The 115,343-nt window shown below is 52.8% G+C and carries 107 protein-coding genes, 6 tRNA genes and 1 pseudogene (2 of these 114 only partly in view); 27 read left to right on the top strand and 87 right to left on the bottom strand.

The annotated features are described in order from the left end of the window. The 23 genes from NXT01_RS01595 to pyrR form a co-directional block, all read right to left on the bottom strand. Positions 1–187 carry the start of a phosphoglycerate kinase gene (locus NXT01_RS01595; RefSeq protein WP_259076801.1) on the bottom strand. The gene continues 1,028 nt to the left of window position 1, outside the view, so only the first 187 of its 1,215 coding nucleotides appear in the window; its start codon is at positions 185–187; the stop codon falls past the left edge of the window. A 146-nt stretch (positions 188–333) separates the two neighbouring features. Further along, positions 334–1,338: a type I glyceraldehyde-3-phosphate dehydrogenase gene (gap, locus tag NXT01_RS01590; protein ID WP_259076798.1), complete on the bottom strand. Its 1,005-nt coding sequence runs from the start codon at positions 1,336–1,338 to the stop codon at positions 334–336. Positions 1,339–1,773: 435 nt separating this feature from the next. Further along, positions 1,774–2,760, bottom strand: coding sequence for a DNA-binding protein WhiA (gene whiA, locus NXT01_RS01585; RefSeq protein ID WP_259076796.1), 987 nt, complete (start codon positions 2,758–2,760; stop codon positions 1,774–1,776). A 94-nt stretch (positions 2,761–2,854) separates the two neighbouring features. Then, positions 2,855–3,862: a uridine diphosphate-N-acetylglucosamine-binding protein YvcK gene (gene yvcK / locus NXT01_RS01580; RefSeq protein ID WP_259076781.1), complete on the bottom strand. Its 1,008-nt coding sequence runs from the start codon at positions 3,860–3,862 to the stop codon at positions 2,855–2,857. A gap of 9 nt (positions 3,863–3,871) precedes the next feature. Continuing rightward, entirely contained in the window at positions 3,872–4,759 is an 888-nt protein-coding gene (gene rapZ, locus NXT01_RS01575; RefSeq protein WP_259076778.1) for an RNase adapter RapZ, read from the bottom strand. Between the two features lie 56 nt (positions 4,760–4,815). After that, complete coding sequence (gene uvrC / locus NXT01_RS01570; RefSeq protein ID WP_259076776.1) at positions 4,816–6,837, bottom strand: excinuclease ABC subunit UvrC; 2,022 nt, start codon at positions 6,835–6,837, stop codon at positions 4,816–4,818. 2 nt (positions 6,838–6,839) lie between these two features. Then, on the bottom strand, positions 6,840–7,340 hold the full coding sequence (locus NXT01_RS01565) for a PH domain-containing protein (protein WP_259076772.1): 501 nt from the start codon (positions 7,338–7,340) through the stop codon (positions 6,840–6,842). Between the two features lie 167 nt (positions 7,341–7,507). Continuing rightward, positions 7,508–8,140, bottom strand: a complete 633-nt coding sequence (locus tag NXT01_RS01560) for a riboflavin synthase (RefSeq protein ID WP_259076759.1) — start codon at positions 8,138–8,140, stop codon at positions 7,508–7,510. A gap of 110 nt (positions 8,141–8,250) precedes the next feature. Beyond that, the gene (gene rpe / locus NXT01_RS01555) at positions 8,251–8,934 is read right to left on the bottom strand and encodes a ribulose-phosphate 3-epimerase (protein ID WP_259076749.1); all 684 of its coding nucleotides are present in this window, start codon (positions 8,932–8,934) and stop codon (positions 8,251–8,253) included. Positions 8,935–8,965: 31 nt separating this feature from the next. Continuing rightward, entirely contained in the window at positions 8,966–10,459 is a 1,494-nt protein-coding gene (locus NXT01_RS01550) for an RsmB/NOP family class I SAM-dependent RNA methyltransferase (RefSeq protein WP_259076747.1), read from the bottom strand. Beyond that, positions 10,456–11,400 (bottom strand): methionyl-tRNA formyltransferase, encoded by a 945-nt coding sequence (gene fmt / locus NXT01_RS01545; protein WP_259076745.1) that lies wholly within the window; start codon positions 11,398–11,400, stop codon positions 10,456–10,458. The genes NXT01_RS01550 and fmt overlap by 4 nt, the downstream gene beginning before the upstream one ends. Before the next feature lie 137 nt (positions 11,401–11,537). Next, positions 11,538–13,601 carry a primosomal protein N' gene (locus NXT01_RS01540; RefSeq protein WP_259076742.1) on the bottom strand — a complete coding sequence of 688 codons (2,064 nt, stop codon included), beginning with the start codon at positions 13,599–13,601 and terminating at the stop codon, positions 11,538–11,540. Positions 13,602–13,637: 36 nt separating this feature from the next. Next, the gene (metK, locus tag NXT01_RS01535) at positions 13,638–14,879 is read right to left on the bottom strand and encodes a methionine adenosyltransferase (protein WP_259076739.1); all 1,242 of its coding nucleotides are present in this window, start codon (positions 14,877–14,879) and stop codon (positions 13,638–13,640) included. A 125-nt stretch (positions 14,880–15,004) separates the two neighbouring features. Further along, the gene (gene coaBC / locus NXT01_RS01530; protein WP_259076737.1) at positions 15,005–16,255 is read right to left on the bottom strand and encodes a bifunctional phosphopantothenoylcysteine decarboxylase/phosphopantothenate--cysteine ligase CoaBC; all 1,251 of its coding nucleotides are present in this window, start codon (positions 16,253–16,255) and stop codon (positions 15,005–15,007) included. A gap of 148 nt (positions 16,256–16,403) precedes the next feature. Then, entirely contained in the window at positions 16,404–16,682 is a 279-nt protein-coding gene (rpoZ, locus tag NXT01_RS01525) for a DNA-directed RNA polymerase subunit omega (protein ID WP_259076734.1), read from the bottom strand. A gap of 115 nt (positions 16,683–16,797) precedes the next feature. Then, on the bottom strand, positions 16,798–17,367 hold the full coding sequence (gene gmk / locus NXT01_RS01520; RefSeq protein WP_259076730.1) for a guanylate kinase: 570 nt from the start codon (positions 17,365–17,367) through the stop codon (positions 16,798–16,800). Between the two features lie 4 nt (positions 17,368–17,371). Then, positions 17,372–17,695 (bottom strand): integration host factor, actinobacterial type, encoded by a 324-nt coding sequence (gene mihF / locus NXT01_RS01515; protein ID WP_259076728.1) that lies wholly within the window; start codon positions 17,693–17,695, stop codon positions 17,372–17,374. Between the two features lie 248 nt (positions 17,696–17,943). Further along, on the bottom strand, positions 17,944–18,789 hold the full coding sequence (gene pyrF / locus NXT01_RS01510) for an orotidine-5'-phosphate decarboxylase (RefSeq protein WP_396124691.1): 846 nt from the start codon (positions 18,787–18,789) through the stop codon (positions 17,944–17,946). Continuing rightward, positions 18,776–22,135 (bottom strand): carbamoyl-phosphate synthase large subunit, encoded by a 3,360-nt coding sequence (gene carB, locus NXT01_RS01505; RefSeq protein ID WP_259076726.1) that lies wholly within the window; start codon positions 22,133–22,135, stop codon positions 18,776–18,778. Before carB ends, pyrF begins: the two co-directional genes overlap by 14 nt. 17 nt (positions 22,136–22,152) lie before the next feature. Then, positions 22,153–23,283 carry a glutamine-hydrolyzing carbamoyl-phosphate synthase small subunit gene (gene carA, locus NXT01_RS01500; protein ID WP_259077099.1) on the bottom strand — a complete coding sequence of 377 codons (1,131 nt, stop codon included), beginning with the start codon at positions 23,281–23,283 and terminating at the stop codon, positions 22,153–22,155. Positions 23,284–23,323: 40 nt separating this feature from the next. Beyond that, the gene (locus NXT01_RS01495; protein ID WP_259076719.1) at positions 23,324–24,664 is read right to left on the bottom strand and encodes a dihydroorotase; all 1,341 of its coding nucleotides are present in this window, start codon (positions 24,662–24,664) and stop codon (positions 23,324–23,326) included. 27 nt (positions 24,665–24,691) lie between these two features. Then, positions 24,692–25,633, bottom strand: coding sequence for an aspartate carbamoyltransferase catalytic subunit (locus tag NXT01_RS01490; RefSeq protein WP_259076717.1), 942 nt, complete (start codon positions 25,631–25,633; stop codon positions 24,692–24,694). 2 nt (positions 25,634–25,635) lie between these two features. After that, positions 25,636–26,205 (bottom strand): bifunctional pyr operon transcriptional regulator/uracil phosphoribosyltransferase PyrR, encoded by a 570-nt coding sequence (gene pyrR / locus NXT01_RS01485; protein ID WP_259076715.1) that lies wholly within the window; start codon positions 26,203–26,205, stop codon positions 25,636–25,638. 474 nt (positions 26,206–26,679) lie between these two features. Between pyrR and NXT01_RS01480 the strand changes: the two genes are divergently transcribed. After that, entirely contained in the window at positions 26,680–28,038 is a 1,359-nt protein-coding gene (locus NXT01_RS01480; protein ID WP_259076713.1) for a TIGR01777 family oxidoreductase, read from the top strand. A 622-nt stretch (positions 28,039–28,660) separates the two neighbouring features. On the opposite strand, the gene NXT01_RS01475 is transcribed toward NXT01_RS01480, so the two are convergent. From NXT01_RS01475 to aspS, 16 genes are all read right to left on the bottom strand, one after another. Continuing rightward, positions 28,661–29,392, bottom strand: a complete 732-nt coding sequence (locus NXT01_RS01475) for a hypothetical protein (RefSeq protein ID WP_259076709.1) — start codon at positions 29,390–29,392, stop codon at positions 28,661–28,663. Between the two features lie 194 nt (positions 29,393–29,586). Next, on the bottom strand, positions 29,587–30,165 hold the full coding sequence (gene nusB, locus NXT01_RS01470; RefSeq protein ID WP_259076707.1) for a transcription antitermination factor NusB: 579 nt from the start codon (positions 30,163–30,165) through the stop codon (positions 29,587–29,589). A gap of 27 nt (positions 30,166–30,192) precedes the next feature. Further along, positions 30,193–30,756 carry an elongation factor P gene (gene efp, locus NXT01_RS01465; protein ID WP_259076705.1) on the bottom strand — a complete coding sequence of 188 codons (564 nt, stop codon included), beginning with the start codon at positions 30,754–30,756 and terminating at the stop codon, positions 30,193–30,195. Positions 30,757–30,875: 119 nt separating this feature from the next. Further along, entirely contained in the window at positions 30,876–31,967 is a 1,092-nt protein-coding gene (locus tag NXT01_RS01460; RefSeq protein ID WP_259076703.1) for a Xaa-Pro peptidase family protein, read from the bottom strand. 86 nt (positions 31,968–32,053) lie between these two features. Continuing rightward, on the bottom strand, positions 32,054–32,497 hold the full coding sequence (gene aroQ, locus NXT01_RS01455; protein ID WP_259076700.1) for a type II 3-dehydroquinate dehydratase: 444 nt from the start codon (positions 32,495–32,497) through the stop codon (positions 32,054–32,056). 12 nt (positions 32,498–32,509) lie between these two features. Next, entirely contained in the window at positions 32,510–33,571 is a 1,062-nt protein-coding gene (gene aroB, locus NXT01_RS01450) for a 3-dehydroquinate synthase (protein WP_259077098.1), read from the bottom strand. Positions 33,572–33,576: 5 nt separating this feature from the next. After that, positions 33,577–34,089, bottom strand: a complete 513-nt coding sequence (locus NXT01_RS01445; RefSeq protein ID WP_259076698.1) for a shikimate kinase — start codon at positions 34,087–34,089, stop codon at positions 33,577–33,579. A gap of 11 nt (positions 34,090–34,100) precedes the next feature. Beyond that, positions 34,101–35,306 carry a chorismate synthase gene (aroC, locus tag NXT01_RS01440; protein WP_259076696.1) on the bottom strand — a complete coding sequence of 402 codons (1,206 nt, stop codon included), beginning with the start codon at positions 35,304–35,306 and terminating at the stop codon, positions 34,101–34,103. Between the two features lie 37 nt (positions 35,307–35,343). After that, positions 35,344–35,730, bottom strand: coding sequence for an A24 family peptidase (locus NXT01_RS01435; protein WP_259076694.1), 387 nt, complete (start codon positions 35,728–35,730; stop codon positions 35,344–35,346). A gap of 64 nt (positions 35,731–35,794) precedes the next feature. Then, complete coding sequence (locus NXT01_RS01430) at positions 35,795–36,607, bottom strand: shikimate dehydrogenase (protein WP_259076682.1); 813 nt, start codon at positions 36,605–36,607, stop codon at positions 35,795–35,797. A gap of 12 nt (positions 36,608–36,619) precedes the next feature. Beyond that, positions 36,620–37,771 carry an endolytic transglycosylase MltG gene (mltG, locus tag NXT01_RS01425; RefSeq protein ID WP_259076680.1) on the bottom strand — a complete coding sequence of 384 codons (1,152 nt, stop codon included), beginning with the start codon at positions 37,769–37,771 and terminating at the stop codon, positions 36,620–36,622. An 89-nt stretch (positions 37,772–37,860) separates the two neighbouring features. Further along, the gene (gene ruvX / locus NXT01_RS01420) at positions 37,861–38,361 is read right to left on the bottom strand and encodes a Holliday junction resolvase RuvX (protein ID WP_259076677.1); all 501 of its coding nucleotides are present in this window, start codon (positions 38,359–38,361) and stop codon (positions 37,861–37,863) included. 79 nt (positions 38,362–38,440) lie between these two features. After that, positions 38,441–41,107 carry an alanine--tRNA ligase gene (gene alaS, locus NXT01_RS01415; RefSeq protein WP_259076674.1) on the bottom strand — a complete coding sequence of 889 codons (2,667 nt, stop codon included), beginning with the start codon at positions 41,105–41,107 and terminating at the stop codon, positions 38,441–38,443. A 62-nt stretch (positions 41,108–41,169) separates the two neighbouring features. Further along, the gene (locus NXT01_RS01410) at positions 41,170–42,495 is read right to left on the bottom strand and encodes a replication-associated recombination protein A (protein ID WP_259076670.1); all 1,326 of its coding nucleotides are present in this window, start codon (positions 42,493–42,495) and stop codon (positions 41,170–41,172) included. Positions 42,496–42,512: 17 nt separating this feature from the next. After that, positions 42,513–43,757, bottom strand: coding sequence for a phosphotransferase (locus NXT01_RS01405; RefSeq protein ID WP_259076667.1), 1,245 nt, complete (start codon positions 43,755–43,757; stop codon positions 42,513–42,515). 93 nt (positions 43,758–43,850) lie between these two features. After that, a complete protein-coding gene (aspS, locus tag NXT01_RS01400) occupies positions 43,851–45,650 on the bottom strand; it encodes an aspartate--tRNA ligase (protein WP_259076664.1) in 1,800 nt (599 codons plus the stop codon). Between the two features lie 290 nt (positions 45,651–45,940). Here aspS and NXT01_RS01395 point away from each other — a divergent pair, with 290 nt between their 5' ends. Further along, positions 45,941–46,834: a neutral zinc metallopeptidase gene (locus NXT01_RS01395; protein ID WP_259076661.1), complete on the top strand. Its 894-nt coding sequence runs from the start codon at positions 45,941–45,943 to the stop codon at positions 46,832–46,834. Here the strand turns inward: NXT01_RS01395 and NXT01_RS01390 are convergent. The 4 genes from NXT01_RS01390 to NXT01_RS01375 are packed head-to-tail and all read right to left on the bottom strand — an operon-like array spanning position 46,831 to position 48,418. Beyond that, positions 46,831–47,235: a YhgE/Pip family protein gene (locus NXT01_RS01390; protein WP_259076660.1), complete on the bottom strand. Its 405-nt coding sequence runs from the start codon at positions 47,233–47,235 to the stop codon at positions 46,831–46,833. The two genes, NXT01_RS01395 and NXT01_RS01390, sit on opposite strands and share 4 nt — an antisense overlap. 15 nt (positions 47,236–47,250) lie before the next feature. Further along, the gene (locus NXT01_RS01385) at positions 47,251–47,673 is read right to left on the bottom strand and encodes a hypothetical protein (protein WP_259077097.1); all 423 of its coding nucleotides are present in this window, start codon (positions 47,671–47,673) and stop codon (positions 47,251–47,253) included. Positions 47,674–47,721: 48 nt separating this feature from the next. After that, positions 47,722–47,940: a hypothetical protein gene (locus NXT01_RS01380; protein WP_259076658.1), complete on the bottom strand. Its 219-nt coding sequence runs from the start codon at positions 47,938–47,940 to the stop codon at positions 47,722–47,724. A gap of 13 nt (positions 47,941–47,953) precedes the next feature. Continuing rightward, positions 47,954–48,418: a hypothetical protein gene (locus NXT01_RS01375; protein ID WP_259076655.1), complete on the bottom strand. Its 465-nt coding sequence runs from the start codon at positions 48,416–48,418 to the stop codon at positions 47,954–47,956. Between the two features lie 1,452 nt (positions 48,419–49,870). On the opposite strand from NXT01_RS01375, the gene NXT01_RS01370 reads away from it, so the two are divergent. Together NXT01_RS01370 and NXT01_RS01365 are read left to right on the top strand one after the other, a co-directional pair. After that, positions 49,871–50,590, top strand: coding sequence for a hypothetical protein (locus tag NXT01_RS01370; RefSeq protein ID WP_259076652.1), 720 nt, complete (start codon positions 49,871–49,873; stop codon positions 50,588–50,590). Positions 50,591–50,629: 39 nt separating this feature from the next. Then, the gene (locus NXT01_RS01365; protein ID WP_259076650.1) at positions 50,630–51,985 is read left to right on the top strand and encodes an L-serine ammonia-lyase; all 1,356 of its coding nucleotides are present in this window, start codon (positions 50,630–50,632) and stop codon (positions 51,983–51,985) included. A 28-nt stretch (positions 51,986–52,013) separates the two neighbouring features. Here the strand turns inward: NXT01_RS01365 and hisS are convergent, their stop codons facing one another. The 3 genes from hisS to tpx all read right to left on the bottom strand — a co-directional run bounded on the left by hisS (position 52,014) and on the right by tpx (position 54,502). After that, positions 52,014–53,282, bottom strand: a complete 1,269-nt coding sequence (hisS, locus tag NXT01_RS01360) for a histidine--tRNA ligase (protein ID WP_259076648.1) — start codon at positions 53,280–53,282, stop codon at positions 52,014–52,016. A 19-nt stretch (positions 53,283–53,301) separates the two neighbouring features. Next, positions 53,302–53,940 (bottom strand): MBL fold metallo-hydrolase, encoded by a 639-nt coding sequence (locus tag NXT01_RS01355; protein WP_259076645.1) that lies wholly within the window; start codon positions 53,938–53,940, stop codon positions 53,302–53,304. Positions 53,941–54,004: 64 nt separating this feature from the next. Continuing rightward, complete coding sequence (tpx, locus tag NXT01_RS01350) at positions 54,005–54,502, bottom strand: thiol peroxidase (RefSeq protein WP_259076643.1); 498 nt, start codon at positions 54,500–54,502, stop codon at positions 54,005–54,007. 209 nt (positions 54,503–54,711) lie between these two features. Between tpx and NXT01_RS01345 the strand changes: the two genes are divergently transcribed. The 4 genes from NXT01_RS01345 to NXT01_RS01330 all read left to right on the top strand — a co-directional run bounded on the left by NXT01_RS01345 (position 54,712) and on the right by NXT01_RS01330 (position 57,328). Further along, a complete protein-coding gene (locus NXT01_RS01345) occupies positions 54,712–55,566 on the top strand; it encodes a peptidylprolyl isomerase (RefSeq protein ID WP_259076641.1) in 855 nt (284 codons plus the stop codon). Between the two features lie 212 nt (positions 55,567–55,778). Continuing rightward, complete coding sequence (locus NXT01_RS01340) at positions 55,779–56,051, top strand: hypothetical protein (RefSeq protein WP_259076639.1); 273 nt, start codon at positions 55,779–55,781, stop codon at positions 56,049–56,051. Between the two features lie 217 nt (positions 56,052–56,268). Beyond that, positions 56,269–56,562, top strand: a complete 294-nt coding sequence (locus tag NXT01_RS01335; protein ID WP_259076636.1) for a hypothetical protein — start codon at positions 56,269–56,271, stop codon at positions 56,560–56,562. 238 nt (positions 56,563–56,800) lie between these two features. Next, positions 56,801–57,328, top strand: coding sequence for a hypothetical protein (locus NXT01_RS01330; protein ID WP_259076634.1), 528 nt, complete (start codon positions 56,801–56,803; stop codon positions 57,326–57,328). A 55-nt stretch (positions 57,329–57,383) separates the two neighbouring features. Here the strand turns inward: NXT01_RS01330 and NXT01_RS01325 are convergent, their stop codons facing one another. From NXT01_RS01325 to NXT01_RS01280, 10 genes are all read right to left on the bottom strand, one after another. Next, positions 57,384–59,657, bottom strand: coding sequence for a bifunctional (p)ppGpp synthetase/guanosine-3',5'-bis(diphosphate) 3'-pyrophosphohydrolase (locus NXT01_RS01325; protein ID WP_259076622.1), 2,274 nt, complete (start codon positions 59,655–59,657; stop codon positions 57,384–57,386). Between the two features lie 99 nt (positions 59,658–59,756). Then, on the bottom strand, positions 59,757–60,308 hold the full coding sequence (locus NXT01_RS01320; RefSeq protein ID WP_259076620.1) for an adenine phosphoribosyltransferase: 552 nt from the start codon (positions 60,306–60,308) through the stop codon (positions 59,757–59,759). Positions 60,309–60,457: 149 nt separating this feature from the next. Further along, entirely contained in the window at positions 60,458–62,053 is a 1,596-nt protein-coding gene (locus tag NXT01_RS01315; RefSeq protein ID WP_259076619.1) for an ABC transporter substrate-binding protein, read from the bottom strand. A 192-nt stretch (positions 62,054–62,245) separates the two neighbouring features. Further along, positions 62,246–63,352, bottom strand: a complete 1,107-nt coding sequence (secF, locus tag NXT01_RS01310) for a protein translocase subunit SecF (protein ID WP_259076616.1) — start codon at positions 63,350–63,352, stop codon at positions 62,246–62,248. A 1-nt stretch (position 63,353) separates the two neighbouring features. Continuing rightward, the gene (secD, locus tag NXT01_RS01305; RefSeq protein ID WP_259076613.1) at positions 63,354–65,234 is read right to left on the bottom strand and encodes a protein translocase subunit SecD; all 1,881 of its coding nucleotides are present in this window, start codon (positions 65,232–65,234) and stop codon (positions 63,354–63,356) included. Between the two features lie 277 nt (positions 65,235–65,511). Further along, positions 65,512–65,805 (bottom strand): preprotein translocase subunit YajC, encoded by a 294-nt coding sequence (gene yajC, locus NXT01_RS01300; RefSeq protein ID WP_259076611.1) that lies wholly within the window; start codon positions 65,803–65,805, stop codon positions 65,512–65,514. A gap of 51 nt (positions 65,806–65,856) precedes the next feature. Beyond that, complete coding sequence (gene ruvB, locus NXT01_RS01295) at positions 65,857–66,936, bottom strand: Holliday junction branch migration DNA helicase RuvB (RefSeq protein ID WP_259076600.1); 1,080 nt, start codon at positions 66,934–66,936, stop codon at positions 65,857–65,859. Positions 66,937–66,953: 17 nt separating this feature from the next. Next, positions 66,954–67,565 carry a Holliday junction branch migration protein RuvA gene (gene ruvA, locus NXT01_RS01290; protein WP_259076590.1) on the bottom strand — a complete coding sequence of 204 codons (612 nt, stop codon included), beginning with the start codon at positions 67,563–67,565 and terminating at the stop codon, positions 66,954–66,956. A 41-nt stretch (positions 67,566–67,606) separates the two neighbouring features. After that, positions 67,607–68,284: a crossover junction endodeoxyribonuclease RuvC gene (ruvC, locus tag NXT01_RS01285; protein WP_259076588.1), complete on the bottom strand. Its 678-nt coding sequence runs from the start codon at positions 68,282–68,284 to the stop codon at positions 67,607–67,609. 193 nt (positions 68,285–68,477) lie between these two features. Next, positions 68,478–69,233, bottom strand: a complete 756-nt coding sequence (locus tag NXT01_RS01280) for a YebC/PmpR family DNA-binding transcriptional regulator (protein ID WP_259076586.1) — start codon at positions 69,231–69,233, stop codon at positions 68,478–68,480. Positions 69,234–69,528: 295 nt separating this feature from the next. Between NXT01_RS01280 and NXT01_RS01275 the strand changes: the two genes are divergently transcribed. Then, entirely contained in the window at positions 69,529–70,770 is a 1,242-nt protein-coding gene (locus NXT01_RS01275) for a hypothetical protein (RefSeq protein ID WP_259076584.1), read from the top strand. Here the strand turns inward: NXT01_RS01275 and NXT01_RS01270 are convergent. The 16 genes from NXT01_RS01270 to NXT01_RS01195 all read right to left on the bottom strand — a co-directional run bounded on the left by NXT01_RS01270 (position 70,760) and on the right by NXT01_RS01195 (position 82,690). Then, positions 70,760–72,178 (bottom strand): deoxyribodipyrimidine photo-lyase, encoded by a 1,419-nt coding sequence (locus NXT01_RS01270; RefSeq protein WP_259076582.1) that lies wholly within the window; start codon positions 72,176–72,178, stop codon positions 70,760–70,762. The genes NXT01_RS01275 and NXT01_RS01270 overlap by 11 nt on opposite strands. Positions 72,179–72,209: 31 nt before the next feature. Further along, entirely contained in the window at positions 72,210–72,674 is a 465-nt protein-coding gene (locus tag NXT01_RS01265) for a hypothetical protein (protein ID WP_259076580.1), read from the bottom strand. Beyond that, positions 72,671–73,765, bottom strand: a complete 1,095-nt coding sequence (locus NXT01_RS01260; RefSeq protein ID WP_259076578.1) for a glycosyltransferase family 4 protein — start codon at positions 73,763–73,765, stop codon at positions 72,671–72,673. The genes NXT01_RS01265 and NXT01_RS01260 overlap by 4 nt, the downstream gene beginning before the upstream one ends. Positions 73,766–73,842: 77 nt before the next feature. Next, on the bottom strand, positions 73,843–74,751 hold the full coding sequence (locus tag NXT01_RS01255) for a phosphatidylinositol mannoside acyltransferase (RefSeq protein WP_259076576.1): 909 nt from the start codon (positions 74,749–74,751) through the stop codon (positions 73,843–73,845). A 29-nt stretch (positions 74,752–74,780) separates the two neighbouring features. Continuing rightward, positions 74,781–75,422 (bottom strand): phosphatidylinositol phosphate synthase, encoded by a 642-nt coding sequence (gene pgsA, locus NXT01_RS01250; RefSeq protein ID WP_259076574.1) that lies wholly within the window; start codon positions 75,420–75,422, stop codon positions 74,781–74,783. Next, entirely contained in the window at positions 75,415–76,017 is a 603-nt protein-coding gene (locus tag NXT01_RS01245; protein WP_259076572.1) for an HIT domain-containing protein, read from the bottom strand. The genes pgsA and NXT01_RS01245 overlap by 8 nt, the downstream gene beginning before the upstream one ends. A 178-nt stretch (positions 76,018–76,195) precedes the next feature. Continuing rightward, positions 76,196–78,265, bottom strand: a complete 2,070-nt coding sequence (gene thrS, locus NXT01_RS01240; protein WP_259076570.1) for a threonine--tRNA ligase — start codon at positions 78,263–78,265, stop codon at positions 76,196–76,198. A 234-nt stretch (positions 78,266–78,499) separates the two neighbouring features. Continuing rightward, positions 78,500–79,762 (bottom strand): Dyp-type peroxidase, encoded by a 1,263-nt coding sequence (locus tag NXT01_RS01235; protein WP_259076561.1) that lies wholly within the window; start codon positions 79,760–79,762, stop codon positions 78,500–78,502. Positions 79,763–79,913: 151 nt separating this feature from the next. Then, positions 79,914–80,519, bottom strand: a complete 606-nt coding sequence (locus tag NXT01_RS01230) for a copper chaperone PCu(A)C (protein ID WP_259076553.1) — start codon at positions 80,517–80,519, stop codon at positions 79,914–79,916. Positions 80,520–80,576: 57 nt separating this feature from the next. Next, positions 80,577–81,185 (bottom strand): copper resistance CopC family protein, encoded by a 609-nt coding sequence (locus NXT01_RS01225; RefSeq protein ID WP_259076550.1) that lies wholly within the window; start codon positions 81,183–81,185, stop codon positions 80,577–80,579. Between the two features lie 951 nt (positions 81,186–82,136). Continuing rightward, positions 82,137–82,212, bottom strand: a tRNA-Gly gene (locus NXT01_RS01220). 17 nt (positions 82,213–82,229) lie between these two features. Further along, positions 82,230–82,304: transfer RNA gene (locus NXT01_RS01215), tRNA-Val, on the bottom strand. A gap of 5 nt (positions 82,305–82,309) precedes the next feature. Further along, positions 82,310–82,383: transfer RNA gene (locus NXT01_RS01210), tRNA-Cys, on the bottom strand. Positions 82,384–82,419: 36 nt separating this feature from the next. After that, positions 82,420–82,492: transfer RNA gene (locus NXT01_RS01205), tRNA-Gly, on the bottom strand. A 29-nt stretch (positions 82,493–82,521) separates the two neighbouring features. After that, positions 82,522–82,596 (bottom strand) — tRNA-Val (locus NXT01_RS01200). Positions 82,597–82,617: 21 nt separating this feature from the next. After that, positions 82,618–82,690: transfer RNA gene (locus NXT01_RS01195), tRNA-Gly, on the bottom strand. A 215-nt stretch (positions 82,691–82,905) separates the two neighbouring features. On the opposite strand from NXT01_RS01195, the gene NXT01_RS01190 reads away from it, so the two are divergent. The 3 genes from NXT01_RS01190 (at position 82,906) to msrB (ending at position 85,429) form a co-directional block, all read left to right on the top strand. Continuing rightward, the gene (locus NXT01_RS01190) at positions 82,906–83,682 is read left to right on the top strand and encodes a dihydrofolate reductase family protein (protein WP_259076548.1); all 777 of its coding nucleotides are present in this window, start codon (positions 82,906–82,908) and stop codon (positions 83,680–83,682) included. Between the two features lie 39 nt (positions 83,683–83,721). After that, the gene (locus NXT01_RS01185; protein ID WP_259076547.1) at positions 83,722–84,957 is read left to right on the top strand and encodes a glycosyltransferase family 87 protein; all 1,236 of its coding nucleotides are present in this window, start codon (positions 83,722–83,724) and stop codon (positions 84,955–84,957) included. A 64-nt stretch (positions 84,958–85,021) separates the two neighbouring features. Continuing rightward, the gene (gene msrB / locus NXT01_RS01180; protein WP_259076539.1) at positions 85,022–85,429 is read left to right on the top strand and encodes a peptide-methionine (R)-S-oxide reductase MsrB; all 408 of its coding nucleotides are present in this window, start codon (positions 85,022–85,024) and stop codon (positions 85,427–85,429) included. 43 nt (positions 85,430–85,472) lie between these two features. Here msrB and hemQ read toward each other — a convergent pair whose 3' ends face one another. Continuing rightward, on the bottom strand, positions 85,473–86,177 hold the full coding sequence (gene hemQ, locus NXT01_RS01175; RefSeq protein ID WP_259076536.1) for a hydrogen peroxide-dependent heme synthase: 705 nt from the start codon (positions 86,175–86,177) through the stop codon (positions 85,473–85,475). A gap of 222 nt (positions 86,178–86,399) precedes the next feature. On the opposite strand from hemQ, the gene NXT01_RS01170 reads away from it, so the two are divergent. Continuing rightward, positions 86,400–87,014, top strand: a complete 615-nt coding sequence (locus tag NXT01_RS01170) for a DUF3000 domain-containing protein (RefSeq protein ID WP_259076535.1) — start codon at positions 86,400–86,402, stop codon at positions 87,012–87,014. Positions 87,015–87,020: 6 nt separating this feature from the next. After that, entirely contained in the window at positions 87,021–88,268 is a 1,248-nt protein-coding gene (locus NXT01_RS01165; protein WP_259076533.1) for an HRDC domain-containing protein, read from the top strand. Here the strand turns inward: NXT01_RS01165 and dxs are convergent. The 5 genes from dxs to dut form a co-directional block, all read right to left on the bottom strand. After that, positions 88,218–90,143, bottom strand: a complete 1,926-nt coding sequence (gene dxs / locus NXT01_RS01160) for a 1-deoxy-D-xylulose-5-phosphate synthase (RefSeq protein WP_259076532.1) — start codon at positions 90,141–90,143, stop codon at positions 88,218–88,220. The genes NXT01_RS01165 and dxs overlap by 51 nt on opposite strands. Positions 90,144–90,317: 174 nt before the next feature. Further along, on the bottom strand, positions 90,318–91,562 hold the full coding sequence (locus tag NXT01_RS01155; RefSeq protein ID WP_259076530.1) for a class I SAM-dependent RNA methyltransferase: 1,245 nt from the start codon (positions 91,560–91,562) through the stop codon (positions 90,318–90,320). A gap of 29 nt (positions 91,563–91,591) precedes the next feature. After that, positions 91,592–92,224 carry a DUF3159 domain-containing protein gene (locus tag NXT01_RS01150; RefSeq protein ID WP_396124688.1) on the bottom strand — a complete coding sequence of 211 codons (633 nt, stop codon included), beginning with the start codon at positions 92,222–92,224 and terminating at the stop codon, positions 91,592–91,594. Between the two features lie 16 nt (positions 92,225–92,240). Then, complete coding sequence (locus tag NXT01_RS01145; RefSeq protein WP_259076528.1) at positions 92,241–92,951, bottom strand: DUF3710 domain-containing protein; 711 nt, start codon at positions 92,949–92,951, stop codon at positions 92,241–92,243. A 115-nt stretch (positions 92,952–93,066) separates the two neighbouring features. Continuing rightward, positions 93,067–93,525 carry a dUTP diphosphatase gene (gene dut, locus NXT01_RS01140; protein WP_259076526.1) on the bottom strand — a complete coding sequence of 153 codons (459 nt, stop codon included), beginning with the start codon at positions 93,523–93,525 and terminating at the stop codon, positions 93,067–93,069. A gap of 133 nt (positions 93,526–93,658) precedes the next feature. On the opposite strand from dut, the gene NXT01_RS01135 reads away from it, so the two are divergent. Then, on the top strand, positions 93,659–94,189 hold the full coding sequence (locus tag NXT01_RS01135; RefSeq protein ID WP_259076524.1) for a DUF3093 domain-containing protein: 531 nt from the start codon (positions 93,659–93,661) through the stop codon (positions 94,187–94,189). 36 nt (positions 94,190–94,225) lie between these two features. On the opposite strand, the gene NXT01_RS01130 is transcribed toward NXT01_RS01135, so the two are convergent. Then, positions 94,226–94,519: a DUF4193 domain-containing protein gene (locus NXT01_RS01130; RefSeq protein ID WP_259076522.1), complete on the bottom strand. Its 294-nt coding sequence runs from the start codon at positions 94,517–94,519 to the stop codon at positions 94,226–94,228. A gap of 310 nt (positions 94,520–94,829) precedes the next feature. On the opposite strand from NXT01_RS01130, the gene ppgK reads away from it, so the two are divergent. Both ppgK and NXT01_RS01120 read left to right on the top strand, forming a co-directional pair. Further along, positions 94,830–95,585 carry a polyphosphate--glucose phosphotransferase gene (gene ppgK / locus NXT01_RS01125; protein WP_259076520.1) on the top strand — a complete coding sequence of 252 codons (756 nt, stop codon included), beginning with the start codon at positions 94,830–94,832 and terminating at the stop codon, positions 95,583–95,585. Between the two features lie 464 nt (positions 95,586–96,049). After that, positions 96,050–97,660 (top strand): annotated as a pseudogene (locus tag NXT01_RS01120) (RNA polymerase sigma factor); the annotation flags it as partial. Positions 97,661–97,878: 218 nt separating this feature from the next. On the opposite strand, the gene NXT01_RS01115 reads toward NXT01_RS01120, so the two are convergent. The 4 genes from NXT01_RS01115 to NXT01_RS01100 form a co-directional block, all read right to left on the bottom strand. Next, a complete protein-coding gene (locus NXT01_RS01115; RefSeq protein WP_259076510.1) occupies positions 97,879–98,070 on the bottom strand; it encodes a hypothetical protein in 192 nt (63 codons plus the stop codon). A gap of 436 nt (positions 98,071–98,506) precedes the next feature. Continuing rightward, positions 98,507–98,944 carry a DUF4870 domain-containing protein gene (locus NXT01_RS01110; RefSeq protein ID WP_259076508.1) on the bottom strand — a complete coding sequence of 146 codons (438 nt, stop codon included), beginning with the start codon at positions 98,942–98,944 and terminating at the stop codon, positions 98,507–98,509. 182 nt (positions 98,945–99,126) lie between these two features. After that, entirely contained in the window at positions 99,127–100,803 is a 1,677-nt protein-coding gene (locus tag NXT01_RS01105) for a DEAD/DEAH box helicase (RefSeq protein WP_259076507.1), read from the bottom strand. Then, positions 100,803–101,039, bottom strand: coding sequence for a DUF3039 domain-containing protein (locus NXT01_RS01100; RefSeq protein WP_259076505.1), 237 nt, complete (start codon positions 101,037–101,039; stop codon positions 100,803–100,805). Before NXT01_RS01100 ends, NXT01_RS01105 begins: the two co-directional genes overlap by 1 nt. Before the next feature lie 57 nt (positions 101,040–101,096). On the opposite strand from NXT01_RS01100, the gene NXT01_RS01095 reads away from it, so the two are divergent. From NXT01_RS01095 to galE, 6 genes are all read left to right on the top strand, one after another. Then, complete coding sequence (locus NXT01_RS01095; protein WP_259076504.1) at positions 101,097–101,561, top strand: DUF3099 domain-containing protein; 465 nt, start codon at positions 101,097–101,099, stop codon at positions 101,559–101,561. A gap of 22 nt (positions 101,562–101,583) precedes the next feature. Then, a complete protein-coding gene (locus NXT01_RS01090; RefSeq protein WP_259076502.1) occupies positions 101,584–103,170 on the top strand; it encodes a class I SAM-dependent methyltransferase in 1,587 nt (528 codons plus the stop codon). Position 103,171: 1 nt separating this feature from the next. Beyond that, positions 103,172–103,618, top strand: coding sequence for a D-aminoacyl-tRNA deacylase (gene dtd, locus NXT01_RS01085; RefSeq protein WP_259076500.1), 447 nt, complete (start codon positions 103,172–103,174; stop codon positions 103,616–103,618). 180 nt (positions 103,619–103,798) lie between these two features. Next, on the top strand, positions 103,799–104,824 hold the full coding sequence (locus NXT01_RS01080) for a sigma-70 family RNA polymerase sigma factor (RefSeq protein ID WP_259077095.1): 1,026 nt from the start codon (positions 103,799–103,801) through the stop codon (positions 104,822–104,824). Between the two features lie 291 nt (positions 104,825–105,115). Next, positions 105,116–105,802, top strand: coding sequence for a metal-dependent transcriptional regulator (locus NXT01_RS01075; protein ID WP_259076495.1), 687 nt, complete (start codon positions 105,116–105,118; stop codon positions 105,800–105,802). Between the two features lie 20 nt (positions 105,803–105,822). Beyond that, positions 105,823–106,800 (top strand): UDP-glucose 4-epimerase GalE, encoded by a 978-nt coding sequence (gene galE / locus NXT01_RS01070; RefSeq protein WP_259076493.1) that lies wholly within the window; start codon positions 105,823–105,825, stop codon positions 106,798–106,800. Here galE and NXT01_RS01065 read toward each other — a convergent pair. Further along, the gene (locus NXT01_RS01065) at positions 106,797–107,663 is read right to left on the bottom strand and encodes a DUF4192 domain-containing protein (protein WP_259076491.1); all 867 of its coding nucleotides are present in this window, start codon (positions 107,661–107,663) and stop codon (positions 106,797–106,799) included. The two genes, galE and NXT01_RS01065, sit on opposite strands and share 4 nt — an antisense overlap. A gap of 151 nt (positions 107,664–107,814) precedes the next feature. Between NXT01_RS01065 and NXT01_RS01060 the strand changes: the two genes are divergently transcribed. Both NXT01_RS01060 and NXT01_RS01055 read left to right on the top strand, forming a co-directional pair. Then, positions 107,815–108,750: a PAC2 family protein gene (locus NXT01_RS01060; RefSeq protein ID WP_259076488.1), complete on the top strand. Its 936-nt coding sequence runs from the start codon at positions 107,815–107,817 to the stop codon at positions 108,748–108,750. Between the two features lie 55 nt (positions 108,751–108,805). Beyond that, on the top strand, positions 108,806–111,343 hold the full coding sequence (locus tag NXT01_RS01055; RefSeq protein WP_259076480.1) for an RNA helicase: 2,538 nt from the start codon (positions 108,806–108,808) through the stop codon (positions 111,341–111,343). 52 nt (positions 111,344–111,395) lie between these two features. Here the strand turns inward: NXT01_RS01055 and NXT01_RS01050 are convergent, their stop codons facing one another. Then, the gene (locus NXT01_RS01050) at positions 111,396–111,923 is read right to left on the bottom strand and encodes a carboxymuconolactone decarboxylase family protein (RefSeq protein ID WP_259076478.1); all 528 of its coding nucleotides are present in this window, start codon (positions 111,921–111,923) and stop codon (positions 111,396–111,398) included. A gap of 1 nt (position 111,924) precedes the next feature. Continuing rightward, positions 111,925–112,521 carry a peroxiredoxin gene (locus tag NXT01_RS01045; protein ID WP_259076477.1) on the bottom strand — a complete coding sequence of 199 codons (597 nt, stop codon included), beginning with the start codon at positions 112,519–112,521 and terminating at the stop codon, positions 111,925–111,927. 263 nt (positions 112,522–112,784) lie between these two features. Between NXT01_RS01045 and NXT01_RS01040 the strand changes: the two genes are divergently transcribed. Continuing rightward, entirely contained in the window at positions 112,785–113,735 is a 951-nt protein-coding gene (locus tag NXT01_RS01040; RefSeq protein WP_259076476.1) for a hydrogen peroxide-inducible genes activator, read from the top strand. Positions 113,736–113,767: 32 nt separating this feature from the next. Here NXT01_RS01040 and NXT01_RS01035 read toward each other — a convergent pair whose 3' ends face one another. Further along, positions 113,768–114,757, bottom strand: a complete 990-nt coding sequence (locus tag NXT01_RS01035) for a hypothetical protein (protein WP_259076474.1) — start codon at positions 114,755–114,757, stop codon at positions 113,768–113,770. 142 nt (positions 114,758–114,899) lie between these two features. Here NXT01_RS01035 and hrpA point away from each other — a divergent pair, with 142 nt between their 5' ends. Then, positions 114,900–115,343: the 5' portion of an ATP-dependent RNA helicase HrpA gene (gene hrpA, locus NXT01_RS01030; RefSeq protein ID WP_259076472.1), read on the top strand. It continues 3,594 nt past the right edge of the window; 444 of the gene's 4,038 nt are visible here — the first part of the coding sequence; it begins with the start codon at positions 114,900–114,902; its stop codon lies beyond the right edge, outside the window.

The following is a 115,343-nucleotide window of genomic DNA, read 5'->3' as shown; positions in this document are numbered from 1 at the left end:
GGGCCATGAGAATAACGCGGGCACCGGCTTCGGAAAGAGCCTTAATAGTAGGCAGCGAGGCAGTGATACGACCGGCGTCGGTAATTTCACGGGCGTCGTTGAGTGGAACGTTGAAATCAGAGCGCACGAGGATGTGGCGTCCGCTCACGCCTTCTTTGATGAGATCTTGGAGAGTTTTGACAGCCATTTTAAGACAAGCCTTTCTAGAGGTAATGAGGAGAAAACAAGAGGAAAGCCCCAGCCCCTACCGTGAGGTAAGTGCCGGGACTTTCACTAGTCTGTGCCGCTAGAGGTACTATGACGATGACTCACGAGCGGCTCAGATCACGTTTCTTAGAGGCGCTCGCCCACGTACTCGGTGAGAGCAACAAGCTGGTTGGAGTAGCCCCACTCGTTGTCGTACCAAGAAACAACCTTCACCTGGTCGCCGATGACCTTGGTCAGACCGGAATCGAAGATGGAAGGGGAAGGGTGGGTAACGATATCAGTGGATACCAAAGGCTCATCACTGTAGGTAAGAGCACCCTTGAGCGCGCCCTCAGCGGCCTTCTTCACGATCTCATTGACTTCTTCAACGCTGGTCTCGCGGGAAGCGGTGAAGGTCAAGTCGGTAGCGGAACCAGTGATAACTGGAACGCGCATTGCAAAGCCGTCAAGTTTGCCTTTGAGCTCTGGGAGAACCAAGGCAACAGCCTTGGCTGCACCGGTGGAGGTAGGCACGATATTCACGGCTGCAGCGCGGGCACGGCGCAAGTCGCTGTGAGGTGCATCGTGGATGCGCTGATCACCGGTATAAGCGTGGATGGTGGTCATGAGACCCTTTTCAATGCCAAGACCATCATTAAGGGCCTTAGCAAGAGGTGCCAGGCAGTTAGTGGTGCAGGATGCGTTGGAGATGATGTGATGGTTCGCAGGATCGTAGTCGGTGTGGTTGACACCAACAACGAAGGTTGCATCTTCGTTCTTTGCTGGAGCGGAGATGATAACCTTCTTCGCTCCGGCCTCGAGGTGAGCCTTCGCTGCATCAGCGTTGGTGAAGAAACCAGTGGACTCGATAACGATGTCAACGTTGAGGTCGCCCCATTTGAGGTTCTTTGGATCGCGCTCTGCAGTGACAACGATCTTGTGGCCATCTACGGTGATGGACTCGTCGTCGAAAGCGACCTCTTTACCCAAGCGGCCTAGAACGGAGTCGTTCTTGAGCAGGTGAGAAAGGGTCTTGTTATCGGTCAGGTCGTTAACTGCTACAACCTCGATATCGGCGCCGCGCGCCTCAATGGCACGGAAGAAGTTGCGGCCAATACGACCGAAGCCGTTAATACCAACACGAATAGTCACTGATTATCTCCTTGAAAAAGTAGAAATACTTGTTTTGTCCGACATATGAGTCCGAAGCTGAGTTAGATCCCGTATGGGAATTTCTCACTTACGCAAATGCTTCGAAAGCTTTGTGCCGTCACCTTTACAGTGTAGCGAGTTATGGGTCTTTGCGCACGGATGATTTCATCGAGCGTATAGCGGCCATTTCGGCTTCTCTGCCATCTTTGGGGGTACTTTCCTGCGATATAACCCCTGAAAATTGAGAATCCGGTTCTCAAAAACCACATAGCTAGGCATGTCTACCCCCAAAGGTGCCACCCCTATCCCATAGTTCATAACAATCGTATGTGGGATTCCCACTTCTTTAGTGAGGCCGGGTGAATATGGTCACACCGCTATCTCATGCGAAGAGAACGAGGATCGGACTTCGTGAAAAAGACAGTCCAATAACAGCTATAGCTCGTCCAGTAGCTCCTCGGTAACCGCGGTCAGGGTATTGGGAAGACCAAGTTCCTCTGCGCGTTTGTCAGCCATGGATAAGAGCCGCCTGATTCGACCGGCCACTGCATCTTTGGTCATTTGGGGATCAGCAAGCCTCCCTAGCTCCTCCAATGAAGCTTGGCGGTGTCTCACCCTCAGTAAGCCTGCTTCTGCAAGATGGTCGGGAACATCGTCCCCTAAGATCGCCATGGCTCGTTCTACCCGGGCAGCCGCCGCCACTGCGGCACGCGCTGAGCGACGGAGATTGGCATCGTCGAAATTGGCCAGTCTATTCCCGGTTGGGCGAGCGTCCAAGCGCTGACGTTTTTGGTCCCACTGGATGCGACTGGAATGAGCGCCAAGCCGCGATAGCAGTGCCGAAATGGCCTCGCCGTCGCGAATAGTTACTTTCTCCTGTCCCCGTGACTCTTTAGTCTTTGCGGTTATGCCAAAACGCCTCGCACACCCAGCCAAAGCCAGGGATGCCTCTTGTCCGGGGGCAGCGATCTCTAAACCGCTGCTGCGCCCTGGGTCGCCTAGCGTGCCCGCAGCCAGGAAAGCTCCTCGCCATGCCGCCTCTTGGTCTGTGACCGCCCCTGCAATGACTTGGGGTGGTAGACCAACAACGGTATGTCCTGAGCGAGTGACGAGTCCCACGCGCCGGATGAGCTTATCAGCATCCTCGCTTATTCTCAGCAAGTATTTGGGGGCTTTCCTTGAGGAATGCGCACCTAGTTCCATCAGGGAAACGTGGTTTCCAAATAGATCCTCGATCTCTTCCTTGACGCGGCGCGCCACGCAGAGCGCATCGAGCTCTATCTCTACGACGATATGATGCGGAAGGTGCTCGATTGTCCCCGCCAAACGTATAACGGCTGCGATTTCGGCAATGCGTGAGCTTCGCCGAGTGACCGTCACAGTGCACAGTTCTTGCTTTATCTGAGCGCTTAGTCCGGTCATACGACACACCTTCTTTTCCAGTGATCTCTATAATTGGGCGGCCAGCATTCACCTCGACTCATCAGGATTGGCTGCTCGCCAAGGAGATATTGTACTAGCTGTGGCGAGAATGGAGAGTTCCCTCCCCCTCACCCGCCCGATCTGAATACTCCTGTCGCAGTGCAGCTGCCAATTTCCGGGGGTCGTGACGTGAAGTATAAGCCCCCCTATAGTCTGCTTCTCTCAGATCGTAGAATTTTAATTGTGCTCCTATGCTCTCAGCAGCACGCTCGAGGTGAGTGCGATCAGCTTGTGTACCCAATGCAGAGGAATCAGCAATAACGATATCGGCGCTAAAGTTCTGCGCATGCTGTCGCATAATATGCAAGTGTCGTTCCGCACTAAAGCCGGCTGTCTCCCCTGGTTCGGCATCCAAATTGAGTATGACGATACGGAGCGCGGAGCTTTGATTAATGGCTTCCACCATCTCAGGAACAAGCAAATGCGGCAAGACCGAGGAAAACCAAGATCCAGGTCCCAAAGTAATCACATCGGCCTGCTCCACTGCGCAAAGTGCTTCAATGCATGCCGACGGCTTATCGGGGATAAGCCGCACTCGGCGCACCTGGCCCACAGTGGTGGCAACAGCTACTTGCCCCCGCACTTCGCGCATAATTCTTGGATCCGATTCCAGCCCTTGGACCTCCGCCTCGATATCAAGTGGTTGATCAGCAAGCGGTAGTACGCGACCCTCCGCTCGTATCATCTCAGCAACGGCATCGAGAGCCGCCACTTCGGAACCGAGCACGTCATAAAGACCAGAGATGAGCATATTGCCCACTGCGTGTCCTGCTAACGCTCCGTGCCCTCCAAAGCGGTGCTGTAGAGTTTCCTCCCACAGTTTTCCCCGCTCATCGTTTGGAGCAAGAGCTGCGAGAGCCATCCGCAGATCCCCTGGAGGTATTTGACCAAGTTCGCGGCGGATTCGACCAGAAGATCCTCCGTCGTCTGCGACGGTTACGATCGCAGTGATTTGGTGCGGGCTAAGTTGGCGCACCGCGCGTAGGGTTTGGAAGAGGCCATGGCCGCCGCCGAAACTTGCCACTCGAGTATCAAAAAACATTAGTCCAGCCTAGTGGCGATCGATATCGCGATGGCTAACGGTGATATCAAGATCGTCGATAGCACTGAGCCGCCGCCCGATCTCCTCCGCGATGGCAACTGAGCGGTGATGTCCACCAGTACATCCGATCGATACAGTGATAAAACGCTTGCCTTCATGGGCGAAGCCCTCGCGCATATCCACGAGCATGCGGAAAAAATTGTCGAGAAATTCTTCTGCTGCCGGTTGACTCAGAACATATCGGGCTACTGGCGCATCGATACCTCGGAACGGCCGCAACTCCGGAACCCAGAACGGGTTGGGCAGGAAGCGGACGTCCACCATGATATCGGTATCTCGTGGGGTGCCGTGCTTGAAGCCGAAGGATTGAACGGTAATATGCTGTTTTTGGCCAGAGAAATCCGAGAAGTTTGGCTCGATTGATCGGCGCAAGTCATGTACTGAGAGATCAGAGGTATCGATAACGACATCAGCGGATTCCTTGATGGTGGCGATGAGTTCGCGTTCGCGCTCAATGCCGACCAGTAGAGTGCCGCTGCCTTGGAGGGGATGGGTACGACGCAAGTTATCAAAACGCTTGATGAGCACATCGTCACGCGCATCCATGAACATGACCAGCGGTTGCAGTCCCTTTTTCTTCAACTCATCGATGACTTCATCGAGGCCAAAAGAGAAGTCAAGAGACCGCACATCTGAAACTATTGCGAGCTTATTGACAGGGGAGCTATCTCGCGCGCAGAATTCCACCAAATTGACTAGCAATTGTGGAGGTATATTTTGGGTGACGTACCAGCCCATATCCTCGAGCACTCGAGCTGCCGATGATAGTCCGGCTCCCGACATCCCCGTAATAATGACCGGTGGGTACTCAGGATTAGCTAAAGAGTCAGTGTGCATACCAAAGATTATAACGGTCTCAGAAGCTTCCGCGGGCTTAAAGCTGGATGCGGGAATCAGGAATCTTTATGCAAGGCTTGGAAAACCTGAGCCGCAAGTGCTGGGCCGAATCCCTTAACCTCACGGATTTCTTCTTCGGTTGCAGCCTTTAATTTTTTAACGCTGCCAAAATGTTTAACTAGTTGAGAACGTCGATAGGTTCCTAACCCTGGAATATCGTCCAACTCACTCCGGCGCATACGAGTACTGCGCTGCTGTCGGTGAAAAGTTATAGCGAAGCGGTGGGCTTCATCGCGTAACTGTTGAATGAGGAAGAGCGCTGCGGAATTTCGTGGCAGAATGAGCGGGTACTCCTCCTGGGGTATCCACACTTCTTCTAGACGTTTTGCGATTCCAATCACTGCCACATCGGTTATCCCTAATTCATCAAGGACAGCCTGGGCTGCGTTGACTTGAGGGAGGCCGCCGTCGACGACGAAAAGCTGAGGCGCATAGGCAAAGCGCTGACCCTGGTCCTCGTTCAATTCCTCATCGCTGAAAACATCGCTAGTGTCCTCGGGCATGGCACGCTTATCTTCTTGATAGCGCAGGAATCTACGCCGTGTTACCTCGGCTATTGAGGCGACATCATTAGAATGCCCATCCCCCGCTGCCTCTTTAATTTTATAGCGTCGATAGTCGGATTTCTTCGGTAGACCATCTTCGAAAACTACGAGAGAAGCTACAACATCTGTGCCCTGGATATGGGAGATATCGGTGCATTCAATGCGTAGCGGTGCTTGTTCGAGGAAGAGTGCATCCTGGATCTCTTGAAGGGCTGCCGATCGAGCTGTGAGATCACCGACGCGTTTGATTTTATGTTGCTTCAGTGCTTCCTCAGCATTGCGTTCAACTGTTGTCATCAACGTGCGCTTATCACCGCGTTGTGGAATTCGGATATCGACGCCACTACCCCTTAGATCCTCGAGAAAAGCACGGGTGTGATCCACATCCGCGGGTGGAATCTGTACTAGCACCTGGCGTGGTACTACATCTCCAGGGCGCCGTGCCGCATGATCAGAATTGTGCGATTGCTGATCAACACCGCGCCTGATGATTTTCTTCTCAGATTCGAGCGTATAGCTTTCCTGCTCGAGCGCTTGTGAATAAAATTGGATGAGGAAATTTTGCATAACTTCGCGCAACTCCGCCTCTGTATCATCGGTGCGGTCTACCACCCATCCCCGTTGACCGCGCACCCTGCCCTGGCGCACGTGGAAGAGTTGAATGGCGGCGGCGAGAGGATCGTGTGCAAGGGCTATAACATCGGCATCGGTGCCATCGCTGAGCACGATTGCCTGCTGTTCGGTGATTTTATTGACTGCCCCCAGGTCGTCACGCAACCTGGCCGCCTTCTCAAAGTCGAGCTCTTCAGCTGCTGCGAGCATCTCCCGTTCTATTCGTTTAACCACTGAGTCGGTACTGCCAGACATAAAGCTCACTAGACCATTAACGATCGCACGGTGCTCCGCTTCATCGACCTTCCCTGTGCACGGCGCACTGCATTTATCGATATAGCCCAACAAACATGGACGGCCCAGCGATTCGTGGCGTTGGAACACTCCCTTGGTGCACGTGCGCATGGGAAAAACGCGAGTCAAAAGATCTAAGGTTTCCCGCACCGCCCACGCGTGGGAAAAGGGCCCGAAATACCTAATTCCCTTTCGTTGCGGGCCGCGGTAGAAAAACGCTCGGGGAAAGCGTTCACCGACGCTGACCGCCAACACTGGGTAGGACTTATCATCTCGGTACTTAATGTTGAACTGCGGGTCGAATTTTTTAATCCACGTATATTCCAGTTGTAGCGCCTCAACCTCGCTACCGACGACTGTCCATTCCACTGCCGCTGCAGTGGTGACCATTTGGCGAGTACGTGGATGTAGCTGAGAAAGATCTTGAAAATAGTTGCTCAGACGGTTACGGAGATTCTTAGCTTTCCCGACGTAGATCACCCGCCGATTGGGGTCGAGAAATTTATAGACGCCCGGCTCGCTTGGGATGGTCCCTTTGGCCGGGCGGTAGCTAGCTGGATCTGCCACTCTTAATCTTCCGGCATGAATTTAGCCTCAAGGGCGCGGAACTTCTCTACCGCGTCGACAGAACGCAGGCCATCGGCCTTGAGAATGGCCCAAATGGGAACGTATTCGAAGTCTGGTAACTCGAGACGCGCCATCCATGCTCGTTGAGGGATGTCCAGACCGTAAATGACTGCCCACGGATAAAATTGAGTGCCAATGAAATTGCGGACCTCCACCCCATCTTCGTTTGCACGTAGCCGAGGCCGTGAGAGTGCGATATAGATTACTGTGGCAAAAACGCAGCCAACGAGAAAATATCCTATCTGATCAATGAGGGTAACGGCCGCTCCGGTGTCTCCGACGGCAACGATAAAGGCCAAAAAGGTATGCAGCGCTACGGTAATCAGGGAAAATACGATGGCGTATAGTCGCATTTTGCCGCTGGATATATCAAGCATCCACGGCTTGGTGGTGGTAAGAGCCGCATCTGCTGCCACATAGTTCTGGAGCGTGCGCTCATTCATGCTGGTGGGCTTTTTTTCTTCCACTGCTCCCCTACTTTTCTGATCACAGTCGTCGTAGTGGCCATTCAATATGTTTCATAGAAGCATAGCTAATGATCCTGGACGATATCTTCCACTGGGGATTATACCGATATTTCAAAGGGTGCTTGGTAACCCAGGCTACTGGCTTAACCCTCTCCACCCATATCAAGTGCAATCTCCGAAGCTAGTACGGTGGGGCTACGGAGCTCTTTGAAGCGCGCGAGATACTTGCCCACTATATTAAATTCCACGTTAACGATATCGCCGGCGACAACCTTGGCCAGATTATTGGGTGTTGTCGGTACCGCTACCTCAAAGAATTCTGGGCCTAGCTGTTCGACGGCCAAACTGGTGCCGTTCAAAGCTACCGATCCCTTGAGAACCAGATATTTCGCACAGCCGACGGGAATGCCGAACCTCAGAATGTCACCGCTATGACCTTTGACCCGCGTTCTCAGCGTGCTCACGGTGTCGATGTGCCCTTCGACTATATGTCCCTCAAGTCGTGCATGCGCGTGCAGTGGGCGTTCAAGGTTAACGTGGGCCCCTCGTAGGAGGCGCCCTAAATTGCTGTGATCTAAGGTGTGCGTGGTGATATCACTCACCCAACCGCTCTCCCCAAGCGATTTGATGGCTAGACCCACACCATTTACGGCGATGATCGCGCCATTATCGGCATCACTAAGAACCTTTTGTGCGGCGAATTCAATCTCGGTGCAGTGGTCGCCTTTGCGAATATCTTTTACAATTCCCACTTCTTCGATGATTCCAGTGAACACGAACGGTTCTTCTTCCCATAGCAGATAGCCACGACCCAAGTCACAACCCTAAATATCTAACCTTAATCGATCGACGAGTCTGGTTTGGGGTTTTTAGCAGCTAACCACGTTTAGCTATTGGTTGCAGCTCGAGTAGCTAGTTCTCTGAGGTGAGCTACAACCGCGTGCGGGTTTGGAGAGCCAAAAACTGCAGAGCCGGCTACAAAAGCATCGCAACCTGCGGCGGCTGCCTGCTCGATCGTATCGGTTCCAATGCCGCCGTCGATCTCTATGAGTGTGGAGAGATTGCGATGGGTGATTTCCTTTCTTAACTGCCGGACCTTCTCCAATTGCTCTGGCATAAACGACTGGCCTCCGAAGCCTGGCTCAACGCTCATCACTAATACAAGGTCGAATTCGGCGAGTACGTCTATATACGGCGTTAGGTCCGTCCCTGGGCGTAGGGAAAATCCTGCCCTGACCCCGCGGCTGCGAATATGACGCGCTAGTGCCACAGGGTCATGTGTTGCTTCCACATGAAAGATGACGCACGCGGCGCCCGCATCGATATAGGAGTCTACCCACTTCTCAGGTTCCTCAATCATCAGGTGAACGTCGAGTTCTTGCGAAGTGAGCTGGTGCACGGTTTCTGTGACCATCGGACCAAACGAAAGATTAGGAACGAAGTGACCATCCATAATATCGACGTGGATCCAGTCAGCATTGGATACCGTCTTAATGTCCTTGGCCAGGTGGGCGAAATCAGCAGCCAGAATGGATGGGGCAATAATGGCGCGGGATTCTAAATCACTCATGCCCCCATCGTAGTCGCTTCTGTTGAATGCGTTAGTTCTTCCTTAATACAGCGAAGAACATGGCATCTGTGCCATGTCGATGTGGCCACATCTGTACAGACAACTCATCTCCAGTCTGCTCCATACCGAGAGCAAACGGGTGAGCATCGCACTCTGTCACCGGGAGTTTTTCTACCGCCTTGTCGACGATGGCGCGAGTTTCGCGGAGATCAGGAGAGCAAGTGGAATACACCACTACTCCACCTGGCCGCACTAAGGTAATCGCCGATTCCAGCAACTCATACTGCAAGGTAGAAAGTTGGGTGATATCCGCTTCTTGTTTGCGCCACCGTGCTTCGGGGCGACGCCTGAGAGCACCCAAACCGGAACAAGGAGCATCGACGAGAATGCGATCGAAGCCTGGTTGCAGTCCAGAGTCTCGACCATCAGCGGTATGAACCGTCACCGGTAGATTGCGCACAGTTTGGGCCACTAACTGGGCACGGTGTGGCTGTAGTTCTACTGCGTCTACACGAGCCCCCTCCATACGTGCGAGGCTCGCGATCAGTGCAGTCTTTCCCCCCGGACCGGCGCATAAGTCTGCCCACCGGCCGGTGTCGTCGCCTTCTAATTCAGCCTCTACCAAGGCTCTAGCAATAAGCTGCGAACCTTCGTCCTGGACTGCTGCAAGTCCTTCCCTGACTGGTTCGAGACGTCCCGGATCACCTGATTTTAGATAAACGGCATAGGGGGAATATTTCCCGATCTCTCCCCCAGTTATAGCAGCCAATTCCTCCGCAGAGATCTCACCGGGACGCGCCACAAGGTGCACTGTAGGACGCAAGGAATCAGCATGAAGCGCCTCCTCTAATTCTCCTAAACCGAGAATTTCAGCGAAGCTTCGCGCGATCCATTCAGGATGTGCATGACGAAAAGCAATCGCCTCTAATTCGCCGTGAGGTGTCAGCGATTCCAGCAACTTTTCTTTATCTTTTCGGGAGATATGGCGCAAAATCGCATTACTAAAGCCTTTGGCTTTCTCCTGCCCGATAGCCCCTACGAGCGTGACAGTGGAGTCAACTGCGGCATAGGGGTCAACCCTGGTGTAGAGGAGTTGGTAGGTTCCGAGCCGCAGAGCGGCCAAAACGCCCTTGTCGATCTCTGGCAGCGGGCGTGAAGAGCAATGCGCGATCACGGCATCGACGACCCCTTGTACGCGGAGTAATCCATAGGTCAACTCCGTGGCGAAAGCGGCGTCGCGGCGCTTCAAGCGGTAGTCACGCAGTAGTTGCGGAAGAGCCAGGTTCGCGTATGCCCCTTCCTCGTTGACGCGGTAAATAATATCGAAGGCCACCGCGCGGGCGAGGTCGACGTTCAGCAGATCATGTGGGTCTCCACCGGGAGTGTAGTAAAAACGTGACGAGCTTTTCTCATAGGTTTTGCTGCGCTGTGATCGCGGGCTCTGAGAGTCCGATGAGGGCGGGACAGCTTGGATGCCCTTCTTAGCGTTGGAACGGGAGCGAAAGCCACCAGCCGAAAATGTCATTGCATAACCAACCCTTCTGTAGTACTCAAACCCCGCGCCCAGTCAGCAGCGTTCATCATTTTTTTGCCCGGCGCTTGAACTTCAGTCAAAGCCACACTACCTGAACCGGTTCCTACCAGAACTCGTCTCTTCTCGATCAGAAGCTCCCCGGGCGCCAATGTATAAGCCGCATGGTCCTCGCAGAGATGCACGCGCCCAAGTTTTATCCTGTCGGCGCCCAGCATTGTCCAAGGCCCGGGCGTTGGAAGATGGGCTCGGATATGTCTATCGATATGCGCAGCGCTGAGTGTCCAATCGACCCGAGCGTTAGCAACGTTGATCTTGGCCGCATGTGTTACAGAACCTTCCTGGGGTTTCAGCAGCGCCGTACCCGAGGCTAACTGATCCACCGACGAGACGAGGAGATCCGCTCCCAGATCGCTAAGGTGAGCCAATAACTCTCCCGCCGTCTCAGTACCGATCATGGGGTATTCCACGGTGTCGATGAGCGCACCAGTATCAAGTCCCTCATCGATCCTAAACGTGCTTGCTCCAGTTAGTCGATCACCGGCAGCAATAGCAGCTTGAACGGGGGCTGCTCCGCGCCACCGAGGTAGCAGGGAGAAGTGGAGATTGATAAAACCGAAAGGTACCGCATCCAGCAGATCACTGGGGATCATATTTCCGTAAGCAACGACAGGGACACAGTCTGGATTGAGTCGCGATAACGCTGCGCGAAATTCATCTCCATCTTCGGTTCCCGCTTTCAGCGTATGCGGCCGTAGCACTTCTATGCCGTTGTCAATAGCAAGCTGCGCCACCGGTGAAGGATGAAGGGCACGCCCTCGTCCTTGGCGAGCGTCAGGTCGGGTCAGGACAGCCACAACCTCGTGATCTGAGGCAATAAGTTTTTCTAAGGCTCCGACCGCGGGCTCTGGGGTCCCTGCGAAAATTAGACGCATATAGTTTTTCTTTCTGTACTGGCGAGGACTTTTCCACATTTAGCTTGTATTTTCTGCTCCCTACTATAAGCGACTCGAAATCCTTTGCAGAAAAATAGCGTGAGCTCTCGAGCTAGAGAGCACCAGGAGAGATAGGCTTAGCCAATCCGGAGAGGATCCACTTGAATGCGCAGGGGTAATGTTTGCTTCTTGAGTGCCCTCGCATATGCGGCTTTGGAGAGCGCCCTGCCAAGCTCGTCCTTGGGGAAAAGAGGAGCTCGAATAAGAATCCGCTGTGGTGGACCGAAGGAATCCTGATCATATTCACCGGGTAAACTCTGTCCAGGTGGCAGATCCACAGGTCCTAAAACTACGGCGGATGGTGGCAGTTCGACGATTCTCAAAAATTGTTCCACGGCACCCGCAGCGCCATCAATGGCTGCCATATGAACGGCAGGGGGCAAATTTACTTCGGAGCGTTCGGCTAATTCTCGAGCCGCGTGCCCAGGGGCATCCCACCTGATCAAATGCTGCACAACGGCTAAGCCTGGGTCCGCAACGATCACAACCTCTCCCCCATGCCGACCGGGAATGACCAAGCTGGAGGCGGACATCCAAGATTTAAAAGCCTCCTCGGTGGCCCGCAGATCTTGCCGCCCTAGGAGTGACCATGTATCCAATAACACCGCTGCTCCATAGCCGAGACCGTCAACGGTCGGCTCCGCCCCCGGTGTGGCAATAACGATGGCTGGCTTGTCTACGACGGTGGCGAGTATATTTTTCCCTCCCGACGTTCGGATTGGCGTCTGTGGGAAAGCTAGTCCGAATTCTTCAGCAGTCCTTTCTTGCCCTAAGACGACTGCGCGTAGCTGTTGTTTGCCACATTCCATACATCGATAATTCGGTTCTTGGCGGCCACACCACTTACATTCCGGAACCGCTGCAGCAACCGGATAGTGCCTGTCCGATGGTGTGAGGGCACGAGGATGCATCCGAGAGTTAGAAATTCCTAATGGTCCGTTGCACCCTCGACAGCGGGCGGGATGCCTACAATTGCCGCAACTGAGAACAGGAATATAGCCTTTTCTAGGTACCTGAACAAGAGCAGGAAGCCCTTTCTCTAGACTGGAGCGGATCGCTTGGAAGGCACTACTGGGTAGACGAGAGTTGCGGGCATAGCGGTCGCGTTCGAGAGCGAGAGCGGTATCCGCGCTGGCATGTATTCTTGGCATCGAGCGCCTAATAACTTCACGGGGAGCACTCAGATCGTGAACCCAGCCTGATTCCACGAGCAACTGGCTTTCGGCGGTTCGTGTCCACCCAGCGAGGATGAGTGACGCTTTTTCTTGAGCTGATCGAGTAGTTAAAACTTCGCGGGCGTGTATATAGGGAGCACGCGGGTCGACGAGATTCTCATCACCATCATCCTTTAATATAATCAGCGATAATTTATTAACCGGTGCAAAAGCCGCACTCCGAGTACCTATGACTAAGCGGCCTTGGCCGTGCAGGACCGAGAGAAAGCGGCGGTATCGCGCCTGCTTACCTAAGGATGACGTAAGAATAGTAATTTGCTTGGTTCCAACAAGGGTACGCAGAGCCTTCTCAAGGCGGTCCACGTCACGCTGGTGTGGCACCACGATGAGTGCCCCTCGCCCCTCGAGTGCGACTTTTACCGCTAGATTGGCCATAGCTAGCGCCCAGTCCTCCTGGGGCGCAAATTGCCATGCTGCCCGAGCTATTTTCTGAGCGAGTACCGCATCGACGAAACTAGTTCCGTGAGAGTATTTAGCGAATGCGCTCAGGTCAGGCTCGCTAACCTCACCGCAGTCTTCCCATGCTGTTGTGGTATCAGAAGTTTCAGCTGCTGCATGGCGGCTCGGAATGGCAGCACGTATGAGATCGCTGGTGATCCCCCCATATCGCGCTGCTAAGGCGGCAATTAAGGCTCGCAACTTCTCGGTGTACACAACCTCGGGAGAAATCACTCGCTCGAGCCATTTCAGTTGTCCTGGGTGATCGGGGTCAGAAACGCGGTCGATTACCACCGCGTTAACTAGGCGGTGAGCAAATCGGACCCTTACCATGACCCCTGGCTGGCAGTCTTCGGATTGTTCAGCGTCGATACGATACTCGAATATTCGGTCGAGTTGAGATAGCCCCAATAAAGGCAAAACCCGCGCCACCGGAGCATAGGGTGCTGGTTCGCGAGTTTTAGCCATAGTAGAAATATATACGATAGGTGCGACGCTCGGCTGTTAGGCTCGGGCTGCTAGAATTCGGTTTGCCACCTCGGAGAGTTGATCAACCCGATCAAGCCTTTCCCATGGAAGATCCAGATCCTCACGGCCGAAATGACCGTAGGCTGCTGTCTGCCGGTAGATTGGGCGCAGCAGATCGAGGTCGTGGATGATGGCGGCGGGTCTGAGATCGAAAACCTCCGTTACTGCATATTGGATATCTGCATCGCTGAGTCCGTTGAGAGCCGTTCCGAATGTCTCGACGTATAATCCTACTGGGTTAGCTCGGCCGATTGCATAGGCTACCTGCACTTCTGCCCGTCGAGCCAAGCCCGCTGCCACAATATTCTTAGCAACCCATCGCATGGCATAGGCCGCAGACCGGTCAACCTTACTGGGATCTTTACCCGAGAAAGCTCCACCACCATGGCGAGCCATGCCACCGTAGGTATCAACGATAATTTTGCGCCCCGTCAGACCTGCATCCCCCATGGGGCCGCCGATAACAAAGGACCCCGAGGGGTTTACCAGTACTTTCTTATCCGCGGTTGTGATCAACTGATCGAGCTGGGTTTCTGCAATCACCCAGTCGATGACATGGGTCGTGATCTGTTCGGCCAGCCATTCCTGCGTAATCTCAGGATCGTGTTGCGCCGATACCACAACCGTGTCAAGTGCCACTGGACGATCGTTTTCGTCATAAGCGAGTGTTACTTGAGTCTTACCATCGGGTCTCAGGTGTCCTACGATTGATTCCTTTCGCACCTGGGTAAGGCGTCGCGCAAGTCGATGCGCTAAGTAAATCGGCAACGGCATATAATCGGGAGTTTCGTCTGAGGCGTATCCAAACATCAGACCTTGATCGCCCGCTCCAGCTTGATCATTTTGATCTTCAATTTCGCCGCTCCGCGCTTCTTGTGACACTGAGACCGAGCCGCCAATTTCTGGACTTTGCTCGCCGATGGCTATATTGACGCCGCAGGTACTTCCGTCGAAGCCTACATGAGAGGATACGAAGCCAATCTCTCTGAGCGTAGAGCGAACTAGGGTGGCAATATCAACATAGGACTGGGTTCGTACTTCCCCCACCACGTGGACCTGTCCAGTGGTGACGAGTGTTTCCACTGCAACGCGAGAATCCTTGTCGCTAGCGAGCATGGCATCGAGAATGCCATCCGAGATGGCATCACAGATTTTATCTGGGTGCCCCTCAGTCACGGATTCACTTGTGAAGTACCGAAGTGCGGTGGTCTCAGACATATAATTTTCCTCTAGTTCAATTTTAGGGGCCTATGCGTCGGCCTTTACTTTTACATAGGATCGCGTCACACATAGCTTCAGCGATGCGAATGAACTCACCCTAATATAGACCAAGCTGTCTAAAATCACAAAGACCTGGTCTCCAGATGGGACTCGACGCTGTCGAGAATGGCTGAGGCAATAACGGCCTTGGATGCCTGGGCTAACTCACTCGTATGCCCGTCGCGGTGCAAGATATAACCAGCATTTGTTGTTTGACCGAATACTTTCCCGCTCCCAACTTCGTTGAGCATCATCAGGTCACAGCCTTTTTTAGCCAGTTTGCGCAGCCCGTAGTCTAGCGCTGTATATGTGCTATCACCGGTTTCTGCAGCAAAACCCACTATAACAAGCGATTGCGGTAGGGTGCCTTGGTCGCGCTGCTCCACCACCGAGGCCAGAATATCGGGATTCTCAACCATCTCGATGGTGGTTAGCCGTGCGGCCGCAGAGCCGTCTTTTTTTAATTTTGTTGTCGCCAGCTGAGCTGGGCGATAGTCCGAGACCGCCGCTGCCATGATGAGCACATCCGCATCTGCTAACTCTTCAGTTAATGCCTGATGCATATCGAGCGCAGATTCCACGATGATCAGGCGGGCACCGGCGGGCACTGGTAGTTCTTGGGTATTGCCAGCGATGATCACCACGTTGGCGCCGCGCTGGGCGGCAATCTCGCCCAAAGCATAGCCTTGACGCCCGGAGGAATGGTTGCTGATGAACCGCACTGGATCGATGGCCTCTTTAGTCCCCCCCGCTGTGATGACGATTTTCCGGTTAACTAAGCTCTGCTCGAGGTGAACCCCGGCACCAACACTGCGTGCGAGCTCGGCGATTTGGAGCGGCTCCAGCAATCGCCCCGGACCTGAGTCCTTACCTGTCAACCGTCCATGGGCTGGATTGAGCACGACGTAACCACGAGATCGCAGCACCGCGACATTGTCGACAGTGGCGGCATTCTCCCACATCTCGGTATGCATGGCAGGAGCAAAGACCACTGGGCATGTGGAAACTAAAATGGTAGCTGCGAGCAAATCATCAGCTCGGCCACTAGCAACCCGAGCCAGCAAATCAGCTGTTGCTGGCGCTACGATGATCAGATCCGCCTGCTGGCCAATGCGTATATGCTGGACACCAGCGACATTTTCAAAAACTGAGGTAGCTACGGGATTACCACTGAGCGCCTCGAAGGTGGCTGAGCCGACAAATTGCAAAGCGGCCTCAGTAGGAACCACGATGACATCGTCCCCACATTCCTTGAAATGACGAATCAAGGCACATGCCTTATAGGCAGCTATGCCTCCGGCGACGCCAATGACGATGGTGCGCGGTGTACTCACCTAAAATCCTCTCGCTTGGATATCCACGATCTTCTATTAAATTAGATGGCTGCGATAGTGGTCAATAATAACCGAAAGCACCTCCGACAAAATCTGCCGAAGGTGCTAGCTGGCGGAAGCCGCTGAGAACTCCCCACAGCGGAATCGTCTAGCCTTCCTCGTGGTCAAGAAGTCCAGATTCAATTTCTCGCAGAGCGATTGATAGTGGCTTTTCTTGGTGCTCCGGAGTGACTAGAGGCCCAACAAATTCGAACACTCCCTCGTCTTCCTGCTGAAAGTAGGAGTTAATTTGGCGGGCACGTTTGGCCGCAAATATGACAAGGGCGTATTTGGAAGATACCCGTCCGAGCAGCTCATCGATAGGAGGTGCCGTAATGCCCGTAGGCTTGTCGTAGACGCCCTGATTTTTCTCGTTAGCGTTGCTCACGTTAGTTTCTCTTCACCTTCATTGTGTTGATAAATTTTCCCTGCCCTGCACTTAGATTAGCCGGCTTGGGTATTGCATACAAAAAGTACTCAGCCTGAGCAGTCAGGCATGATACTCAGCTTCGAAAGATGCGCACCAGCCGAGTAACCGCTTCTTCGAGGTCGTCGTTAACAACAATATGGCGGAATTCGTGCTGCGCTTCCATCTCTACCCGGGCGGTCTCTAAGCGCCGATTGACGGCAGCTTCATCTTCGGTGCCACGACTAGTAAGGCGCTCAACAAGTGTGTCCCAACTAGGTGGGGCCAAAAATACAGATTCAGCCTCAGGCATCATAGCCACTACGTTGCGCGCCCCTACGAGGTCGACCTCGATGAGAACAGGGCGTCCGGCTGCAAGCGCGTTCTTGACGGGTTGAGCAGGAGTCCCGGAGCGCTGCAATCCTCCATGGATATCAGCCCACTCCAGCATTTCACCCTTGTCGATGCACTCTTGGAAGTACTCAGCAGTGACAAAGAAGTAGTCCCTGCCATCCTGCTCGCCAGGGCGAGGCCCCCGTGTTGTCATCGATACGGAAAAATAAAGGTCGGGTAGTTCCTCGCGCAGCCTTTTCACCACCGTGGATTTGCCCACTGCGGAGGGACCGAGCAAAACAACCAACCGACCACGGGCGCTGGCGCCACTCATGTGATTAATCCTCGGAGAATCCGAAACGCTCCAGGAGCGCACGGCGCTGACGATCGCCGAGACCACGTAGACGACGCGTCTGAGCAATTTCGAGCTCTTCCATGATTTCCTTGGCCTTGACCTTACCAACCTTGGGCAGGGACTCCAACAGCGCAGAAACCTTGGTCTTTCCGATAATTTCGTTCTCGGAAGCCTTCTCGAGGACTTCCTTCAAAGTGATGTCGCCGCGCTTGAGTTCTTCCTTGAGCTTAGCGCGAGCTTTACGTGCTTCTGCAGCCTTTGCCAGGGCTTCTTTACGCTGCTCGTTGGTCAACTGTGGGAGTGCCACGTTGGAGCCTCCAAATCGTTAGGGAAATACTGGATTAAAATTCTTGTAGTGCGCCTTTGCACAGATCACGCAAAGGCTCATGCGAAAATCTACCACAAAATATTTGTATTACAACGTTGAAATTAATAATGCTGTTCTGCCCGCTTCACGGTAATTTGCAAATCTTCTGGTACTACCCTATTTCTCGGTTAAAACCGCAGGTCAACAACGTGTAGACCTGCGGTCTGAATAAACCCTCTGAACTGGTGTTATGAGAATTCCTCAGCACATTTTCGAGCCTCGTCGCGGAGTTTGCTAGCACTCGGCCCATATCTGAGGATCGCCCGCGAGATATTAGGGAAACTTAAATCGGTTACCCCCTTTGTAATGCGAGCAACATCACTCGCCTGTGCTCCCTGAGCACCCACTCCCGGGAGCAAAACTGGCCCGTTGAACTCACTGAGATCAGGAGGGTTATCCACTGTTGCTCCAATAACCACGCCGATATCACCCACGGAGTGAGTATGGTGCTGGTTATTGACTGATGCGGCCGCGTTAACGATCTGTTGGGAAACCCTAACGCCGTGGGCGTCACAGTGGTTTTGAAGGTGTCGAGCCTCTGGGTTGCTTGTTGCAGCCAGGACGAAAAGGCCGCCCTTATGGTGGTGAGCGAGCTCGATAACAGGCTGGAGAGAGCCAAAACCTAGATATGGGGAGACCGTTACGGAATCGGTTCCCAGCGGCGAGGAGGGATCCAACCACGCCCGAGCATATCCTGCCATAGTGGAACCAATATCGCCTCGTTTGGCGTCGGCAAGCACTAGAGTTCCAGCCTGCCTAAGCTCACTCAGAACAGTTTCTAGCACCGAGATACCAGCAGCTCCGAAAGCCTCGTAGAAGGCAACTTGAGGCTTGATCAAAGCCACATGGCCGGCGAAGGCTTCAACGCAGATCTCAGAGAATTTCTCGATACCAGATGGGGAGTACTCTAAACTCCACGCGCTCAGTAACTCAGGGTGTGGGTCGATCCCCACACATAAACGGCCCCACCGTCGCCCCGCTTCACGCAACCGGTAACCAAAACCAGCACCTTGTTCCATATCAATTGGATTCATGGCGGCCCACTGCGTGATCAAGTTCTTGCAAAGCTCGCACCGAGAGAGTGCCGCGACGTCTAGCCTCTATCCCCTGCACTGCCGCCGTGACGCCTTGAACAGTGGTCACTAATGCAACACCTGCACCCACTGCGGCGACACGAATCTCATAGCCATCGTGAAGAGCCCCTGCGGATCCCGCTGGAGTATTGAGAATAAGGTCTACCTTGCCCTCGTGAATTAAGTCCACAATCGACTTACGTCCTTCGTAGCCTGGCTGGTCTACTTCGGAGCGTTTGAGCACCTGCTCGCATTCAACGCCATTACGGCGCAACATGGCTGCGGTACCAGAGGTGGCTAAAAGTTTGAATCCGAGGGATGCTAAACGCTGAATTGGGAAAATCAGGGTTCGCTTATCGCGGTTGGCAACTGACACGAAAACGGTACCCTGAGTTGGTAGCGCTCCGAAGGCTGCTTGCTCAGCTTTGGCGTAGGCCGCACCGAAATTATCAGCCAGTCCCATCACCTCACCCGTGGACTTCATCTCGGGAGAGAGCAAGGTATCGAGCATGGTGCCATCGGGGCGCCTAAAGCGAGTAAAGGGAAGCACCGCCTCCTTCACTGCGATTGGGCTTTCTAAGGGGAGCGATCCACCATCATGGTCGGTAGGGATCATTCCCTCTTCTTGCAGCTCCGCGATGCTAGCACCTGTCATGATTCGTGCCGCCGCTTTGGCTAGATGGACCCCGGTTGCTTTTGATACGAAGGGCACTGTACGAGAGGCACGTGGATTGGCTTCGATGACGTACAAAATATCGTCCTTCAGAGCGAACTGAACATTCATCAATCCCTTGACCCCAATCCCATGGGCAAGGGCCGTCGTGGAACGTCGCACATTTTCGATATCCTCGGCACCCAAAGTCATTGGCGGGAGAGCACAGGCCGAATCACCAGAGTGAATTCCAGCCTCCTCGATATGCTCCATAACACCTGCTAGATAGACATTCTCGCCATCACACAAAGCGTCAACGTCGATTTCGATAGCATTATCTAGGAAGCGGTCTACGAGAACAGGATGATCGTTCGTAATTTCCGTGGCTCGGTCTATATAGCTCTCGAGAGATTTTTCATCGTAGACGATTTCCATACCTCGCCCGCCCAGTACATACGAAGGGCGCACAAGTACGGGATAACCAATTTCGGCGGCTACCGCGCGGGCTTCCTTAAAGGAGGTTGCGGTACCGAATTCCGGAGCTGGTAGTTCCGCTTTTCGCAAGACTTCGCCAAACTCGCCGCGATCCTCCGCGAGATCGATAGCCTCGGGGCTGGTGCCAATAACGGGAACCCCAGCATCGCGTAGTTGGGCCGCGAGACCCAGAGGAGTTTGACCCCCCAGTTGCACGATCACACCTGCAACGGTGCCCGACTGGGACTCAGCATGGTAAACCTCCATAACGTCTTCGAAGGTCAGTGGCTCAAAGTATAGCCGGTCGGCCGTATCGTAGTCTGTGGAAACAGTCTCCGGATTGCAATTGATCATCACGGTTTCGTAGCCCACCCGTGATAATTCAAGAGCCGCGTGCACACAGGAATAGTCAAACTCAATACCCTGGCCGATGCGGTTCGGGCCGGAGCCCAAGATGATAATTTTCGGCTTTTCCCTCTGTGGGCTCACCTCGGACTCGGCGGCTGGATCGAGTTCATATGCCGAATAATAATACGGGGTCTGGGCCTCAAATTCTGCCGCGCAGGTATCAACAGTTTTGAACACCGGACGAATTCCTAGCGACCAACGCAAGCGGCGAATCCCCGCCTCACCAGCGAATTCTGGTCGCAACTGGGCAATCTGACGGTCGGAGAGGCCATAGAACTTAGCTCGGCGCAACAAGTCTTCTGACAGAGTTTTTGCGGCGATCATTTCTTCGCGGAAATCTACTAGTGATTTCAATTCACCCAGGAACCACGGATCTATTCCGGACTTTTCGTGAACCTGCGCGATTGTGGCACCAAGACGAAGCGCCAATTCCGCGTCATATAAACGGCCTTCGGTCGGACGAACGAGGTCCTCGAGGACGGCCTGGAGGTCTCGGGCGCGATCGCCGGCGAATACTTCATCGTCTACGGCCCAAAAGCCAGCCTGCTTATTTTCCAAAGACCGCATGACCTTTCCTAAGGCTGCGATATAATTGCGCCCGAGACTCATGGCTTCGCCTACGGATTTCATGGTGGTCGTAAGCGTATCGTCGGATCCTACGAATTTCTCGAATGCAAAGCGAGGAGCCTTAACGACCACATAATCTAAGGTAGGTTCGAAAGCTGCTGGCGTTACCTTGGTGATATCATTATCGATCTCATCGAGGGTATAACCAATGGCTAATTTGGCTGCTATTTTGGCAATAGGAAATCCCGTTGCCTTCGAGGCCAATGCCGAGGATCGCGACACTCTGGGATTCATCTCGATGGTGATCAGGCGCCCATCCTTTGGATTGAGCGCGAACTGGATATTACATCCACCAGTATCAACACCCACTTCGCGGATGATTGCGATACCCTGATCGCGCATTTTCTGGAATTCGCGGTCGGTCAAAGTCATGGCGGGGGCCACCGTCACGGAGTCACCTGTGTGCACACCGAGAGCATCGACATTCTCAATCGAACAAACAACAACGACGTTATCGGCGCTGTCACGCATCAATTCGAGCTCATATTCTTTCCATCCCAGGATGGATTCTTCGATCAACACATTGGCCTCAGGAGATGCAGCTAGGCCGCCACCGGCTATACGCTCAAGATCGTCCTCGTTATAAGCCAAACCAGAACCTAAACCACCCATAGTAAAGGAGGGTCGCACAACGACAGGGAGACCAAGTTCTGCAACGGTTTCATGCACTTGTTCCATATTGTGGCAGACTCGTGAACGGGCAGACTCTCCGCCAATCTTCGCTACAATATCTTTGAATTTCTGACGGTCTTCACCCCGTTCGATGGCTGCTATATCAGCGCCGATGAGCTCAACACCGTATGCGTCGAAGGAACCGCGCCGATCTAGCGCGATGGCGGCATTCAGCGCAGTTTGGCCTCCGAGGGTCGCCAGCACTGCATCGATGGGGTGTCCTTGAGCACGCTCTTTTTCGAAGATCGCCTCTATATATTCGGGTTCAATCGGCTCAACGTAGGTATGATCGGCAAACTCTGGGTCGGTCATAATCGTGGCCGGATTAGAATTAACCAGGCTAACTCTCAAGCCCTCGTCCTTTAAAACGCGGCAGGCTTGGGTGCCCGAGTAGTCAAATTCGCAGGCTTGACCAATGACGATTGGACCTGATCCGATAACCAGGACGTGCTTGATATCTTGGCGTTTTGGCATTGTACGCTTCCTCCTGGTTAGTTTTTCTGCTGCGCTGCCATCACGGCAACGAATTGGTCAAAAAGCGGCTGGGCATCCGTGGGGCCGGCTGCGGCCTCGGGGTGATACTGCACAGAAAAAGCGCGGCCATTGACAAGAGCTACACCCTCAACAGTGCCGTCGTTTAAGCACGTATGTGTTATCTGCGCTCGTCCAAAGGGGGTATCGAAACTTTCACCCGGTGACCCCTTTAGAGCGAATCCGTGATTCTGGGAGGTGATATCGATCTTGCCGGTGAGGTGATTAAGAACGGGAACATTGATACCCCGGTGACCGAACTTCAATTTATATGTCTCAAGTCCCAGCGCACGGCCGAGGATTTGATTCCCGAAACATATGCCAAAGAGAGGTATTTCGTGTTTGAGGATCTCTTTGACAATTCCGACCATGATATCTGCGGTAGCAGGGTCCCCTGGTCCATTGGAGATAAAAATACCGTCAGGCTGATGGGCCATAATATCTGCAAAGGAAGTATTAGCTGGAACAACAACAGTTTTAATACCGCGGCGGGCAAAATTACGTGGTGTATTCGATTTGATACCCATATCGTAGGCAACCACCGTAAACTGGGGGTCTCCCTCACTATCCACGGTATACACATCATCGGTACTGACTTGCTCCGCCAGGCTCTGCCCAACCATCTCAGGTTGGGATTTGACGATCTGGATGAGTTCGTCAAGTGGCTTGTCGGCATCGTCACCGGAGAAGATACCAGCCGTCAATGAACCGAAATGCCGTAGATGCCGCACTATGGCACGGGTATCGACGCCCTGGATACCCACGATATTCTGAGCGACCATTTCCTCTTCCAGGGAACGACGAGCACGCCAGCTGGAAACGGTGGTGGAGAGATCGCGAATCACGAGACCAGCGACCCAAATGCGGTCATCGCGAGATTCACCGTCTTCGTCATTCCACCCAGTATTTCCAATCTGAGGGGCGGTGGTCACCACGATCTGTCGATGATAAGAAGGATCTGTCATGGTCTCCTGATATCCGGTCATCGCAGTGGTGAAGACCGCTTCACCTAAAGTGCGGCCAAGAGATCCGAAGCTTAAGCCGCGGAAAACCTTGCCGTCAGCTAGAACAAGGAGCGCTGGGGTGCGCATAGGGTTATTCACTATATGAGCCTTTCGAGAATTTTCCTGCTTATTGAGCTTCGGGCGCCCTAAGCTGCGTGATGGTACCGCGTAAAATGGTGGCAATAACCCTAGCGTCAAAAGTCATCCCCGCATAGGGCGTATTGGAAGACTTCGAAGCCAGGGCCAATGGATCGACTGTCCACGGCTGATTCTCGGCAATGAGCGTGAGATTCGCGGGTTCGCCTTCAGCGATGGGGCGACCGTGGCCCGGAAGCCGGACGAGTTCGGCGGGCCGTTCAGACATGACTTTTGCGACAAAACGCCAGTTAGCCAAGCCGGAAGAGACAAAGAGTTGAGCAATGATGGCAAGCGAGGTTTCCAACCCCAGCATTCCTGGGCGAGCGTTCTCAAACTCACAGCATTTCTCCTCAGAACCATGAGGAGCGTGATCGGTAGCAACTATATCAATGGTGCCATCCAGCAGGGCATCGCGTAACGCCACCGTATCTGATTCCTCACGTAGCGGAGGGTTGACTTTATTCACGCCATCATAAGTTTCTAAACGCTCGTCGGTGAGCAACAGGTGATGCGGGGTAACCTCGGCGGATATGGGAATATCCTGACTCTTGGCCCAGCGCACCAACTCAACGGTGCCCTTAGTGGAAGCATGACAAATATGCATCCGGGTGCCATAATCCCGACAGAGTAGAGCATCGCGAGCCACTATGGACTCCTCGGCAACACGTGGCCAGCCCTGCAAACCTAATGTGGCAGCTCGTTTTCCTTCATGTGCCGACGCTCCATCTGTTAGTCGCGGATCCTCACAATGCTGAGCAAGGAGTACGTCCGTACCCTTAGCGTATTCAATAGCCCGGCGCATCAATAACGGATTGTCCACACATTTTCCGTCATCGGAGAATAGCCGCACCTTGGCTTGTGAACGCGCCATCATCCCAAATTCGGTCAGTACCTTGCCTTCAAGGCCCTGCGTAATCGATCCGACGGGGTGAACATCGCACAGACCTATGTCTTGGCCTTTAGCCCACACGGCCTCAGCGATGATCGACTGGTCCATCACGGGTTGAGTATTAGCCATAGTAAATACTGCAGTGAAGCCACCGCGGGCGGCTGCGAGCGATCCCGTCGCGATGGTTTCGGTATCTTCTCGACCTGGTTCACGTAAGTGCACGTGAATATCTACCAGCCCAGGCAGTAGAACAGCACCCTGACCATCGATGATCCGATCAGCTTGGGTTTGTTGCGAATCGAGTTCGATGATGACCCCGTTGTCAATGAGAATATTTTGGGGTTTGCCTTCGCCATAGGGGCGTATGTTTTTGAGCAATAAGGTTCCAGGAGCCGCCGGTGCGAGCTCACCCGTGGCAGGATAATGAACTGAATCAGACATCTATGTTTTCCTTCTCTGACGCGTGATTTAAAAGCCGTGGTTATCGGAATGAGCAAGCAGCGTAAATAACACTGCCATCCGGCTGTGAACACCATTGTTCACCTGCTGTAGCACTGCAGTGCGAGGTAAGTCAGCGACATCGTAGCTAATTTCCATACCGCGCAGCATTGGGCCTGGGTGCATGACAATGGCCGACTCTTTGAGCAGGGATTCCCGCTCGCGATTCATCCCATACAGGGTTGCGTATTCGCGGTGTGACGGGAAAAAACCTCCATGCATGCGTTCTTTTTGAACACGCAGCATCATTACGACATCAGCGTCTTTAAGCTCGGAATCCATGTCATAGGAGGTTCGAACTGGCCAGTTCTCCACTCCCTGAGGAAGCAGGGTACCTGGTGCTACCAGTACTACGTGAGCTCCAAGGGTGCTGAGAAGATCAACGTTGGATCGTACGACTCGGGAATGGAGACAGTCACCGACGATCACGACCTTCTTGCCCTCAATCTCGCCCAGGCGTTGTCGCATAGTGACGGCATCAAGAAGAGCCTGGGTAGGGTGCTGATGCGCACCGTCTCCAGCGTTGATGACACTAGGGCCATCACCGCCTGGGGCGACCCACTCGGCCAATTGCGCGGCGGCACCAGCAAAAGGATGCCGAATGATGAGGGCATCCGCGCCTACAGCTTTGAGTGTGAGTCCCGTATCTTTGAGCGATTCTCCCTTTTGCACCGACGACGATGAGGCCGAAATATTGATAACATCGGCACTCATCCACTTACCCGCGGTTTCGAACGAGGAACGCGTTCGCGTGGAATTTTCATAAAAAACCGTGAATATAGTCCGCCCGCGCAGCGTCGGCAGCTTCTTGATTTCTCGACCCATTAGGGCCTCGCGGAAACGGTCGGCCTCGTCCATGAGTGCAAGGATCTGATCTTTGCCCAGGTCACCGATGGAAAGTAGGTGCTTCATCTTTACTTGTCGCTTCCTCGAGTTAGGATAACCGCGTCACGGCCATCAATTTCATGTAGCAGTACGGTGACATCTTCGGTGCGAGAAGTGGGAAGATTCTTGCCCACATAATCAGCACGAATGGGTAATTCGCGGTGACCGCGATCAACAAGGACTGCTAATTGTACAGAGCGGGGCCGCCCCAAATCGCGCAGAGCATCAAGTGCGGCGCGGATAGTTCGTCCCGAATAAAGGACGTCATCGACTAAGATGATATGAGATCCGTCAACTCCCCGAGTGGGAATTTCTGTGGGTTGCAGAGCGCGATGTGGCTTAGAGCTGAGATCATCACGATAAAGGGTGATGTCTAAGCTTCCAGTAGGAATATCTACGCTTGAAAACTCGGCGACTTTTTGCTGTAAACGCTTAGCCAGAGGTACGCCCCCGGAGGGGATGCCTAATAACAGGATGGACGAATTGTCAGCGGCGTCAAGGGCCGTTTTTTCGATAATTTGGTGCGCGATGCGTGCGATAGTGCGCGCCACGTCTTCAGCTTTAAAAAGCTCGACCGTAGCGGGTTTAGATTCGCTCATCGTGACCTCCTTCCCCGCCTCTCTGTGCGGTCCGTTAAAGGATGTCGTGCCCCGAATGAGGCGATGGACAGTATGAAATTGTTGCGATGGCTGATCCGCTGGCCACCGCAAAGCGACCGTATAGATTCAACTAGGTGAGATGATAGCACCTCAGGTAATAGACTATAGCAATTTCGAGCGAGCAACTCCCCCACAACTGCCATTGTGTACCCGAACTGGTAAAGCTTCCGAGCAGAAACTGGAATGAGGGCAGCGGCTGCTAGCTGGTTCATAGTCTCCCCTCATTGACAAAAAAGCCCTAAACTGGTGGGTAACGATTATCTCTACGCCTTTAGCTAGGCGCCAAGATAGGCAGAGCCTGCAAGGCTCTCCTTATCGCCATGATTCGACACGGCCGTTCTCCTAAGATCTGCCACGTCGTTTCAGCGACGTTGCCGAGTTTTAAAGCTATATCAAGAAAGAGCACACATCCTTATGAGTCTTCATTCCACCCACGTTGTCCCCGCCCCGAGGAGTGAGGTGTGGGAGTGGCATAATCGAAAGGGAGCAGTATTAAGACTCTCCCCTCCATTTTTCCCTTTCAACCCGATCTCTGAGGCGGAGTCCTTAAGCACGGGTACAACCGTTTTTGCACTCCCAGCAGGGCTGAAGTGGGTAGCCCGCCACGACCTGTCGGGGTATGTTGCTGGACGTCAATTCACTGATATCTGTGCCACAGCTCCGATCCAAGTACTGGCTAACTGGCGCCATACTCATATCTTCGACGACACCTCCATCGACGATATCCAGGCGACTGCTATCACCGATGATGTTCGCACCCGGCTGCCCAGTTTGAGCTTGAATCCAATGTTTGCGTATCGACAGCACCAAATCATCAACGATTTCCAGGCTAAAGCCCGATTCGAGGTGATAAGTGATCGGAAACTACGCGTTGCGATCACAGGGTCGAACGGAACTGTGGGACGCGCTCTCGCTGCGCAACTGAGCACTCTGGGTCACACAGTTATCCCTTTGGTGCGCAGCAATCCCGAGGGTGACCAACGCCTTTGGGACCCCGAGTGCCCCGATAAAAAGCTTCTCGAGAATGTTGATCTCCTCGTTCACCTCGCCGGTGAACCTATTTTCGGCCGCTTCAGTGAGGCCCACAAGAAGGCGCTTTGGGATTCTCGGGTGGAGCCAACCCGTAAACTCGCCCAACTCGTAGCTCAATCGGATGATTGCCACACGATGATCTCAGGCTCCACGATCGGAGTCTACGGTCACGACCGTAGTGGCGAGACCCTCGACGAAGAATCTGACACGGGCGAAGGATTTCTCGCGGATTTGGCTCGCAACTGGGAGGCTGCGACCAGTCCTGCCTCTGAAGGAGGCAAGCGGGTAGTTAACCTACGCACGGGCATCGTTATTTCAGGGCGTGGTGGTTTTCTGCCAGTCATGCGCACGCTTTTCTCGACAGGGTTAGGGGGGCACCTCAGTGATGGTTCTCAAGGTTTCTCATGGATTGCGCTCGATGACCTGACTGACATAATCATCACCGCGGCTCTTGACGGTCATATATCGGGCCCCATTAATGCCACCAGTCCCAACCCTGTTACCAATGCCGAGATGTCTAAGATGCTAGGGGCTCAGTTAAGGCGACCGGCGATATTCCCAGTCCCAACGCTTGGTCCCAAAATCCTCCTGGGTTCGCAGGGGGCCGAAGAATTTGCGCTGGCCGATCAGCGGGTACTACCGCGAGTGCTATTAGCTCGCGAGCATATTTTCAGGTATCCGGGCCTTGAGCAGGCTTTGGCTCATGAACTCGGCAATGAGGAGCTTGTCGACGCTTCTTAGACTGTTCCCCTGCCCAGGACGCTGAGCGGCCTGGGCATTTCTTATCCAGCTGTGGTGCGCCACGTGAAGTCTCAGTGTTTCGCACAGCGATAACCAGGTTACGAGACTTTCCCTGTATATACCCATAGAGGCTCTCGCCTGATTGATATCGTCGGCACGTCGACCGCATGAACGAAACTCTATCGAGTTTCCACAGCCACGATTCCAAAGATTAGATCACAGATCCACCACCGTTCGGTATTTCTGATCCACAAATGCGTTAACCCTTCGAACCTCTCGTCGAATACTTTCTTCAGTCCTCTACAGCTGGAATGGTTGCTACCGTGCGGGCGATATCGTTTCCTCGACGGGGCCGCTGCCACTAAGAATATGAACCCAGTTCACGCACACATAATTCGGACGAAAAGGCTCACCAACGTGGATCAATGGCAAAGTTTTACTTCTCATGAGCCGAATCAAAACTCAATACAACTTTGGGTGCGAACTTCGATGAATCTACCCGTAGGGAGGAATGCAACATAATCTGCGCCACGATCGCAGATATTGCTCCGCCAAAAGTTAAAAGCCGCACCTCCAACCCTGTGGTCTAGGGAGTTGAAGGTACGGCTACGCGCTTAGATGACTACGAGGAGCGTCCCGGAGTAAAGAGAGTAGTCTGGCCGTCCCTGTCCAGGTCAATGTGGTCAGAGGCAAAACCGCTCTGGTAGTTATTGGAATCGAATCGAATATTGATATCGCTTAACTCACTGGGTTTGACCGAGAGAGCTAAAATCCCAGCATCGAGCGGGCGATCAGTTTCTGCCCTCATCTCGGAGATATCACGGCCAGCAATGGTTCCGGACCATGTGCCTTCTGTCACGGGAGTAATTTTGTCGTTAACTTTTTCCACAAAGCTAAAGACAACAGGCGCGGGATTATCGGCTGCGTCAGCTTTAGGAAAATTCGCCACCATAAACTGATCAGTCTGAGGCAAATTGGTGGAGGGCGCAGCAAAGACAATAGCCGGGGACGCAACTTCTTCGTGGGTGGGCTTCGGATCCTCGATTACCACTGTGGTGCTTTCAGCGGCACGCGATCGGTTTACCTCCACAGTGTCGAGCTTCTCGCTCGATCCTGTAGCGAGCGCGGTTAATTGACCGGCTGTCTCCCCAAGTTGTGGATCGTCGAATAGCGTGGTCCCGATATCTTTCACCAAAGTAGGCGCGTTGTCTGGAATCTGGGCCTTCAGCTCACTGACGTTGATTCCGGCGCTGCCCACTATGGACAAGAGAACTGAGGTGATGAGGGCGATAATCTGCTGGACCACTGGAGAGTTGAAGTCGATGTCACCAAGAACTGGCAGGTTGAATTTCACTGCGCCATACCAACTTTCATTTGAGGGCTATGTCTAAGCGCTGAGTCGGCGGCTTACCATATCAACAACACAAGAAACATCCGACACAACTGACTATTTAAAAAACTTCTCTCATTCTAGTCACATCTGTAACAAAATAGCGAGAAAATACCCCCACCACTCTTAAATGATGGGGGTAGCCAAGCTAGATATATTTAGTCGTCTGGGTCGCGACCATCAAAGCTCTCATCGTCGGTTAAATGGGCCTCCGCTTCAGCAAGGGCATCGGCGAACCCCATACTATGCTCGTCCTCATGACCGTCTGGATCATCAAAGGCGCGCAGTTCGTCAATATTTTTCGCAATTGAATCAAGCACGCCGTTGATATAGGCGAATGCATCATCGACTGAGTACTGCGAGGCTAGCTCGATACCGTCCTTGATAGCCGTTTTAACTGGAACGTCCTCATTAAAGATAAGCTCCCATACAGCCACCCGCAGGATAGCTCGATCAACGGCTGATATGCGGTGTAGTTCCCAGTTCTCAGATAGATGAGAGGCTATGACCGAATCGATTCTATCGAGCTCTTCTGCAACCCCTGCCACTATTTCCCTGGTATATGGGTTCACTGGAGCGATCTCACTAGCTGGAAGAGCAGCTAATGAGACTCGATCAGATAACAGGGCTACCGGGTCAATATCACGGGCCTCGGACTCGTAAAGGAAATCAACCGCGCGGCGTCGCGCTTTATAGCGCGATCCATGACGCTTATACTGCGCTCGCGGTGCTGGCATAGGATTATTTTCGGACTCAGCCACGATCTAGTGATTCACGCGTGAGAGGTAGGAGCCGTCCCGGGTATCGACCTTTACTATATTACCGGTCTCCACGAACAACGGAACTTGGATTTCTGCGCCCGTTTCCAACGTAGCGGGCTTAGTTCCGCCGTTCGAACGATCACCTTGCAGTCCCGGTTCGGTGTGAGCAATTTTCAAATCAAGAGAAATGGGAAGCTCTGCAAAGAGCGGCTCTCCCTCATGGAAGGAAACTTGGATGGTTGTGTTCTCAAGGAGGAACCTCGCTCCCGAGCCAACGATATGCTCAGCAAGTTCGAGCTGCTCATAGCTCTTTTCATCCATCACCACGAAGGAAGAACCATCGTGATAGAGGTAGGTCATGTCTCGGCGATCCACGGTGGCTGTCTCAACCTTAACTCCAGCGTTAAAAGTTTTATCGGTCACCTTTCCGCTGACAACGTCCTTGAGTTTGGTACGCACAAACGCTGGGCCTTTACCTGGTTTAACGTGCTGGAATTCGATAATCTGCTGGAGCTTATTGTCGATCTTGAGAACGAGTCCGTTCTTGAAATCAGCGGTTGTTGCCACCTTTATACTTCCTTCTTCATCATTGGCATGAGTGAACGTACAAGATAATACATGATGCATCGCGGTTATTTTAACTCTTCCTCCCGAGACTGCAGACCTGGGGAGGGAGGGAATTTCTCTTAAACGATCATGAGATCTTTGCTCAGACCTGTGAGATTTTCTGCAGCTCCAGCCTGCACAATCAAGGTATCCTCGATACGAACACCTCCGCGCTCGGGTATGTATATGCCAGGTTCGATGGTTACCGTCATTCCCTCGCACAATACTCCCGCGGCATTCTTCGCTGCAGCTGGCGCTTCGTGCACATCGAGTCCGACACCGTGTCCGGTGGAATGGACGAAGTAGTCGCCGTACCCTGCTTTAGTAATAATATCCCGACATGCCTTGTCAACATCGGCAAGCGAGGTACCAGGTACTGCAGCCTTGCAACCAGCCAATTGTGCTTGTAGCACCACATCATAGATTTCTTGGGAAAAGTCCGTTGCATATCCGACAATCACGGTTCTTGTGGTGTCGGAATTATATCCCGCCGCGTAGGCACCAAAGTCTATAGTCACGATATCGCCCTCGCATAGTATCCGATCCCCAGCTTGGTGGTGCGGCATTGCAGAATTCGGGCCAGAAGCGACGATGGTGTCAAAACTGGGCCGCTCGGAGCCTCGCACCCGCATCCTATATTCCAAGTCAGCCGCAATCTCAATTTCGCTACGACCCGCTCGGATGCCACCCTCATCGAGAAGTTCTTGAAAGGCGGAATTTGCTATATCTGCGACACGTCGCAACCGCTCTTGTTCCTCTTCTCCTTTAATACGGCGCATCTTTTCAATGACCTGGGTGACAGGGACTAGTTCGAGACCCTCGCCAGCAGCTTTCTTTAAAATCTCCAGCTGAGTTACCGTGACAAAGTCAGCTTCGAAACCCAGTCGAGCAACGCCGCTGAGACCCTTGATGAGATCCGGGGCACATGCGCGGGCTTCTCGGGCCTTGATATCGGGAACCTCCGCGGCTATTTGTGTTAGGTATCGTCCGTCAGTTGCGATATCTGCCTGCCCATCAGCGTAGACAACCAAACCAGCGTTAGAGCCAGTAAAACCGGACAAGTAGCGCACGTGAGTGAGGTGGGAAATCACGAGAGCATCTAGATTTAGCTCTTTAAGTTCGTGGGCAAGTATTTTCCTGCGATTAACAAAGTAAGAACGTGCGTCCACCATGAAAATTACCTTTCTTCGAAACTCCAGTCGGCCACCTTCGACCAAACTTTGCATGATCTTACTCCTGCTACACAGGTCCTTGGGTTCTAGCTAGCTTCCGCTATTAGATAATCGAGAGCCAAAAGATAGCCACGTACACCCAGACCCGCAATTGTCCCCTTGGCAATGGGTGAGAGATAGGAGTGGTGCCTAAAGCTCTCTCGGGCTGCGATATTTGATAGATGCACCTCGATGAAACCTGCACCCTCGGATATTTCAGCAAGAGCATCTCGAAGGACTACCGAGGTATGTGTCAACCCCCCAGGGTTGATAATTATTGGTTGTTGTTTATCGACGGCTTCATGTATCCACTCCACAAGCTCGCCTTCATAGTTAGATTGCTTACAGGTAACTGTGAAACCCATGTCATTGGCATGTGCATGAAGGAGCTGTTCCAACTGGGCAAGCGTGGTCGAACCATAAATGTGCGGTTGCCTTTTACCCAACCGATCCAGGTTGGGCCCATTGAGTATTAAAATACTGCGACTCATCGCATTCTCCTTCTAAGAAATTCGCGCATAGGCCTCTTTAAGCTGTGCAGTTGTTGCGTCGTCGATTCGCGTCGGCGTAGCCACGTCGTTGAGGGCCACAAACCTTATCCGACCATCTCTGTTCTTCTTATCCACGCTCATCGCAGCGTAGAGATCCTCGAATCCAGCGTTTTGATAGCGAATCGGTAGACCGATTGAGGAAAGGATTTCCTCATGAAGCGCCACAAGATCACCTGTCATCACACCCTTGATCTCACTTAGGTGAGCAACGAATGCCATCCCTATCGCTACAGCATCACCATGTCGCCACCGGTACTGCTCATAACGCTCTACTGCATGACCAAAAGTATGTCCATAATTGAGGATCTCTCGCAACCCTGACTCCTTGAGATCCTGCGCGACCACATTCGCTTTGACACTGACTGACCGATGAATCAACTCCGGAAGGTCACCTGTGATATCGAGGCAGCGGGTGGGAGATTGCACATAGAGCTCCAAAATCTGGGGATCAGCAATAAAGCCTGTTTTTATTATTTCAGCGCTGCCAGCAATTCGGTCAGATTGAGGAACTGACGCTAGATATTGGATGTCAATAAATACTGCCGAGGGCTCATGGAAAGCTCCTACTAGATTCTTGCCACCGGGAGTATTGATGCCGGTTTTGCCTCCCACCGCAGCATCCACCATGGCTAGCACAGTAGTGGGGATGTGGATAACTTCTATCCCACGCATCCACGTTGCGGCAATAAAACCCGCAAGGTCGGTGGCAGCTCCCCCACCAAACCCAATTATTACGTCGCGTCGGCCGATCTTCAACTCGCCGAGGCGATCCCACAGCCTTTGTGCAGTCGCATAGGTCTTTGCTTCCTCGGCGTCGGGTATCTCAATGATAGTGCTCGGAATTTCAGCCCATTGCTTTATAAGCTGGTGCGCATAGTGAGCTACCGTTGGCTGACATAACACCACAACCCGGCCGGGACCCAGGCTAGAGACGTGGGCAGCGCACTCCGCTTCGAGCCGCTCCCCTATGCACACCCGGTAGGGGCGGGGCCCACGCACATTCACCTCGGCCAACATACTCATTGACAATCCTTAGCATCATAGGATTCCATAAAGCTTAAGATATCCGCTACCACCTGCTGAGGTGGCCTGGTATCGGTGGGGATCCGGATATCCGCTACCTCTCGGTAAAGCGGAATTCGAGGTTTCACCAGTTCTTCGTAGGACATATCATCGAGTAAAGGTCGCGCCGTGGTATCGCGAGTTCTCAGGTCTCCTTCCTCAATGCTCACATCTATCCATGCCACGGGATGATCAATCAGAAGCTTTCGGGTTGCATCCTCCTCGATCGCGCCTCCACCAAGACTAAGCACACCGTTAAGCTGTAGCGCCTCCGCGATCACCTCGGCCTCTATAGCGCGAAAAGTCTCAATTCCTTTGGCCTCAATGAAGTCACGGCACCGCTGACCTGTCCGCTGTTCTATCAGCTCGTCGCTATCAATATGCGCAATATTTAGGGCACTGGACAAACGACGGGCGATAGTTGTTTTGCCGGCACCAGGGGGGCCAACGAGAACTATTTTGGGAGCCATTTTATTCCTTCCTAAAACGCTAGCCTGCGGGCGATCTGGTCTTGGTAGGCCGCGAAATTGCGAGAAGTTTCCACCAGGCTGTCGCCTCCAAATTTTTGCAGCACGGCTCGAGCTAGCACGAGAGCAACCATAGCCTCAGCCACCACTCCGGCCGCAGGAACTGCGCAAACGTCAGATCGCTGGTGGATCCCGGTGGCTGCACGTCCAGAATCGAGGTCCACAGTGCGCAGGGCGCGGGGTACCGTTGATATGGGTTTCATAGCACCTCGCACCACGAGACGTTCCCCATTAGTCATACCACCTTCAACACCACCAGCTCGGTTTGAAAGACGCCTTACCGTGCCGGATTCATCGCGCACCATCTCATCGTGAGCCTGACTGCCAAGGCGTCGAGCTTCCTCAAATCCATCGCCAATCTCGACCCCTTTGATAGCCTGTATGCTCATGACTGCCGCACTAAGTTGTGCATCTAGACGTTCTTCAGCACTGGTATGAGATCCTAGTCCAATCGGTAGACCGTCAACAATTACCTCGAAAATTCCTCCGAGGGTATCTCCCTGCTTCTTAGCCGCTTCAATCTCGTTGATCATTGACGCCTCAGCTCGCGGGGAAAACGCGCGCACGGGCGACTGGTCAATAGTTGTAGCGTCGGCTGCAACAGGGCTGGACCCGGGATCGACCTTAGAGCGACCTATAGAGACAATATGGCTGAACACTTCGACTCCCATGAGCTCTCGAAGGAGATTACGGGCGAGCGTAGCAATAGCAACTCGAGCGGCAGTCTCCCTAGCGGAAGCACGCTCGAGAACGGGACGGGCCTCCTGAAGATCATATTTCAACATTCCCGCGAAATCTGCATGTCCTGGACGAGGCCTCGTCAGTTTTTTCGCCCGACCAGAATCCAATTCTCGAGCCACGTGGGGATCATGTTCATCAAGACGATGAGGTGACATGACGGTGGTCCACTTAGGCCACTCAGTATTTCCAATCATCAAAGCGATGGGGCTCCCCATAGTTAGCCCGTGACGAATTCCCGACAGGAGACTAAGTTCATCTGCCTCAAATTTCATCCTCGCGCCCCGCCCGTAGCCTAGTCGGCGCCGCGCAAGTTGATAGGAAATATCCTCAGTCGTGATGGGCACGCCTGCGGGCATCCCCTCCATCACGGTGATGAGAGCTTGGCCGTGAGATTCGCCTGCTGTAGTCCATCGAAGCATGTGGCAATTATTGCACGAATAAGGGTACTTATGAATTCTACCCCCATATGAAATAGGTGCACACTGTCCCCGCTATCATCGCGGGGCCGTGGGCGATCCGTTGCTTTTTAAGGGCACAAGCTAACGCGATGGTGAAAATCTGCGCGAATATAATGGCCCACAGGACGTGGCTGCCGGCAATGAGACCTAAGGAGGGAGCGAGTTTTACATCACCCAAGCCCATTGCTAATGACTGCCCAGTTATTCGTGCACCTACAGCGATCACCGCATAGAGTCCGGACCAGACAATCGCTGGCCACCACAAATCTGATAGATAAAATGCTGGTACGAGGGCTGGAAGAGTAAGAATATTAGGAAGTCTATGGTAGCGAATATCAAAATAGCTCAGTGCTGCCATCCAAAACCCTGTCACTACGACCATCATGAGCTCTAAGGCTAGATGCCCGAGAGCTCCCTTGTCTTAGGAAACGGGCTTTTCCACAATATTCTCAGTTTTCCATAGAGAGGTGCTGGTTAAACGCGCTTCGCATCTGCTCTCGGGGAGCCGAACGACCAGTGAATATCTCAAACTGCTCATAGGCTTGATGAAGTAGCATCTCGTGGCCGCCGACCGCAGCCAGTCCCCGCGATTGAGCGAGCTGGACAAGGGGCGTGGGCCACGGGTCATAGATCACATCGAGTAGCGAAGTGCGGGCGAGAGCATCTTCATATCCCGCCAAAGCTCTACTGGGAACCGTGGAAATGAGAATATCGGCTCGCGCGGCTAGAGTAGCAAGATCCGCAGAGAAATCGCAGAATGCCAAATCGATCCCGACGGATGCTGCCAGAGAAGAAAACTCGGTAGCGCGGTCACTCCTGTTAACGATGGTGATCTTTTGAACACCAAGCTGGCCTAGTGCAAATACTGCCGGCCGAGCTGTTCCCCCAGCGCCGATAATAAGAGCCTGTCGAAACGGTGAGCGCGCTATTGCCACGAGGGCGCCAGTGATCCCCACACAATCAGTGTTATCGGCACCCCATCCGGTGCCTCTACGGACGAGGGTATTCGCTGATCCAATTACCTCTGCTCGCTCTGATTTGAAGTCAGCGCACTTTAAAGCGGCGAATTTGGCCGGCATGGTTACCGAAAAACCTAAGAAGTCCGGGGCAGCCGATTTTAAGAAATGTGCCAGCTCTCCTTCCTCCACAAGGTGCGCGCTGTAGCTCCAATCGTCCATATCAAGTGCTTGATACCCGGCATTGTGGATCAAGGGCGACAAGGAATGCTTGATAGGGGAACCGAGAACTGCAGCGCGGGGCACGAGATCATCAACCTATCGCTGTGAATCTAGTACGCCATTGGCGAGTGATTGATCGACTGCCTGCAAATGTTCCTCGAAGGTATTGGTAAAGACGGTTGTACCGGACTTGTCTACGGTCACAAAGAAGAGCCACTCGCCTGGTGCGGGGTTCTCCATGGCCTTGATAGCGGTAGTTCCGGCGGCTGCAATAGGAGAATCTGGAAGCCCGTCTTTAGCATAGGTATTCCACGGAGTCACTCGAGCACGGTCCTCCGCAGTTGTAGCTACCTCGACATCGTCGAGGCCGTAGTTGACAGTCGAGTCGAATTCTAGGCGCATGGGTTCTTCCAAACGATTGAGAATAACCCGTGCGACCTTGTCAAAATCACCCTCTGGAGCTTCACGCTCTACTAGAGAGGCTGCGGTTAACAATTCGTAAGGGGTCAATCCGATGGCTCGAGCGCGTGCTTCGATATTGGTATTTTCAAAGGTTTTGGAGGAACGCTTGAGCAGGTCGGCGAGAATTTCCTCGGCGCTAAAATGCGGGTCCACGACGTATTTGCCTGGCACGATCAGCCCCTCCAACCGGCGCGGATCGCTTGACCGTGCGGCCACCTGTGCCCTAGCCCACGTGGGGATATGGAGGTCATCCACATTGGCTGTTGCACCTGCTTGTTGCAGATCGGCGACGGACACGCAATTTGTCGAGCCCTCAAAACAGGTGACCGTAGATATCTGAGAATAAATGCCTGGGCGTTTCTTTCCTCCGACTACATTGACATCCATGAGGGTGGCACCACCTGGTATATCTAGCAGGTCGACTTGTTTGTCGTTATCAAGGAGGGCCCGCACCGCGGCAGCGGCACTCATCCCCTGGCGGAGGCGGTAAACTCCCGGCTGAATATTCCCAGCGGCTGGGTTGTTGGCGGCTGCGGTCTGAAATGCCGGGTCACTTGCAACAATTCCGCGCTCAACCAATTCAGGGCCCTTTTCGGCCATTGATGAGCCTTCTTCAATGACCACTAATTCCACTGCTCCGCTACCTTCGCCTTGAAAATCATAGGGTTTCTGGGTCGCGATACTAGCGCCGATATAGATTATTGCTCCGATAAGAAGCACTACCGAAGCGACGATTACGGCTACAGTACGCTCTCGGCGCTTGACATCATATGATTCGGTATCCATCCAACGTATCCATTTCCTCGGTTGATTCGCAGTGCTCGGCAGCTTAACTAATACTCATTGAATTATCAGACTAGTTGCTTTACCTATAATTATGGCAAATGGCGGTTGATATAGGCGAGTCGCCCATCCAACCACGACTGCAAAATTTCTACCGCTGCCGCTTGGTCGATTATCTTACGCCCCGCCTTCTCGTTGATACCTGATGTTCTTAACGCTTGCTGCGCGACCACAGTACTTAAGCGTTCATCAGCCATGCGTATAGGAATCTCGGGCAATCTCTGGGCGAGCCGCTCTGCAATATCCTGGGCGTGGAGTACACTTTTTGATCCGTGACCACGCAGGTCACGCGGTAAGCCCACGACTACTTCCACGACGTCGTTCTCTTCAACGATATCCACGAGACGATCAATGTCGGCTTTATCGTAGTCGTGGAAGCCAGTTTGTCGTTTTATAGTTTCCAGTGGCATGGCCATGGTGGCGCTGCTTCCCGAGAGCGCTGTACCGATACGCACAGTTCCCACATCTATCCCCAGACGGCGGCCCAATCCGGGATCATTGTGGCCGGGTTGATCGGGTTGCGGTGACTCCATCGTCAGTTGCTTCTCCTTAGATTGATGTTGAAAAAACAGGAGAACGAGCGTAGCTTGTCCTCCTGTTTCACCGTTGATGTTATGCGTGCTTGCGCAATTCGTCCTCGACAGCGTTAAATGCGCTCTCGATGCCATCTCTATTACTGCCAGATCCTTGGGCGAGATCAGGTTTTCCGCCACCGCGGCCATCGATATAGGAACCAATGAGCTTGACCAAGTCGCCAGCCTTAATACCAGCATCAATAGCTGCTGGGGTGACCGCTACCACGAACGGAACTTTATCCTGGTCAGGTGCAAGTAGCACCACCACTCCGGCGCCGTTGATTTTAGAGCGAATATCAGCAGCTAGTGATCGCAGATCCGAAGACTGTGTTCCCGCAGCTACCGTGGTGGTCACTAACTGGAAAGAGGCTATAGTTTGCGCCGTATCAAGTAGGTGACCTGCGCTGGCCATGAGTTGAGCTTGACGTAGATCAGCTATTTTTTTCTCGGCTTCTTTAAGTTTGGCAGCCAGCTGCGCCACTCGATCGGGTACTTCTTCACTCGGCGCTTTCAGCACTGTAGCTAAGCTCGAGACGGTGGCGTTTTGACGCGAGAGGTGGCGGAAAGAGTTCAGGCCCGAATAAGCCTCAATCCGCCGCACGCCAGATCCCACGGAAGATTCGCCGAGAACTGATACTGGGCCAATCTGTGAAGAATGGGATACATGGGTCCCGCCACATAATTCGATGGAAAATGGTCCACCCATTTCCACGACTCGGACTTCATGTCCGTAGTTCTCGCCAAAGAGCGCAAGGGCCCCCATGGACTTCGCTTCTTCAAGAGAAGTCTCAAGAGTGTGCACTTGCCAATCGCTATCGACCGCTTGGTTGGTGATTGCTTCGATTTCGGCTAATTGGCTCGGACTTAGCGCCTCTGTGTAGTTGAAGTCGAAGCGCAAATAACCCGGCTTGTTCATAGATCCCGCCTGTACGGCTGTAGGACCGAGCACCTGACGCAGAGCAGCGTGGATAATGTGGGTAGCCGAGTGTGCTTGGCGAGCCATGTGTCGCCACTCTTGATCGACACTTGCGGTTACGGTATCACCGAGACCAAGGCCACCAGCGGTCACAGTTGCGCGATGAATCCATAATTTCTTAGCAATCTTTTGTACGTCGTTAACCTTAAGAATCGTGTCACCATAGCGGATTCGTCCACGGTCACCTAGCTGTCCACCAGCCTCCGCATAAAGCGGGGTGGTATCAAGGATCACCTCAACGACGTCACCTTCATGGACTTCCGAGACCTTCTCGCCCTCTCGCAGCAAGCCAATAACCCTAGAATCAGCTTCGAGATTGTCGTATCCCACGAACTGTGTCGGGTGCTCATCCACCCACTCTCGGTAGATCGACAGATCGGTGTGCCCGTGTTTCTTTGCCTGAGAGTCGGCCTTGGCTCGAGCTCTCTGCTCGTTCATCAACTTATCAAAGCCCTCGGTGTCCACTGTCAGGCCGGCCTCTTGAGCCATTTCCAGGGTCAGATCAATTGGGAAACCATAGGTGTCATGAAGCGCAAAGGCATCGGCGCCGACGATGGTGGACTGTCCGCGATCCTTGACTTTATGTGCGGCATCTTCGAATAATTGGGTACCAGCTTCGAGGGTTTTCAGGAAGGCCTTTTCCTCGGTTATGGCCACCCGCAGAATGCGCTCACGATTGTCAGCAATCTCGGGATAGGACAAGGTCATCGTGTCCATGATGGTATTCATAAATACCTCCATTGTTTGTCCCTTTGCCCCCAAAAGGCGTGCTGACCGGGTGAGGCGGCGCAGCAGTCGACGCAAGATATAACCGCGTCCTTCATTTCCTGGAGTTACGCCATCGAGAATCAGCATCATGGCAGTGCGGGAATGGTCAGCAATCACGCGGAAGCGAATATCGTTGTCGTGATGGGCCCCGTATACGGCTCCTGTCTCACGCTGCGCGACCTCAATAACAGGGCGCAACAGGTCGGTTTCATAGACATTGTCTACGCCTTGGAGAAGGCAAGCAACACGCTCGATGCCCATACCAGTATCGATATTCTTTTTAGGTAGTGGGCCGAGGATTTCAAAATTGTCCTTACCAATTCCGGCACCCCGCTCATTTTGCATAAAAACTAGGTTCCAGATTTCCAAGTAACGGGAGTCATCAGCAATTGGACCCCCGTCCTTGCCGTAGGCCGGACCACGGTCATAATAGATTTCGGAACACGGGCCGCACGGGCCCGGAATTCCCATCGACCAGTAATTGTCGGCCATACCAAGTCGCTGAATTCGCTCTAACGGAATGCCCACCTGATGGTGCCAAATATCTGCTGCTTCATCGTCATCAAGATAAACGGTGACCCACAGTCTTTCCGGGTCAAAGCCGTAACCACCATCCTCCACAGAGTCGGTTAAAAGGGACCACGCGTGCTTAATGGCCCCCTCTTTGAAATATTGCCCGAACGAGAAGTTTCCTGCCATCTGGAAGAACGTATTGTGCCGAGTAGTTATTCCTACTTCCTCGATATCGAGAGTACGCACGCATTTCTGGATTGACGTTGCCGTGCCATTAGCAAAGGGGGGATTTTGCTGCCCCAAAAAGTAGGGTTTAAAGGGCACCATACCTGCATTGACAAAGAGCAGATTGGGGTCATCCAAAATAAGCGAGGCAGAAGGTACGGCCTCGTGACCAGCCTTGACAAAGTGGTTGGTAAAGCGCTCTCGAATCTCGTGAGTTTGCATTCTTCCTCTTTCTTATTTGCGCCCTTGGCTAGGGTGCACACACAAAACCGTTATTCTAGCACCTAGCCTCGAGTTAGTTGCCTTAGCCGCTCAAGTACCCGTTGCAGCCGCTTCTCACCGCCATGGTCAGTGGGACGATAGTATTCAGTCCCGCACAACGGATCAGGCAAATATTGCTGAGCGACCACCGCCAGGTCGCTATCGTGCGGATAAATATACCCTAAAGAATTGCCCATCTCCTTAGCACCGGAATAGTGGCCGTCACGTAAGTGGGCAGGGACAGTTCCAGTTTTACCTTTTCGTATATCATCAATCGCTGCATCGATAGCTCTTAGGGCGGCGTTCGATTTTGGTGCAGTGGCTAGGTAAATTGTGGCCTCCGCCAGCGGTATACGGGCCTCGGGTAAACCAATCAAAGCCGCCGCATCAGCTGCTGCAACCGCAATAGTTAGCGCGTGCGGATCGGCTAGGCCGATGTCCTCTGCAGCATGAATGATCAATCTGCGTGCAATAAACCGAGGGTCCTCCCCCGCCTCGATCATGCGAGCCAAATAATGGATAGCGGCGTCGGGGTCAGAACCGCGAATGGACTTGATAAAAGCGCTTGTCACATCATAGTGTTGGTCCCCATCGCGGTCATAGCGCACCACCGCCCGGTCCATGCTCTTCTCTACGATATCTACGCTTATCTCTCCCCCGTCTGGAACAGCTTCTGCAGCCGCTTCCAAATAGGTAAGAGAGCGTCTAGCATCTCCCGACGCTAGCTGTACCAGTAGCGCTCGAGCATCCTCGCTCAGAGAAATGCGAGAGTTAAGGCCACGCTCGCTGCCGACTGCACGCTGCAGAACATCACCGATATCCTGCTCACTCAAAGGCTGAAGGTGCAGAACGAGAGAGCGGGAGAGTAACGGAGCAACAACGGAAAAGCTGGGATTTTCTGTTGTGGCAGCCACCAAAAGAATATCTCGACGCTCGACCGCAGCAAGCAGGGCATCTTGCTGATTTTTTGAGAATCGATGGACCTCATCAATAAACAGCACAGTTTGCTGACCACTGCGCAGTGCAAACCGAGCTTGTTCGATAACCGCCCGGATCTCCTTGACTCCCGTATCGAGGGCAGAGAGCCCTTGGAAGCTGCGATTGGTTGCCTGCGAAATCAGTGAGGCTATCGTAGTCTTCCCCGTCCCCGGTGGACCATACAAAATGACACTGGCGGCCCCGTCCCCCTCGATCAAACGCCGCAGAGGTCGCCCATCACCTAAAAGATGTTTTTGACCGACCACCTCTTCCAGTGATACTGGCCGCATCCGCGCAGCAAGTGGAGCTTGAGAACTTACACGGAAATAATCACCGCCTTGTGGGGCAGGTGGATGTGTCTCAAAAATCATATACAGAAATCATCTACTTAGACGCTCAGCCGGCTGTTCATCGACGCGGCAAACTGTGCGACGTCTAGGATGCCTTCATCAAGATCTCGGGAGGCAAAACGCCGTAGAGCTTCGAAGGTTTGCTGTAAATCCTTTCTTATCAGCAAGACGTCCTCTTCGAGCTTTTGGGCGTTTTCGTTAAATAATTCATGGGCCCACGGGTCCACAGCCTCATATAGTGCCTGCACCAAACGCTCCGTGTTGGAAGCATCTTCGTTGATCGAGGAGAGTAGTTTAGCCTGCTGCGGGTCGTCGAGATCGATATGGGTCAATGCAATGGAAAAGAATGACCAGCCTACTAAGGCGGTAAGGATGCGCATATTTAAGCGAGCTCGGGAGGCTGTATTGGGCCACAAATTTGCCACCTCGTGCACCCAAGCGTCGATAAAGAGATCTGCCTCCTCGTCACTCATGGCTTGGGCCGAAATGAAGTGGGGGAACCCAGCTATGACAGATGCTACATCGAATGTTACATCTCGGAAGCCAGCCCACTCGTAGTCGAGGAAGTGAAGGCGATTTTTGACCACCAGGATATTGTCGGGGCTTAGATCAAAGGGGGTAAAGGCCCGGTGATTTCCGGAAATCAGGCGCCGTGCCGCGGTAGCAGCGACCCGCTTTACTTCGGGCGGAACTTCTATTCCAGCTGTTTCGACCAGTCTAATCCCGAAAGGGATGGACGCCGAAATTAATTCCTCGCGGTAGTTATTGAGAGCTACAATTTCATCGTTTTGATTTAACATTCTCGATAGCAGGATTCGAAAATCAGGCTCACGGCTAGCGGTAGCTGCATGCATTTGTCCTAAAGCTCGCCCTAGCCCACGCAATAGGGTGTCACGAGACGTTTGACTAGCTACGTTAAGTAGATCAGCGACGGTATCACCATCTCCAGCATCGGAGATGATGAGAATTTTTTGAGTGATATCGTGAGCAAGCAGCACTGGGCCAGGACGTACCGATTCCGGCATGCTGGTGGTGAATTGATAGGACGCTATTTCCCGCATGAGCCGCGATTGGGTCGCAGGATGATCGGCACCGGGAAGATATTTGACTACCAGTGATTTTTGCTGCAGAAATGGCGAGGGTTGCACCCTAGCTCTCAGCACCACAGCGCTACCGGATCCAGCAAGTTCTTCGACCTCCGCAAGTCGCTGTTCTCCGCCATAACGTTGAGAGAGTACTGATTCGGCGACTGCGATGATCTCGCTGTGCTGGGGGGAATTCATGAAACCACACCTTTTTCGAGTCAAATAGGTTTAAAGGGGGCTACCCTTACAACTAATGGTTAGCCCCCTCATCTTAGCGGTGATTGCGAACTCTTAGCTCTTTTTCTCAGCTTTCTTAGGCTGGGGCTTGAAATCCACACCGGTCTCCTTACGCTGCTGCGCGGGAATCGGAGCGGGAGCGTCCGTCAGTGGATCGACTCCGCCCCCTGACTTTGGGAAGGCGATCACATCACGGATCGAATCGAATCCTCCCAGAAGCGATACGATGCGGTCCCAACCAAAGGCGATACCACCATGAGGCGGCGCTCCAAAAGCAAAAGCTTCAAGGAGGAAACCAAATTTCTCGGCTGCTTCCTCTTTACTAATGCCCATCACTTTAAATACCCGCTCCTGGATATCCTTGCGATGAATACGAATGGAGCCGCCCCCAATCTCGTTACCGTTGCACACAATATCGTAGGCATAAGCTAAGGCTTGACCAGGATCGGTGTCAAAGGTGTCGAGACACTCAGGCTTAGGCGAGGTGAATGCGTGGTGCACAGCCGTCCACTGTGAATGGCCCAACGCCACGTCGCCCGAGGCGGTTGCATCAGCCGAGGGCTCAAAGAGCGGAGCATCGACAACCCAGGTGAAGGCCCACTCGCCATCCTTGATGAGATCTAGTTTGCGGGCGATCTCATTACGTGCCGCACCTAGCAGCGCGCGTGAGCTCTTGGTGTCACCTGCAGCAAAGAAAATACAATCGCCGGGTTTAGCACCGACATGGGCGGCAATACCAGCACGTTCCGAATCGGATAGATTTTTCGCGACGGGACCAGCTAGTTCGCCCTGATCATCGATAAGGATATATGCGAGACCGCGGGCGCCGCGCTGCTTGGCCCACTCCTGCCAGGCATCAAGCTGGCGTCGAGGTTGCGAGGCGCCACCTTCCATAACAACGGCACCAACGTACTCGTTTTGAAAGACCCTAAATGGTGTATCTTTGAAGAAATCGGTGCACTCGACCAACTTGATATCGAAGCGAAGATCAGGCTTGTCGGAGCCATAATATTTCATCGCATCTGCGTAGGTCATCCGTGGGATCGGCGTGGAAATCTCGTAGCCAATGAGTTTCCACAGTTCCTTAACAATCTCTTCGGCCAACGCAATAACGTCGTCTTGTTCCACAAAGCTCATCTCAATATCGAGCTGCGTGAACTCAGGCTGGCGGTCGGCGCGGAAATCTTCGTCTCGGTAGCAACGCGCAATTTGGTAGTAGCGCTCCATCCCAGCAACCATGAGCAGCTGCTTGAATAGCTGAGGGGATTGTGGCAGCGCGTACCACGAACCAGGGCGCAAACGTGCCGGCACGAGGAAGTCTCGGGCGCCTTCGGGGGTAGAACGAGTGAGAGTTGGGGTTTCGATCTCGACGAAGTTGTGGTGATCGAGAACCGTACGGGCAGCTTTGTTGGCTGCCGAACGCAGGCGTAACGCTCCCCCTTGTGCTGGTCGACGCAAGTCTAGGTAGCGGTATTTCAGTCGAGTTTCCTCGCCCACTTCGCCGCTCTTACTCGAGTCCTCTACTTGGAAAGGCAGCGGCTCTGCTTCGTTGAGCACCTCGATATCGCTGACGTTGACCTCAATATCGCCACTAGCAAGCTGAGGGTTCTCGGAACCCTCCGGGCGTGGTTCAACAGATCCGGTAATTTTAATGCAGAATTCGCTACGCAAGTGGTGTGCCTTTTCGGCCACGTCACTCTCACGGAAGACCACTTGAGCTAGGCCAGAGGAATCCCGTAGATCTATAAATATCACACCACCGTGATCACGACGACGGGAAACCCAACCAGTGAGGGTTACTGTTTCTCCAGCTAGTTCCTTGCGGAGTTCACCGGCGAGATGAGTGCGCAGCACGTGCACCAAATCCTTTCCATTTCTCTCAATAAGTCAAGAATGCAGACTCTCTTCTAAGCAATTCACCTTACACGCGTTGCACGAAGCTCCCAATATTCATCTCCCAGCTTTACCCATAGATTCTTGACCGTCTTATCTCCGAATTTCAGTCCCTGTGATCTCAACTGCCGCAACCGAGACCGATTACTGAGGCACTCTCTGCTTGCGCAGAAACGTATATGATCAAGAGACTTGTTGTGGACCAGATCAAAACCTGCTCATGCGATGTGATCAGGGTGGAGAGGGAACTAATGACTTTTCGTCATAACCAACGTAAAACTGCCCCCCGAGCTCGTACCGGTGGAGGAACCGGAAAAATCGCCTTGGGCGGAGGGGCAGGAACCATCATCCTTGTGCTGATTGTGTGGGCCCTTGGTGGAAGTCCGCAGGAAATCCTAGGCTTGCTCAACGGCCTTAATAGCCAAGACTCCTCGATGAGCGCGCCGGCGGGTCCGGCCCAATCCCTCGACCATTGCAAGACTGGCGCAGACGCCAACAACTACGTTGATTGCCGTATCGAGTTCACGGCCCTTTCCCTAGATGCTGTGTGGGCACGCGAATTACCACGACAAATTGGAATTAACTACAACAAGCCAGGGCTAGTGATCTTTACCGGCCGCACGCGATCAGCCTGCGGTGTGGCCGGTACCGCAACGGGGCCTTTCTATTGCCCTGGTGATAGGACCGCTTATTTTGATCCGGAATTCTTCCACCAGTTAGAAACACTCGGGGCCCGGAATGCTCCTTTTGCTCAAGAATATATTGTGGCCCATGAATTCGGCCATCATATCCAGCAACTGCAAGGAACACTGGGGCTATCCAACTATAACGATCCCGGCCCAGAGTCGAATGCGGTGCGTATAGAGTTGCAGGCTGATTGCTATGCTGGCATTTGGGCGCATTTTGCCGACAAAGGACCCGATGCTTTTCTGGAACCCGTCACCCGGGAGCAGGTGTTGGATGCACTCGCCGCCGCCCGAAGTGTGGGTGACGATCATATTCAACAACACAGAGGCGGTGAGGTTCGCCCGGACCTTTTCACCCATGGTCGTTCAGATCAGCGCGAAAAGGCCTTTTATGCCGGCTATCGTTCGGGAGAGATGAGCCAGTGCTCCCTCGACGCCATCCTCAATACAACTCGCTAAACGGACATCTCTGGACGGAAATCTCGCATCGTCCACTGCCGACGCCTCTTAGCAGCCAGCATGAATAGGCTCATAAATCCCATACCGATACCTACGAGAACCAGAACAGCTATGACGCCGCGGTGATTAGCGAATATCGAACCGTGATAGATCATCTCCCGCAGAAGATTTACCGAGTAGGACATGGGATCTATGGTATGGAATAAGCGCAGAGAGGTAGGCTGCGTCTCAGGTGGGTGGAGCCCGCCTGAGGAAACCACCTGCAAAGCCATAACTGCAATACACGACACCCGACCAACCGCTGGCCCCAGGAGAGCATTGAAGCCCTGCGTAATGGTGACAAAGCTCAACGAGACCAGGCACATGAATAACCACAAACCCACTTCATGGTGAGCGCGCAACTGTAAGGCACCTGCTTATACTACGAACATCGCTGTAGCCTGCGACAAGCTGATCATCGCTGCTGGAATATAGCTAGCGAGCACCCCGCTGAGCACTCCCGACCCAGAATCGACGGTGCGCCTGCCTAGAAGGCGCAGCAACACGACGATCACAGTGGAACTCTTGAACAACCCCAAAGAAACGAAGATGGGACTCAGTCCTGGACCAAATAGTCCGAGAGAATCCCGCGTTTCTAAGATTGGGACTCGCGTCGATATGCTGGCCGCCGCATTATCGGCACAATGGGGCATCTCATCGCGAGCTTGATGCAATTTCAAAGCTAGTTCGCCACTGCCGGCATCTAAAGTAACTAGCCCACTAGCCAACTGTGCGGCACCCACCGTGAGTTGCTCGGATCCGGCTGCCAACTGGGAGGTGCCGGAGGCAAGTGTGCGAATCCCACGACAAGTTCCGCAGAGCCGCCGTGCAGCAATTTTAGGCCCGACCTAGGCGATTTGCCCCGTGAGTCGCTTGATTGATACCCGATCGATATGCAGCATCAAGGTTGCTGAGCTGATGGTAAATTTCTTTTGCCCCATATTCAGTTGGTGCATCTGAGATATGAGATCCGGTCCCGAGCCTAGGCCACGCGCTCGACTATCGGACACCAGACTATCGGCAGCGTCGACAAGTGCTACTGCTTGGGGAATGCCCGTCAACCGCAACTCGGCACTCTAGTCAGTCAGTGGTACGAGAGCCCTTTTTTTGCGCGGCCACGAGACCAGTAGCGCTGCCGGTAAGTTTTTCTACGCCTTCCGAAAGCTTTTCCGCACCAGCGCCTAGCTGATTGGTGGCAGTTTGTAACTGATTCATACCCGCTGCACGTGCAGCGGCTCCCTCTACCGCGTCCCCTAGCTTCTCGCTAAGTAAGGTGGCACCGTTATCAAGCTCAACAACGCCAGCTTCAGCCCGCCGCATACTCTGTGCAAGCTCCGCGCTACCATCACGGAGTCCGGTAGCCCCCGCTTCCGCTCGAGCATAATCAACATGGAGAGGTGTAGCACCGACACTGGCACGCTCTAAACCTTTATCGATCGTGGAAAATCCCACCACCAATTGGTCGGCGACCTCGGTTCTCAAGTTTTCGCTTATAGTTGCGAGCACTCGTGTCACTACGTGGTTACCGAGGGTGGTTGCAATCAACCCATCAGCATTATCAAAGGCGGCATTAATAATAGCTCGGAGAGGATGGGGACTCGAGGCACTGACAATTGCCTGAGAAAAATCCCGAGGGATCTCCAGCCCAAAGTAGTACGTGCCGCTACCGAACCCCCTCTTTACTTCTGCAGCAGATACAAGATGACAACCAACAGCCTTCCCCTCAATAATTTTTTTAGGGCAACGAGCTCGCCTGCATTGACGTCCTCGCCCTTCACTGTTGCAGGCTGATCGGAGTTGATCAGGGCAACCGGTAATTGGTTGAGCCTACCTATAGGGTCCTAGTAACTCCATACGGAAAGGCCACCAAAAAGAAGCGGAAATAAGACGACACCCAAAATCACCAGCGGCGGCAACGTTCCGCGGCCAAAGCGTCCCAGCTCAGTGCCGATATGGAAAATACTCACAGCTATTTAACTCTCCCACATTCAGCATGCTGGTCCAGGTCTACCTGGTTCTGTGAATCTGGATGGGTCAAATTTAAAAAGATGCACTCTATTCCCGCCGTGTCACTGTTGCAGGAGCTAACGATCACTGGCATTGTAGCGCTGAACGCTCCGAGAATTTCCATACGCTGCTGCCACAGCTTTATACTGCGCAATTGGTCACAACCGTCGACGACCGACAGTCGTGCCTGCGGCCTGGACATTAAAGCCAGCACTATTGTTAGTAGGAATCGCTGATACGGCTCCAAATCTCCTACTATCGTTCTACTGGCTCTCGTATCTGGAATGCAGTCCTCTCCTGTAACACCGCCGGCAAAGCCAAGCGCTGAGACTAAAAACTGATAATATGCGAGATCGTCGATGCTGTTGGGTGTGCGGCGATACCATGGCAGCTGCCAAGCCGCCTGCTCTCGCACCACACTGCGAACTGTCAAACTCAAGGACCCCCGCAAGTCCAATAGCAGAAAAGCGTTCCTGGAGTGAGCGTGAATATTGGAGAAAAAATAACACCTCTTTTGGATTTCATGCGCCCAGCAAAAGTGAAGGAAAGGAGAGTTGATGCTCGTTTACGCGCTGTATAGGGGAATGTTGGCCCTCGATCCGGAACGCTAAAACCCGGGTACTCGTGTCCCGATTAGACTCTCAGCCTTCGGACAATCAAAAGCTCACCCACTGTTTCTTCGACCTCTTCTGAAGCCTCACTTCTTGACATATCAGCCACTAAGCCGCTGGTGTTGGGGTAATAAATTTGATCCCTCTAGCTAGTTTAATCCGATATTGCCGCACTGAAACCCACAAGGTCTGACCGCGTCTATAACCGGGACGGTAAGCAAACCATGCGCCCATAATTTTTCCAATCTCCGCCCTTCCACTTATTCTCTTTATTCTCTGTGACTTGAGCTGTTCCACCCGCATCCGTAATGACGCCACCCGTTTCACCTATCGAACAATTTTCGACCCTTGCGGCAGTATTTTTAGTTACAGTCAAGATATGGATTCCGCGACGACCGACTCCCACGTCCACCGTGCTTGGCCCTTCCTAGCAGCTTTCAATGATATCGAAAGCCTTTTGCGCGGTGAATTACAAGCCCCTCACCACGAAAGTTTTCGGCAACTTGTCTATGGTGCTGTTAAAGACAAATTACTAAGTAAAGATCAAGCTCAGATGCTGATCGATTTTGCCGAGCTTCGTAACGCCCTTGCGCACGGTGCCTATGATGAAGACTTCGAACCGATTGCCGAGCCCAATGAGAAAACGGTGCGCCAAATCGTCGCGCTACGGAAAATGCTACACACGACGCCTCCGGTAATGCAGGTGCTGCCCCCACAAAAGGTCCGCATCTTCAAACCACATCATCCTATTGTCCAGCTGCTGAGTTCTCGTGTGAACAAGTACCCGATCTACAAAGGAGATATATTCCAGAGATTATTGATTCCCGCCGATATCATCGACTATTTGCGCGACAGTTCTTCGCAATGGACAATCCCTGAAACGCTGCGAGTTGAGGACATAATAGCCCAGTCAGCCAAGCACCGACCTGTAGTTTTTCTTGATCAACTCGCTACGGTCCCCGAGGTTATCACAGCACTGAATACAATCGGTGAGTCCGAACGTCCGCAGGCGGTCATCATCACAGCTCATGGGCGGCGCGATGAGAAAGCGATACGTCTGATAACAGCAAGCGAAGCAATCCGCCTAGCGCAGAGCTAACGGTGCTCCTTTCCGTGCCATTTATTACGATCGCCAATTATGACTATCAGCGTGAAGGATCTTTTCAGTATCGGGATTGGCCCGTCATCGTCCCATACTGTCGGACCCATGCGGGCCGCTAAAATCTTTGCCGAAACCGCCGCCCTGCAACCTGGCGATCATGTGACGATCACTCTGTATGGCTCGCTTGCGGCTACCGGGAAGGGTCACGGGACCGACCGTGCCATACTTTTAGGTCTAGCAGGCTATGCCCCGGAAACTATATCCCCTCATACAACACCGGTATATGGAACCGCTATTCCTGTAGACGGTAAGATCGCTGAAATCACGTATCACCTAGAGTTCTCACCCGTACCCCTCGCCGAACACCCCAACGCACTCACCTTCGCAACTGATGCGATCAGCCGTAGATATTTCTCGGTAGGTGGCGGCTTTGTTGTCAGCGCAGATGACCTCGGGATATCTCAGCGTTTAGCTAACACCGCCAGCTCCGCGAGCTCCCGAGAGCCTCATCCCTTTCATTCCGCACACGAGCTATTAAAACTGACACGGAGTATCCGGCTCCCGATTCCGGACATTATCGTAGCCAACGAAAGCGCTATCGATAACTCAGGCCTCGACGTCTGTGCCTATCTTGACCTGGTATGGCAACATATGCAAGAGTGCGTCCGCTCGGGTCTGACAACACGCGGGGTACTGCCAGGTGGATTGCATATTGCGCGCCGGGCGCCCGATCTTTATGCGCGTCTCACCACCCTTGAGGACGCAGAGCACCAGGATATTTTAGCGGGTATGGAATGGCTCAACGTCTACGCTTTAGCTGTCAATGAGGAAAACGCAGTGGGCGGAAGAGTTGTGACTGCGCCCACCAACGGTGCCGCGGGTATCATCCCAGCAGTCATGCACTATATAAGAGATTTTCGGAAGCCGAGCAACCCCATGTGGCACCGCGACTTCCTCCTGACCACAGGAGCTATAGGGATAATAATCAAGAAAAATGCCTCCATTTCCGGGGCCGAGGTTGGCTGCCAGGGAGAGGTTGGTTCTGCGGCTGCTATGGCGAGTGCCGGATTGGCCCAAGTTTTGGGCGCAAGCCCTTCACATATCGAAAATGCTGCCGAAATCGCACTTGAACATAATTTAGGTTTGACGTGCGATCCGGTAGGCGGCCTTGTACAAATCCCCTGTATCGAAAGAAATGCAATTGCAGCTGTTAAGGCTGTCAATGCGGCGCGTCTGGCCCTGCTCGGCAGTGGTCTGCACCGAGTTTCACTCGACGATGTCATCCAAACAATGGCCGAAACCGGCCGCGATATGATGAGCAAATATAAAGAAACCTCCACGGGTGGTCTCGCAGTCACCCTAGGTTTGCCGGTCTCTCTAACCGAATGTTAGACAGCGGCTGCGCCAGAGGGCTGATCCTTTATATATCGAGCACGTATTCAATCACCTTATTGCGGGCAACCTCGATCTGTTCGTGAGTTTTGAGGTTCTTCACGCTCACCACCCCGGCTGCCAGCTCGGAATCGCCAATCACCACAGCGATCCGCGCCCCCGCACGATCTGCGCCCTTCATGGCCCCTTTCAGCCCGCGATCGCCGTAGGCCATATCCGCACTAATCCCCGCGGCACGCAGCTCATCGATAATTTTCACCATAGCGCTTTTCGCTTCGCCGCCTAAGGCGATGCCATATACTTCAACTTTACTATTATCGGTGAGGCTTCGGTTTTCCGCATCGAGCGCCAGCAGAGCTCTGTCAATTCCGAGACCGAAACCGATTCCGGAGAGGTCTTGACCTCCTAATTGTGACATCAGGCCATCATAGCGGCCCCCGCCCCCGATTCCGGACTGCGCACCCAGACCGTCGTGGACGAATTCAAAACAGGTCTTGGTATAATAGTCTAAGCCGCGCACCATACGAGGATTGATTTCATAGTGCACCTCCAGGTCGTCGAGATGCCCCGTTAGTTTTTCGAAGTGGGCTTGGCTCTCGGCAGACAGATAATCTAGCATCAGCGGAGCGTTATGAGTCATCTCTTGGACCTCTGCACGCTTATCATCTAAGACTCGCAGCGGATTTAATGCAGCACGGCGACGAGTTTCCTCATCGAGCGGTAAAGTGAACAAGAATTCTTGCAGCTTTTCACGGTATTGTGGTCGGCAATGGCGGTCACCCAAACTTGTCAACTCGAGGCGGTAGCCTGTGAGCCCGATGCTTCGGAAGCATCGATCAGCTAGCGCAATGACTTCGGCATCAAGGGCGGGATCGTCCACTCCAATAGCCTCAACGCCCATTTGTTGCAACTGCCTGTAGCGTCCGGCTTGCGGGCGCTCATAGCGGAAAAATGGCCCCTGATAGCAAAGTTTAACGGGAAGCTGTCCGCGATCCAGGTTATGCTCGATTACCGCGCGCATGACACCCGCCGTGCCCTCAGGGCGCAGGGTCACAGAGCGGTTTCCACGATCCGCGAAGGTATACATCTCCTTGGAGACCACATCCGTTGATTCCCCTACACCGCGGGCGAAAAGTGAAGTTTCTTCAAAGATTGGCAACTCGATATGCTCAAATCCGGCGCGGTGGGCGTGGTTGAGAAATGTATCACGAACTGCTAAGAATTCACGCGATCGTGGGGGAATATAATCGGGGACGCCCTTAGGGGCGGAGATTTTGGAGAGCTTCTTTTCAGACACGAATTTCAACCTTAGTGAGTTATGCGAATTTAGCAAGAAATGGATTTGAGCGTTTTTCTTCACGTATCGTGGTCAAAGCCCCGTGTCCGGGAAGCACATCGAGGGTATCGTCCAGGGCCATCACTTCCTCCCTCAATGACTTCTCCATATCTGCTGGGGAAGAAGTAGGTAGATCAGTGCGTCCAATGGTTCCTTGGAACAGCACATCTCCAGTAAAGACGACCTTTTTTCCAACCAGAAGTATGGATCCGGCTGTGTGCCCAGGCGCGTGACGAACACTCAGCACCTCCTCTCCGACATTCAAGGTATCTAAATGTCGGAGAGCCTGTAGATTTTTTACTTGAGGCATGTGGTGGGCTCGAAATAGCACGCGCGATTCGTCGCTGAGGCCGGCCCCACCGTCAAGCATAAAAGCGTCGTCAGGGTGAATATAGACCGGTATATTAAAGCGATTCCCCAGTTCGGCGGCGCTGCGAGTGTGATCGAGGTGCCCATGAGTGAGCACGATACGCTCGGGATCTACTCGCTCAGTGCGACAGTGAGCTACTACTTTATCGATGGCATGCATACCTGGGTCGATAATTGTTGCCCGCCCCTCATACGTCAGAATATAGCAATTCGTTTGGTAGGGGCCCGTGGGGAATCCGAATATCTTCATGCCAACCACATTAAAGCACCTGGAGGGCGGGCTCCAAGAAGTTTTGGGATACGAACTCTAACTTTTAGCCCAGCACCGCAAGTGCCGCATCATAACTAGGCTCTTGCGCGATTTCTTCGACAAGCTCCACGTGGCGGACGATACCACTCTCATCAACCACGATGACCGCCCGGGCGAGCAAACCAGCGAGTGGAGAGCCAGCAAGAAGAACTCCCATATTTTTTCCGAAACTGGAGCGGAAACTCGAAACAGTTTCGACCTTGTTAATGCCCTCTGCCCCGCAGAATCGAGATTGCGCGAAGGGAAGATCTGCCGAGATACAGAGGATGACTGTATTGTCCAGTTGCGAGGCTTTTTCATTGAAGACTCGAACCGATTGGGCACATACCCCCGTATCTACCGAGGGGAATATATTAAGTATAAGACGCTTGCCTTCAAAATCGGCATTCGTTACTTCGCTTAGGTCTCCTTTAACGAGCGCGAATGATGGTAGTTTGTCGCCGACCACCGGGAGGTCTCCGACTAGTGGAACTTCGTTTCCGTGGAAATGTGTAGTACTCATAGTCTTCAAGAGTAGCGCCACTTCACCGACTTCACCGTCGATAGGCTAAAGTCGTTGAACGGGGACGATATCGAATCAGTCCGTGGGCTTTTCCCTTGATCGTCTGATGAACTCTGTTCCCGCTTCACTCCCACCTTGGCAGTTGATGACCGACGGGGTGGGGGCAGCCTGCTCCATCACTAGCATACGTCGAAGATTAAGGAATTTTGGTGAGCGATAACAAACAACGTCGTGAAGAAGCACTACGCGATTTGGAGAAGGAGATTGCTTCGCGGGATCGAGCCGAGCGCCTTAAACCACTGGGATTGATTCTCACTGCAGCTTTAGCAATTGTGGTTATCATAGGCGGCGTTGTTCTCGCAGTGAAGTACACCGGTGATGACGCCAGCAATTCAGCGGCGGAGTCAATCGATCAAGAGGACTCTTTTGCAGCCGAACCTCTGACTCTAGCCCGCGCTGAGTCTCTGCAGGATACGGTAAGTTGCGACTACGCTGAGTCTGGTACTGCTGCAAAGAAGGTGAGCTTGCCAGATACATCCAATATCCAGGCAACTGGCACAGTATCTGCAACAATGACTACGAATAGCGGCGAGATCAATCTCGACCTCGATCGCTCGGTTTCCCCCTGCACGGTTAATGCCTTCACGCACTTAGCTTCAGAGGGTTATTTCAACGACACCGTCTGTCACCGTCTGACTACGTCTGAAGGCCTGAAAGTACTGCAGTGCGGTGACCCCACCGGAACTGGCACTGGTGGGCCTGGCTTTAGTTTCGCCAACGAGTACCCCACCGACGAAGCGTCTGAGGATGCGGCAACTTTACCGGTGATCTATCCCCGCGGCACCATCGCAATGGCTAATTCAGGCCCTGATACCAATGGCTCGCAATTCTTCCTTAACTACGGCGATTCCACCCTCCCTCCCCAATACACCTACTTTGGCAAGATCGATGAAGCTGGTCTTAAGACCTTAGATGCTATCGCCAAGGAAGGTGTCGACGGCGACGCGATGGACGGTGCACCAGCCAAAGAAGTCAAGATTTCTAAGGTAACCGTGGGCTCTTAGATCTTCCGGGCCACCTACCCAGCGAAAATACCCGATGCTCGAGAATGACCTCTGACATCGGGTATTTCCATATGCACAGGCTACGATCTTGGCTAGGGCCCTTGAAAAAACTGAAGAACTTCCCTATCTTGGTCACTGTAGGCGTATCTGGAATATTGACATCTTCAACGCCAGATTCACTTCACTTACTCTCATCTCGAAAGAAGGCTTTTATGAAGCGCTTTTCCCGTTCCACTGTTGCTGCCCTGGCTCTGTCTGCAGCCATGATTGGTGGCGCGACTACCCCCGCTATCGCCGCTGAGGCCCCGAAGGATGACTCCTTCTTTGCTGGACTCGCCTTTATGTCCTCGGAAACCGATGCCAACGGCAATACCATCCCCAGCCCTGACAAGGTCAAGGATTTTATCAAAATGATCAGTGATATCCTGCGCACCCTGGAATCTCTCACCAGCCTCGCCGGCAAAGCAAATAACCTATTTGGTTAATGCGGGTTATCGCAAATGCGGTGACAGTTGCCCTTGAATGGGGGCAAGTTAAAAACACTCGAAGGGCGAAGTTAGAAATTGACACAAGTTGTGAGACAATTACTGTCACAAGCGAGAGGAAAATTTCTTCCGCCCGGCTTCATTCTTAGCATTGCTTTCACTCATGCTAAGATCAAAGCACTCAACACAGATCTACCCTCTTAATAAAAGGATAAGTATGAAAATTATTCGCACCGCCGTGGCTTCCATTGCCACCGCTGCTCTGTTGACCACTGGAACCGCCGCTGTTTCCCAGGCTGCGACCACTACTTCAACCTCCACTGCCCCTGATTCACCTAAGCCAACCGGTGAGCGCTCATCCTCCGAGGACCTTCAGGCTGGTTCCCAGGATGCAAACGGCAATATCTCCGCCAAGAAGATTGGTGAATGGATCGGGGTTATCACCAGCGTCATCAGCGTTTTGGGTGCCCTGCTAGGCTTCCTCGCTAAGGCTCAGAAGCAACTTTTCTAATTCGGTAACTACAGTAACGCCGTAGCTACGTACAGTTATTTTGACGAGTGGAATCTCTTTGCAGAGAATCCACTCGTCTCCTTGTTTCTACGTTTGCTAATGTCTTTAGCAGACCATCAGCTCTATCAACTGATGTGATTCACGGCCGTCACTTTTACCGCCTTGGTTCTGAGACGGAACTGGGACGGCTGACGCAGGAAACATCATATACGCTCCACAAGAAAGCTCAGAAACAATCATGAAAAAGTTAAAGCGGAACCTAGCCACAACCATCGCTTTGAGTATTGCGCTCAGCACCACCGTCTCGCCAGTCACCGCAGCAGAACCTCCTGCTGTACCGACGACTAGCGCGCCGATGGCTTCTCCAGTGGAGACGTCCGTACAAATACCCGTAACCACCACTCCCTCCGCAAGTGCGTCAGAGACCACCAGTGAGGTCCCACTCCCGGAGAAAACCTCCACAACTAAAGCCCCTTCTCCTACCACCGAACCTAAGCCTGAGAAACCGAGTAAAGAGGGCTCCAGCTTCAAAAACGTCCTCTTGGCTCTCATCAATGCCATCACTGGAGGTAATCTCTCCAATCTTCTCGGGCTGGGAGGAGATGCTAATAAGGGTGGCACTAATAACGAAGCAACAGAGGATAAAGAGCCCCAAACCGACCTGGAAAAAGCCACCGCTTGGATCGGTATAGCGGCCACCATCTTTAGCGCTCTCGGGGCACTTTTTGGCCTGGTTGCTAAAGCTCGAGAATTATTGAAGATTTAAGCTAACAGCAAGGAACTGCACCTACCCGCACGAGGGAGGTGCAGTTAAATTATGTTCACAGCACTCGGTAGACATCGAAAACGCCCTCAATGTTTCGAAGTTGCACCATGAGCGCTCCCAGTTGCTTTTTATCAGATACCGTAAATTTAAAGCGCACTGTCGCGATATGATCATCGGCTGCTGTTGAACTCATCGACAGGACAACAACCTTCTGCTCACTAACTACCTTGGTAATTTCCATTAAGAGGCCGGTGCGATCGAGCGCCTGCAGCTCGAGATCCGCCTGAAATACCCCTCCGCTACCTTCGTGTGCCCATGACACTTCTTTTAGGCGCTCTGGTTCTTTACGCAGTTGAGGCGCATTGCGACAATCTGCTCGATGGACACTGACTCCCCCACCGCGGGTAACATAACCAAAAATCTCGTCCCCTGGTACCGGCGTGCAGCACTGTGCGAGTTTAGCCATAACATCAGGAACATCTTCAACGAGGACACCAGCCTCGGAGGTTGCGGGAACTCGACTCGATACCAGCTCGCTAAAGGGTGTGCGTGAAACGAGATCATCCTCGGCGTCGTCGAGATCACCAAATTTAGCTATTAGTCTCTTTGTTACATGAGCTGCCGACACCGTACCTGCACCGATTGCGGTATAGAGCGCATCTACATCGTTATAGTGCAGTTCCCGAGACACTGCCTTCATTGATTCCGCGGTGAAAAGACGGTGTAGCGGTAAACCCCCGCGCTGAATTTCGGCGGCGAGCGCGTCACGTCCGGCGTCGAGGTACTCCTCGCGGCGCTCTTTAGCAAACCACTGTCGAATTTTTGCCTTTGCGCGAGGGCTGACTACAAAATCCTGCCAATCTCGAGAGGGGCCGGCCTGGCTATCTTTGGAGGTGAAGATCTCCACTCGGTCGCCGCTGTCCAAGGTGGATTCTAGAGCAACGAGCTTGCCATTGATCTTAGCCCCGATACAGCGGTGCCCCACCTCTGTGTGGACCGCATAGGCAAAGTCAACGGGGGTTGACTTAACTGGAAGACTGATGACATCACCGTGGGGTGTGAATACAAATATTTGCTTAGCGGTGAGATCAAAGCGGAGGGAGTCTAAGAATTCATTGGGATCGGCTGCCTCTCGTTGCCAGTCGAGTAATTGGCGCATCCAGGACATCTGATCGACCTCGGATTCGCCACCCTTCTGCGAACCTTTAGTTTCCTTATAGCGCCAGTGAGCTGCAATACCGTATTCAGCATTGAAGTGCATCTCCCGGGTCCTGATCTGAATCTCGAGTGGTTTGCCACCCTCGCCCATCACCGTAGTGTGGAGGGATTGATAGACTCCAAATTTTGGACTTGAAATATAGTCCTTGAATCGCCCTGGCATGGCCGCGAAGAGGGAGTGCGCTACGCCCACCGCGGCGTAGCAGTTATGCACCGTGTCGGTGAGGATGCGAATTCCAACCAGGTCAAAGATCTCGTCGAATTCTTTGCCGCGAATGATCATCTTTTGGTAGATAGACCAGTAATGTTTCGGCCGACCCATCACTTCGGCTTCGATATTAGCCTCTTTGAGCCCTTGATGAAGTTGATCAATAATCTCGGTTAAGTATCGGTCCCGTGAGGGGGCCCGGTCGGCAACTAATCGGACCACTTCCTCATACTTCTTGGGATAGAGGATAGCGAAAGCCAAATCCTCCAACTCCCACTTCACGCTCGCCATGCCAAGACGGTGTGCCAAAGGTGCGATCACTTCGAGTGTTTCGCGGGCCTTCTTTGCCTGCTTTTCTGGCGGTAAGAAGCGCATAGTACGCATATTATGAAGCCGGTCGGCTACCTTAATAACGACCACTCGCGGATCTTGGGCCATTGCGACGATCATCTTTCGTATCGTCTCAGCCTCGGCCGCCGCTCCCAATGCGACTTTATCGAGCTTGGTGACGCCATCGACTAACCTAGCTACTTCTTCGCCAAATTCCATCGATAGATCGTGGATTGTATAGTCTTCGCAATCTTCGACGGTGTCGTGGAGGAGGGCTGCAATAAGCGTGGTGGTGTCCATACCAATTTCGGCAGCGATCGTGGCCACCGCTAACGGATGGGTGATATAAGGCTCCCCCGACTTTCGCAGAACACCAGCATGGAGTTTTTCTGCGGTGTCATAGGCGCGCGAGAGAGTCGCTATGTCGGCCTTCGGATGAAATTGCCGGTGAATACTCAAAAGTGGATCTAATACAGGATTTACTTTTACGCGGTTGCTGGTTAAGCTCCGCGCCAAGCGAGCTGACATGCTGCGCACAGTAGATGGCTGTTTATTAGTACTGCGTTGACTCATCTCATCTCAGCTTTCCCTATTAGCCCTGTCTTAACTTTGAATTTAACAATACCCGTACCGAGAGAGACTTCGTCGATATCGGAAAGATAAGATATGCGGTTAATCGTTAACCACAAATACTGGAGCTTGATCAATACGATGACGACCACCTAAGCCAGCAACTTCCAGCACGACGCCATAACCGGTCACGGTGCCGCCGAGTTCTGAGATCAAATTGGTAGCGGCAATAAGGGTTCCCCCGGTGGCGAGGACGTCGTCGATAAGCACGACCTTTTTGCCCTGGAGGTCAATGCCAGAAGCCGGCAATTCCAAAGCGGCGGTCCCATATTCAAGTGCGTATTCCTGGGTGTGCACCGGCGGAGGCAGCTTTCCTTTTTTACGAATGGCTAGGATGCCCAAACCGAGCCTGTAGGCTACTGCCGAACCGAGAAGAAAGCCCCTGGCATCTAGACCACCAATGAGGTCTGCGCCCATCTTCTGTGCCGCCGCTGCAAGGTCATCCACCAGTAATGAGAAGGCTTCACCGTCAGCGAGGACTGGGGTTAGGTCTTCAAAAATTACCCCTTGAACTGGGAAGTCCTTGACGAAGCGAGTTTTCTCGGAGAGTGCTTGCTGAGAATTGGCGAAGCGGGCTGTTCGGGCAACGGTCATGGTTTTCAGTCAAACTTTCTGTCAATCGAGGACTAGGCCTCATCCAACCGCCTGAAGTGAGCGGAATCGAGGTTATAGCTTCATACCCCTAAAAGGTATGAGGAATTTGGTCTAGCAGCAAATCTCAGAATTCACCTTCGGGGGCAGCCTTACTCCTGCCAGCGATCAATATTCCAGCTCAGTCCGTAGAGATCGGTATTTTCCACCACGTTGGCGATCTTCTTGTCAATGATATAAATACGGGGTTCTACAGCGATGGGGATACTGGGGACTAAATCCCAACTGCGTTGTTCGGCTTCACGAGTCGCGCCTATATTCGATGTAGAGGTAGCTCGGATCGGGAACTCTAGCATAGGGTCGACAGAGAGCAGATTGGCATCAGCTCCCCCTTCTTGGCTGTAGTACACCCCGAATTCATTGCCAAGAACCTCAGATAGATTCCCTAAACTAGGTGCTTCGCGGGATACATCGACAATAGATACGCCAGCGTCTTGACAAGAATCCGCAATCGCCTGCACCATAGCAGCCTTTCTTTTATCAGGGCCGAAATACCCAATGCGGACGGTTTGACCGCTGATGCGGGTAGCTGCAGGTATATCTGTTCCGCGGTGCGGATCGGTGATATCACGCATTTTGAGGTGGACGGGGTCCTGGGGTCTCACGGTGCGCACGGTCGTGGCAGGGGTGTCTACACCTGAAAACTCTTTACTGATATGCGCCAGCCGGGGCTGATCAATGCAGGCGGCAAAAGCGCGTCGGTTCTCAGGGTCAGCAAAGATACCTCCACTGCCAAGAACCAGTTGTTCACTGAGAACTCCAGGCTTATATATGATAGTAAAGGGGTTATTTGGGTCGTTTCTATTGACCCACGAGGCCTGAGAGGTCGAGGCTACTTCCGCAATTTGAATATCTCCACGCCCAGCTAAAGTCTGAATATCCGAACCAGAGGGCCACACAATCAAACGCTCGAGAGCAGACTTTTCACCAAAGTACCGCTCGTTACGCACCAGAGTAACTTCCCCACTCGATCCTATGGATTCAATCTTTAGTGGTCCTGAGCTTATTTGCAGCTCGGGGTCGAATTGATCGAGGTTGAACCCTGTGTTCCAAATCTGAGCGATAGGTTCCATTGCCGCAGGGTCTCGGGATTTCAGCACGTTGCTAAAAACGTCCAATGGCATGTCCAGCTTCGCTGCAATTGCATGCGCAGGCAGCAGAGTCCCCGCATTGAAAAGATGACGCCATCGTTCGCCGAAGTTATCTTTGAAAACTACTATGGCTAGCTTCCCACCGGGTACGCACTCAACGCTATCAACCTGCTGATAGAGGGGCATAGCAGAATCAAAAATTGGCCTTTGGGTGGCCGCGGTAAATGCGAGAAGGAAGGAATCGCATGTTATGGGAGCGCCGTCAGAATAGACTGCTTTATCGGAGATTTGAATCTGAACACGCTGTTGCGCACCCGGCAGGAGCCTAGCGTCCATCAGATCCGAATTGGGTATTGTCTGTCCCTCAGGTCCAGTGACGTAAATACCTGGGTACAGCCTTCCTGCTAGTTCGTGGGCATTCGTGGATCGTCCCAAACTCGAACCTACATTCGTAGTCAATAAGGGGCGATCGACGGCGTAGCCAAAGATATGTGGTGAAGAATCTTCCCGGGACGATGGGGAGGAGCATCCAGCTAAGACGGCTGCCAAAGAACTAAGGAGCGCTACGCATACACGCCCCCACATTTCGTGCTTCATAACGACCCCTTGTTAGATATGTTATTAGATCCCAGCCTAGTTCTTTAAGAGCCGTTGCAACTAATTTTTCGCTCTCCCAAAGGAATGTGAAGGTCACAATATATCTGTGCTCGACCTTATTGCACAAAGACAAACTCCCGATCACCTCTCAAAGTAGTGATCGGGAGAAAACCTTCATTATTTATACCCGGTTTAAACTCTACGAGGGCGCCAAGAGCTAGGGCCTCGATGATTGAGATCTGGTCCCTGAATCTGTCGTTTCGGCGCTCCATCAAGGTCCGCTAAAACGTCGGCATCAATGCGACCAGTTTCCCGTAACTGTTCAACAGCCACATTATGTTCCTTAGTCTTAGCTGAGCGGTTCTTCAGAGAAACGAGGAAGGGGGTAGCAAGGAAGATCGATGAAATGGTACCTTCGATCACACCGATAAGCTGCACCAGCGCCAAATCTTTGAGCGTTCCCACGCCCATGAGCCATACAGCAACAACCATCAGCGCGATCATGGGTAGTACCGAAATCACAGTTGTAGAAATCGAGCGCATGACCGTCTGGTTGATTGCAAGATTGGCATGCTCGGCATAAGTCATTTTTCGATTGCCTAGATAACCAGCGGTATTCTCCCCCACCTTATCGAAAACAATCACCGTGTCGTAGAGAGAGAAGGCAAGTACAGTCAAAAGACCGATAACGGTGGCTGGCGTTACCTCAAAGCCGAAGAGGGCATAGAGTCCGGTGATGAAAACGAGGTCCACACCGAGTGCTCCTAGGGCGGCCACAGCCATCTCCCGCTGGAGGCGGATTGCTATATAGATGAAGACCGCCAGTAGGAAAACGCCCATCGATATAAACATCCGGTTGGTAATTGTTGAACCCCATGATTCCGAAACGGTAGAATCACCAATCACATCAGGGGTAGCCTCGCCAACAAGGTTTTCTGGCTGGTACTCATCGAAGATCGCTCGACGCGCGCTGTCGATCTGCTCTTGGGTGAGCCTTTCGGAATTGATCTCTAAAATACGAGTGTCGCCGGACCCGACGATCTGAACCAGTGCAGGTTCAATTCCAGTAGCTTCCTCGAAGGTTTGCGAAACTGCTACCTTGTCAAGGTTGCCGGCAGGCATATTCATCTTGGTGCCGCCCTGGAAATCAATTCCCAAATTAAAGCCGCGGAAAAGAATGCACAGTAAGCAGACCACAATGATGGCAAGCGTGACCATATAGCTCACCCGGCGCTTGCCGACGAAATCCAACCCACCCTCACCGGTGAAGATTTTTTCCAAAGTCGTTTTCGAAGACATATTACTTCTCCTCATTCGAGGTAGGGGCTTGAGGCTGCGCTGCTGTGGCCATCTCTGGCGCAGCTGTGTCCAGCGGGGCAGATATGTTGTTGCGCGCTACGTAATCAAAAACTCGACCCAGACCGTTGGCCGCAGGCTGAGCAGTCCACGGACGACGCGACGCAAGTATGACCAAAGGTGCCGTGAAGAGGAAGGTAATGAGCAAATCAAATACCGTAGTCAGACCTAATGTAAAGGCGAATCCCTTAACTTCGCCTACTGCAAGAAGATAAACCACGACTGCAGCGATAATCGTAACGAAGTTACCAGTGATAATGGTGTTCTTGGCTCTGTCCCATGCATGGGGCACCGCTGAGCGGAACGTTCGGCCGTTGCGGATTTCATCCTTGATACGTTCGTAGATCACCACGAAAGAGTCGGCGGTGGTACCAATGCCGATGATCAAACCAGCGATACCAGCTAGATCGAGAGAATAACCGATGAGTCGACCCAGCAAAACTAGGGAACCGTAGACAAAGAGTCCAGACATGATCAGAGAAACAAGAGAAATCACGCCAAAAAAGCGGTAGAAATACAGGCTGAAAAGAGCCACTAAAATCAACCCGACGAGGCCCGCTATCAATCCAGCCTTGAGGGAGGCCACACCTAAGGATGCGGGGACAGTGATGGCCGTTCCACCTTGTTCGCCATTTTCACCGGCGAAGGACAGAGGTAGGGCGCCATACCTGAGATTATTAGCTAAATCCTGAGCTTCCTTATTAGTGAATTTACCTGTGATGGAAGTAGCCGAACCAATGGGAGTTGGGGACTGGATCACTGGAGCGGAAATCACCTTGGAATCAAGGGTGATGGCTACGTTGCGCTTGAGATAGTCCTGCGTGAGCTTAGCCCATGTAGCAGAGCCTTCGGAACCACCATCCGACTTGAAAGCGAAACTAATTTCCATCTGACCAGTCTGGGAGTTAAGACCTCCTGTAATAGGTCGGGCGGTGTCGATTTCCTCACCAGTCAAGCGCTTCGCTTGTGGCCCTTCTGTCTCGCCTACGAGCAAAGGTGCGGGGTCTAGAATATAGACTTGGGAATCCTCTTCGGAATCAGCCGAGCCGGGGTCGCAAGCCACCAGAGGTTTGGCTGGGTCGTCACTGCCTTGGAGGAGGTCTGGGTTGTCGTCGCAAATCAGCAGCGTTGCCGCTGCAAATTGGCGGAGTGGATCACTCGATTGGCGATCCTCATGCATGACTTCGAGAATTTTTTCCCGGCGCGCCGCAGATTCAATGGAATTTTGGGGAGCTTGCGGAGCTTTGGCAGTCACCGTGATCGTCGATATATCCGCGGCATCTTTTTGCTCCGCGTTATCTTTGCTGCTTTCTTCATTCGCAGCGAAAGAAGAGATCTTCTCCAATTTTTCATTGAGCTGATCGGGGCTAGCTACTCCTGCCTCGACCCAGCGATTAGCCATATCTTGGACCACTGGGATCAGCTTTGAAGTATCGAAGTCTCCTGGGTTGGCTACAGGCCTAAAGAGTAGCTGTGAGGTTTGCCCAACAGCTCGAGCCTGAGAGGTGTCTTCTCCGGGGACTGTGATGACAAGGGTCGAGCCATCGATGATGACACTTGCACCAGAGACTCCCATACCGTTGACACGATTTTCCAAAATGGTTCGTGCTTGTGCGAGTTGGTCTTGGGTCGGATCGGAGCCTTGCGGGACAAGGGTCACGCGGGTGCCGCCCTGGAGATCAATACCCAACTTGGGGCTCGCGCTGCGATCGCCGGTGAAAAAAATGAGGGCGTAGACTAAGACGAGAAGGGTGATGAATCCCGCAATGGCTCTCTTGGGCCACTGCTCCCATCGACTTCCGCCGCTTCGTGTTGTCGAAGCCAATGAAGTTTCTCCTTGTATCGGATGTGTAATGAAGGTTATCGAGGTGCCCCTTCCCTTAAGGAAGATACCTCGTCGCCGAGTGTGTTAACCCGCTTGACATAGGCCAAGCTAACAACCTGAATCTATCCTAGACCCAACTTCTCGACAGTTTGTATATGCACCCAGCTATGCTACGCCATGGTTCGACCGATCGGCGATTTTCTAAGAGGAAGTCTCATATATAGTGGAGGTCCCTGCGGGTTGAACCCGTGGGGACCTTGAGCGAGAAAGCCTGCTTTTAAGCGTCTTCGTGATCTGGAAGGGTGCGTTGCTCCTGGGTGAGGTTGCGCACGACTACTGCCTTTTCCCACGTGCTAACTACCCCAGGGGAAGTTTCTAGCTCCACGGTTGCTTCCGCTATGCCTACAACGGTGCCGTGGAGACCTGCGGTCGTAAGAACTTGATCGTTAATCATGAGGGCCTCTTGGAGCTCATGGATTTCTTGAATTTTGCGCCGTTGTTTCCTTTGCATGAGGAAACTAGGCACAAAAACCACTGCCAGAATTAGAATGAGAAGAAAAATTGAATCCATACACCCAGTGTGCCAGATAGCTAAGGGAAAGTTGGAAAACTCACACCCTTTTTAGCGCAGTCCGGTTCCAGGGCACCCCTCGGGTGGTTCCAGATCTAGATGGCGCCATGCTGCTTGGGTGGCCACACGCCCCCGCCCGGTGCGGCTAATCATACCGGCGCGAACTAGGTATGGTTCACACACTTCTTCGACTGTCGATGCTTCTTCCCCGACGGCTATGGCTAGAGTCGATACTCCTACGGGACCGCCTCCATGGCTCTTGATAAGTGCCTCCAAGACCGCGCGATCGAGACGATCGAGTCCCATCTCGTCTACATCGAAGACAAGTAATGCGGCCCTAGCTGCTTGCAGATCGATATAGCCGGTGCCATGAACCTCGGCGTAGTCCCGAACCCGTCGCAGGAGACGGTTAGCGATGCGTGGTGTACCTCTGGAACGAGAGGCGATTTCCACAGCTGCCACCGGTTCTATTTCAACGCCCATGATCGTAGCGGCCCGACTCACAACCTTGGTGAGTTCTGGAGTGTCGTAGAATTCCATCTGCGCAGTAAAACCGAAGCGATCGCGCAACGGTCCGGTGAGCATGCCCGAACGAGTAGTTGCTCCCACGAGGGTAAATGGGGCTAGTTCCAGCGGGATTGAAGTGGCACCCGGTCCCTTGCCGACGATCACATCGATCCGAAAATCTTCCATCGCCATATAGAGCATCTCTTCTGCAGGTCGCGCCATCCGGTGTATTTCATCGATGAAGAGGACATCACCCTCCATGAGATTAGACAGCATTGCGGCGAGATCACCAGCACGCTCCAGTGCCGGGCCAGAGGTCATCCTCAAGCTCGTACCCATCTCATAGGCAATAATCATCGCCATCGTCGTCTTTCCAAGACCGGGAGGGCCGGAAAGCAGAACATGGTCGGGGGTTACTCCGCGGTTCTTCGCTCCGGTGAGTACAAGATCGAGTTGATCGCGGACCTTTGGTTGGCCGATGAACTCCGTCAAACTACGCGGTCGCAGCGTGGTTTCCACATCGTTTTCCCCGTCGTTTATGGTGGGGTTGATGGGCGCATCGGGACGACGGTGCCCCGAAGACGGTTGGGGGAGTTCAAATTCGGTTTTCTCTACGCTAGCCATAATTTTTCCGCAGTTGCTCAGTTCGTTCTATTCTTCCCAAGCGCCGCCAGGGTTGCGCGCAGCGCAGCAGATGTTGTGATGTCAGGGGATTCGTTTAGTACCGCGGCCAGAATTGGCGCCGCTATTTTTTCACTGAATCCCAGACCCACTAGGGCTTCGAGCACTTGATCGGCAATGGCGGAATGGGTGTCGATAGCTAAGGTATTCGCTTCGCTCTCGGCGCTTCCAAAACTGGTGACCTTGTCTTTGAGATCAACGATTAGGCGCTCAGCCATGCGCTTGCCCACTCCAGGAATTTTTTGCAGCCCCTTAATATCATGTTCGGATATCAGTGTCGAAAGCTCTTCGGCATCGTAAACGCTTTGTATCGCTACAGCGAGCTTGGGACCCAGACCCGAAACGCTTTGCAAGAGTGCGAACATATCTCGATCATCAGAATGCCGAAAGCCGTAGAGCGTTTGCGAATCCTCGCGCACAATCATGCTAACCAGCATGAAAGTCTCTTCGCCGCGGCGCAGTGTTCCAAGGGTTTTAGGGCTAGCGACTACCTCGTAGCCGACCCCGTGGCATTCAATGACTGCACTTTTTAAGGTGATATCAACGACGTGCCCCCGTAAGGAAACGATCATAATCGCCTGCCTCCATTTTGTCTTGATTCATTAACCATAGTCTAGCGGCGCCATGCCCCTCGCGGTCGTGTCTGTTGCTGTATTAGGGACCGCAGTTCCGCGTCGGACGGTGCAATATCAGCGGCGCGCTGGAGTGCTTGCTGCTTTGCTTTTCCGAGGACGCCGTTGTGGTGCCGCATGAGTGACTGGGCTCGGACTTGATTCTCCTGTTGCGCTAAGATCATCGGGGCCCGCCAGCAGTGACACACAGCAAGAGCTAAAGCATCGGCGGCGTCGGCGGGTTTCGGAGCCTCATTCAAACCGAGGATACGCGTGATCATCGCTGTCATTTGCTTCTTATCGGCGCGACCATTACCAGAGATAGCTTTCTTCACTTCTGACGGAGTGTACAAATAACAACTCAAATCGCGTTGGGCAGCAGCAAGCATAAGGACGCCCACGCCGTGAGCGGTGTTCATCACTGTTGATACATTGCCACGTTCGAAGATGCGCTCGATAGCTACCACGTCAGGCCGATACTCATCCATCCACTCGTTGACGGCCTTGCTCAACTCCAACAAACGCTTCTCTATCGCGGCATCGACGGGAGTTCTAACCACACCCACCGCCACGGGGATAACACTGCGACCACGGCCGGCTTGCACCACCGAAAGGCCACATCGCGTTAATCCAGGGTCGATGCCCATTATGCGCAACCCCTCGATGGACTTGACAGACATCCGCACCTCTCCTCTGAGCTTCTTTTGTTGAGCCTTTTATCGAGCCATTTATCGAGTCTCAGAATCTTTTGATATGAGAATTCAGAGTAACACAATCTATCACACAGATGTTCGATCACCCTTCGCTCAGCATCCGCCTCGCAGATATAGAAAATCCCCGGTGCTCGTTTCGCAGCACCGAGGAATCTTCGTGTTATTCAGCGTGAAGGGCAGCGATGACCTCGTCACTGAGGCTCATATTCGTATAGACGTTTTGAACATCGTCAGAATCCTCTAAAGCGTCGATCAGCTTCATAATTTTCTTGGCGTCGTTAAGCTCCAACGGAACTTCGACGGAAGCACGGAAATCGGAATCGGAATCTTCAACCTCAATTCCGGCTTCTTGAAGAGCTTCACGTACTGCCGTTGATTCACTAGGGGCACTTAGAATCTCGAAGTTGTCGCCTACCGCGTTAACTTCTTCGGCCCCGGCATCGAGGACCGCCATCAAGATATCGTCCTCGTCCAGTTCACCGCGCTCAACGAGTACGACTCCCTTACGGGTGAAAAGGTAGGAGACGGAACCGGATTCGGCCATATTGCCGCCGTGTTTGGTCATCGCATTACGCACCTCGGAAGCCGCGCGATTGCGATTGTCGGTCAAACACTCGATGAGAACGGCCACACCATTCGGGCCGTAGCCCTCGTACATTATGGTTTGCCAGTCGGCTCCGCCAGCCTCTTCGCCGGACCCACGTTTCCTGGCGCGTTCGATATTATCGTTAGGAACCGAGGCCTTTTTAGCCTTGCGGATCATATCGTCGAGGGTTGGGTTGGCGGAGGGATCACCGCCGCCGGTGCGTGCTGCGACTTCGATATTTTTGATTAATTTGGCAAACTCCTTACCACGTTTGGCATCGTTTGCTGCCTTTTTGTGTTTAGTCGTTGCCCATTTAGAGTGGCCTGACATTGGCTACCTTTCCTCCTCTACACCGCTACAGCCTGTCTTGAAGGTGTAGCGAGCTACGAGTTACGTATATGTTCAGCTCTGTTGTATATAGCTATATTTAGCTCTTTGACCTAACAAAGCTCCAATTATACGGTAAAAGCGCTCCCGATCGGTACTTCTCCTGCTTGAATTGGACACCGTCACCCTCAATGAGAACACCCTGATCCCGTCGATATACGTTGAGATATTCTATACCCAGAAACACTGGTTTAGAATTCTTCTGACATCCCTTCATTGCTCGGAAAAGGACATATTGATGCCCAAGATCACTCGCACCATCAGTATCCACTTCGCTTTGTGGTCGTTGTGGCTATGCGGCCGTGGCATCATGCTGTTAATGCGACCCTTCTGGGTAGATTCAGACGCTGATATTCATTACTATTTTGCCAGCCTCACGGACCCAGCCTCTTCAGGAACTGCCGAATATCCACCCGTAGGAATATGGCCCGCTGAGGTCACATTATGGCTCGCTGGAGAAGATCCGGAGAGATTTCTCCTCACATTTATTGCGCTCATTCTACTGTGCGACGCTGCTTTTCATGGGGCGCTCATATACGGCAGTCGCGGGCTTGGTACTAAAGATCGGGTCTTTGCCAGCGTATTTTGGTCCTTATTTGCGCCCCTTCTTGGTGCGGTCTACCTTTACCGTCTCGACCTCTACCCCGCTGCTGGGGTTGGAATCGCGGCACTATTTCTTTTCTCCTATCCTGCTCTGACCGCGGTCTTTATCGGATGGGCTACCATGGTTAAATTGTGGCCAGGTCTTCTAGCGGTGGCTTCTGTTCGAGGATATAGAAATACGCGCACATATATCGATATCGGTGTCGGCGCGATCACCTTAACCGTGCTCACCATCGCTGTTTTACTACGCTCTGGAGTCTGGCGTTTGCTAACCCCTTTGACGTATCAGGGTGAACGTGGGCTTCAAATCGAGTCGGTCGTTGCTACCCCGCTGCTATTTCGAGCAGCTCAGCCAGGATCGGATGAGTACGAACTTTTTTATGCAGCTTCTAAAAGTTTCGAAATTACTGGCCCCGCCGTAAGCCTAGCCCTATCGATAGCATCAGCGCTCATGCTTCTCACATTTTTGATGGCACTAACCTTTGCGCTTGTAGTATTCCGCTATGACCTGTGGAACCCACAGTTGGCGCTGAGTTTTATGGTTTCTGCAACGTCGATGTTGTTGGTGGCTAACAAAGTATTTAGTCCTCAGTATATAACATGGCTTGGCCCAATGGTCGCGGTAGCGGTGGTCTTCTGCCACCGCAAACTCGTAAGTGCTATTGCATTATTGACTTTGGCATTAGCAGGGCTGAGTCATTGTATTTATCCCTTCCATTACGCTGACCTTTTCTCCTCGGATAATCCTTTGGCCATAGGCTTGGTGGCTATCTACCTAAGAAACAGTTTGGTGGTAGCCCTCATGCTCATCAGCATGGCGTGGACGATCGTAGAGCTGCGAGCTGCCTATGCACACCGACGGGTGCCTACTCTTTAATCTCGTCATACGCGTGCAAAGCAGCGGTGCGGGAAGCCTTCACATCAACAACCGGCTCCGGGTAGATGGGGGTGTGAAGCTCTGGAACCCACGATGAGCAGTAATGGTAATCTGCGTCGAAGCGCTGCTGCTGTGTGATGGGATTGAAGATACGGAAATATGGGGCCGCATCGTCGCCGCAGCCAGCTACCCACTGCCAATTGAAGGTATTGGAGGCTAGGTCAGCGTCCACCAAACTGTCCCAGAACCACTCCTCACCCATTATCCAGTGGGTTCCAAGGTTTTTAGTGAGCAGGGAGCCGACAACCATGCGAACCCGATTGTGCATCGTGCCCGTTCGCATCAGTTCCCGCATCCCGGCATCGACCAATGGGATTCCAGTCTCACCACGGGCCCAAGCGGTAAATTCTGCCATTTTATTATCGGGCGCGATTTTCCTTTGATGAATGTCATCGATGCGGTAGCTTTCTTTCCACCATGGGAAGACAGCAAATTTTTCCCTCAAGGGAGTATCTATCATCTGAGGGTTCTCATAGAGTCGGTGCCAGGCAAAGTCTCGCCATAGTAACTCTTTGCGAAAAACGTGAGCATCAGCGCTATCTCCAACAAGTTCGAAGAGCCGGCGTATGCTAATTTCACCGAATCGTAAGTGAGGGGCGAGCCCACTGGTCGCCTTGACCGCAGGAAAGTCCCTGCCCTTGTGGTAGTTAGTTGGTGTACCAAATTTCTCCACCACCTCCCAGGCACCCTGTTCGCCGGGTTTGAAGGGAAATTCTTTAGCCCAATTGGGTTCCCCGCGATCTGCTGGCAGGAGTCTCAACTGGGCGATTTCCACCATACTGGCCTCAAGATCGGCACCGGCCCCATCGAGTTGCTCGATGAAGGAATTATCGGAAAGAACATCGGCTAGATCAACGGAAGACTGCGCGTGCAGAACCTCAAACGAGCGCTTGGAAAATGGGGTGTACACCCGATACGCCTCACCCTGTAGGGTCCGCACCTGCCAAGGTTCAAGTAGAAGGTGTCCGGGGTAACTGTGGGCTTCAATTCCACTCTCATGCACCATGCTCTTGATATGGGCGTCCATCTCACACCACGGCTGGTAGTACCTGCGAGACCAGGCTACGCTCTGTGCCCCTAAATCATGAGCTAGCTGTGGAATGAGCTTACGCGGGTCACCTAAGGCGATCTGAAGTCGGATATTGTAATCAGCTAGCTGCGTGGCCAAGGAGACGAGACTGTGGTGCAACCACCACTGAGAGGCTCGGCCAAGGGGGCGAGTCGATGAGGAGGTATCAAGAATATAGAGGGCATGAATCCGACTGTGGCCAGCCAGCGATTCCAATGCCTTATTGTCTTCGAGACGTAGATCGTCGCGGAACCACATGAGGGATATTTTCTCTGTCATCTTTTTCCTTCTTGGTTAAAAAGCGCCGACTCTAATCGGTCTCATCGTAAACGAGTTCGAAGTACTCGGGAAGTTTGGCAGTCCCGCCCAAGTGAAAAATACGCACCACTGGTTGTAGCCGCAGACTGCGGGTTGAGGTCACAGCGTCGTTATAGAATCGGTGCGCGATATGAACCCGTGCTTGAGCATCGACAATAGCGGGTTCGACGGTATGACCATCAGCTGATATTGCTCGTGCAATCTCTCGTTCCTTTTCACTTCGTCTCCTAAAGTTGCCTGGAACTAGTCCGATCGCCTCAGTGCCGGCAGTTAGGTCGCGGTACTCGGGTGCCAATGCCGCAAATACTGCTGCGCGGCGATCGAGTGCCGCCTCGAGAGCCGCGAGCGCCGCCTCAGTGCGAATATGAAGACGATGGAGACGCGCTGCGGTGGAATAAAGCGTGAATAAGAAGATCGCACCGATGACCGCACATATGACCGCAATGATGGTAGTCACTGACTCTCGACCGTCACTTTCGTACCGTCACAAACAGTCTCATATACCCGCATGATCTGATCAGCGATATTCTTCCATTCAAAATCAGTAGCACGACTACGTCCGGCCTGACGCAGCTTTTCTCTTTCGAGGGGGTTGGCAATGAGCTCTTTTAGGGCGTGATGCAGGGAGGCTGGGTCACCAGTTTTAAATAGTCGAGCAGCGGGTACGGCTGAGTGGGCATCTGAAACCGCGGCGAAAGCCTCGAGATCACTAGCTACTACCGCACATCCAGCCGCCATCGCTTCGACCAGCACAATCCCAAAGCTCTCCCCTCCAGTATTGGGGGCAACATAGATATCGGCCGCTCCCAAAATCCTTGCTTTATCCTCTTCGCTTACCCGCCCCGCAAAGCTCACACCTGGTTGGGGGCGCACAGAACCGTCTCCCATAACAGTAAGATGTGCGCATTCTTCGAGTCCTTGAAATGCCTCGAGGAGGATATCTAGCCCTTTACGCGGCTCATCTATCCGCCCTAGAAAGGCGATTTCGACCTTTTGAGAGCTAGTCTTGATCTCAGATCGCCGGAAAAATTCAGTATGAACTCCGTTAGGGATCAGAACGGGATCTCCCCCTAATTGTTCAACCTGCCAGCGTCTAGCCATTTCCGAAACTGCAATCCCACCCCGAATTTTTTCCAAGTGGGGCCTTAGTATCGGCTGAACCAAACGCAATAGCCGTGAATTGGCTGCTGAGGCATGATACGTGGCCACAATTGGTCCGTGTGCGATGGATAGACTGACAAGGGAGTAGCTCGGAGAGTTCGGCTCGTGGATATGGAGGACATCGAATTCCCCTTGTTCGATAAAATCTCGAGCGTGGGCGAATGTTTTCGGCCCAATACTCAACCGGGCCACCGAGCCGTTATATTTAATTGGAATGGATGGCCCACCAGGGTGCACGAAGTCAGGGAGGGTGTCTGGGCGGGTACTTGGCCCCAGAACAGCAACGTCATGACCTTGACGGCGGAAAACTTCAGCGAGATCCAGGATATGAGCCTGCACTCCCCCAGGATGATCAAAGGAATAAGGACACACGAATCCGATTCTCATATAATCCCTCCTCTCCACAGGCCGATATTACGATCCCACTCAGTCTAATAGCCCGTCAACTTCAGCAATGAAAAAGCTTAAGTGCCTCTTCGATCAGTTGGCCATACTGGCTGCAGGACATGCCAGTCTGCGGGGTGCTCTCGGATATTTTCTTCCATAATTACTGCCTGAGCTTGCAACATCTCCGCCAAGGTTGTGTGGGCTATCGGTTCGGAGATTTTTATTCCCCACCCGGGGTGAGCGGCGTTCCCCTCGAACCAATTAGCTACGACCAACAAATCGGCTCCGGTATCTAAGGCAAGTTTCACGGCACCAGTTGGCATCGTTGTTTCTTCGCCAAAAAATTGGACTTCTAACCCCCGCCCACCTAAGTCACGTTCTCCCAGCAGGCAGACCACCGTTCGAGATTCAAGATCGCGAGTAAGTTGGCCCATGGGAGATCGACCCAACTCATCTCGGTGAGGGTACACCGTAAAGCCCAGACTTTCCCGAAAAGTGAGGAAGGCTCGGTATAGGATCTCCGGCTTTAGGCGCTCAGCTACGGTACTAAAACCACCCGCTAGGTGCACAAGATAGAGGCCTGCGAGATCCCAATTTCCTGAGTGGGTCAGAACTAAAATTGTCCCGCGTTCTTCGGATAGGGATTTCAGCAGATGCTCTTTACCCTGGATATTCTGCTCAATTGCATCAATGACACTGGGGTCATGAGCAATAAGTGGCAACCGAAAGGCTTCTAACCAATAACGCATATAAGAACGCATTGAGTTTTTTACTAAATCTCTGGTGGTATTTTCAGGACCCACAACCCGCATGAGATTTCTGCGTAGCTGCTCCAAGCCGCGTCCATTTTTACTCGCACGATCTGCAAAGCACATAAATAACGGAGCTGCGATGCTTAAGGGCAACCACTTAACCACAGACCAGCCCGCAAGATAGGCATAGGTGGAGGCGAGACTAAGAAATTTCTTGGTTTTTATAGGAGTCATCGTGAGGCTCTTATTCTCATCAGTGGATCTTAAAGCTTCGCCCCGGTTGGTGGAGCAATGGGGTCAAGTGCTCGGGGATCCTTTTTGGCCATGGCTAGACGCTGAATAACAGTAAAGACGCTCCCGACTGCCAAAACCCAGAGAGCTATATCAATAGCCCATGGTACTCCTAGCCCAGTGAGTCCCAGCCCTAGCAAACCAATGATCAGGCGCTCTGCGCGCTCGATGAGCCCACCATCCATGGTCAAGCCACTAGCTTCTCCGCGTGCTTTTACATAGGAGATGACCTGTGAGGCAATAACCACAGTAAAGCTAGCCGCGATCAGGGAATGTGAAGCCTCGTAGCTAAAAATCAGCCACCACGTAATCGAGGCAAATAGCACTCCGTCGGTAATACGATCGCACGTGGCGTCGAGAGTGGCACCAAAAGCCGTGCCCGAGCCGCGCAGCCGTGCCATTGTGCCGTCAATGAGATCAAATGTTGTAAAAAGAGCCGACAGTACAGCTGCTAGAACAAGATGGCCTGTAGGTATCAAGGTCACGGCGATAATAATGGTAATGAATGCTCCGATAACGGTGACAGCATTTGGGGTCAGTCCGACCTGCAATAGCATTTTAGCCAGCGGTTCCGTGAGCACTGCCGCTGGCTTGCGTCCTCGTACGCTAAGCACCGTTCGCTCCAATATCGCTAGGATCTGACTGGGTGAGATCACGCCACCCTGCCGCCAGGAGGCTGCGAGTATCACGCAGCAGTTGCGGCAGTACTTTGGTTCCTTCGATGACTGTCATGAAATTAGCGTCGCCATTCCACCGAGGCACGATATGTAGATGCAAGTGTTCCCCTACGCTCCCACCTGCTGAGCGCCCTAGGTTAAATCCAACATTAATGGCGTCCGGTTGCGACACCTGCTTGAGAACCCGCACTGCCATCTGAGCGAATTGCATGAGTTCGGTCATCTCTGCAGCCGTGAGATCTTCGAGATTCGCTTTCTGCTCATAAGGGACGACCATCATGTGCCCGGCATTGTAGGGGTATAAGTTGAGCACGCAGTACACCAGCTCACCTCGGGCTACGATTAGACCGTCTTCATCGCTGAGCGCTGGGATGCGGATAAAAGGGTTATCACGCTGAGATGATTGGTCATCGTGAGCGCCTTTGTTCACAATATAGTTCATGCGATAGGGAGCCCATAAGCGGATAAGTCGATCTGGGATACCTACTCCAGTATCGACATAATTGGATTGACTATCGTCCACGCTACTCACTTCCCATATCGTGCTTCCCGAATCCTGCACAAGGGCCTACTCACCCTCGCTTCGGCGGTCGAGCTGTCGTTACCCTGTGCCATCACCATCCTATTCTAGATAACAATCAGCACGCACAGACACAGCGGCGGGCTAGCCCAGATCTTTCTGGATCTAGCACCGCCGCGTTCTCGGCTCATTAACGAGCCGCTAATTTTTCCTTAATAATTTCGGCAGATGGCTGGGAATTTTCTCGGCCAAAAATCCAGGCCTCGATGATCGCTACCGCGTCGCCAACGGGAACTCCGTTAACTTGACTACCATCTAGGAAACGGAAGGATACTGCCTGCGCTTCCACATCCCGCTCTCCGGCAAGTAACATAAACGGTGCCTTAGCCTGGGTGTGATTTCGGATCTTTTTCTGCATCCGGTCATCAGAGGTGTCAACGCTCGCACGGATTCCGCGGGCCTGAAGTTGCCCGCACACCATTTCAAGGTGATCTGAGAACGCCTCGGCAACGGGAATACCCACTACTTGGTGCGGAGCTAGCCATGCAGGAAAAGCACCTGCATAGTGCTCGAGAAGCACTCCGAAGAATCTTTCAATCGAACCAAAAAGTGCACGGTGAATCATAATAGGGCGCTTCTTGGACCCGTCAGAGGCAGTGTACTCCAGATCGAAACGTTCTGGCAGATTGAAATCTAGTTGTACCGTGGACATTTGCCACGTGCGCCCAATGGCATCGCGCGCCTGTACCGAGATCTTCGGGCCATAGAAAGCTGCACCTGCCGGGTCGGGTACCAATTCGAGGCCCGAATTGTCTGCGACTCGCTGCAAGATCGCGGTCGATTTCTCCCAAATTTCATCCGAACCCACAAATTTATTGGGGTCCTTGGTGGAAAGCTCAAGGTAGAAATCATCCAAGCCATAATCGCGGAGCAGAGAAATGATGAAATCTAAGACTGTGGTGAGCTCACGCTCGAGTTGGTCCTCGGTACAGTAGATATGCGCGTCATCCTGGGTGAACCCTCGAGCTCGTGTGAGCCCATGTACGACTCCTGATTTTTCGTAGCGGTACACGGTACCAAATTCGAAAAGGCGAAGCGGGAGTTCGCGGTAGGACCGACCTCTCGATGAAAAGATCAGATTGTGCATCGGGCAATTCATGGGCTTGGCATAATAATCCTGCGCCGGCTTAGTAACAGTGCCATCATCAGCACATTCGCCGTCGAGTTGCATAGGAGGGAACATCCCCTCCGCGTAGAAATCGAGATGCCCTGATTTCTGGAAAAGGTCACCCTTAGTAATATGCGGGGTATTAACGAAAGAATAGCCAGAAGCAATATGGCGACGGCGTGAATGCTCCTCCATTTCAAGGCGGACAATCCCGCCGTTGGGGTGGAAGACTGGGAATCCTGAACCAATCTCGTCGGGAAAGGAGAACAGATCAAGTTCCGCGCCCAGTCTGCGGTGATCGCGCTTTTCTGCTTCTTCTAACATATGCTGATATTCAGAGAGGATATCGGCGGATTCCCATGCGGTGCCATAGATTCGCTGGAGGCCGGCCTTGGTCTGGTCGCCGCGCCAGTACGCCGCCGACGAACGCGTCAGGGCGAATGCCGGAATGTACTTGGTGGTAGGGATATGCGGTCCGCGGCACAGATCGTACCATTCAACCTCGCCGCTGCGCGGATTCACATTGTAATATCCCGTTAGTTCCCCTGAACCAACTTCGGTTGCCTCATCAGAAGTAGGATCGACTGAACCTTTGTCCTGTATGAGCTCGAGCTTATAGGGCTCATCTCTCAGCGCTTCCTCTGCCTCAGCTTGCGTGGCATAAACGCGACGTTCAAAACGCTGCCCTGATTTAATAATCTTCTTCATGCGTTTTTCCAAACGCCTGAGATCGTCAGGAGTAAAAGGTTCGGCTACGTCGAAATCGTAGTAGAAACCGTTCTCGATAGCAGGGCCAATTCCGAGTTTTGTCCCAGGGAACTCCGCTTGAACAGCCTGCGCTAAAACGTGAGTGGCGGAGTGGCGGATCACCGCTCGTCCGTCCTCGGTATTAGCGGGAACAGGGGTCAACTCAACGTCTTGATCAGGGATATAGGAGAGATCCCGTAACTGGCCGGTGGCATCCTTAACGCACACAATCGCCTCTGGACCCTTATTGGGTAAGTCCAATTCCCGCATTGCAGCACCGGCGGCTACACCTTGGGGACAAAGAAAAGCGGCATGGGGATTTGCGGCAGCAGTAAGCTGTGCCATATGGGGTGTGCTCCTTTGAGCTCAGGCGCCCCCGTCAGACCTGGACGCGAGCGCAGAAGAATGGGATAAACCGCTACCGACACCATCACTACGAAGGATATGGTCAGACATACGCAGTACGAGGTTGGCAACTAGCAAGCTATTTTAACTGATGCTTGAATCCTTCGAAAATATCGCTTGAGGAGACCGACGAGCCGTTATGTCCGGACTGGGACTCTGATCCACTTCACGAACTTAGGTTTCCAGCAGTGATTGGCCCCAGAAGTGCTCTGGGCCATCCTCTGAAGTTCCAGGCGGTACAATAAACACAGCCGAGCCGATGTGGGTATTCCACTCATTCAACCGGTCGCCGGCATCGAGACGCTTCTGGATCTCAACAAACTGCCGGAGCGGATTCTGCTGGAAACACACAAAGACTAATCCCGAATCCGAGGTACGGGGCGAGCCAGGCTGCGGCGGATCGTCAAAGTTATACGCTCGGCGACGCAACCGTTGCTTTGGTTTATCCGCCGGCGGTGCGGCAAGCGCCATGTGGCTACGCGGGTCGATAACGGGTAATCCAAGCTCATCCGTGGCATCAAAATCTGCGTCGTCGTGCTCGCGCTCGCCTGTCAAGGGAGCGCCCGTGTCGAGGGCGCGACCAAGCGCGACTTCTCGAGAGGTGCGATCGAGGCGCTCCCAGTCATCGAGGTCCATACTGATGCGCCGAACGACCATGCAGCTGCCCCCGTGCGCCCAAGAAGGCGCATCTTGCTCGGAATCGATCCAAATATAGTCGTCATATTCATCCTTGCTATGAGGATTGACAGTGCCATCAATTTGACCGAATAGATTGCGGGGAGTTTCATCGGGTCTGAGAGCCCCATTGGCATTGAGGAAACCCTCTTGCACCCAGCTCACCTGAGCAAAATCGAGAGCTGCTAGTTGCATGCGTCGGCTAGCGAAAGCGAGGGTTAGGGGGTCATCGGAGCATATTTGCAGCACCATATCCGCCTCGCCCCACCGGGGGTCTAGAGCGTCGCGCTCGAAGGCAGGCAGCGGTCCCAACCACGATGGTCGCTGGTCCGCTGCACCGATGATATCGAAAAGTCTTGCTCCGAATCCGCAGGTAATGGTGAGATTAGCTGGCTTATTGATCATTTCGGGCTCAAGGGAGCCTAAAGGGGCCTGACCGCGACACAGTCGACGAGCATCTTCCGTCCACAGCTTCAACAAGCGGCGTACCGATTCGCGATCATTATTGGAAAAAAGTTGAAACGCGACGACTCGCAGCAAGGCCTGTGCAGGAGTTGCTATCCCTGCCTGGTGCGGACCGTCAAAAGGTACACGAGCGTTTTCTAGGAAGGGGTCCGCCTCGGTGTCAGCTGGCTGAGCTTCAGCTAGAGGAGTCGAGATTACCGAAGCGGCGCCGACGGATGCCCCCGCGCCGAGGAGAAAATCCCTCCGGCTAAATCCACTCAAATTGCGTCCCGCGTTATGCGGACACCCCGTACTCATTATTGCATCACCTTAAAAATGTCGTTGTGCGGGCACTAGGACTCGCAGCCTTATGAAAAGCGTGTGAATGATCGAAAGTGGGAGGAGGAAATATCCCAAGAAATTCCCCGCTCCCACCATCACTATTTATCCCATACTCAATGCGATGGAATTATTTCTCCATCTTCTCCATCTTATCGTCATGGTCCATCTTGTCGTAGTCCATGTGGTCCATGGAATAGTCCTCGTCGCCAGCGGAGATAGTCCGTACTGGGATATCTTCAAATTCCAGCTCTGAACCGTCGGCTAGACGCAACTCGATATCGAGATCGTCACCGGCCAGCACCGGTTCCGTGAGACCCAAAATCATGAAGTGGTCATGACCAGGTTCGAGAACAGCAGTCTGACCTGCCGGGATCATTAGACCATCAAGCTTCTGCTGCATTTTTCCATCGACAACCTCGTGAATCTCGAACTTCGCGGCATCAATATCAGCACTGAAGCTGGTGATGTGGAGATCTTGATCAGAGTTATTGTGCAGCACACCGAAAATGGCGGTCATTCCACTGTCCACACCAGCAGCTTTAACGTAAGCATCGGAGAACGTCAGGGCTGGCGTATCTTCCAGGATTTCCTCTTCTGGGGAAATCGTGGTAGCGATGGGGTCCTCGATCAAAGGAGAGCCAGCCTCTTTATCGGAGCAGCCAACCAGGGCGAGCCCGGTGAGAGCAACAGCGGAAGCGGCGAGTCCAGCTCGACGTACGAATAAAGATTTCATAGGAATATATTCCTCCTGTAAGATTTGTTGAGATTAATTGGGTATTTCCCTCAGTGCTTAGCGGCCATTTTTAGGTTTGCCGCCTTTATTCCTCTGGCGTTGGCGGGCAATTGCTAGCGCCACAATAATAGCACTAAGCGCCACTACACCTAGCAGCCACAACCACCACTGCTGTGAGTCCGATGTAGTGTCTGCGGGATCGATTGCAGCTGATTCCGACGGGCGAGCAGCCGTTATTTCTGGAGTAGTCGAGGGTGCGCCAGAGGCGGTCCCTTGAACTGTGAACGTGGTTTTCCCGCGGGTTGAATGCCCATCGGAGGAAGTAATTTGGAAGCCTATGGTGTACGCCCCAGGCGGCAGAATAAGATCAGATGGCATATCAAGACTTACTAGTCGACCGTCTACCTCAGGTTCCCCGCTCGTAATAATGGTGCGGTTTTGGTCAGTCAAGGCCATAGAGTTGAATCCCTCTTTTGGCTCAGCAGAGAACTCGAGGACCAGCCGACGTGGGGTGCCGTCAATGACCTCCCCATCGGCTGGCGAACCACCGACTACCACATCATGTGCTTGCGCATGATGGATAAAGTCTGGGAACAAAGCTCCTACACTCATCGGTAATGCGCTGAGGCAGCCTATGGTGGCAACTTTTCGCACTAATACCTTCATATATCCTCATTCTCGTCTTGATATTCTATTTCGAAGCGTACTACGACTAGGGATTTTCTGCCTCCTTTAGCCCACCTAGCTATACCCGTGAGGACGGAGAGAGACATTGATCTCTCAATCCCTTTGGGTTACGCCTATTACCCCTCATTAGTTTGGTGCTGAGTTTAAAATACCCAGCCGGCCCTCGATATTGTCTTTAGATGATCCGGGAAATTCCTTGTGGGATCCACGCTGCATCACCTCAACGATCCATAATGCCTTGACTCATAGGAACTGAACGAAAGTATATTCCAGTTTCTAGTCTTCCTAGACTCCTTCCTCAAAGAGAACTTTGGCCACATTCGGCTGACCGTAGTTCAACGCTAACTTCTCCACACGCGCGCAGTTGGGACTTGACTATATGGGAGTAGAGATGAGGTTAGGAGAGGAAGAGTGGTGATCGTGCTCCTCCTTCGCTGCCGCCCGCCGGTGGACGGGGAATATGCCGAGCTTTGATTTGAAAATCAGCAGATCTCAAGCTCGTTGTCCTTTGTGAGGACATTCGTACAAACCGAGATATTCTCGTTGCGCAATCAGGGTTATGAGGATGAGGCTACGGACCCCTATGGAAGAGAGATAGTCAGTAAAAATGCCGCACCAAGCGCAGGGCTCCCACACATATAAGGGGTTCACCCGGTAAAAAAATTCGATGGGCGATTGGGGCATGCCGCAGACCTCTCACTCCAGTGATGTCAGTTCCGAAAGCCAAATATAGGGGTTGGCGCGGATTCGCAGATCACTGAGCACGACTCCTCCGACGTACCTGATGGCTTGTCCGCGGTACAGCGTTAATCTGATGGCACAGGCGATTTATCGCACTCTACTTATCAAGATACTTGTTGCTAAAAGAAAGCACCCAGCAGGGACAAATGCCTCGATTGTATTGGGCATAAGTATCAGCTGGGTGATGCATGGAGCGGATGACGAGACTCGAACTCGCGACCCTCACCTTGGCAAGGTGATGCGCTACCAACTGCGCTACATCCGCATGAGTTTGTCAAGGGTTGGTGCGCGATACTGGGATCGAACCAGTGACCTCTTCCGTGTGAAGGAAGCGCTCTCCCGCTGAGCTAAACGCGCAAAATTGGAGGTGGAAACGGGAATCGAACCCGTGTGCACGGTTTTGCAGACCGTTGCCTCACCACTCGGCCATTCCACCGTGGCATTCCTGCCTCGGAGCACTGAAGAGTGCCTGAGCGGATGACGAGACTCGAACTCGCGACCCTCACCTTGGCAAGGTGATGCGCTACCAACTGCGCTACATCCGCATATATTGTTTTAAAGAGCTTCTTTGCTCTGGTGCGCGATACTGGGATTGAACCAGTGACCTCTTCCGTGTCAGGGAAGCGCTCTCCCGCTGAGCTAATCGCGCATAGCTTTGTGTTCAAAGCTGAGCGGATGACGAGACTCGAACTCGCGACCCTCACCTTGGCAAGGTGATGCGCTACCAACTGCGCTACATCCGCAGACGACATTCCATGGTAGGGATTTTGTCGTGCGGATGAAACTTTAATGCCTCATTGCATCTGAACGCAAATCCACGAGCCAAAACCCCATTGAGCTGGAGCTGAGCAGATTTCGCAGATTTTTTAGGCCCTAGGAAGTCAGATGGCGGTGATGCCGCGCACTGAACCCGCTAAATCCCAAACCTGTCACTTCGTTATTATTAGACTCATTAGTCATGAGCGCTCCGGTTGTTTACCCTGTAATTTTGCCCGCTGGCGACACTCCACCACCTGATTTCCTCACCCACCAGGTGGGTCTCAGCACTGTGAGATTTGATTTTGGTACTCGGCTGATAGGGATCACAAGCATTAATGGGTCATCGACTCTTGCAGGCACCAGTGGGGGGTTGGGCAATGCTGTAGATCAAGCTTTATTACTGTATATGCGAGCTCTTTCCGACGTCGTTTTCGTGGGCGCGCAAACGATTCGTAGCGAAAAATACGGCCCCATAGTGGAAAATCTTCAAAGTCAACGTATTCGCCGCACATTTGGGCGCGATCTACCGCCTCGGATTGCTACTCTTACAGCAACACTGGATTTTTCTGGTGCAGCGGAATTTTTTGCTGGCACGCCCCCACTGATTTTCACTACCTTTAAAGCTGCGAGAAGATATCCAGAGCGCCTAGCATTCGTGAAGAATCAAGGAGCTGAGGTGATTTTTGGCGCCAATCTCAGCCCGCGCTACTGCGTTGGTTGGCTACGACGAGCTGGAATGACGAATATTTGCGTGGAAGGTGGAACGCGTGTCATCACCGATCTGATGTCAGCGGATCTGGTTGATCACCTTCATCTCACTTTGAGCCCGTGCATCATTGATAGCTCGAATCTTCGCCTATTTGGGAACCACATCGACGACGCGCGTCACTTTCAACTCCATTCTCTCGCGGCGACCGATGATGGAACCGTTTTCCTCCACTACGAACGATCGAAACGATATATGGTTGAAGATTGAAGAATTTTAGACTCCGTTCGAAGGTAGGGTGGGACTGCAGTGGCATTAGCTATCCAGCAAAAACTTGATTCCTTGTGGGTGCGCCGCGCGCCTCAGCATGCTCGTGACCACCACCCAGCACCGCGCGGGACTTCCATGGACTCTATTGGCAATGCGTGCCTATGGCCGTTGGCTCTCTTGCTCGTGGTTCACCGGTTATTCTTCCTCGCCATCAACGGTTCGATCACCGACGATTATACGACCGTCTATACGGCGCTACGCCGCTTTATCGAGGGTGTCAACGTTTATAATGAAAATTACACATTCGTTGATCCGCATTATCTATACAACCCCGGCGCGACACTCATCCTAGCGCCTCTCGCCTTTCTTGAGCCCTTTGCTGCGGCGCGCTTTGCTTTCATTTGCTGTAACGCCGCCGCGATCATTGTGTCATTGGGGCTACTAACGCGCCTGAGCGGCTTTAAGCTTTCCTCTCTAGCCTTCCCCACCGCGATTAGCATCGCATTTATGACAGAAGCGGTGCAGAACACGCTTGTCTTTTCTAATATCAACGGAGTTTTACTGTTGATTTTCACCGGCTTTATTATTTGCCTGTGGTCGGAGCGCACGGTATGGGCAGGTATCCTCATCGGCTTTGCCATATTGATCAAGCCTATTTTCTTGCCCCTGCTTTTCTTGCCCGCTGTTCGCGGACAAATTTCGACAATCCTTGCTGGTTTAGGGGTACCGCTTATTCTCAATCTCGTTGCATGGCCTATTATCCCAGGCGCCAGTGACTATATCCGGCGCACTATCCCGTATTTGGGCGAGGTGCGCGATTACGCCAATGCATCATGGCAGGGATTCTCCGTCTACTTTGGTCTGCAGCCGTTTCTCGCCACGGGTGTGTGGGTTCTTTTCGCCTCGATAGTTGTTGTTGGTGTTATCTTCTTGCTGAGGATTCGACTCACCGATCCTCTCGTATGGATCACGACGACGTCTGCACTCATTCTCAGTGGGGTTTTTCTGCTGTCGTCGCTCGGTCAAATGTATTATTCGATGCTGCTTTTCCCTTTTGTTTTTACGGTATTCTCGCGAATGAGCGTGCTGCATTCGTGGGGTGCCTGGGCTGGTCTATACCTGGCACTAGCGCCGCTCGATTACGGATCAATCGTGAGTCCACAGCTGGGCTGGTGGCTCAATGTCTATCAAGCTACCGCCGGTTGGGCATTGCTTATCGTTGCTATATCCACCACGGCGGTACGGTGGACATTGATGGAGGGGAAGCAGCTCTAGACGCCCCTGGTGATCTTTGGTAGGTTTCTAGTATTAAGCACACCCAATTTAATAAGGAGATGCAATGACTGACTTTAGGAAACTTAGCGATTCCCAATGGCGCGAGCGCCTCAACTCCGAAGAATACCGAGTGCTACGCCAGGCTGGAACCGAAGCTCCACACACCGGACAGTATACTAATACAACAACATCGGGGATTTACTCCTGCCGGGCCTGTGGCACGGAGCTGTTTCGCTCCACGGAGAAATTCGACTCTCATTGCGGCTGGCCTTCTTTTTTCTCCCCGCTAGCTGGAGATCGGATCATTGAACGTGAAGACCGCTCACTAGGGCACGTCCGTACGGAAGTCATATGCGCACACTGCCACTCCCATTTGGGCCACGTTTTTTCGGGCGAGGGCTATGACACACCTACCGATCTGCGTTATTGCATCAACTCCGTATGCTTAACTCTGCAACCGGAGCAACCTTGAGCAATTGGCAGTAAAAAATCCCCGCCATATAGCGGGGTTTTTTCTATGGGAGAGCTTTAATTAGCTCGGCGAGATCTGTCACCCTCCGCCCTGTAAAGAAGGGTAGCTCCTCGCGAACATGCAGCCTAGCCTCCGTGTAGCGCATATCATGCATCAGATCAACGATACGATGAAGTTCCGGTGCCTCAAAGGCCAGCATCCACTCATAATCGCCAAGGGTAAAGGATGGGACGGTATTTGCCCGCACATCAGGATATCCCCGGGCTTGCCTGCCGTGTTCAGCAAGAATCCGACGGCGATCTTTAGCATCCATTACATACCAGTCGTAGGAACGAACGAAAGGGTAGACACAAATCCACGCACCTGGATCTTCGCCCATAATGAAACTAGGAAGATGGGATTTATTAAATTCACTAGGGCGGTGCAGGCCATTTCCGAACCAGACAGCTGTTGATTTTCGCCCCAGCTTAGTCTCACGCCTGAAGCTTGTGAGGGCTTTCTGAATATCTTCCCACTGCTCCGCATGCCACCAGATCATGAAGTCCGCCTCAGCCCGACAACCCGCAAGATCATAAAGACCCCGCACCGTGATCAAACCTGAGTTTGCCATCTTTGTAAAAAATTCTTGAGCATCAGCCGCAATCTCGGCCTCCCCTTCGTGTACCGCCAAAGGCTGCACCTTGAATACAGCAAATTGTGAGTACCGCTGAATGTTATTGAGCTCTTCGAAGTTTAGTTTCTCTGCCATCTAAAAGATCCTTTGCACTGCCGGCCGATTGGTTGGAGCGGGATATCTGCCCCGCACTTTAGAACTAAACCCATTATATCGACACTCATCCAAAAGATTGAACCCCAACTAGAATATAAGTATGGTTCTCATCACGCAGGCTGGCCTAATATCCGGCATCTTTCCGCCCATAGGCGGCGTGGCAACTCACAGAAGCTTAGATTTTTCGATACCTTTTGATTCGTGACCGAAAATCCCAAATCTCCACCCCCCAAAGAGTCTGGCTCAGACGAGGCCATACCGGAGAACTTCTCGCGCGCCGTGGAGTCCATGCACCAGGCTCAGCTACGCCCAGAAATCTCTCTCGGCACCATTCGCCCACCACAGCGGCTTGCACCTTTTTCCCATGCCATTGGCTTGGAGGTCATTCATGATGATCAACCGCTGACAACACACAGCGACGATGACGCATTCGGTCGGCTGATCCTGCTTCATGACCCACACGCTGAGGATACTTGGGATGGTGATATGCGCTTAGTTGCGTATATCCAGGCCGATATGGATTCCCAAGTAGCAGCTGACCCTCTTCTTCCGGAGGTAGCGTGGCAGTGGTTAGCGGAGGCACTTGAAGGCGTTGGGTATACGAATTTAGGGGGAACAGTCACCTCCACCACATCTGTTCGCTTCGGGGAGATTGGTGGCCCACCATCGGCATACCAGCTCGAGATGCGAGCATCGTGGACCGCTAGCGAAAGCGATCTGAGCACTCACGTCGCAGCCTTTGCGGAAATCTTAGCTCATGTCGCTGGTCTGCCACCCGAGGGTGTGCGCGAATTAGATTCAGTGAACTCTAAGTAGAAGAATATGTCCAGAATCTTGGGTGTCCCACGCGAAGGAACCCCCTCCGTGGCCACAGGCGCCCGCGAAATAGCCGCTGCGGTCAGTGTCTTGGAATTCGGCTACGGCCCTTTTGCCATCGATACTGAACGGGCCGCAGGTTTTCGCTATGACGACCGAGTCTTTCTGCTCCAGGTTCGCCGCGAGGGGGCTGGAACAGTGTTGTTCGACGTCGAAAGTGATCGCGCAGCCACTTCAACATATCTGGAACCAATCCTTAATGGCGCCGATTGGATTCTCCATGCAGCAATATCGGACCTACCCAGCCTAGCGGCCCTTGGCCTGCATCCAGGGAGACTTTTCGATACCGAAATAGCTGGACGGCTTTTAGGCTACGACAAGGTCAACCTTGCAGCTATGGTTCAGCATTACTTTGATCGGGAGCTGCTCAAGGGCCACGGAGCCGAAGACTGGTCTAGGCGGCCCCTTCCTCAGGAGTGGATTAACTATGCCGCTCTCGATGTGGAGTTGCTCATCGAATTAGCTCGCCTTATGGCCAAAGATCTCAAGGATGCAGGAAAAATCACTTGGATAGAACAGGAATGCCAGTTCGTTCAGACTCGCTTTGCCCACTACCAAGCCCCATCAAGACTGTGGACCGACACCAAAGGCCTTAACTCTCTGAAAACCCCCCAAAAATTAGCTGTTGCCCGCGCCCTATGGCAGGAGCGTGAACGAGAGGGTTCGATGGAAGATCTGGCCCCGTCTGCAATTTTGCCGGATCGGGTTTTGGTGGCTCTAGCATCGTCCATGCCGACTCATGCCTCTAAAGTTCTCCGCACCAAGGGCTACCCTCACCGGCTTCGCTCTCGGGCTACGACGTGGGCGAAAATTATTGCAGAGGCCAAGAGAACTGACTCAGCTCTATGGCCAGATCCGCTCGAACTTCCCCACAAAGTGCACACCACATCAGGCGGTGAGATCACCGTATTATCCAAACGTGCTATACAGCAGCACTACCCTGCAGTCTACGAAGAACTGGAGTGGGTAAATAGTCAGCTGGCCAAAAGAGCAGCTGAGTTAGCTGTGCCGCAAGAGAATATCATCACTCCAGCCGATAGCCGCGCTCTGGTGTGGGCGATTGCCCACGAGGGTCTCGTCAGCAGCGAACGGGAACTGCAGAGCTACCTAAAGGATGTTGGGGTACGCCCTTGGCAGGCGGGACTAGTATTCCGGATTTTCAGCCGTCTCATCAATAGGGCACGACGCCACTAAGGTTTCAATCCATCCCTGCAACGACGCTGTAATGCCGCGAGCATCCAAACCTACCTCCGCAAGTAATTCATTGCGGCTGGCATGTTCCGGAAAGATTTCAGGGAAAGCTAACTGCCGAATCGGGGTATCGATATCGCTTGCTGCTAGAGATTCCGCGATCATCGATCCGATGCCACCATGGATAACGCCGTCCTCAATGGTAACGACGAGATCATGGTCGAGTGCCATTTCGAGAATGGAGGGGGCGACGGGCACCACCCAACAGGGATCAATCACCGTAAAGTCCACTGGTATATGTGTGCAAGCCTCAACCGCCGAGAGGGCCGGCTCAGCCATAGGACCCACCGCAATGACAAGTATCTTCTTCTCTGCGTCTCGAGCCGAGCTATAGAGGACTTCCACACCATCTGCACGTTTTTCCAGGGCCGGAAAGACTGGGGGCAGTGCCCCTTTTGGAAAGCGCACAACGCTGGGCCCTTGAATCTCTATTGCCTCATCGAAAAGCTCACGTAATTTTAGCCCATCTCGCGGGGCGGCCACGTGGATACCCGGGACTATGCCAGTAATCGCAAAATCCCAAACGCCGTTGTGGCTTGCTCCGTCGCTCCCGGTGACGCCAGCGCGGTCGAGAACCAGGGTAACGGGCTGTTTTAAAAGAGCTACGTCCATGAGGAGTTGATCAAAAGCCCGATTGAGAAATGTCGCGTATACCGCAACCACGGGGTGTAAACCCCCCAGCGCCAAGCCGGCTGCTGAGGTCAAGGCGTGCTGCTCGGCGATGCCAACATCAAAAAAACGTGCGGGAAAGCGCTGCTGAAAGGGCACCAGTCCGGTAGGGCCCGCCATCGCTGCTGTAATGGCAACGATATCATCGCGGCGTCCCCCGGCCGCTACCAACGCCTTACTGAAAATCGCCGTCCAACCAGGAGAATCTTTGGAGACAGGTAGTCCAGAAACAGGATCAATAGCGCCGGTGGAGTGCATGAGTTCCGCTGCGTCATTTTCAGCAGGTGGATAGCCGCGACCTTTTTCTGTAACGACGTGAACGATAAGAGGACCTTCGAAATCACGAGCATAGTTGAGAACATCTTCGAGAGCTTCGGAATCGTGGCCATTGACAGGACCAACATATTTTATTCCCAGCTCATTGAACATCTCTGTGGGTATGACTGTGGATTTGAGCCCCTCCTTAAACGCATGGAGTGCATCAAAAGTTCGCTCCCCCACCCAGCCGAGACGCTTAAGGGTATATTTGCCGTGCTCCATCACTCTGTCATACGTAGGGAGAGTGCGTAGCTTTTTTAGATTCTCCGCGAAACCACCGATTGTGGGCGAGTAACTGCGCCCATTGTCGTTGACAACGATTACGACTTTGCGTTTTTTGGAGGCGGCAATATTATTGAGCGCCTCCCAGCACATGCCACCTGTTAAAGCGCCGTCTCCTACTACTGCGACGACACAGCGATCGGTTTCCCCTTTGATTTCAAAAGCCTTAGCCAGTCCGTCTGCATAGCTTAAAGAAGCAGAGGCGTGAGACGACTCAACCCAGTCGTGCGGAGATTCTTTCCGAGACGTATAGCCAGATAGTCCACCCTTTTGCCGAAGAGTATCAAATTGGTTCATGCGCCCCGTCAGCATTTTATGCACGTAAGACTGGTGGCTGGTGTCGAAAATGATTGGATCTTTAGGCGAATCAAAGACTCGGTGCAGTGCGATGGTGAGTTCCACAACGCCTAAGTTCGGCCCCAAGTGGCCTCCGGTGGCGGCTACTTTCTCAACTAAGAATTCTCGTATTTCCTCAGATAGCTGCGCCAAATCTTCAGGCTTGAGCCTCTTGACATCAGCGGGGTGTGTAAGTGTTGCGAGAATACTCATGGGCGAAAGAGAAACCTTTGTCCTTTCTCATACTGATCGAAAATCGGTCCTCTCCGATCAGATTTGGAGGGAGTCCACAGGGTCACTGTTTTTCCCACGCACTAATAGTTATTGTCCATCATATCGGCTGAGCGTCTCAGACGGCTAATACTCATTCTACCCCGTAACTTAAGCCTAAGAGCGCAGGAAGAGGCCCATGCTTTCCAGATGATGGGTGCCAGGGAAAGCGTCAATCATCACGCACTCAGAGAAAATATACCCCTGATCGACAAATCGTCGCACATCTCTCGCAAAGGTCGCAGGGTCACAACCGATATGAATAACGATATCCGGTTGAGCAGCAGCAATACCCTCGATAACCCCTGACGCAGCCCCGGTACGAGGCGGGTCGAGGACTACGATATCCGGGTTTGGCAACTCTCCCAGGGCAGCCTCAACGGAATTAGTAATAAAGGTTATCCCCCTATCGAAAGCCTTTCGCCCCGCGCGCGCTGATCCCGGAGATGTTTCCACCGAGTAAATTGTGGCTTGGGGGTTTGACCCTTCCCGAATGGCTGGAACGAGCGCCCCCACTCCCCCATAGAGGTCCCAAGCTAGCAACTCGTGAGACTTAGGACCGTAGTTTTTCAACCACGAGGTAATCTGCTGCGAATACGTTTCGAGGGCAGCCACATGAGCTTGCCAGAATGCTGTTGCTGGGATCTTAAAAGTATATCCAGCGACTTTTTGGATAGCGTGATCGCTGCCTTCTATGACCTTTGTGATGGTTTCACTCCGCTGCCCGCGAGGCGCTTTGGAGATCTCGACGATATGACGGTTATGATCGTCGTCCATGACCACGATCACCTCTGCATGAGGGGTAAAACGACGCGCCTCTTCTCCCACCACTGAATCAAGCAGTCCTGGCACTGCTTGAGCACACGGGGCCGCAGATATAACGTCATTCGACCGGAGAGCCCGCATTCCCGCGCGTCCTTGGTCGTCAACACCCAATCGCATGCGGGTCCGCCACCCCTGATAAGGATTGAGTGCCAGTTGCTGGATGTCGGGCAGATTTTCTAGTCCACCGAGGCGGGTGAGTTGGTCTCGCAATATGGTGGTCTTTAAGCCCACGGCGCTTTTGGGTTCAAGGTCTCCAAAGTCGCAACAGCCGGCGCCTAGAGCAGCTGCGGGACACCGTTGTTCGACCCTCGCGGGTGCTGGTTCGAGGACATCGATGAGTAGCGCTCTGGCAAAGTTCCGCTTCACCTTAGTGACCTCAGCTAGGACAGTATCACCTGGGTAGGAGCTTTGGACAAAGATCACTCGGCCGTCGAAGATGGCGATACCCTCCCCACCGTGGGCCACTCGCGAGATCTTGAGCTCGAGTCGCTGCCCCGTGGACAGTTTTGGTTCAGTGGATCTGGGGTAAAAGTTCATGACAATAACCTAGTTTTCGTCGTTGTTGGTTAATCCGCAGGCGTGGTTTTGAGGGCCGCGGTGGCTTTGCGCACCATGACTACGGTAAATACCATGACGAGTGCGGACAGTGGCCACCCCATCAGCAGACGCGCTATGGCCAGGGAATTGGTGGCATCGGAATTATAGAAAAAGTTTTGAACATAAAAGCGCACGGCAAAAACCACAGCCCACCCCGCGGTGGCCCAGGTATAAGCCCTAACTGCCTGCGGGTTTTTTTGCCACGCCATGCCGTCCCCGTTGATCCCTTTCCATATCACTCCGACCAAGGGCCATCGCACAATAATGGATACAATGAAGATCGCTGCATACAAGGCCGATATCCAAATTCCGAAAAGGAAGTAGCCTTTCGCGGACCCGGTATACCAAGCGATGCCGGCCGCAATAGCCACGCCAAAAAAGCCGGAAATGGCGGGCTGGAGATTCTCTTTACGCACAAGGCGCCACACTAGGATTGCCACGGCCACTAGAAGTGCTGCTGCGATACCAGAATGCAGCCCCCATCTATTGTTGACGGGCACAAAGGTGATCACAGGTACACTCGATGCGACTAGACCCCCGAGGCCGCCCATTTGGTCTATAAGATTGGGTTTTGTCTCAGAATTAGATTGGTGATCGTTCACAGATAGTCTCCTGGACTTAATTCAAAGACACGGAGTTATTGGGGAAACCTCGACCGTTGTTCTGCTGGGAGCGGCGTTGCATCTCCTGGGCGACCTGTTCAGCCAAAGGCTGCGGAAGAGCTACCGGCAAAGAGGTACCAGGAAGAATCGGATCGTTGCCACGGTAGACGAAAGTACGCGCCGCTATCTCGCGGCCCAAGGCTGCCATATCATCGGCTTTATCGAGCGGGGCCGCCAAGGTCATACGTAGCATCCAGCGAGGGCCATCAACGCCGATGACACGGATGGTTCCGCCCTGTTGCGGGGCTGCCCCCACAATTTCCGGTCCCCAGGGGCCCATTTCTTCGCTCACACTGAGACCTTGTTTGCTCATGTCCGCGGTGATTTCTGCGCGAGCCTCATCCCAGTGTCCTCCAGAACGAGGGGCGGCAAAGGCAACCGGTGTGCAACGACCATATTCAGTGAGGACATGGAGCATCGTAGGACCGTTGGGTCCCATCTCAACCTGCACCTCGGAACCTATAGGGAGCGGCACCTGTAGGGAACCTAGATTGAGGATGCCTTGGGCAAAGTCTCCAAACTCGAACTCATCGATATCGACCGAGTCGCCGTCGAAAGGCCCCATGCCCCCATTAACGGCGTCATGAGCTGGGTGAGCTTCGAGCGGCTCTGTCTCGGACTTGTGGGGGGCACTACTATTATCTTTTGAGAACGGCCAGAGTGACATGTCCAGATACCTCTTTATCATTATATTTACGTCATGTGGCGCCAGCTAGAACGCCTGATTAAATCTCAGCGCCTTAGAGCCATTATCTCTCAGCGTTGAGAACACCTATCCCAGCCTAACGTAGACCAGTTGATCCGTGCCCCCCGACTCCGCGCTCGGTGTCATCGAGTTCAGCAACCGCTACGAAATCAAAGAGTTCCACTTTTTGTACGAGGAGCTGAGCTATGCGCTCTCCACGCTTTATTACGATAGGTTCACGGGGATCGAGATTGATGAGACACACCTTAAGCTCCCCACGATAACCAGCATCGATAGTGCCCGGAGCGTTGACAATTGACAGTCCTTTTTTCAATGCCAAACCCGAACGCGGATGCACGAGGCCGACGGATCCTACAGGCAGGGCGATAGCGATCCCAGTAGGGACGAGAGAGCGCTCACCCGGCTCCAGGGTTAAATCGATGGTGGAGTACAAGTCCACGCCTGCGTCGTCACGGTGGGCCCGCCTCGGAACAGGAAGGCCCGGATCGAGCAATTTCAGGGCGACTGTTTTCACTGGCTCGGTATAGGTATGCACAGAGTAATTCCTTTGTTGAGACTTAAATATTCGCAAGACTTCTCGCGTTATCTCCTGCAAGCAGGATAGCCTAAGACCTAGCGCTCAGCCTAGCGACCAACTCCTTGGCTTTTTCCCGAAGATCGCCGCTACAATGAATACCGTGAGTGACAGTGAAAAGAAAACAGCGTCGAAGCCGGCCATTCTCTACTCCGAACGCCAGTGGGTGCCGTGGTATTGGTGGCTGATGGCAACCTTCGTAGTTTCGCTTATTTCCGCGCAACTGGGTCTCAACAGAAGTCTAGTGTGGACTGTGGTGTCAGCGGTTTCCTTAGGCGCTCTTGCAGTCTGGCTCCTGCTTAGCATGTCGAGTACTCGGGTGCGAGTGGAACGAGATCCCGACGGCACCCGATGGCTGGTCACTGGCCAAGCAAACCTCCCCCATACTGTAGTGTCCCGCAGCCTAGCTGTTCCAGCAACCGCTAAACGTAATGCGATGGGACGACAGCTCGACCCTGCAGCCTTCGTGGTCTCCCATGGGTGGGTCCCAGAAATGGTGATGCTTGTTCTTGACGATCCCGAAGACCCCACCCCTTATTGGCTTGTGGCAACCCGCGATCCTGAGAAACTATTGCGGGCCTATCTACCCGATCAAGCCGATAAAGCGACACAGTCCCTGAACTAGGAGGTGCGGACGCTACTTTTCTAAGTAGCGTCTTTTTTAGGCACAATCCATGCAGATGATGCTGCCGTCGTCCTCGACGTGGTCGATTCGTTTCTTGCGCTGCACAATAAAGCATGAGGAGCACGTGAATTCGTCATCGCGACGGGGAACCACGGAAACGTTCAATTCCTCGCCTGTGAGATCGGCTGTGGGGATCTCAAAGGAATCGACCATCTCATCGTCATCATCGAGTGTCGATGAAGCTGATTCTTGAGCCTTGAGACCTTCGAGAGAATCGGCCTCAATGTCATCGTCGGAACGACGGCGTGGTGCGTCATAGTCGGTAGCCATACCTTCGATCCCCTCGCTTTCGGTTTAGCTAGCTGCACCCTCTCAAAGGATGCGAGATTGTGAAGTGTTAGTTGTCGCTATTTATACACGGAATCGAGTTTCTTGTCACACTCTTTCCCATTTTCGAGCAAGCAATACCATAATGCAGCAGCGTTTATGCAAGCAAAAAAGCGCTCCTACTTGCAGCTACACAGCGACTTTCTCCATGTGAGTACCTATTTTAAGAGCTTATAAAGCTCTCGGAGAATTTAAGATTTATCACTATCAGGATATTGGGATGGTCTCGTACTCGTCCACTAAACTATGCGCCATGAGCAGAATTGGATTTGGAATCGATGTTGGCGGCTCTGGAATTAAAGGAGCTCGCGTTGACTTGGATACCGGCGAATTCGTCGGTGATCGCATTAAGATTTTGACGCCGAAGCCCGCCACCCCTCAAGCCGTTGCGGACACGTGCAACGAGATCTTAAGAATCGCAGGATGGGATGGGCCGGTCGGCATCACCCTCCCCTCGGTGATCAAAAATCAGTTCGTGCTTTCCGCAGCTAATATCGACCCCTCGTGGATTGGCGTAGATGTTCGCGAGTTATTTGCTCATCACCTCGGCGAGGCTCGCCTGATCAGCGTACTCAACGACGCTGATGCCGCCGGCTTGGCCGAAGTGACCTTCGGCGACGAAAAAGCATCAAAGGGTGCAGTTATTTTGCTAACCTTCGGTACCGGTATCGGATCCGCCTTCATTGTAGATGGCACCCTGTTTCCAAATACAGAGGTAGGGCATATGATCGTCGAGGGACGTGAAGCTGAGTCATTCGCTTCGTCTTCCGCTAAAGACAGGGACGAGATTGGCTACACCAAGTGGGCCGCTCGGGTATCCACAGTTCTCAAGGAATACGAGAGGATCTTTAATCCCACGCTGTTCATCGCCGGCGGTGGCATCTCCCGCAAGGGCGACAAGTGGATTCCGAAACTAAGCAATGAGACCCCTGTTATTGCAGCAAAATTGCGTAATCGCGCTGGTATCGTGGGTGCTGCACTGGCGGTCGAGCACCGCTTATTCCCCTAGATTACCGCTAGATTGCTTAGTGTCGCTGCGTTGGATATTTCCGAGGAGAATCCAACGCAGCTAATTCCAGAGTATTATTTAGGCTTTTGCCTGCGCGTGCTCTATAATTGCCGTTTGTCTGACGGAGACCCAAGGTTTGGCTCTCCCCGGATTCTATGATCTTAATAATAAAGTCACTACGCGCAGCGCATAGACCTGATACGTCCCCTGCGAACTACCCTTCACCCTTAACGGACTGACATTAAGATCACCGAGACACGTCAATATCTCTCGTTCCCACCCGGGAAACTAGCAGTACCATGGACTTTGTTATAGGAAAGACTCGTGGGTATCGCACGGGGATATCGGCATAACTGTTAATTTTTCTTTATGCTGGAATAAGCATCATAGTGATGGTCACTAATGTGCATAGAGTTTATTTTTGTCGTTAACGTAGTGACCACGCCGGAGAAGGGGCAATTGTGACTGAAACGAAAAAGACTGCAGCAAAGAAAGTAGCGCGTAAGACGACCCGCAAGGTAACCAGAAAAGCTACCAGTAAGAGCGCATCGACATCGCAAGAGCCAACTGTATCCAGCGCTCAAGTAGAGGAAAGTACTGACACCGAATCGACTACCAAGCGGGTCGTGAAGAAGGTAGCGAAGAAGGTCACGCGGACAAAATCTGCTCAGAGCGCGACTAGAGCCGAAGCCGAAGCCGACGCAGGTTCCGAAGAGTCGGCGTCTTTGCCTAAAAAGGTCTCTCGGAAGGTTGCTAGCTCCCGTAAGGTGCAGCCCAAAGCCGAAGACGCTCCGGAGTCGGAAAAACCGAAAACTCGAGCTAAAAAGACTGCAAAGAAATCTGCGAAGAAGACGGCCAAAAAGACTCGGACTAAAAAAGTTGCAGAACCTGTTGTCGAGGTAGAAGATACCGGCGTTCTCGACGAGTCCTCCGATGAAGACGTTGACGTTGATCTCATCGCCGATGATACTTTGATTGACGATGATGCTGAGGATTTCAGCGCTGAAATCGATGAACTCGACGTCCCAGATGACGACGACGAGGATGCTGAAGACGACGAGGACGATGGGTCGTCGGTATGGGACGAGGATGAGTCCGCAGCCTTGCGTCAAGCCCGTAAGGATGCCGAGCTTACGGCCTCAGCCGACTCGGTTCGCGCATACCTCAAACAGATCGGTAAAGTTGCGCTGCTCAATGCTGAGGAAGAAGTTTCACTCGCTAAGCGAATCGAGGCTGGACTCTATGCAACCTACCGCATGGACCAGATGACAGAAGCTTTTCATAATGGCGATAAGGAAGCGAAACTGACCCCCGCAGTCAAGCGCGACCTCAGGGCTATCGCTCGCGATGGCCGCAAGGCCAAGAACCACCTACTCGAAGCAAACCTACGTCTCGTCGTTTCCTTGGCGAAGCGCTATACCGGCCGGGGTATGGCTTTTCTTGATCTGATTCAAGAGGGCAACCTTGGACTCATTCGTGCTGTGGAAAAATTTGACTATACCAAGGGCTACAAATTCTCAACTTACGCCACGTGGTGGATTAGGCAGGCTATTACCCGCGCTATGGCCGACCAAGCACGAACGATCCGCATTCCAGTCCATATGGTGGAGGTCATAAATAAGCTCGGACGCATTCAGCGTGAACTGCTTCAGGATCTTGGCCGTGAACCCACTCCGCAAGAACTTGCCAAGGAAATGGATATCACCGAGGAAAAAGTCCTCGAAATTCAGCAGTATGCGCGCGAGCCCATTTCGCTGGACCAGACGATCGGTGACGAAGGCGATAGCCAGCTGGGTGATTTCATTGAAGATTCTGAGGCCGTTATCGCAGTCGATGCGGTGTCGTTCACGCTTTTGCAGGACCAACTGCAAGATGTCCTCCATACCCTCACCGAACGTGAAGCTGGAGTTGTGAGACTTCGCTTCGGGCTCACGGATGGCATGCCACGAACCTTGGACGAAATCGGCCAGGTCTATGGTGTTACACGCGAGCGTATCAGGCAGATCGAATCTAAAACCATGTCTAAGCTGCGCCACCCCTCGCGTTCCCAAGTACTGCGCGATTATCTTGACTAACGCTGGACGTTAATATCACAATTTTAGACCCCTCGGATAGTCCGAGGGGTCTAAAAATTTCGCTCATTCCCAAGCGAATACGGCAGGTCATATATCGTATTAGTGGCCGATTTCAGCCGCGGTGAGGTGACCTCGATGGGAAGATCGCGTATACACTCTATTACTCCAGTGCCACACTAGCTATATCTGCATAACAGACCCGCACTACTTGTAGTAACTCACCGTTGCACCTGCGTCAGCTGTGGTGAGGGAGCAGCAGAACCGGCACCTTGCTGGGCTGTCCACGCACTATCGATCTCGGCGTCGACGAGGGGTGTCGGACTCCACATGCGTTTTTTAATGGGTGAAGCATGAAAATCTAAACCAGCACATAACTGGGCCTCCGCGATCGCTGCGTAAAGGTTACCCACCCCCAAATAGGACGTTATTAGGGTAAAGAGCAGTTGGGCGCAGCGCTATTCTCCACACACAGTCTTACACGATGTCAGCCATATAATGCCGTATAAGAGTGACCCGCGCCCCCTAGGTACGTAACTGTACCGATGGTCCGAGAGAAACCTCATGCCCACGGTCTATAAAAAGCCACAACAAATATGGGGACCATACTCGTCCGGGCTCGGTCGCATGCATATCTACCGCCAGCGCCCCGGCAAAAGTCGAAAGTCCAGCACCAGGCTGAGCCGTGGTCCGGATTACACAGCAAATGAGTATTTTGCGCGTCTACACATGGCTGCACCTCGCACTCGTAGCTTGATCTCTCTACCCAGGTATCTGTGCCAATAAGCAAAAAAGTGGTTACCGTAGCTCTTGACCACGGTAACCACCTCACCTAGGTAGTAGTAGCTACTACTGGTTAACGAGCTGCTGCTCGATGCAGGTTTGAAGCTCCTCACCCTCATACTGGGCGCAATCCCCCACGATAGCGCCGAACTGCGCAAAGACGAGTCCGAAAACGATGGTTAGTAGAAGTGCCAGAATGCTCAAGACCAGACCTGTGATGGCCATACCTTTTCGACCGGCACCTGGGGCGAATTTCTTCACCTTAACCAAGGCTACAATGGAGAGCACGAGTCCCACCAGTGCTACAGCCCAAGAAATGATAACGCCAACAACGGTGAGGGTGAGCACCAAAGCTACAGCCGAAACAATCAGAGCTGCAAGTGCGAGGCCATTTTTTGCTACGACGACCGGTGTTGCTGCAGGCGCGGGATCGACGGGATTGTAGGCGGGCAGGCTCTGCTCTGGTTGTACGAACTCGTCATTGTTGTTATAGGGATTGGTCATAAAGATGTCCTTAGAGAGTAGTTATTTGTAAATATCGAGAAAATTTTTCTCCGCGTTCTACGGTATTGCTCCCCTGCGCTTTCGTTTCTGTAGCTTCGCGGGGTACATACCAGCGGGGACTATCCTACAGCACTTATTCTCTGCAACGTTTAAGCCCCACCGCTCCATAGCCACAATCGGGGCTACCACCGTCGCAAATAGGCTATACGCTCGCGCAACTGATCAGCAGAGCACATTGCCGTGGGGGGGCCTCCGCATCTAGCTCTTACTTCTGTGTGGATGGCCCCGTGAGGACGTCCAGTACGGGCCGCTTCCATAGACACTAGGCTATTGAGCTCTTTGCGCAGTGTTGGGATTTCCTTACTAGCAACGTGATCGGTGGAAGAGTCGCTAACGTGGTTAGCCCTTTCTTTTTCTCGCTGGGCAATTTGCTCGGCCTGCCTCTGACGCAGTAATTCCCGCATCTGTTCAGCATCGAGAAGGCCTGGTAAGCCGAGGTAATCAGCCTCTTCAGCCGAACCTGCAATCGAACCCGTTCCATAGGTAGAGCCATCGTATATCAAGGAATCAAGCTCCGCCTCGGCTCCTAAAGACTCATAACTACGTTCTAGATCGGGCTCGGTTTCTGTCCGGTTAGCTTGAGCCAGAAGATCATCATCAAAACCTTCTTTAGATCGGTGAGGTTTACCCAAAACGTGATCCCGAGAAACTTCCAACTGTGCCGCTAGTTCCAGCAACACGGGTACCGACGGTAAAAAGACGCTCGCGGTCTCCCCAGGGCGGCGCTTTCTTACAAAACGTCCAATTGCCTGAGCAAAGAAAAGCGGTGTTGCAGCGCTCGTGGCGTATACGCCCACGGCCAACCGCGGCACATCCACCCCTTCGCTCACCATGCGCACCGCCACCATCCATTCATCGCTGCTTGCGGAGAACTCCTCAATCCGATCTGATGCACCCACTTCATCGGAGAGGACCACAGTAACCGGTGTTGAACTCCAGTTTTCCAAGATCTTGGCGTAGGCGCGCGCTGTGGTCTTATCAGTAGCGATAACTAAACCACCAGCATCGGGGATCGATTTGCGTAATTGGAGAAGCCTCGTGTGGGCCGCACCGAGGACAGCAGGTATCCAGTCGCCTTTAGGGTCAAGCGCAGTGCGCCAAGCGCGTGCGGTTTGCTCCGGTGAAAGAGCCTCGCCAAGGCGCGCTGCGTATTCTTCACCAGCGGAGTTACGCCAACGTGCCTCCCCTGAGTAGGACAGGAATACCACCGGCCGGACCACGCCGTCGGCGAGAGCATCGGAATAGCCATAGGTGTGATCGGCTTGGGAGACGAGGTGCCCCTCGCCATCTTCGTCGTAGCGGACGAAGGGGATCGTGGAATCATCGGAGCGAAACGGGGTTCCCGTGAGCGCGAGGCGCCTCGTGGCATCGCGATACGCCTGCCGGATTCCATCGCCCCAGCTCTTTGCATCCCCGCCGTGGTGAATCTCATCAAGGATCACGAGACTCCTGTGCGCCGTGGTGATGGCATAGTGCTTGAATGGGTGCATGGCAACTTGGGCGTAGGTCACCACAATGCCATGGTAATGAGGGTTAACTGCGCCCGAATTTTTGAAATGAGGATCTAGAGAGATTCCTACCCTCGACGCCGCCTCCGCCCACTGCACCTTCAGGTGCTCGGTGGGAACCACCACGATGACTCGTTCTACGACGTGGCTGTTGAGCAACTCGGTGGCAACCCGCAGCGCGAACGTCGTTTTTCCAGCTCCTGGAGTGGCAACAGCGAGGAAATCTGGAGGTTGAACGGCAAGATATTTCTCTAGCGCTTGACGTTGCCAAACGCGCAGATCATTACTCACTATTTGCGCATACTCCTGTAAATGCTTTCGCAGTCGGGACACACGGGGGACCCAGGTTTTGCTTGCTTGGTTACGGGAAAGGTTTCACCGCAGAGAGCAACCACGATGCGACCGGATACTGCCGATTCCACTATCTGATTTTTCTTCACATAATGGAAAAACTTCGGAGTATCGTCGTCAAGAAGCTCATCGCTACGAATATCTGGACGTTCGATCGTTTGAGTTTGAGTAGTCACTCCTCCTATTGTGCCCCACGTTCGCCTCTGACGCGAAGCGAGACTAGGTTTATAGCTATGGAGCAGGATAAACGAGATACCTCGCACACAGGCGCGGCACCTGACTCCTCGCCTACCATTATCGACGCTACCTCCCGACCACTCTCCGCACAACGGATGAGTCAGAGAGTATGGTGGCCTGGGAGAAGGAAAAAAGCTGCGCTCATTACGTCGGCTCGGCAGTCCCCGGCTGAGAATCGGAAGCAGCGCGAACGCCAATATGCGATCATCCAAGCGATCAGGCTGCCATTTCTAGCACTCGCGGCATTTAGCTACCTATATCTCGAGTTGGTGTGGTTCTCTGCCGTGCTATTTGTCATCTCGGTCCCGTTACCATGGATCGCGGTAGTCATCGCTAATGGAGTGGGACAACCGCGTGATCCGCGCGAAAGATCTGTGTACAAGCCGGCTCTGGCGCGCCAGCAATTATCCCACAATTCCCGGCCTGGTCCCGCCGCTATTGACTCCGGCGATACAAACTAATCTGAGAAAGTGACGAAACTTTATGAAATTTCCCGCCACTGATCATCTGCAGGAACAACACGATGACTTTGTGCGTTGTGCTGCCCAACTAAAGGCAGCCCTTATCAGTTACGAGTTCACGGCTGATGGGGTGCGCGAATTTTTAGGCGAGAATGCCTATAAGGCCCTCTACCGAGGCGAACCCCATGCGGTGCTTTTTTCTATGAGAAATAGCCGAACCCAACCACTGGCTCAATTAATAACTGTATTTCTCCTTCATCGGGCGTTAAGCGAGGAAGATCTCACCAAAATTTTCGGCAGCGAACTGCTCCACGACCTGATTCGAGTCGGCATCTTGGGGCCTAAATCCGCAAACGAGAGCCACGTGACTGCGCTCATCGATATCCATCCCCACAGAGTTGACGGCAATGACTATTTTGTTTTTTCGGACTGCGATGCCTCTCAGTTGAGTAACTACATCCCCGGAAAGGATCACGTTCTAGGGGTAGGTGCAGCCAGCCTCTCTTTGTTATCGGCAACCAGTCGCAGTGCTGTGTCCTCGGTACTCGATCTGGGAACCGGGTCCGGCATCCAGGTATTGGGCCAGTTGCACGCGGCAGAGTCGATCACGGCGACCGATATTCATCCACGTGCTCTGCTATTTGCCCACGCAACCCTCGTGGACACAGCAGGGCTGATATCCGATAACCGCGCCACCGTTGATATTCAGCGCGGGAGCTGGTTTGAGCCAGTCCGCGGGCGTCGCTTCGACCGCATTATCGCCAACCCACCCTTCGTGGTTGGTCCTGATGATGTCTCGCATATCTATCGAGATTCAGGTCTCGCTCTTGATGGAGCAACGCAGTTATTGATGGAAAATATACCCGACTATCTCAATATGGACGGCACAGCTACGCTTTTAGGATCGTGGATTCACGAGTCCGGGCACTCCTTCCAGCAGCGTTTAGCATCGTGGCTTCCAGATAAGGGTGTGATGTGTTGGATACTCGAACGTGACCGGGTTTCGCCTGAACATTATTGCGGCACGTGGCTACGCGATGAATCCATCGATCCCCGGAGCGAACAGGGTGCTCACAAGACTCTCCATTGGCTCGACTTTTTTGCTTCCCATCATGTCTTAGCCATCGGATTCGGTTTTGTCTTCATCAAGAGAATCTCTGATGATCTGCCGTCAGATATTCTTGTTGAAGAACTCACCCACCCCATTGAGGATCTTGCTCAAGAGGCTGAAGAGTATTTCGCCCGTATCTCGTGGCTGCACGCCCAGACCGAGAACGAGATTCTGCAGGCTCGCTATCAGGTGCGTCCCGGTATTGCCCAGGAGGAGATAAGTGTGGCAGATGCAGGAGAGGCTATGGGCTTTGTTCCCGCAGCCAGGCGAATAACCCGCATGGACGGACCGAGATGGTCTCACGATATCGACGCCGAGCTAGCCGCTATTTTGGCTGGGCTACACCCTGAAGGCCTCAACCTCAGCGAAGTTATCGAACTCTTTGCTATCAGTCGTGGTCTCGATCCGGATCTAACCCAACAAGCTGCGCTCCCCGCGGTAGTGGATCTGATTCGTCACGGATTTATCATTCCTGCCGATCTTCTATCTGGGTCCTAGTATGAGGGCAGTTTTAATGCGTGTCAGCGAAGCTCAAGTTAGGGTAGATGGCCACATAGTTGGCCAGATTTCGTGTCCGGAATATGGCGGCATACTGGCCCTTATTGGTGTCGCAGCAACTGACGATGAATCTGACGTTGACACGATGGTGCGCAAGATAGCAGAACTGAGAATTCTCAAGGGCGAGCGTAGCATCTCGGACTTGGCAGCCCCAGTTCTCCTTGTTTCCCAGTTCACCCTTTTAGGACGAACCGCAAAAGGGCGGCGACCTTCGTGGTCCGATGCCGCTCACGCTGAGCAAGCGCGTGCCCTCTTTAATGCTGTAGTTTCGAAGCTCGCCAACCGCGGTATTTCCTGCGAACAGGGGGTATTCGGGGCAGATATGCAGGTGGAGAGTGTTAATGAGGGGCCGTATACGGTTCTCGTGGATACTCGAGCCACACTGTGACAGCGAAGGGAATAATTTTTTTCCAGAAGTAGGCGCGCATTCGGCCTAGGGGAACAAAATCCATCGATGCCCCGTTGTTAAATATAGAAACGTCGCTACCACATCTACTTCAGATTAGTTTATCGCTGTGAGTAAAGTAGCGTGCTTGAGTATAAGACGGAGAAAGCGGGGCACAAGTCGATGACGGCTGCTAAATACACCGAGAACACTGATGATGCTGTGCAGGAAAATATTCTCGACGACCCCCGTCCAGAAGTGGATACCCGCTCGCGACGGGGACAAACCAATGATAACCCCTCCGCAGATCTTGTTCGTGTCTATCTCAATGGTATTGGCAAGACCGCCCTGCTTAACGCGGAAGATGAGGTCTACCTCGCTCAAACTATCGAGGTCGGTCTGTATGCCGAGCATCTCCTGCAATCGGCCGAACGTCCCCTCACCCGAGCCATGAAACGCGATTTGAAAGTATTAGTACGCGACGGGCGAAAGGCTCGATCACACCTCCTGGAAGCTAATCTGCGGTTAGTTGTTTCCTTAGCCAAAAGATACACCGGTCGCGGGATGCCTCTGCTTGATCTCATTCAAGAAGGAAACCTGGGCCTCATCCGTGCCATGGAGAAATTTGATTATTCGAAAGGCTTCAAATTCTCCACGTATGCAACGTGGTGGATTAGGCAGGCGATTACCCGGGGGATGGCGGATCAGTCGCGCACTATTCGCCTTCCAGTTCATCTGGTTGAGCAAGTTAATAAGCTCTCGCGAACCAAGCGTGAGCTCTATCAGCACCTCGGGCGCGAGGCTACCCACGAAGAGCTTGCCGAGGAAACGGGTATTGATGCCTCAAAGATTGAGATGCTTCTACGCCAATCGCGTGATCCCGTCTCGCTTGATATGCCGGTGGGCGCGGATGAGGAAGCTCCATTAGGTGATTTCATCGAGGACTCTGAGGCTGCAGATGCAGAAGCTTCGGTGGTTGCTACCCTGCGACATGCCGATATTAGAGAGGTAATCTCCACCCTAGAGCAGCGCGAACAAGATGTGATCCGAATGCGTTATGGGCTCGATGATGGCGTTCCTCGCACCCTCGATCAGATTGGGCGCCGTTATGGGCTTTCGCGGGAGCGGGTACGTCAGATCGAGCGCGAAGTCATGCGGAAATTGCGCGATGGCGATCGGGCCGAAAAATTACGAGCCTATGCCCACTAGATAAGACGATCGGGTTATCCCCTTGGGGGTAACCCTTTTCTCAAGGTTGTTCGACGCCTGATTAACGTCTGATTAACGCCCTGAATGTGCCAGCCTTAGTGCCTGTGCTAGGTGTGGTGGACACCACTTCTCCGCCTTGGGGCTTTTGTTGTTATTATTTATTCCACGAGACCTCTGCGTGGGTCATCCCACATTTTGTTTACTATTAAAATTCACCCGAGCATAAATTCCACCTATAATTATTGGGAAAAGCGCCCTGGTGGTGACTCACTGCGAATGGAAGGCTAAGCCATGAAAGACCTCGTTGACACTACTGAAATGTATTTGCGCACCATCTTCGAATTAGAAGAAGAAGGGATCACTCCCCTACGGGCACGTATTGCCGAGCGCCTCGAACAATCCGGACCTACAGTGAGTCAAACTATTGCCCGTATGGAACGCGACGGCCTCGTCGTTGTCGCTAGCGATCGCAGCCTCCAGATGACTGTGAAGGGGCGAGCACTCGCCATTTCTGTCATGCGTAAACACCGCCTGGCCGAGCGCCTGCTTGTCGATATCTTAGGCCTCGACATTAATAAGGTGCATGAAGAAGCGTGCCGCTGGGAACATGTTATGAGCGAAGAAGTTGAGCGGCGTGTTATTTCAGTGATTGGCAATTGCGAACGGTCACCCTTCGGCAACCCCATCCCAGGGCTTGAGCAGCTCGGTGTTCACCTTCAGGAGCCCGCAGGTCCGGGGGTCCGTGCCACTGATACTAGGAATATCAGCACTATTCAGCAGGTGCGCATCGTTCAAATTAATGAAATCCTCCAAGTAGACCCACATTATTTCAAAATGTTGTATGACGCGGAGATGACTGTGGGAACCACGGTAGAACTCCAGCACCGCGAAGATGGGGGCATCTCTCTGATAAAGGGAGACAAGGTGATCCACCTCGATGAGGAGATGGCTCACGCCGTTCGGGTTGAAGCTCTCTAGACACTAGAAAGGCCAAGGGTTTGAAACTCCTAGTTACCGGAGGCGCAGGCTATGTAGGTAGCGTGTGCGCCCAGTACCTCATAGAACGCGGTCACGAGGTTGTCATTATCGATAATTTCTCCACCGGAAACCGCGAGGCCGTACCCAAGAAGGCGCAGCTTCACGAAGGCGATGTGGCTGACCTCATTGATCCCGTGCTCGCTTCTGGGCGTATCGACGGCATCCTCCACTTCGCAGCTCGCTCCCTTGTAGGTGAATCAGTAGAAAAACCTCACGACTACTGGCACGGTAATGTCATCACCACTCTTGGCATTCTCGACAGCATGCGACGCCATGGGGTTAATAACCTGGTTTTTAGTTCCACGGCTGCTACCTACGGTGAACCCGATGAGGTGCCCATCACCGAAGATATGCCTACTTCGCCGACGAACCCATACGGGGCCACGAAACTAGCGATCGATCATGCTATTTCTTCGTATGCTCATGCCTATGGCTTGGGAGCCACGTCACTGCGGTATTTCAACGTAGCCGGAGCTTATGGACCTATCGGAGAAAACCGAGAGATTGAAACCCATTTAATACCGCTCGTCCTCCAGGTTGCTATGGGGCATCGTGAAAAGATCATGATTTTCGGCGACGATTGGCCGACCCCAGATGGTACCTGTATTCGCGACTATATCCATATTCTTGACTTAGCCCAAGCACATGCCCTTGCACTAGAGAGTAATACTCCCTTCACCCACAGGATTTTCAATCTTGGTTCTGGTGATGGTTATTCGGTCAAAGAAGTCATAGATACCTGCCGAGAGGTTACTGGTCATTCGATCCCTGCAGAAATTAAGCCCAGACGTGCCGGGGATCCAGCTGTGCTTATTGCATCCTCGAGCAAAGCTCAGAAAGAGCTGGGCTGGAAACCAGAGCATAAGGACCTGCGCACCATTATAGAAGATGCGTGGGCGTTTACCTCCAACCTTGGAGATCAAGCGCACAGTAGCTAGGCGGCAGCGCGGCCATTTTTGAGGAGGTTAAGCCAGGTACGGTCACACCCTCTTTTTGCGGCCTCGATGAGCTCTTCTTTTTTACCTGCTGTATAACACTCATATATGAGTTGACTAAGTCGGTGATGAGGGTCCAACTCCCCCACGGCGCGCTCATCATTTGGGTTGGCGATGCAGTGGGCAAGGTTCACGCAACATAGGGCATTTGCCCGAATACCTCCGCCGTACCGCGCTGCCACCTCGTGGGCAAGTTTTATGGCCGCTCCGGGGCTTATAAAGAGCACTCGAAGAACGGCGTCTCGTAGGGTTATATGCCCCATAAACTGGGCGAGCACATCTATATCGCAATCAGTGATCGGCCGTAAAGGATCCGCTTCGATGCTGAGAAGAATGGTCGCTAGGTCGTGACAGCGATTCAACAGAGTGTCGGGATCAACCTGAGCGCGAGCCACCATCTTTCTACTTTTAGCTTCCGTGGATGCAGCGGAAGTTGGGATGCGACCAGTGATAAAACCCTTTTGCTTGAGATTGGATTTCTTATCGGTAAAAGCAAGATGGTACCGCTCACCGGCGCTCAAGGAAGGGATGAGCCAGCAGCCATCGAGAGGACGGAGTGGGTGGAGAGATTTGAGCAATGGGCCAGGATCTAGCTCGCCGTGGATGATGAGACCGAAACAATACCGTGGAGCCATCGCCGATATTTTCTCTGCTAGCTCTGGGACGGCTTCGGTATCTCTGAGGGCGAATACCGCCACAATGGAGTGCGAAGCATCAAGCGCCGCTACAACTATCCTTTTATCTGACGGAGCTCCAAGGTATGGCGAAAGGCTGGACAGGAATATTGCAGCGTCGAATGGTTTCATATATCCATCAGAGCGCCTCGTGTTGGTCCCCGCGCGGCGGAGCGTCGTGGGGTCCGGATAATTGTGGATAACGAGGTAGTTTTAAGAAAAACTCAGTGTTTGACTAAATCGGCTAGAATTGACCTTTAACTATCTACTAGGGAGGTGTGCCATGGAAAAGCGCATATATGAACTCGAATTTCCTGCTCCGGAGTTTTCTGCGGCGAGGAACGAGGGCCCCTCTCTCATTATTGCCCTCGATGGCTTCGCCGATGCCGGCTCCGCTGTGAGTGACAGCGCGGAGCATCTTCTGGCCGCATTAGAGCATCATCTCGTCGCTTCCTTTAACAGTGACGAGCTCTTAGATTATCGCTCCCGCCGTCCTACAGTAACGGTGGACAATAACTCGGTCGCCCATATTGACGATTTCATGCTGGCGCTTCATGTGCTCAAAGATACGAAGAATAAGTCCTTCCTTCTGTTGTCCGGTCCCGAACCAGATCTACGTTGGGAGGCCTTTAGTGAGGTCATTGCCGATTTGGTCGAGCAGTTTAATGTCTCCCGCACGCTGTGCCTCTACGCCGTTCCTATGACAGTTCCCCACACACGTCCCCTGGTTCTAAGCGCGCACGGCAATTCACAGGAATTACTCGCTGAGCACTACACCCTTGATACACGCTTAGAAGTACCGGGATCAGCATCGCTTTTTATCGAAAAGGCGCTGGCGGATTCCGGGCGGAAAGTGGGCGGCTATACAGCACATATTCCCCACTACGTGGCAGCCTCTGACTATCCCGAGGCAACATTTACCCTTCTTCAGGAGGCCGCCAATACATTGGACCTGGAGTTACCGTTGGGAAGCTTGAAGGAGGATATACCTAAGGTATTTGCCATGATCCAGGAGCAAGTGCAGTCTCATCCTGAAATGTTGAGTATCGTAGAACATCTTGAGCACCAATATGATGAGTCGATGGCGCGTTACCGAGAGAAAATCGAATCCGAACGGGGACGTGCTTCCCTTCTCGGCAACGAGATTCTTGATGCAGAGAAGCTTGGTGCTGAGTTTGAACGTTTTTTGCAGGACATTGAAGATGATAAATCTGAATAATTTAGTTCAAAGAGCTTTTCTGAGTTAAACAGCTAAGTCGTAAGCGAGGGTGGCTATGAAATTGACCGAGGTATTGCCCGATTTAGCGGAGGTGCCTGATTCTCTCATTGATGAGGTTATCTATGACTCCTTCCAGCAATGGGCTACGTCCCGCTCAATTAGCCTCTACCCTGCTCAGGATGAGGCAGCTTTCAGCTTAGTTGCTGGTGATAACGTTATCCTTGCAACCCCCACAGGAAGTGGGAAATCAATGGTGGCAATTGCAGCACACTTCATTGCTCTCGCTCGCGGCCAGCGTAGTTTCTACACCGCCCCCATTAAAGCTTTAGTTAATGAAAAATTCTTCGCTCTGTGTGAGATTTTTGGCGCGGAATCTGTCGGCATGATGACTGGCGACGCCACTGTCAACGGTAACGCTCCGATCATATGCGCGACCGCAGAAATTGTTGCCAATATTGCCTTGCGTGAGGGTAAAGATGCAGATATAGACCTAGTAGTAATGGATGAATTTCACTATTACTCCGAGCCGGATCGTGGTTGGGCGTGGCAAGTACCTCTTATCGAATTGGCACAAGCCCAATTCTTGCTTATGTCTGCAACTCTGGGCGAGACTCGCTTTTTAAGGGAGGATTTGAGCGCCCGAACTGGTCGGACAACCTCCCTCATCGGTCAAGATACAAAGCGTCCGGTTCCGCTTGATTTCTCGTTTGTCTACACCCCCATTCATGAGACAATTGAGAATATTCTGAGTACCTCCAAGGCTCCTGTCTATGTTGTACATTTTACCCAGCGCGATGCCATTGAGAGAGCGCAATCCCTAACCAGCCTGTCCATAGTCAATGCTGAAGAGAAAAAGAAGATTGCACAAGAGATAGGTGATTTTCGTTTCACCACCACCTTCGGCAAAACTCTATCTTCACTATTGCGGCGTGGAATTGGAGTGCACCATGCTGGCATGTTGCCGAAATATCGGCGTTTAGTGGAAAAATTATCGCAAACGGGTCTACTGAAGGTTATCTGCGGAACAGACACACTCGGCGTGGGCATTAATGTCCCAATCCGCACGGTACTCTTTACGGGATTAGCTAAATTTGACGGCTCTAAGATGCGCATTTTAGCATCCCGGGAGTTCCACCAGATAGCGGGTCGAGCGGGTCGAGCAGGCTTTGACTCTGTTGGCTACGTGGTCGTTGAGGCAACCGAACATGAAATTGAGAATTGGCGGATGCGAGAACGCGCAGGTGCAGATCCTGCGAAAATCAGGAAGCTACGCAAAAAGTCTGCACGTGATGGGGAAATTACCTGGACTAAGAAGACCTTTGAACGACTCATCGAAGCGGAATCTGAGGGTTTACGCAGTCAGTTCAGAGTAAGCACCTCCATGCTGATTAATATTTTGTCCCGCGAGGGTGACGGATTTGAGCATATGCGCCATTTAGTGCGCAGTAATCACGACCGGCGCGGCAAGCAAAACAAAGATATTCTCAAAGCTCTCGAGCTATTCCGCAGTCTCTTGGATGCTGGGATCGCCAAGCGACTTGAAACCCTAGATGCCACGGGGAGACGCTATATTCTTACCCAAGAGCTCCAGCGAGATTTCGCCCTCAATCAACCATTGAGTCCTTTTGCAATGGCGGCTCTGGAACTCCTCGACCCGGATAGCCCCACCTTTGCTCTTGATGTGGTGAGTACGTATGAGGCGATTCTGGAAGACCCCAGAGTCCTCTTGATTGCACAGCAAAAGCAGCGTCGAGGAGAAGAAATCGCGGAATTGAAGGCAGAGGGGGTTGACTACACCGAGCGCATGGCCATAGTTGAGGATATTACGTGGCCCAAACCGCTAGCGGAAGAGTTAGAAAAAGCCTACGAGCTCTATGCTCAGGAGGTCCCCTGGGCACGAGAATTCGAGCTACGACCCAAATCGGTCGTGCGAGAAATGATAGAGAAAGGCATGACGTTCTCGGATCTGGTGGCCACCTATTCTTTAGCCCGCGCAGAAGGGGTCATCTTGCGCTATCTCACGGACGCCTGGCGCACACTACGACATTCAGTGCCGACTGAATTTCTCAATGAGGAGCTAGACGATATTATTGTTTGGCTCGGCGAAGTAGTGCGCCAAGTCGATTCTTCTCTTGTCGACGAATGGGCGCAAATGGCAGATCCTGACGCGCCTATCTCCGAAGTGACTCTCCAGCAGGAATTAGCCTTTGGAGTGGAAGATCCAACGGCAGTCAGCGCTAATCGTCGTGCCTTCGGCATTATGGTGCGCAATGCAATGTTTCGGTTGCTGTCGCTTTTCGCCTGGGAGAAAGAGGCAGAGCTCGAGACCATGACCGATTATTTAAGCCCTCAACCAGACTTTGGGGCTTGGATGGATAATTATTTTGACGAGTACGCGGATATAGACACAAGTTCCGCGGCGCGCAGCGGTGACTACTTCCACCTTAAGGAGGAAGGCAGGGTTATGAAGGCCACCCAAATCCTCAAGGATCCCGAGGATGATCGGGCTTTCCGTTTCATAGCTCATGTCGATCTCGATGCCTCAGATGAGGCGGGCGAAGTACGCTTTGCTTCGATCGATTTTGTCGGATAAAGGAAAAATCTCCTCGGTTGGAAGACCAAGGAGATTTCAGGCGTTTGCTGTACTAGCTGAGAATTTCGTCGATATCGAAAGCTTGAGCTAGCCCGTGAACGGTTGCTGCGATCTTGATGGCCTCGAAGATTTGCTCCTTGCTGAGCCCTTCTTTACGCAGAATGTCCTCATGCGCAATCGTGCAGTGTTCGCAGCCGTTGATGGTCGAAACTGCGGTGGCCCATAGTTCAAAATCTGACTTGTCCACTCCGGGATTAGCCATGACATTCATGCGAAGGCCTAAGCGGACCTGGGCATAATCGTCGCCGAGCCACCCTTTGGCGCGATAAGCGACATTATTCATGCCCATAATAGAAGCTGCAGCAAACGCTGCTTCATACGCTTCGGGGCTCAGATTTTCCTTAGCTTCAGCAGCTATTTCCTGTAGTACCACAGCATTACGGGATGCTGCTGCTGCAGCTAAGAAGGTACCCCACTTTTGCTGCTCAGTGAGAACTGAAGCACGCGCGAGCGAACTCACGTTGAGTTTAAGATCCTTAGCGAATTGCGGCACCGAAGTCTTGAGGTTGTCAATGCTCATATTATTTCAGGCCTTCTTGAAGAACGGAGAAGCGATCGATGCTCTTGGTCGGATCGTTCTTTTGCCAGTTGCAGGCGCAAACTTCTTCCGACTGCAGAGCGTCAAGAACCCTCAGGACCTCGTCAACATTGCGACCCACGGCATCTGGAGTCACTGTGACAAATTGAATATATCCATCAGGATCTACAATAAAGGTTGCCCGATCAGCTACGCCGTCGGCGTTTTCAACACCGAGAGCGCGAACCAACTCGTGCTTGATATCGGAGAACATCGGGAAAGGAATGCTTTTGAGATCTTCGTGCTGTGCTCGCCAGTTGAAGTGGGAGAACTCGTTGTCAACGGAACCACCGAGTACCTGGGTATCGCGATCTTCGAAATCCTCGTTGAGCTTTCCAAAAGCAGCAATTTCGGTTGGGCACACGAAGGTGAAGTCTTTGGGGTAGAAGAAAATTACCTTCCACTTACCTTGATATGCGTCGAGGGAAACAGTCTCGAAGTAGTCTTCAGGTGAGGCGGCGTTGACATCGTGCAAGTCGCCACCTTTGAGTGCGGTGAGACTGAATTCGGGGAATTTTTCGCCAATAGACAAAACTGCCATGGGTATGCTCCTTCAAGCGGATGGTTTCTGAAACTGTCGGCCGATGAACCGGCTCTCCATTGATATCTTACATCCGATAGACACATTGCGCTAACGACTGAACCTATAATTAAAGAATGGAGAAAAAGGTTTTGACTATCAATCTTGCTAACTGGGTTCCCTCACCCAGGGTTACCCACTCAACTCAAAATATCGACTTTCATTGTTAATTTTCTGCTATAGATCAACTGAAAATAATACTTCCTTTGCTATTGTCTATAGCTATGATGAACAAAGAGTATCGGCCTACCCTCGCCCAGCTTCGCACCTTCGTCACTATTGCGGAGAATAAACATTTCGGTACAGCGGCCAGTAAATTAAATATCTCCCAACCCTCGCTCTCACAAGCCCTCGTTGCTCTCGAACAAGGCTTAGGAGTACAACTGATTGAGCGTTCCACCAGGCGAGTTATTATTACTCCAGCCGGCGAGAAGCTCTTCCCACTCGCCAAGGCTACCTTAGACGCTGCAGACACCTTTATCGCCCACGCTCACGGCGCCTCAGGCACGCTTACCGGCCCCCTCTCTTTAGGTATTATCCCCACCATCGCACCCTATATTTTGCCGCAGATATTTACGAAAGTACGAGAAGAGTATCCCAATTTAGAACTCCAAATCGTTGAAGATCAAACACACCATCTCATTAACCAGTTGCGAGATGGCACCATAGACTGCGCATTACTAGCTTTACCTACGAATACAGCGGGTCTGCATGAGATTTCTCTCTACACAGAGTCCTTTCTCATGGTGGTTCCTGCTGATCATTCCCTAGCCGGGCGCGACGACTTAGTATTGGAGAACCTCAAAGATGTATCGCTCCTCCTCCTTGATGATGGCCATTGTCTCCGGGATCAAGTAGTAGACTTGTGCCGCCAGGCTGACCATAACTTTTTACCCACAACATACAAAGAAACTCGCGTGGCGTCCCTAACCACCGTTTTACAGCTCATTACCGCAGGTATGGGAGCTACCCTCATTCCCGAATCCGCTGAAGCAATCGAGTGCTCTCGAACGCATGTGGCCACAGCATCTTTTGCCGAGGGAGTCACGGCTTCGCGAGAGGTAGGCTTAGCGTTTAGAAATTCCTCAATACGTACCACTGACTTCGAACTCCTAGGACAGCTTATTACCCGCGCCTTTGATGATATTCGGCACCAGCGTCCTGGGATCAGGTAAAAAAATTGCCCGCATAGGCGGGCAATTTTTTTCTACATCTCCGGGTACTCTCCGTGAGCAAGCTGCCGATACATATGCACGGAAAAATGGTATATGGCGGGCAACAGAATGACTGCGCCCAAACCGCAGGTCACGATAGTTCCCAGACCGGCTACTAAACCAATGAGAAGGGTGGCTCCTAAAACTGGGAAAAAGTTCTTCAGAACAATTGAGATTGACGTGCCGATGGAACCAATTACCGAATCGCGGCGATCAGCAACCAAATACTCACAGAAGCTTAAGAACAGCGAGGCAATAAAGAGCCACAAGTTAGAAACCAACACGGTCGTAATAAGAGCCCCAATGGCCACTGTGGGGAGGCCAGTTTCTGGATCAACAAACATCGTGGAGGAGTTAGCACCGAGAGCTACTTGAATGAGAAGCGTTGGTACCTGAATAATCAGGCTTACAAGAAGCGCCACAAGGAAAACAGGAACATAGTTAGTGCGCTCTTTCATTCCTGCCCAGCTCAATGGGCGACCATCAATCTGGTCAAGGAGGAGAGCCAGCAAGAATGGGGAAAGTGCAGCAATGATTAGGGAGATCCCAAATGTGAGGAGGGTCGAACTCAGCGAATCCTCTGCTTGTACCTCATAGATAGCTCCATCAACCGCGTTGGGGTCAGCGATCATCCCACCTGAGCTGTAAAACCCTAAGACACCGTACGCTATACCGACAATCAGGCTCAGCAGGAGAAAGAGCGCCGCCCCGCCGATCCAGAGTAAAGGCTTAGCAAACGTAGCCTTGAAGGCGTAGCTAAAGGCCATCATGATATCGAGGCCCTTGTCCCGAGTCACCATGCGTGTTTCAGTGTAGGGGTTGATCTTATCTGGCCGATCCTGGACAGGATCGGAAAAGCCGGCTGAGGTGCCATCACCGTAGTAGCCATATGGATTTTCGCTATACGGTTGAGCATTCTCCGGGTGCTGGAAACCCTCAGAACCTGGATCTTCACCTAATGGTGGCTCGTGCTTGTCTGTCATGATTTATGCCTTCCTGTTACGTGAAATACGAATACGGATATAAGGGTATCCAAAAACTTTCACCACTGCTGGCACCACCCCTCAATGTGAGGCCCTTAAAATGGGCGCCACCCTTTCCATACACTAAAGTGATTTAGCAACTATGTCTATACCTACATCACATGACCACAACACAAATCAGCGAGGTCGCCGGCGACGCAATCAGACACAGCTAGATCCAGCGCACTCGCAGCTAAGAGATACGCTTCGAGCTCGCTTGGATAATGTGAGCCTAAGTGATGCCCGAGTTTTTGGTATCAGACTTAAAAAAGCACGCAGCCTGAAGGCCCTTTGTGCGATCGAGAATGATATCACCCGCGCCGAAAAACTCGTCCATTCGCGCAGTATGCTCGTACCCGACATTGTCTACCCTGCTAGCCTTCCTGTTTCCGGCCGTAGAGACGATATAGCGGCAGCGATCCGCGATCACCAGGTCGTTATTATCGCTGGCGAAACTGGCTCAGGTAAAACCACGCAATTGCCCAAAATATGCCTAGATTTAGGGCGCGGGCGACGGGGGCTCATCGGGCATACCCAGCCCCGTCGA

Source organism: Corynebacterium sp. ES2775-CONJ (genome assembly GCF_024814515.1).
GTDB lineage: Bacteria > Actinomycetota > Actinomycetes > Mycobacteriales > Mycobacteriaceae > Corynebacterium.
The sequence above is the reverse complement of the archived record's forward strand: the minus strand, read 5'-3'. Positions and strand labels throughout refer to the sequence as shown.

Excerpts from the sequence above, each read along its gene's own strand:
- whiA (WP_259076796.1), bottom strand. The coding sequence starts at position 2,760 with ATGACCGGACTAAGCGCTCAGATAAAGCAAGAACTGTGCACTGTGACG.
- yvcK (WP_259076781.1), bottom strand. The coding sequence starts at position 3,862 with ATGTTTTTTGATACTCGAGTGGCAAGTTTCGGCGGCGGCCATGGCCTC.
- rapZ (WP_259076778.1), bottom strand. The coding sequence starts at position 4,759 with ATGCACACTGACTCTTTAGCTAATCCTGAGTACCCACCGGTCATTATT.
- NXT01_RS01565 (WP_259076772.1), bottom strand. The coding sequence starts at position 7,340 with ATGAATGAGCGCACGCTCCAGAACTATGTGGCAGCAGATGCGGCTCTT.
- rpe (WP_259076749.1), bottom strand. The coding sequence starts at position 8,934 with ATGAGTGATTTAGAATCCCGCGCCATTATTGCCCCATCCATTCTGGCT.
- NXT01_RS01550 (WP_259076747.1), bottom strand. The coding sequence starts at position 10,459 with ATGACATTTTCGGCTGGTGGCTTTCGCTCCCGTTCCAACGCTAAGAAG.
- fmt (WP_259076745.1), bottom strand. The coding sequence starts at position 11,400 with ATGCGTCTAATTTTCGCAGGGACCCCAGAGCCCGCGGTCGGAGCCTTA.
- NXT01_RS01540 (WP_259076742.1), bottom strand. The coding sequence starts at position 13,601 with ATGGCTAAAACTCGCGAACCAGCACCCTATGCTCCGGTGGCGCGGGTT.
- metK (WP_259076739.1), bottom strand. The coding sequence starts at position 14,879 with ATGTCTGAGACCACCGCACTTCGGTACTTCACAAGTGAATCCGTGACT.
- gmk (WP_259076730.1), bottom strand. The coding sequence starts at position 17,367 with ATGAGTGGCGCCAGCGCCCGTGGTCGGTTGGTTGTTTTGCTCGGTCCC.
- pyrF (WP_396124691.1), bottom strand. The coding sequence starts at position 18,789 with ATGAATCCAATTGATATGGAACAAGGTGCTGGTTTTGGTTACCGGTTG.
- carB (WP_259076726.1), bottom strand. The coding sequence starts at position 22,135 with ATGCCAAAACGCCAAGATATCAAGCACGTCCTGGTTATCGGATCAGGT.
- carA (WP_259077099.1), bottom strand. The coding sequence starts at position 23,283 with ATGCGCACCCCAGCGCTCCTTGTTCTAGCTGACGGCAAGGTTTTCCGC.
- NXT01_RS01495 (WP_259076719.1), bottom strand. The coding sequence starts at position 24,664 with ATGTCTGATTCAGTTCATTATCCTGCCACGGGTGAGCTCGCACCGGCG.
- NXT01_RS01490 (WP_259076717.1), bottom strand. The coding sequence starts at position 25,633 with ATGAAGCACCTACTTTCCATCGGTGACCTGGGCAAAGATCAGATCCTT.
- pyrR (WP_259076715.1), bottom strand. The coding sequence starts at position 26,205 with ATGAGCGAATCTAAACCCGCTACGGTCGAGCTTTTTAAAGCTGAAGAC.
- NXT01_RS01480 (WP_259076713.1), top strand. The coding sequence starts at position 26,680 with ATGAGTCTTCATTCCACCCACGTTGTCCCCGCCCCGAGGAGTGAGGTG.
- nusB (WP_259076707.1), bottom strand. The coding sequence starts at position 30,165 with ATGCCAGCACCGCGAGCGCAGTATAAGCGTCATGGATCGCGCTATAAA.
- NXT01_RS01460 (WP_259076703.1), bottom strand. The coding sequence starts at position 31,967 with ATGGTGGACGCACGTTCTTACTTTGTTAATCGCAGGAAAATACTTGCC.
- aroQ (WP_259076700.1), bottom strand. The coding sequence starts at position 32,497 with ATGAGTCGCAGTATTTTAATACTCAATGGGCCCAACCTGGATCGGTTG.
- NXT01_RS01445 (WP_259076698.1), bottom strand. The coding sequence starts at position 34,089 with ATGGCTCCCAAAATAGTTCTCGTTGGCCCCCCTGGTGCCGGCAAAACA.
- aroC (WP_259076696.1), bottom strand. The coding sequence starts at position 35,306 with ATGCTTCGATGGACTACAGCAGGCGAATCTCACGGCCAAGCTCTCATC.
- NXT01_RS01435 (WP_259076694.1), bottom strand. The coding sequence starts at position 35,730 with ATGATGGTCGTAGTGACAGGGTTTTGGATGGCAGCACTGAGCTATTTT.
- mltG (WP_259076680.1), bottom strand. The coding sequence starts at position 37,771 with ATGGATACCGAATCATATGATGTCAAGCGCCGAGAGCGTACTGTAGCC.
- ruvX (WP_259076677.1), bottom strand. The coding sequence starts at position 38,361 with ATGGAGTCACCGCAACCCGATCAACCCGGCCACAATGATCCCGGATTG.
- alaS (WP_259076674.1), bottom strand. The coding sequence starts at position 41,107 with ATGCAAACTCACGAGATTCGAGAGCGCTTTACCAACCACTTTGTCAAG.
- NXT01_RS01410 (WP_259076670.1), bottom strand. The coding sequence starts at position 42,495 with ATGATTTTTGAGACACATCCACCTGCCCCACAAGGCGGTGATTATTTC.
- NXT01_RS01405 (WP_259076667.1), bottom strand. The coding sequence starts at position 43,757 with ATGAATTCCCCCCAGCACAGCGAGATCATCGCAGTCGCCGAATCAGTA.
- NXT01_RS01395 (WP_259076661.1), top strand. The coding sequence starts at position 45,941 with ATGACTTTTCGTCATAACCAACGTAAAACTGCCCCCCGAGCTCGTACC.
- NXT01_RS01370 (WP_259076652.1), top strand. The coding sequence starts at position 49,871 with ATGGATTCCGCGACGACCGACTCCCACGTCCACCGTGCTTGGCCCTTC.
- NXT01_RS01365 (WP_259076650.1), top strand. The coding sequence starts at position 50,630 with ATGACTATCAGCGTGAAGGATCTTTTCAGTATCGGGATTGGCCCGTCA.
- NXT01_RS01355 (WP_259076645.1), bottom strand. The coding sequence starts at position 53,940 with ATGAAGATATTCGGATTCCCCACGGGCCCCTACCAAACGAATTGCTAT.
- tpx (WP_259076643.1), bottom strand. The coding sequence starts at position 54,502 with ATGAGTACTACACATTTCCACGGAAACGAAGTTCCACTAGTCGGAGAC.
- NXT01_RS01340 (WP_259076639.1), top strand. The coding sequence starts at position 55,779 with ATGAAGCGCTTTTCCCGTTCCACTGTTGCTGCCCTGGCTCTGTCTGCA.
- NXT01_RS01335 (WP_259076636.1), top strand. The coding sequence starts at position 56,269 with ATGAAAATTATTCGCACCGCCGTGGCTTCCATTGCCACCGCTGCTCTG.
- NXT01_RS01330 (WP_259076634.1), top strand. The coding sequence starts at position 56,801 with ATGAAAAAGTTAAAGCGGAACCTAGCCACAACCATCGCTTTGAGTATT.
- NXT01_RS01325 (WP_259076622.1), bottom strand. The coding sequence starts at position 59,657 with ATGAGTCAACGCAGTACTAATAAACAGCCATCTACTGTGCGCAGCATG.
- NXT01_RS01320 (WP_259076620.1), bottom strand. The coding sequence starts at position 60,308 with ATGACCGTTGCCCGAACAGCCCGCTTCGCCAATTCTCAGCAAGCACTC.
- NXT01_RS01315 (WP_259076619.1), bottom strand. The coding sequence starts at position 62,053 with ATGAAGCACGAAATGTGGGGGCGTGTATGCGTAGCGCTCCTTAGTTCT.
- secF (WP_259076616.1), bottom strand. The coding sequence starts at position 63,352 with ATGTCTTCGAAAACGACTTTGGAAAAAATCTTCACCGGTGAGGGTGGG.
- yajC (WP_259076611.1), bottom strand. The coding sequence starts at position 65,805 with ATGGATTCAATTTTTCTTCTCATTCTAATTCTGGCAGTGGTTTTTGTG.
- ruvB (WP_259076600.1), bottom strand. The coding sequence starts at position 66,936 with ATGGCTAGCGTAGAGAAAACCGAATTTGAACTCCCCCAACCGTCTTCG.
- ruvA (WP_259076590.1), bottom strand. The coding sequence starts at position 67,565 with ATGATCGTTTCCTTACGGGGGCACGTCGTTGATATCACCTTAAAAAGT.
- ruvC (WP_259076588.1), bottom strand. The coding sequence starts at position 68,284 with ATGTCTGTCAAGTCCATCGAGGGGTTGCGCATAATGGGCATCGACCCT.
- NXT01_RS01280 (WP_259076586.1), bottom strand. The coding sequence starts at position 69,233 with ATGTCAGGCCACTCTAAATGGGCAACGACTAAACACAAAAAGGCAGCA.
- NXT01_RS01275 (WP_259076584.1), top strand. The coding sequence starts at position 69,529 with ATGCCCAAGATCACTCGCACCATCAGTATCCACTTCGCTTTGTGGTCG.
- NXT01_RS01270 (WP_259076582.1), bottom strand. The coding sequence starts at position 72,178 with ATGACAGAGAAAATATCCCTCATGTGGTTCCGCGACGATCTACGTCTC.
- NXT01_RS01260 (WP_259076578.1), bottom strand. The coding sequence starts at position 73,765 with ATGAGAATCGGATTCGTGTGTCCTTATTCCTTTGATCATCCTGGGGGA.
- NXT01_RS01255 (WP_259076576.1), bottom strand. The coding sequence starts at position 74,751 with ATGACTCCTATAAAAACCAAGAAATTTCTTAGTCTCGCCTCCACCTAT.
- thrS (WP_259076570.1), bottom strand. The coding sequence starts at position 78,265 with ATGGCACAGCTTACTGCTGCCGCAAATCCCCATGCCGCTTTTCTTTGT.
- NXT01_RS01235 (WP_259076561.1), bottom strand. The coding sequence starts at position 79,762 with ATGAGTACGGGGTGTCCGCATAACGCGGGACGCAATTTGAGTGGATTT.
- NXT01_RS01230 (WP_259076553.1), bottom strand. The coding sequence starts at position 80,519 with ATGAAATCTTTATTCGTACGTCGAGCTGGACTCGCCGCTTCCGCTGTT.
- NXT01_RS01225 (WP_259076550.1), bottom strand. The coding sequence starts at position 81,185 with ATGAAGGTATTAGTGCGAAAAGTTGCCACCATAGGCTGCCTCAGCGCA.
- NXT01_RS01190 (WP_259076548.1), top strand. The coding sequence starts at position 82,906 with ATGAGCGCTCCGGTTGTTTACCCTGTAATTTTGCCCGCTGGCGACACT.
- msrB (WP_259076539.1), top strand. The coding sequence starts at position 85,022 with ATGACTGACTTTAGGAAACTTAGCGATTCCCAATGGCGCGAGCGCCTC.
- hemQ (WP_259076536.1), bottom strand. The coding sequence starts at position 86,177 with ATGGCAGAGAAACTAAACTTCGAAGAGCTCAATAACATTCAGCGGTAC.
- NXT01_RS01165 (WP_259076533.1), top strand. The coding sequence starts at position 87,021 with ATGTCCAGAATCTTGGGTGTCCCACGCGAAGGAACCCCCTCCGTGGCC.
- dxs (WP_259076532.1), bottom strand. The coding sequence starts at position 90,143 with ATGAGTATTCTCGCAACACTTACACACCCCGCTGATGTCAAGAGGCTC.
- NXT01_RS01155 (WP_259076530.1), bottom strand. The coding sequence starts at position 91,562 with ATGAACTTTTACCCCAGATCCACTGAACCAAAACTGTCCACGGGGCAG.
- NXT01_RS01145 (WP_259076528.1), bottom strand. The coding sequence starts at position 92,951 with ATGTCACTCTGGCCGTTCTCAAAAGATAATAGTAGTGCCCCCCACAAG.
- NXT01_RS01135 (WP_259076524.1), top strand. The coding sequence starts at position 93,659 with ATGAATACCGTGAGTGACAGTGAAAAGAAAACAGCGTCGAAGCCGGCC.
- NXT01_RS01130 (WP_259076522.1), bottom strand. The coding sequence starts at position 94,519 with ATGGCTACCGACTATGACGCACCACGCCGTCGTTCCGACGATGACATT.
- ppgK (WP_259076520.1), top strand. The coding sequence starts at position 94,830 with ATGAGCAGAATTGGATTTGGAATCGATGTTGGCGGCTCTGGAATTAAA.
- NXT01_RS01110 (WP_259076508.1), bottom strand. The coding sequence starts at position 98,944 with ATGACCAATCCCTATAACAACAATGACGAGTTCGTACAACCAGAGCAG.
- NXT01_RS01095 (WP_259076504.1), top strand. The coding sequence starts at position 101,097 with ATGGAGCAGGATAAACGAGATACCTCGCACACAGGCGCGGCACCTGAC.
- NXT01_RS01090 (WP_259076502.1), top strand. The coding sequence starts at position 101,584 with ATGAAATTTCCCGCCACTGATCATCTGCAGGAACAACACGATGACTTT.
- dtd (WP_259076500.1), top strand. The coding sequence starts at position 103,172 with ATGAGGGCAGTTTTAATGCGTGTCAGCGAAGCTCAAGTTAGGGTAGAT.
- NXT01_RS01080 (WP_259077095.1), top strand. The coding sequence starts at position 103,799 with ATGACGGCTGCTAAATACACCGAGAACACTGATGATGCTGTGCAGGAA.
- NXT01_RS01075 (WP_259076495.1), top strand. The coding sequence starts at position 105,116 with ATGAAAGACCTCGTTGACACTACTGAAATGTATTTGCGCACCATCTTC.
- NXT01_RS01065 (WP_259076491.1), bottom strand. The coding sequence starts at position 107,663 with ATGAAACCATTCGACGCTGCAATATTCCTGTCCAGCCTTTCGCCATAC.
- NXT01_RS01060 (WP_259076488.1), top strand. The coding sequence starts at position 107,815 with ATGGAAAAGCGCATATATGAACTCGAATTTCCTGCTCCGGAGTTTTCT.
- NXT01_RS01055 (WP_259076480.1), top strand. The coding sequence starts at position 108,806 with ATGAAATTGACCGAGGTATTGCCCGATTTAGCGGAGGTGCCTGATTCT.
- NXT01_RS01050 (WP_259076478.1), bottom strand. The coding sequence starts at position 111,923 with ATGAGCATTGACAACCTCAAGACTTCGGTGCCGCAATTCGCTAAGGAT.
- NXT01_RS01045 (WP_259076477.1), bottom strand. The coding sequence starts at position 112,521 with ATGGCAGTTTTGTCTATTGGCGAAAAATTCCCCGAATTCAGTCTCACC.
- NXT01_RS01040 (WP_259076476.1), top strand. The coding sequence starts at position 112,785 with ATGATGAACAAAGAGTATCGGCCTACCCTCGCCCAGCTTCGCACCTTC.
- NXT01_RS01035 (WP_259076474.1), bottom strand. The coding sequence starts at position 114,757 with ATGACAGACAAGCACGAGCCACCATTAGGTGAAGATCCAGGTTCTGAG.